At 69.4% G+C, this 113,420-nt stretch carries 108 protein-coding genes, 1 tRNA gene and 5 pseudogenes (1 of these 114 cut by a window edge); 68 read left to right on the forward strand and 46 right to left on the reverse strand.

From position 1 onward, the window contains the following. On the reverse strand, positions 1-695 hold the 5' portion of the coding sequence (locus tag IE177_RS17685; RefSeq protein WP_190016324.1) for a quinone oxidoreductase family protein. It extends 283 nt beyond the left edge of the window; the window shows 695 of its 978 coding nt (coding positions 1-695); the start codon lies at positions 693-695; its stop codon lies off the left edge, out of view. 91 nt (positions 696-786) lie between these two features. Between IE177_RS17685 and IE177_RS17690 the strand changes: the two genes are divergently transcribed. From IE177_RS17690 to IE177_RS34870, 3 genes are all read left to right on the forward strand, one after another. Beyond that, positions 787-1,131 (forward strand): ArsR/SmtB family transcription factor, encoded by a 345-nt coding sequence (locus tag IE177_RS17690; RefSeq protein WP_190016325.1) that lies wholly within the window; start codon positions 787-789, stop codon positions 1,129-1,131. A gap of 324 nt (positions 1,132-1,455) precedes the next feature. After that, on the forward strand, positions 1,456-2,004 hold the full coding sequence (locus IE177_RS17695; RefSeq protein WP_229816094.1) for a hypothetical protein: 549 nt from the start codon (positions 1,456-1,458) through the stop codon (positions 2,002-2,004). A 110-nt stretch (positions 2,005-2,114) separates the two neighbouring features. Then, a complete protein-coding gene (locus IE177_RS34870) occupies positions 2,115-3,092 on the forward strand; it encodes a hypothetical protein (protein ID WP_229816095.1) in 978 nt (325 codons plus the stop codon). On the opposite strand, the gene IE177_RS17705 is transcribed toward IE177_RS34870, so the two are convergent. Beyond that, positions 3,064-3,423 carry a gas vesicle structural protein GvpA gene (locus IE177_RS17705; RefSeq protein ID WP_190016326.1) on the reverse strand — a complete coding sequence of 120 codons (360 nt, stop codon included), beginning with the start codon at positions 3,421-3,423 and terminating at the stop codon, positions 3,064-3,066. The two genes, IE177_RS34870 and IE177_RS17705, sit on opposite strands and share 29 nt — an antisense overlap. Positions 3,424-3,677: 254 nt before the next feature. Here IE177_RS17705 and IE177_RS17710 point away from each other — a divergent pair, with 254 nt between their 5' ends. Next, the gene (locus IE177_RS17710; RefSeq protein WP_190016327.1) at positions 3,678-4,106 is read left to right on the forward strand and encodes a VOC family protein; all 429 of its coding nucleotides are present in this window, start codon (positions 3,678-3,680) and stop codon (positions 4,104-4,106) included. A 162-nt stretch (positions 4,107-4,268) separates the two neighbouring features. Here IE177_RS17710 and IE177_RS17715 read toward each other — a convergent pair whose 3' ends face one another. Next, positions 4,269-5,489, reverse strand: a complete 1,221-nt coding sequence (locus tag IE177_RS17715) for a Cmx/CmrA family chloramphenicol efflux MFS transporter (RefSeq protein ID WP_190016328.1) — start codon at positions 5,487-5,489, stop codon at positions 4,269-4,271. 241 nt (positions 5,490-5,730) lie between these two features. On the opposite strand from IE177_RS17715, the gene IE177_RS17720 reads away from it, so the two are divergent. Next, on the forward strand, positions 5,731-6,498 hold the full coding sequence (locus IE177_RS17720; protein WP_190016549.1) for a transposase: 768 nt from the start codon (positions 5,731-5,733) through the stop codon (positions 6,496-6,498). A 24-nt stretch (positions 6,499-6,522) separates the two neighbouring features. Here the strand turns inward: IE177_RS17720 and IE177_RS35415 are convergent, their stop codons facing one another. Together IE177_RS35415 and IE177_RS35420 are read right to left on the reverse strand one after the other, a co-directional pair. Then, the gene (locus tag IE177_RS35415) at positions 6,523-6,657 is read right to left on the reverse strand and encodes a hypothetical protein (RefSeq protein WP_268253164.1); all 135 of its coding nucleotides are present in this window, start codon (positions 6,655-6,657) and stop codon (positions 6,523-6,525) included. Between the two features lie 68 nt (positions 6,658-6,725). Next, a complete protein-coding gene (locus IE177_RS35420; RefSeq protein WP_268253165.1) occupies positions 6,726-6,860 on the reverse strand; it encodes a hypothetical protein in 135 nt (44 codons plus the stop codon). Positions 6,861-7,170: 310 nt separating this feature from the next. On the opposite strand from IE177_RS35420, the gene IE177_RS17725 reads away from it, so the two are divergent. Then, on the forward strand, positions 7,171-7,461 hold the full coding sequence (locus IE177_RS17725; protein ID WP_190016329.1) for a DUF397 domain-containing protein: 291 nt from the start codon (positions 7,171-7,173) through the stop codon (positions 7,459-7,461). Here IE177_RS17725 and IE177_RS17730 read toward each other — a convergent pair. The 5 genes from IE177_RS17730 to IE177_RS17750 form a co-directional block, all read right to left on the reverse strand. Then, the gene (locus tag IE177_RS17730) at positions 7,380-8,231 is read right to left on the reverse strand and encodes a helix-turn-helix domain-containing protein (RefSeq protein WP_190016330.1); all 852 of its coding nucleotides are present in this window, start codon (positions 8,229-8,231) and stop codon (positions 7,380-7,382) included. The genes IE177_RS17725 and IE177_RS17730 overlap by 82 nt on opposite strands. A 471-nt stretch (positions 8,232-8,702) precedes the next feature. Continuing rightward, entirely contained in the window at positions 8,703-8,876 is a 174-nt protein-coding gene (locus IE177_RS17735; protein ID WP_190016331.1) for a hypothetical protein, read from the reverse strand. 88 nt (positions 8,877-8,964) lie between these two features. Continuing rightward, entirely contained in the window at positions 8,965-9,186 is a 222-nt protein-coding gene (locus tag IE177_RS34875) for a hypothetical protein (protein WP_229816096.1), read from the reverse strand. Between the two features lie 469 nt (positions 9,187-9,655). Further along, positions 9,656-11,074 (reverse strand): DEAD/DEAH box helicase, encoded by a 1,419-nt coding sequence (locus tag IE177_RS17745; protein ID WP_190016333.1) that lies wholly within the window; start codon positions 11,072-11,074, stop codon positions 9,656-9,658. A gap of 178 nt (positions 11,075-11,252) precedes the next feature. After that, positions 11,253-11,876 carry a TetR/AcrR family transcriptional regulator gene (locus tag IE177_RS17750; RefSeq protein WP_190016334.1) on the reverse strand — a complete coding sequence of 208 codons (624 nt, stop codon included), beginning with the start codon at positions 11,874-11,876 and terminating at the stop codon, positions 11,253-11,255. Positions 11,877-12,065: 189 nt separating this feature from the next. On the opposite strand from IE177_RS17750, the gene IE177_RS17755 reads away from it, so the two are divergent. The 7 genes from IE177_RS17755 (at position 12,066) to IE177_RS17785 (ending at position 20,259) form a co-directional block, all read left to right on the forward strand. Next, positions 12,066-14,270 (forward strand): MMPL family transporter, encoded by a 2,205-nt coding sequence (locus tag IE177_RS17755; protein WP_229816097.1) that lies wholly within the window; start codon positions 12,066-12,068, stop codon positions 14,268-14,270. A 40-nt stretch (positions 14,271-14,310) separates the two neighbouring features. After that, positions 14,311-15,033, forward strand: a complete 723-nt coding sequence (locus tag IE177_RS17760; RefSeq protein ID WP_190016335.1) for a hypothetical protein — start codon at positions 14,311-14,313, stop codon at positions 15,031-15,033. A gap of 265 nt (positions 15,034-15,298) precedes the next feature. Continuing rightward, a complete protein-coding gene (locus IE177_RS17765; RefSeq protein ID WP_190016336.1) occupies positions 15,299-18,166 on the forward strand; it encodes an AfsR/SARP family transcriptional regulator in 2,868 nt (955 codons plus the stop codon). 125 nt (positions 18,167-18,291) lie between these two features. Continuing rightward, positions 18,292-18,606, forward strand: coding sequence for an ArsR/SmtB family transcription factor (locus tag IE177_RS17770; protein WP_190016337.1), 315 nt, complete (start codon positions 18,292-18,294; stop codon positions 18,604-18,606). Next, complete coding sequence (locus tag IE177_RS17775; RefSeq protein ID WP_190016338.1) at positions 18,603-19,022, forward strand: SRPBCC family protein; 420 nt, start codon at positions 18,603-18,605, stop codon at positions 19,020-19,022. Before IE177_RS17770 ends, IE177_RS17775 begins: the two co-directional genes overlap by 4 nt. 105 nt (positions 19,023-19,127) lie before the next feature. Next, positions 19,128-19,583, forward strand: a complete 456-nt coding sequence (locus tag IE177_RS17780; protein WP_190016339.1) for a DUF6083 domain-containing protein — start codon at positions 19,128-19,130, stop codon at positions 19,581-19,583. A 223-nt stretch (positions 19,584-19,806) separates the two neighbouring features. Beyond that, positions 19,807-20,259 carry a hypothetical protein gene (locus IE177_RS17785; protein ID WP_190016340.1) on the forward strand — a complete coding sequence of 151 codons (453 nt, stop codon included), beginning with the start codon at positions 19,807-19,809 and terminating at the stop codon, positions 20,257-20,259. 231 nt (positions 20,260-20,490) lie between these two features. Here IE177_RS17785 and IE177_RS17790 read toward each other — a convergent pair whose 3' ends face one another. Further along, on the reverse strand, positions 20,491-20,946 hold the full coding sequence (locus IE177_RS17790; protein WP_190016341.1) for a GNAT family N-acetyltransferase: 456 nt from the start codon (positions 20,944-20,946) through the stop codon (positions 20,491-20,493). 624 nt (positions 20,947-21,570) lie between these two features. Here IE177_RS17790 and IE177_RS17795 point away from each other — a divergent pair. From IE177_RS17795 to IE177_RS17810, 4 genes are all read left to right on the forward strand, one after another. Continuing rightward, positions 21,571-21,678: a keywimysin-related RiPP gene (locus IE177_RS17795; protein WP_110635242.1), complete on the forward strand. Its 108-nt coding sequence runs from the start codon at positions 21,571-21,573 to the stop codon at positions 21,676-21,678. A gap of 133 nt (positions 21,679-21,811) precedes the next feature. Then, positions 21,812-23,683 (forward strand): asparagine synthase-related protein, encoded by a 1,872-nt coding sequence (locus tag IE177_RS17800; RefSeq protein WP_190016342.1) that lies wholly within the window; start codon positions 21,812-21,814, stop codon positions 23,681-23,683. Further along, entirely contained in the window at positions 23,680-23,937 is a 258-nt protein-coding gene (locus tag IE177_RS17805) for a lasso peptide biosynthesis PqqD family chaperone (RefSeq protein ID WP_190016343.1), read from the forward strand. The genes IE177_RS17800 and IE177_RS17805 overlap by 4 nt, the downstream gene beginning before the upstream one ends. A 90-nt stretch (positions 23,938-24,027) precedes the next feature. After that, positions 24,028-24,444 carry a lasso peptide biosynthesis B2 protein gene (locus tag IE177_RS17810; protein ID WP_190016344.1) on the forward strand — a complete coding sequence of 139 codons (417 nt, stop codon included), beginning with the start codon at positions 24,028-24,030 and terminating at the stop codon, positions 24,442-24,444. 123 nt (positions 24,445-24,567) lie between these two features. Here IE177_RS17810 and IE177_RS17815 read toward each other — a convergent pair whose 3' ends face one another. From IE177_RS17815 to IE177_RS17825, 3 genes are all read right to left on the reverse strand, one after another. Beyond that, positions 24,568-25,338: a hypothetical protein gene (locus tag IE177_RS17815; protein WP_229816098.1), complete on the reverse strand. Its 771-nt coding sequence runs from the start codon at positions 25,336-25,338 to the stop codon at positions 24,568-24,570. Positions 25,339-25,484: 146 nt separating this feature from the next. Beyond that, entirely contained in the window at positions 25,485-26,996 is a 1,512-nt protein-coding gene (locus IE177_RS17820) for a caspase family protein (protein ID WP_308431568.1), read from the reverse strand. Next, positions 26,983-27,345 carry a hypothetical protein gene (locus tag IE177_RS17825; protein ID WP_190016347.1) on the reverse strand — a complete coding sequence of 121 codons (363 nt, stop codon included), beginning with the start codon at positions 27,343-27,345 and terminating at the stop codon, positions 26,983-26,985. Before IE177_RS17825 ends, IE177_RS17820 begins: the two co-directional genes overlap by 14 nt. A gap of 268 nt (positions 27,346-27,613) precedes the next feature. Between IE177_RS17825 and IE177_RS35585 the strand changes: the two genes are divergently transcribed. Then, positions 27,614-27,880: a DUF6199 family natural product biosynthesis protein gene (locus IE177_RS35585; RefSeq protein ID WP_308431569.1), complete on the forward strand. Its 267-nt coding sequence runs from the start codon at positions 27,614-27,616 to the stop codon at positions 27,878-27,880. On the opposite strand, the gene IE177_RS17830 is transcribed toward IE177_RS35585, so the two are convergent. Both IE177_RS17830 and IE177_RS17835 read right to left on the reverse strand, forming a co-directional pair. Further along, positions 27,771-29,420 (reverse strand): alpha/beta hydrolase, encoded by a 1,650-nt coding sequence (locus tag IE177_RS17830; protein WP_190016348.1) that lies wholly within the window; start codon positions 29,418-29,420, stop codon positions 27,771-27,773. The genes IE177_RS35585 and IE177_RS17830 overlap by 110 nt on opposite strands. A gap of 209 nt (positions 29,421-29,629) precedes the next feature. Further along, positions 29,630-30,526 (reverse strand): NAD-dependent epimerase/dehydratase family protein, encoded by an 897-nt coding sequence (locus tag IE177_RS17835; protein WP_190016349.1) that lies wholly within the window; start codon positions 30,524-30,526, stop codon positions 29,630-29,632. A 146-nt stretch (positions 30,527-30,672) separates the two neighbouring features. Between IE177_RS17835 and IE177_RS17840 the strand changes: the two genes are divergently transcribed. The 3 genes from IE177_RS17840 to IE177_RS17850 all read left to right on the forward strand — a co-directional run bounded on the left by IE177_RS17840 (position 30,673) and on the right by IE177_RS17850 (position 33,019). Then, complete coding sequence (locus IE177_RS17840; protein WP_190016350.1) at positions 30,673-31,635, forward strand: GlxA family transcriptional regulator; 963 nt, start codon at positions 30,673-30,675, stop codon at positions 31,633-31,635. Between the two features lie 135 nt (positions 31,636-31,770). Next, entirely contained in the window at positions 31,771-32,199 is a 429-nt protein-coding gene (locus tag IE177_RS17845; protein WP_190016351.1) for an Rrf2 family transcriptional regulator, read from the forward strand. 82 nt (positions 32,200-32,281) lie between these two features. After that, a complete protein-coding gene (locus IE177_RS17850; protein ID WP_190016352.1) occupies positions 32,282-33,019 on the forward strand; it encodes an NIPSNAP family protein in 738 nt (245 codons plus the stop codon). 13 nt (positions 33,020-33,032) lie between these two features. On the opposite strand, the gene IE177_RS17855 is transcribed toward IE177_RS17850, so the two are convergent. Then, complete coding sequence (locus tag IE177_RS17855; protein ID WP_190016353.1) at positions 33,033-34,004, reverse strand: SDR family NAD(P)-dependent oxidoreductase; 972 nt, start codon at positions 34,002-34,004, stop codon at positions 33,033-33,035. Between the two features lie 55 nt (positions 34,005-34,059). Here IE177_RS17855 and IE177_RS17860 point away from each other — a divergent pair, with 55 nt between their 5' ends. The 4 genes from IE177_RS17860 (at position 34,060) to IE177_RS17875 (ending at position 37,308) form a co-directional block, all read left to right on the forward strand. Then, complete coding sequence (locus tag IE177_RS17860) at positions 34,060-34,482, forward strand: MerR family transcriptional regulator (protein ID WP_190016354.1); 423 nt, start codon at positions 34,060-34,062, stop codon at positions 34,480-34,482. 72 nt (positions 34,483-34,554) lie between these two features. Then, the gene (locus tag IE177_RS17865; protein WP_190016355.1) at positions 34,555-35,238 is read left to right on the forward strand and encodes a GNAT family N-acetyltransferase; all 684 of its coding nucleotides are present in this window, start codon (positions 34,555-34,557) and stop codon (positions 35,236-35,238) included. Between the two features lie 490 nt (positions 35,239-35,728). Then, positions 35,729-37,063 (forward strand): S8 family serine peptidase, encoded by a 1,335-nt coding sequence (locus tag IE177_RS17870; RefSeq protein ID WP_190016356.1) that lies wholly within the window; start codon positions 35,729-35,731, stop codon positions 37,061-37,063. Then, positions 37,060-37,308, forward strand: a complete 249-nt coding sequence (locus IE177_RS17875; RefSeq protein WP_190016357.1) for a hypothetical protein — start codon at positions 37,060-37,062, stop codon at positions 37,306-37,308. The genes IE177_RS17870 and IE177_RS17875 overlap by 4 nt, the downstream gene beginning before the upstream one ends. A gap of 120 nt (positions 37,309-37,428) precedes the next feature. On the opposite strand, the gene IE177_RS17880 is transcribed toward IE177_RS17875, so the two are convergent. Further along, positions 37,429-38,358, reverse strand: coding sequence for an XRE family transcriptional regulator (locus IE177_RS17880; protein WP_190016358.1), 930 nt, complete (start codon positions 38,356-38,358; stop codon positions 37,429-37,431). Between the two features lie 420 nt (positions 38,359-38,778). On the opposite strand from IE177_RS17880, the gene IE177_RS17885 reads away from it, so the two are divergent. Both IE177_RS17885 and IE177_RS17890 read left to right on the forward strand, forming a co-directional pair. Then, complete coding sequence (locus tag IE177_RS17885; RefSeq protein ID WP_190016359.1) at positions 38,779-39,129, forward strand: hypothetical protein; 351 nt, start codon at positions 38,779-38,781, stop codon at positions 39,127-39,129. 178 nt (positions 39,130-39,307) lie between these two features. After that, positions 39,308-39,676, forward strand: a complete 369-nt coding sequence (locus tag IE177_RS17890; protein WP_190016360.1) for a peptidoglycan-binding domain-containing protein — start codon at positions 39,308-39,310, stop codon at positions 39,674-39,676. Positions 39,677-40,123: 447 nt separating this feature from the next. Here the strand turns inward: IE177_RS17890 and IE177_RS17895 are convergent, their stop codons facing one another. Further along, positions 40,124-40,495 (reverse strand): MerR family transcriptional regulator, encoded by a 372-nt coding sequence (locus IE177_RS17895; RefSeq protein ID WP_190016361.1) that lies wholly within the window; start codon positions 40,493-40,495, stop codon positions 40,124-40,126. Positions 40,496-40,626: 131 nt separating this feature from the next. On the opposite strand from IE177_RS17895, the gene IE177_RS17900 reads away from it, so the two are divergent. From IE177_RS17900 to IE177_RS17925, 6 genes and pseudogenes are all read left to right on the forward strand, one after another. Further along, positions 40,627-41,292, forward strand: a complete 666-nt coding sequence (locus IE177_RS17900) for a class II aldolase/adducin family protein (protein ID WP_190016362.1) — start codon at positions 40,627-40,629, stop codon at positions 41,290-41,292. Next, a complete protein-coding gene (locus tag IE177_RS17905) occupies positions 41,292-41,783 on the forward strand; it encodes a carboxymuconolactone decarboxylase family protein (protein WP_190016363.1) in 492 nt (163 codons plus the stop codon). The genes IE177_RS17900 and IE177_RS17905 overlap by 1 nt, the downstream gene beginning before the upstream one ends. Before the next feature lie 309 nt (positions 41,784-42,092). Further along, entirely contained in the window at positions 42,093-42,986 is an 894-nt protein-coding gene (locus IE177_RS17910) for a hypothetical protein (protein ID WP_190016364.1), read from the forward strand. A 95-nt stretch (positions 42,987-43,081) separates the two neighbouring features. After that, a pseudogene (locus IE177_RS17915) lies at positions 43,082-43,667 on the forward strand (sigma-70 family RNA polymerase sigma factor family protein); the annotation flags it as partial. A gap of 153 nt (positions 43,668-43,820) precedes the next feature. Then, entirely contained in the window at positions 43,821-44,963 is a 1,143-nt protein-coding gene (locus tag IE177_RS17920; RefSeq protein ID WP_229816099.1) for a hypothetical protein, read from the forward strand. After that, on the forward strand, positions 44,960-46,147 hold the full coding sequence (locus IE177_RS17925) for a hypothetical protein (protein ID WP_190016365.1): 1,188 nt from the start codon (positions 44,960-44,962) through the stop codon (positions 46,145-46,147). Before IE177_RS17920 ends, IE177_RS17925 begins: the two co-directional genes overlap by 4 nt. Positions 46,148-47,487: 1,340 nt before the next feature. Here IE177_RS17925 and IE177_RS17930 read toward each other — a convergent pair. Continuing rightward, positions 47,488-48,291: an SAM-dependent methyltransferase gene (locus IE177_RS17930; RefSeq protein WP_190016366.1), complete on the reverse strand. Its 804-nt coding sequence runs from the start codon at positions 48,289-48,291 to the stop codon at positions 47,488-47,490. A gap of 352 nt (positions 48,292-48,643) precedes the next feature. Between IE177_RS17930 and IE177_RS17935 the strand changes: the two genes are divergently transcribed. The 6 genes and pseudogenes from IE177_RS17935 to IE177_RS17960 form a co-directional block, all read left to right on the forward strand. Beyond that, positions 48,644-49,144 carry a hypothetical protein gene (locus IE177_RS17935; protein WP_190016367.1) on the forward strand — a complete coding sequence of 167 codons (501 nt, stop codon included), beginning with the start codon at positions 48,644-48,646 and terminating at the stop codon, positions 49,142-49,144. A gap of 45 nt (positions 49,145-49,189) precedes the next feature. Next, complete coding sequence (locus IE177_RS17940) at positions 49,190-50,266, forward strand: ferritin-like domain-containing protein (RefSeq protein ID WP_229816100.1); 1,077 nt, start codon at positions 49,190-49,192, stop codon at positions 50,264-50,266. A 130-nt stretch (positions 50,267-50,396) separates the two neighbouring features. Then, positions 50,397-50,549, forward strand: coding sequence for a hypothetical protein (locus IE177_RS17945; RefSeq protein ID WP_190016368.1), 153 nt, complete (start codon positions 50,397-50,399; stop codon positions 50,547-50,549). A 211-nt stretch (positions 50,550-50,760) separates the two neighbouring features. Beyond that, on the forward strand, positions 50,761-51,102 hold the full coding sequence (locus IE177_RS17950) for a hypothetical protein (RefSeq protein ID WP_190016369.1): 342 nt from the start codon (positions 50,761-50,763) through the stop codon (positions 51,100-51,102). 43 nt (positions 51,103-51,145) lie between these two features. Next, positions 51,146-51,469: pseudogene (locus IE177_RS17955) on the forward strand (transposase); the annotation flags it as partial. 347 nt (positions 51,470-51,816) lie between these two features. After that, a pseudogene (locus tag IE177_RS17960) lies at positions 51,817-51,921 on the forward strand (transposase family protein); the annotation flags it as partial. Positions 51,922-52,037: 116 nt separating this feature from the next. On the opposite strand, the gene IE177_RS17965 reads toward IE177_RS17960, so the two are convergent. Further along, a complete protein-coding gene (locus IE177_RS17965; RefSeq protein WP_190016370.1) occupies positions 52,038-52,472 on the reverse strand; it encodes a VOC family protein in 435 nt (144 codons plus the stop codon). A 431-nt stretch (positions 52,473-52,903) separates the two neighbouring features. Here IE177_RS17965 and IE177_RS17970 point away from each other — a divergent pair, with 431 nt between their 5' ends. The 3 genes from IE177_RS17970 to IE177_RS17980 all read left to right on the forward strand — a co-directional run bounded on the left by IE177_RS17970 (position 52,904) and on the right by IE177_RS17980 (position 56,929). After that, a complete protein-coding gene (locus tag IE177_RS17970) occupies positions 52,904-54,130 on the forward strand; it encodes an aminotransferase class V-fold PLP-dependent enzyme (protein ID WP_190016371.1) in 1,227 nt (408 codons plus the stop codon). A 207-nt stretch (positions 54,131-54,337) separates the two neighbouring features. Next, positions 54,338-56,323 carry a galactose-binding domain-containing protein gene (locus tag IE177_RS17975; protein ID WP_190016553.1) on the forward strand — a complete coding sequence of 662 codons (1,986 nt, stop codon included), beginning with the start codon at positions 54,338-54,340 and terminating at the stop codon, positions 56,321-56,323. A 15-nt stretch (positions 56,324-56,338) separates the two neighbouring features. Next, the gene (locus IE177_RS17980) at positions 56,339-56,929 is read left to right on the forward strand and encodes a TetR/AcrR family transcriptional regulator (protein WP_190016372.1); all 591 of its coding nucleotides are present in this window, start codon (positions 56,339-56,341) and stop codon (positions 56,927-56,929) included. A 270-nt stretch (positions 56,930-57,199) separates the two neighbouring features. Here the strand turns inward: IE177_RS17980 and IE177_RS17985 are convergent. Together IE177_RS17985 and IE177_RS17990 are read right to left on the reverse strand one after the other, a co-directional pair. After that, positions 57,200-57,271: transfer RNA gene (locus IE177_RS17985), tRNA-Ser, on the reverse strand. Positions 57,272-57,564: 293 nt separating this feature from the next. Further along, positions 57,565-57,852 (reverse strand): hypothetical protein, encoded by a 288-nt coding sequence (locus IE177_RS17990; RefSeq protein WP_190016373.1) that lies wholly within the window; start codon positions 57,850-57,852, stop codon positions 57,565-57,567. 380 nt (positions 57,853-58,232) lie between these two features. Between IE177_RS17990 and IE177_RS17995 the strand changes: the two genes are divergently transcribed. Continuing rightward, the gene (locus IE177_RS17995; protein ID WP_190016374.1) at positions 58,233-58,970 is read left to right on the forward strand and encodes a hypothetical protein; all 738 of its coding nucleotides are present in this window, start codon (positions 58,233-58,235) and stop codon (positions 58,968-58,970) included. 33 nt (positions 58,971-59,003) lie between these two features. Here the strand turns inward: IE177_RS17995 and IE177_RS18000 are convergent, their stop codons facing one another. Continuing rightward, a complete protein-coding gene (locus IE177_RS18000) occupies positions 59,004-59,771 on the reverse strand; it encodes a hypothetical protein (protein WP_190016375.1) in 768 nt (255 codons plus the stop codon). Between the two features lie 476 nt (positions 59,772-60,247). Next, positions 60,248-60,607: a MerR family transcriptional regulator gene (locus tag IE177_RS18005; protein ID WP_190016376.1), complete on the reverse strand. Its 360-nt coding sequence runs from the start codon at positions 60,605-60,607 to the stop codon at positions 60,248-60,250. A 62-nt stretch (positions 60,608-60,669) separates the two neighbouring features. On the opposite strand from IE177_RS18005, the gene IE177_RS18010 reads away from it, so the two are divergent. Beyond that, positions 60,670-61,809: an alkene reductase gene (locus tag IE177_RS18010; protein ID WP_190016377.1), complete on the forward strand. Its 1,140-nt coding sequence runs from the start codon at positions 60,670-60,672 to the stop codon at positions 61,807-61,809. Between the two features lie 9 nt (positions 61,810-61,818). Here IE177_RS18010 and IE177_RS18015 read toward each other — a convergent pair whose 3' ends face one another. The 3 genes from IE177_RS18015 to IE177_RS18025 all read right to left on the reverse strand — a co-directional run bounded on the left by IE177_RS18015 (position 61,819) and on the right by IE177_RS18025 (position 64,215). Further along, positions 61,819-62,166 carry a VOC family protein gene (locus IE177_RS18015; RefSeq protein ID WP_190016378.1) on the reverse strand — a complete coding sequence of 116 codons (348 nt, stop codon included), beginning with the start codon at positions 62,164-62,166 and terminating at the stop codon, positions 61,819-61,821. Between the two features lie 139 nt (positions 62,167-62,305). After that, positions 62,306-63,217, reverse strand: coding sequence for an ADP-ribosylglycohydrolase family protein (locus IE177_RS18020; RefSeq protein WP_190016379.1), 912 nt, complete (start codon positions 63,215-63,217; stop codon positions 62,306-62,308). Between the two features lie 146 nt (positions 63,218-63,363). Next, positions 63,364-64,215 carry a LysR family transcriptional regulator gene (locus tag IE177_RS18025; protein ID WP_190016380.1) on the reverse strand — a complete coding sequence of 284 codons (852 nt, stop codon included), beginning with the start codon at positions 64,213-64,215 and terminating at the stop codon, positions 63,364-63,366. An 80-nt stretch (positions 64,216-64,295) separates the two neighbouring features. On the opposite strand from IE177_RS18025, the gene IE177_RS18030 reads away from it, so the two are divergent. The 5 genes from IE177_RS18030 to IE177_RS18050 all read left to right on the forward strand — a co-directional run bounded on the left by IE177_RS18030 (position 64,296) and on the right by IE177_RS18050 (position 71,329). Beyond that, positions 64,296-64,790: a cupin domain-containing protein gene (locus IE177_RS18030; RefSeq protein ID WP_190016381.1), complete on the forward strand. Its 495-nt coding sequence runs from the start codon at positions 64,296-64,298 to the stop codon at positions 64,788-64,790. Between the two features lie 147 nt (positions 64,791-64,937). Beyond that, entirely contained in the window at positions 64,938-65,438 is a 501-nt protein-coding gene (locus IE177_RS18035) for an RICIN domain-containing protein (protein ID WP_190016382.1), read from the forward strand. Between the two features lie 297 nt (positions 65,439-65,735). Next, on the forward strand, positions 65,736-70,454 hold the full coding sequence (locus IE177_RS18040) for a DUF6531 domain-containing protein (protein WP_190016383.1): 4,719 nt from the start codon (positions 65,736-65,738) through the stop codon (positions 70,452-70,454). 31 nt (positions 70,455-70,485) lie between these two features. Next, a complete protein-coding gene (locus IE177_RS18045) occupies positions 70,486-70,947 on the forward strand; it encodes a hypothetical protein (RefSeq protein WP_190016384.1) in 462 nt (153 codons plus the stop codon). A gap of 211 nt (positions 70,948-71,158) precedes the next feature. Beyond that, positions 71,159-71,329 (forward strand): DUF5670 family protein, encoded by a 171-nt coding sequence (locus IE177_RS18050; protein ID WP_011113206.1) that lies wholly within the window; start codon positions 71,159-71,161, stop codon positions 71,327-71,329. Between the two features lie 388 nt (positions 71,330-71,717). On the opposite strand, the gene IE177_RS18055 is transcribed toward IE177_RS18050, so the two are convergent. Together IE177_RS18055 and IE177_RS18060 are read right to left on the reverse strand one after the other, a co-directional pair. Beyond that, positions 71,718-72,701: a DUF1648 domain-containing protein gene (locus tag IE177_RS18055; protein WP_229816101.1), complete on the reverse strand. Its 984-nt coding sequence runs from the start codon at positions 72,699-72,701 to the stop codon at positions 71,718-71,720. Then, entirely contained in the window at positions 72,698-73,045 is a 348-nt protein-coding gene (locus IE177_RS18060) for a GntR family transcriptional regulator (protein WP_190016385.1), read from the reverse strand. Before IE177_RS18060 ends, IE177_RS18055 begins: the two co-directional genes overlap by 4 nt. A gap of 201 nt (positions 73,046-73,246) precedes the next feature. Here IE177_RS18060 and IE177_RS18065 point away from each other — a divergent pair, with 201 nt between their 5' ends. From IE177_RS18065 to IE177_RS18075, 3 genes are all read left to right on the forward strand, one after another. Then, the gene (locus IE177_RS18065) at positions 73,247-74,092 is read left to right on the forward strand and encodes a patatin-like phospholipase family protein (RefSeq protein WP_190016386.1); all 846 of its coding nucleotides are present in this window, start codon (positions 73,247-73,249) and stop codon (positions 74,090-74,092) included. Positions 74,093-74,496: 404 nt separating this feature from the next. Then, complete coding sequence (locus IE177_RS18070; RefSeq protein WP_506005055.1) at positions 74,497-76,578, forward strand: HelD family protein; 2,082 nt, start codon at positions 74,497-74,499, stop codon at positions 76,576-76,578. Positions 76,579-76,728: 150 nt separating this feature from the next. Further along, a complete protein-coding gene (locus tag IE177_RS18075; RefSeq protein WP_190016387.1) occupies positions 76,729-77,058 on the forward strand; it encodes a peptidase inhibitor family I36 protein in 330 nt (109 codons plus the stop codon). A gap of 138 nt (positions 77,059-77,196) precedes the next feature. Here the strand turns inward: IE177_RS18075 and IE177_RS18080 are convergent, their stop codons facing one another. The 3 genes from IE177_RS18080 to IE177_RS18090 all read right to left on the reverse strand — a co-directional run bounded on the left by IE177_RS18080 (position 77,197) and on the right by IE177_RS18090 (position 84,748). Beyond that, on the reverse strand, positions 77,197-77,838 hold the full coding sequence (locus IE177_RS18080) for a 4'-phosphopantetheinyl transferase family protein (RefSeq protein ID WP_190016388.1): 642 nt from the start codon (positions 77,836-77,838) through the stop codon (positions 77,197-77,199). 15 nt (positions 77,839-77,853) lie between these two features. Next, entirely contained in the window at positions 77,854-82,380 is a 4,527-nt protein-coding gene (locus IE177_RS18085) for a type I polyketide synthase (RefSeq protein WP_190016389.1), read from the reverse strand. A gap of 70 nt (positions 82,381-82,450) precedes the next feature. Then, entirely contained in the window at positions 82,451-84,748 is a 2,298-nt protein-coding gene (locus IE177_RS18090; RefSeq protein WP_190016390.1) for an MMPL family transporter, read from the reverse strand. Between the two features lie 784 nt (positions 84,749-85,532). Between IE177_RS18090 and IE177_RS18095 the strand changes: the two genes are divergently transcribed. Both IE177_RS18095 and IE177_RS18100 read left to right on the forward strand, forming a co-directional pair. Next, positions 85,533-86,591 carry a M12 family metallopeptidase gene (locus tag IE177_RS18095; RefSeq protein ID WP_190016391.1) on the forward strand — a complete coding sequence of 353 codons (1,059 nt, stop codon included), beginning with the start codon at positions 85,533-85,535 and terminating at the stop codon, positions 86,589-86,591. 211 nt (positions 86,592-86,802) lie between these two features. Then, positions 86,803-87,336, forward strand: coding sequence for a P-loop NTPase family protein (locus IE177_RS18100; RefSeq protein ID WP_190016556.1), 534 nt, complete (start codon positions 86,803-86,805; stop codon positions 87,334-87,336). A gap of 191 nt (positions 87,337-87,527) precedes the next feature. Here IE177_RS18100 and IE177_RS18105 read toward each other — a convergent pair whose 3' ends face one another. Together IE177_RS18105 and IE177_RS18110 are read right to left on the reverse strand one after the other, a co-directional pair. Then, a complete protein-coding gene (locus IE177_RS18105; RefSeq protein WP_190016392.1) occupies positions 87,528-87,845 on the reverse strand; it encodes a protealysin inhibitor emfourin in 318 nt (105 codons plus the stop codon). Positions 87,846-87,919: 74 nt separating this feature from the next. Further along, on the reverse strand, positions 87,920-89,116 hold the full coding sequence (locus IE177_RS18110; RefSeq protein WP_190016393.1) for a M4 family metallopeptidase: 1,197 nt from the start codon (positions 89,114-89,116) through the stop codon (positions 87,920-87,922). A 471-nt stretch (positions 89,117-89,587) separates the two neighbouring features. On the opposite strand from IE177_RS18110, the gene IE177_RS35425 reads away from it, so the two are divergent. After that, the gene (locus IE177_RS35425; RefSeq protein WP_268253167.1) at positions 89,588-89,719 is read left to right on the forward strand and encodes a hypothetical protein; all 132 of its coding nucleotides are present in this window, start codon (positions 89,588-89,590) and stop codon (positions 89,717-89,719) included. A 30-nt stretch (positions 89,720-89,749) separates the two neighbouring features. Here the strand turns inward: IE177_RS35425 and IE177_RS18115 are convergent, their stop codons facing one another. Continuing rightward, entirely contained in the window at positions 89,750-90,319 is a 570-nt protein-coding gene (locus tag IE177_RS18115; protein WP_190016394.1) for a TetR/AcrR family transcriptional regulator, read from the reverse strand. Positions 90,320-90,689: 370 nt separating this feature from the next. Here IE177_RS18115 and IE177_RS18120 point away from each other — a divergent pair, with 370 nt between their 5' ends. From IE177_RS18120 to IE177_RS18130, 3 genes are all read left to right on the forward strand, one after another. After that, positions 90,690-91,256: a dihydrofolate reductase family protein gene (locus IE177_RS18120; protein WP_190016395.1), complete on the forward strand. Its 567-nt coding sequence runs from the start codon at positions 90,690-90,692 to the stop codon at positions 91,254-91,256. Between the two features lie 114 nt (positions 91,257-91,370). Beyond that, complete coding sequence (locus IE177_RS18125) at positions 91,371-91,670, forward strand: hypothetical protein (protein ID WP_190016396.1); 300 nt, start codon at positions 91,371-91,373, stop codon at positions 91,668-91,670. Then, complete coding sequence (locus IE177_RS18130) at positions 91,667-92,056, forward strand: Rossmann-fold NAD(P)-binding domain-containing protein (RefSeq protein ID WP_190016397.1); 390 nt, start codon at positions 91,667-91,669, stop codon at positions 92,054-92,056. Before IE177_RS18125 ends, IE177_RS18130 begins: the two co-directional genes overlap by 4 nt. Positions 92,057-92,184: 128 nt before the next feature. On the opposite strand, the gene gdhA is transcribed toward IE177_RS18130, so the two are convergent. Beyond that, the gene (gdhA, locus tag IE177_RS18135) at positions 92,185-93,540 is read right to left on the reverse strand and encodes an NADP-specific glutamate dehydrogenase (RefSeq protein ID WP_229816102.1); all 1,356 of its coding nucleotides are present in this window, start codon (positions 93,538-93,540) and stop codon (positions 92,185-92,187) included. 467 nt (positions 93,541-94,007) lie between these two features. Between gdhA and IE177_RS18140 the strand changes: the two genes are divergently transcribed. The 4 genes from IE177_RS18140 to IE177_RS18155 all read left to right on the forward strand — a co-directional run bounded on the left by IE177_RS18140 (position 94,008) and on the right by IE177_RS18155 (position 97,641). Further along, a complete protein-coding gene (locus IE177_RS18140; protein ID WP_190016399.1) occupies positions 94,008-94,853 on the forward strand; it encodes a DUF3626 domain-containing protein in 846 nt (281 codons plus the stop codon). Positions 94,854-95,246: 393 nt separating this feature from the next. After that, on the forward strand, positions 95,247-96,203 hold the full coding sequence (locus IE177_RS18145) for an ArsR/SmtB family transcription factor (RefSeq protein WP_190016400.1): 957 nt from the start codon (positions 95,247-95,249) through the stop codon (positions 96,201-96,203). Between the two features lie 195 nt (positions 96,204-96,398). Further along, on the forward strand, positions 96,399-96,809 hold the full coding sequence (locus tag IE177_RS18150) for a hypothetical protein (RefSeq protein WP_190016401.1): 411 nt from the start codon (positions 96,399-96,401) through the stop codon (positions 96,807-96,809). A 466-nt stretch (positions 96,810-97,275) separates the two neighbouring features. Beyond that, positions 97,276-97,641 carry a transposase family protein gene (locus tag IE177_RS18155; RefSeq protein WP_190016402.1) on the forward strand — a complete coding sequence of 122 codons (366 nt, stop codon included), beginning with the start codon at positions 97,276-97,278 and terminating at the stop codon, positions 97,639-97,641. Positions 97,642-97,999: 358 nt separating this feature from the next. Here IE177_RS18155 and IE177_RS34890 read toward each other — a convergent pair. Then, positions 98,000-98,136: pseudogene (locus IE177_RS34890) on the reverse strand (IS5/IS1182 family transposase); the annotation flags it as partial. Positions 98,137-98,446: 310 nt separating this feature from the next. Here IE177_RS34890 and IE177_RS18160 point away from each other — a divergent pair. Beyond that, the gene (locus IE177_RS18160) at positions 98,447-99,985 is read left to right on the forward strand and encodes a glycosyltransferase family 39 protein (protein WP_190016403.1); all 1,539 of its coding nucleotides are present in this window, start codon (positions 98,447-98,449) and stop codon (positions 99,983-99,985) included. Positions 99,986-100,022: 37 nt separating this feature from the next. Here the strand turns inward: IE177_RS18160 and IE177_RS18165 are convergent, their stop codons facing one another. Further along, complete coding sequence (locus IE177_RS18165; protein WP_190016404.1) at positions 100,023-100,586, reverse strand: HXXEE domain-containing protein; 564 nt, start codon at positions 100,584-100,586, stop codon at positions 100,023-100,025. A 409-nt stretch (positions 100,587-100,995) separates the two neighbouring features. On the opposite strand from IE177_RS18165, the gene IE177_RS18170 reads away from it, so the two are divergent. Then, positions 100,996-101,616 (forward strand): Lsr2 family DNA-binding protein, encoded by a 621-nt coding sequence (locus tag IE177_RS18170; protein ID WP_229816103.1) that lies wholly within the window; start codon positions 100,996-100,998, stop codon positions 101,614-101,616. Between the two features lie 573 nt (positions 101,617-102,189). Continuing rightward, complete coding sequence (locus tag IE177_RS35725; protein WP_373305109.1) at positions 102,190-102,897, forward strand: hypothetical protein; 708 nt, start codon at positions 102,190-102,192, stop codon at positions 102,895-102,897. On the opposite strand, the pseudogene IE177_RS18180 reads toward IE177_RS35725, so the two are convergent. The 6 genes and pseudogenes from IE177_RS18180 to IE177_RS18205 all read right to left on the reverse strand — a co-directional run. Beyond that, positions 102,885-103,937 (reverse strand): annotated as a pseudogene (locus tag IE177_RS18180) (SGNH/GDSL hydrolase family protein); the annotation flags it as partial. The gene IE177_RS35725 and the pseudogene IE177_RS18180 overlap by 13 nt on opposite strands. Positions 103,938-104,015: 78 nt before the next feature. Continuing rightward, positions 104,016-104,585, reverse strand: coding sequence for a TetR/AcrR family transcriptional regulator (locus IE177_RS18185; protein WP_190016407.1), 570 nt, complete (start codon positions 104,583-104,585; stop codon positions 104,016-104,018). A 192-nt stretch (positions 104,586-104,777) separates the two neighbouring features. Beyond that, positions 104,778-105,560, reverse strand: a complete 783-nt coding sequence (locus IE177_RS18190) for a TIGR03084 family metal-binding protein (protein WP_190016408.1) — start codon at positions 105,558-105,560, stop codon at positions 104,778-104,780. Between the two features lie 446 nt (positions 105,561-106,006). Next, a complete protein-coding gene (locus IE177_RS18195) occupies positions 106,007-106,549 on the reverse strand; it encodes a GNAT family N-acetyltransferase (RefSeq protein ID WP_190016409.1) in 543 nt (180 codons plus the stop codon). A 581-nt stretch (positions 106,550-107,130) separates the two neighbouring features. After that, positions 107,131-108,090 carry an N-acetylmuramoyl-L-alanine amidase gene (locus IE177_RS18200; protein WP_190016410.1) on the reverse strand — a complete coding sequence of 320 codons (960 nt, stop codon included), beginning with the start codon at positions 108,088-108,090 and terminating at the stop codon, positions 107,131-107,133. A 400-nt stretch (positions 108,091-108,490) separates the two neighbouring features. After that, positions 108,491-109,081 (reverse strand): TetR family transcriptional regulator, encoded by a 591-nt coding sequence (locus IE177_RS18205; RefSeq protein WP_190016411.1) that lies wholly within the window; start codon positions 109,079-109,081, stop codon positions 108,491-108,493. 119 nt (positions 109,082-109,200) lie between these two features. On the opposite strand from IE177_RS18205, the gene IE177_RS18210 reads away from it, so the two are divergent. From IE177_RS18210 to IE177_RS34905, 3 genes are all read left to right on the forward strand, one after another. Beyond that, positions 109,201-110,115, forward strand: a complete 915-nt coding sequence (locus IE177_RS18210) for an SDR family oxidoreductase (RefSeq protein ID WP_190016557.1) — start codon at positions 109,201-109,203, stop codon at positions 110,113-110,115. A gap of 93 nt (positions 110,116-110,208) precedes the next feature. Then, positions 110,209-110,442 (forward strand): methyltransferase domain-containing protein, encoded by a 234-nt coding sequence (locus IE177_RS18215; protein WP_229816104.1) that lies wholly within the window; start codon positions 110,209-110,211, stop codon positions 110,440-110,442. Positions 110,443-111,735: 1,293 nt separating this feature from the next. Continuing rightward, on the forward strand, positions 111,736-112,086 hold the full coding sequence (locus tag IE177_RS34905) for a peptidoglycan-binding domain-containing protein (protein WP_229816105.1): 351 nt from the start codon (positions 111,736-111,738) through the stop codon (positions 112,084-112,086). A 319-nt stretch (positions 112,087-112,405) separates the two neighbouring features. On the opposite strand, the gene IE177_RS18225 is transcribed toward IE177_RS34905, so the two are convergent. After that, positions 112,406-113,176, reverse strand: a complete 771-nt coding sequence (locus IE177_RS18225) for a transposase (protein WP_190016412.1) — start codon at positions 113,174-113,176, stop codon at positions 112,406-112,408. Positions 113,177-113,420 lie beyond the last annotated feature (244 nt).

Below are 113,420 nucleotides of genomic sequence, written 5' to 3' on the forward strand. Positions count from 1 at the left end.
AGGCGCCCGAAGACGGCCAGTACCTCCAGGCCGCGGCGCAGCGTCTCGCCGCCCACCGGGTCCAGAACCAGGTCGACGCCCCTGCCGCCGGTCGCCCGGCGGACGTCCGTGTCGAAGGTGCCGGGCCGGAACACCTCGTCGTAGCCGTGCCCGAGCGCGTAGTCGGCCTTGGCGTCGCTGGAGGCCACCCCGTACACCGCGCCGGCGCCCGCCGCCCGGGCCAGCTGCCCGACCGCCGTGCCGATGCCTCCCGCCGCGCCGTGCACCAGCACGCTCTCGCCGGCCCGCAGCCGACCCACCTCGTGAACCAGGGCGTGCGCGGTCGGCAGCACGGTCGGCAGCGTGGCCGCGGTCCGCAGGTCCAGCCCGCCGGGCAACGGGAAGACCGTCGCGGCCTCCGCGAGCACGACCTCGGCGTAGCCGCCGCCGTCGACGAGCGCGGCGACCTCCTGGCCCGCCCGCAGACCCTCGACGTCCTTCCCGACCGCCCTGATGCGCCCGGAGACCTCCAGACCCGGGCGGTAGGGCAGCGATGTCACCCGGTACCCCTCGGCGCGCGCCTTCACGTCCGCGTAGTTCACCCCCGCCCAGACGGCCTCGATGGTCACCTGGCCGGGGCCCGGCTCGGGTGCCGCGGTCCGCACGATCCGCAGCACCTCGGGACCGCCGTACTCCTCGAACTCGACAGCACGCATGCGCAGGACCACCCTTCGATAAGTGTTCGACCGGAAGCGAACACTAGCACTGTATGATGGCCATCGAACACTGGGCGAGAAGGAGATCTTGATGCCGGAGCAGGCCGCAGGCATGAGTCACCGTCCGGCGCCCGTGCACACGCACCCCGACGACGTCCCGCTTCTGACCGCCCTGTCCGCGCTCGCGGATCCCGTGCGCATCCAGCTGATCCGCGACCTGGCCAGGCACCCCGACTGGGCGCTCAGCTGCAGCGGCTTCGACGTACCGGTCGGCCGGGCCGCGAAGAGCCACCACTTCTCCGTGCTGCGCGACGCCGGCCTTGTCGAACAGCGGGATCAGGGTCCCAAAAGGCTCAACCGGCTGCGCCGCGAGGAGTTCGACGCCCGCTTCCCCGGCCTCCTCGACCTGGTCCTGCGCGCCGACGACGGCGAGTAGCAGCGGCCGGCTCCGCCCCGCGGCCGTACGGCCACCGGGGCCGGCACGCCTCCACCGAAGACCTGCGAACCTCTGCGCACACCCAAGGCAGAGGGCGGCATCGTGCTCCCGCCGGCGGACGACTGGACCGTGAGCCCACGGTCTCATTCCCTTCGCGCGCTTGCGCCTCATGGGGGAGGTCCGCCGGCCCCGTGGAGGGATGTGACCACCGAAGGCGAGTGACAGCCTTCAGTCGTCGTTGTCGGCCTCACACAGGAGCCACCGCCACCTCATGCCCACCAGCACGCAGCCCCCGCCCCCGCACAGCTCTCGACCGCCCTGCTCGTGCCCCTGTGGGCCCGGCGTGCGGCGGCGGCGACCCTGTGGACGTCCCTGCCCTCCGCGCTCTGGCGCCTCGCCGTGGCGCTCGGCGTCCCGGTCGGGCTGGCACGGTCCGAGTACGACGCGATGCTCATACCCGGCTGGGGTTACCTCATCCTGCCGTTGCTCTGCGCGGTGCAGGAGGCGCTGGCCTTCCTGACGCTCGGGCTGGTGCGGCCATGGGGTGAGACATGGCCGCGGTGGCTCCCCGGCCTGGGCGGCCGCCGCATACCCGTGCGGGCTGCCGTCATACCCGCAGCGCTCGGAGCGTTCGCCTGCACGATCTACGGAGCGCTCTTCGTCTGGACGACGCTCCATGCCGACATGAAGATCACACGGTGGGGGGAGTGGGTGATGAACATCTGCTACGTCCCGATGGTGGCCTGGGGGCCGCTGCTGGCCGTCGTCACCGTGCACTACTACCGACGCCGCACGCGCAATGCTCCGGGCCGGAAGCCGGTTCCCGACCGTTCCCTCGTCCGGCAGGGGGAGACGAATCATTCCGGCGGTTGACGCCGCCCTGCCGCGGCCGGGGCGATGCTCGCGGCATGAACGCTGACGGACGGACACCGAGGGCCCCATCGGGCACATGGTTGCGGCAGTGGCCCGGTTGGGCCGGCCCGGTGGCGGTGCTCTGGTCGGCGGCGTACACCGCGTTCGGCCTTGCCTGCGCGCTGAGCGGGACGGCGCTGTTCGGGGGCAGCGGCCGGGCTTCCATCGTGTTCGACTGGGCGGGCGTGACGCTGGGCGCGTTTGCGGCTGCCGTCTGCGGGGCGGTGCTGCGGTGTGGGCCCCGGCCGCTCCTGCGGGCGCTGCTCCGGGTGGCAGGTGGACTGGCTGCCGCCGCCGCGTTCGGCTTGCTCATGGACGTGATCACGCTGGTGTTCGGCGAGGGCGTGGACAGCTGGGCGGCTGCAGCGAACCACATGCTGGCAGCCGTCGGTGCACTGCTGCTCACGGCCACCGCCGTCTCCGACCGCCATCCGCCTGGCGGGACCACGGCGCCGGCACCGTCCTGTGCCCCCGTGGGGGTCCAGCTCACCGCATGCGCTGGGACCGTGGCCTTCCTCCCGTACGCCGCGATGAAGTTGATCTGGGCATGCGGGGGCACCTTCGCCGACGTGAGCAAGGAGGAGATGCTCGCGGTCTCCGAGCGCAACGGTGCCTCGGAAATATGGCTCACCCTGGAGTCATGGGGCCTGGACGCCACCGTTTTGCTGGCCGCGCTCGGCGTCTTCCTGCTCTGGGGCCTGGTCCGCCCCTGGGGCCAGGTGTTCCCCCGCTGGTCACCGCTTATCCGAGGCCGACGCGTTCCACGCTGGCTCCCCCTGGTCCCGGCCCTGATCGGTGCTGCCACCCTCGCTCCGTACGGTGTGCTAGGGCTCGGATACTGCGCGCTGGCCACAGCGGGCGTCGTGACGATGCGGCAGGGTGACTTCCACTCCCCGGGGGACGCTCTGCTGGTCAGCTGGCCCGGCATGATCGCGTTCGCCGTCTACGGGGTGGCGCTGGCTGTCGCCGCCCGCTCGTACTGGCTTCGGACGCGTCCGATGGGTCAGGACGGCGCGGACGCTACCTGCCCTCCTCGCGTGCTTGCCTGAAGGCGTCCGAGATGGTCTCCGCGGCGCCGGACAGGGCTCCCTTGGTCTTGCCGCGGGCACCGGACTCCGTGAGCTTCCCCGTGAGCTCGGTGAGGCCGGCCGGCTTGCGCGGCCCCGATTCGAGGTCGAGGCGGTTGCACGCCTCGGCGAAGCGAAGGTAGGTGTCGACGCTCGCGACCACGATCCTTATGTCGATCTTGAGTATCTCGATCCCGACAAGGGAGACACGCACGAACGCGTCGATCACCAGCCCGCGGTCGAGAATGAGCTCCAGAACGTCGTAGAGCCCACTGGAACCGCCACCGCCGCCCCGTTGAGTCGCCACGGTCATCGCGACCAACCCCTCGTCATCCGTTCCGGCCGGGTCACGTCCGCAGAACCCGCAGGCAGCGCGTGGGTCCTTCCCGCTGCCTGCCGCTGCTGCGACGCAGGCTTACCGCCTGCGGATGCCCCCACCACCTGTGACGAAACCCGGGTACCGGGTCGGCGTGGCAGGTCGCTCGGTCGCCGCCCCCGACGTGATGGCCGAGCCGGGGGCCCCGTGCTCCTCGAATGAGCGCGAAGTCCCCTTGGTATGGTGCGCCGATGTCAGCGATCAGACAGTTCCAGGTCACCTTCGACTGCGCGGAACCCGAGCGCCTCGCTCGCTTCTGGTGCGAGGTGCTGGGGTACGTCGTGCCGCCGCCACCGGACGGGTTCGCCACGTGGGGGGATTACAAGCGCTCTCAGCCACCCGAGCAGCGGGATTCGTGGTTCGCCTGCACTGATCCCTCAGATGTGGGCCCGCGACTGTACTTCCAGCGCGTCCCCGAGGGCAAGGCCGCCAAGAACCGGCTGCATCTTGACGTGCGGGTCGGCACCGGACTCGTGGGTGAGGAACGCCTCGCCGCCCTGGAGGCCGAATGCGCCCGGCTGGTCCCGCTCGGCGCGGTGCACGTGCGAACGCTGTACGACGGCAATGACGCGTGCATCCCGATGCTGGACATCGAGGGCAACGAGTTCTGTCTCGACTGATCCCAGCCGAGGAGGCCTCGACGCGGCAGAACCCGGCCTCCGCCTGCTCGTCGCCTGAACCAGTCGTGCGGCAGAGCGACAACACGGAACGGAGGTTCACGTCCGAGGGGCACGCCGGGGCGATCGAGCGACCAGGACCGCGGGAAGCGCCCGGCCGTGCGCTCAGGCGCGGACGGGCTCCGCTGCGGAGTCCGCGGCCGGTGCCACGGAGGCGACCACCCGGGTCGGACGCGGTGGCGTGCGGCGGTCCAGGCGCATCGCGACCGCGGCGAGGGCGATCGCGGTGACGGTCATGGCGGCGCCCGCCCAGGCGGTGGCGGAGAAGCCCAGGCCCGCGTCGATGACGGTGCCGCCCAGCCACGGGCCCCCGGTGTTGCCGAGGTTGAAGGCGGCCGTGGTGGTGGCTCCGGCCAGGGTGGGAGCGGCGCCGGCCACGTTGAACATGCGGGCGTTGAGGGCGGGGGCGGTGAAGAAGGCGGAGACGCCGAGCAGGAAGGACAGGGTGACCGCCACGGTCGCCGCGCCGGCCAGCAGGGCGAGGACCGTCAGGAAGACCGTCGAGGCGGTGATGCCCCAGATCATCACGCCGAACAGGTGCGCGTCGGCGACCCGGCCGCCGATGGTGGTACCGATGAGCGCGCCGACGCCGAAGAGGCCGAGGACCCACGGGACCCACTTCGAGTCCAGTCCGGCCACGTCCGTGAGCAGCGGCGACAGGTAGCTGAAGGCGCAGAAGACGCCGCCGGCACCCAGCGCCGTGATGGCGATGGCGAGCCACACCTGACGGTCGCCGTAGATGCGCAGCTCGCGGCCGAGCGTCGGCCGTTCGGCGGGCAGCGGGATCCGGGGGATCCGCGCCAGAATGCCGACGAGGGCGACTGCGGAGGCCGCGCCGACCGACCAGAACGCGGAACGCCAGCCCAGGTGCTCGCCGAGGAACGCACCGGCCGGCACGCCGAGGACATTGGCGATGGACAGCCCGCCGATCATGACAGCCATCGCGCGGGCCCGCTGGTTCTTGTCGACCATGGCGACGGCGACGGCCGCGCCGACCGCCCAGAAGCCGGCGCACGCGAGGGCCGAGACGATACGAGAGGCGAAGAGCAACTCGTAGGAGGGGGCGAGCGCGCCCGCGACCTGCCCGAGGCCGAAGAGGCTGATCAGCGCGATCAGGGTGGCGCGGCGCGGCAGCCGCAGGGTGCCCACGGCCAGCAGTGGTGCCCCGACGACCATGCCGATCGCGAAGGCCGAGATGAGCAGGCCCGCCCGCGGGATGCTGACGTCCATGTCCTCGGCGATGGACCCCAGCAGTCCGGAGAGCATGAACTCGCTGGTGCCGAGCGCGAAGACGGACAGGCCGAGGATGTAGACGGCTACGGGCATGCGGGGTCGTGTGGCATCTGCAGGCATGACATTCACCAACCCGCGTGGACACGATCACATTCCCCATCTCACCGCTTCTGAGCGGCAGGCCGTCCCGGCTCACCTGCCGGGACGGCTCGAATCCCGCGACGGGACCGAGACGCCGTGATCCCCCCCGGATCAGTGGCAACCACCCGGCCGAACGCCGAACCGCCTAGAGGTTGTCCCGTAACCGGTGGGGCGGTTGGTGCGTTGGCTGGTCATGGGTGGGGTGATCTCAGCAGATGATCCGAAGTGGATCGAGCCGTTTTCCGGGCTGACCGAGGTGCAGTTCGCCAGGCTGGTGGCGTTGGTTCGGCGTCGTGGAGGTGACGTTCAGCGCGGCCGTCCCTGGCGGCTGTCGTTGGAGGACCGGGTGTTGCTGGTGGCGACGTACTGGCGCACGAACCTCACGTTGCGGCAGGTGGCGCCATTGTTCGGGGTCTCGAAGTCGGCGGCCGACCGCATCCTCGACCACCTCGCACCTCTGCTGGCCCTCTCGCCGGCCCGTCGGCCGCGCAAGGACACCGTCTACATCGTGGACGGCACCCTTGTGCCCACCCGCGACCGCAGCATCGCCGCCTCGAGCAAGAACTACCGGTACTCGACCAACCTTCAGGTCGTCATTGACGCCAACAGCCGCCTGGTCGTGGCGATCGGCCTGCCGCTGCCCGGCAGCCGCAACGACTGCCGGGCGTTCACCGAATCCGGCGTCGACCGGGCCTGCCGCGGCACCCCGACCATCGCCGACGGCGGCTACCAGGGCACCGGCCTGCTCATCCCGCACCGCAAACGACGAGGTCAGACCCACCTCAGCCCACAACAGGAAGCGGAGAACGCCGTCCACCGCCGGGCGCGAGCACGCGTGGAACACGCCCTGTCGCGGCTGAAGAACTGGAAGATCCTGCGGGACTGCAGACTCAAGGGCAACGGCGTTCACCAAGCCATGCTCGGCATCGCCCGGCTCCACAACCTGGCCCTCACCGGATAACTCACACCCCATACGGGACAACCTCTAGCGGAACTCGTCATGGATTCTGAGGACGAACAGGGTGACCGCCACGAAGGTGCCGCCGGCCCATTTGACGATGTCCAGGGTCTCCGCGTTCAGCGTGGTGGCGATGAGAGCTGCCGCGAGCGCACCCACCATGCCCGCGAGAAGGGCGATGACAACCAGCCACGCGCGGTGAGGCGGTGCTACCGAAGGGGGAGGGGATGTCATGAGGCCCCGTCCCACTGAGCGGTGACGGCACCGCTGATGCGCTGCTCGACCACTGGCGTGGCAGGGGTGAGCAGAAAGATCACCCCGTCGGTCCTCTGGCCGTCGTCGTAGATCGGGCTAGTATCTGCCATGAGGCTTCCTTCCTCCGTTCACTTGGGGGAGATGCTTCGCACCGGAGGAGTTTTCGGCCTCAAGCTGTGCCGGCTGGTCCGAAAACTCCTCCTTCTCTTGCGTCACGACGAGGACTCGCCCATCTAGGACCAGGAAAGTCCTTGCCCGTCACTGCGCCGGGCATGGCGCTCAGTTCTCGCGCCGAGCAAGCCCCTCCTGCCGTCGTCGGACAGTGGCGATTGTGCGCCTTGGCAGCCGATCCGCCCGACGGCATACTGCCGGAGCAAGACTGAGCGCGCCAAGGCGCGGGGGCGGTCGGTTGGGGGAGCGGTGACCTTTTTCGATCCGGTACGAACCTGGCGCAGGAGTTCCGTCTGCGAGGCTACCGATTGCGTGGAAGTCAGCCTGTGCGCCGATCGCATCGTCGTCCGGGACTCGAAACTCCCCGAAGGCTCATCACTTACCATCGCTCTCCCTGGTTGGCGATCGTTCATCTCGGCGATCAAGCGCGAGCGGGTGGGTATGTCCGAGAAATCAATTCACGTTGCGACAGGAGTCACCTCCCACTCCGTGATCGGTTTCGCGCACGTGTTCTCGACCTCCCAGAACGCCTCCAAGTAGTCCTCGATGCTGCGCTGAACTCCGACGGTGGCCTTGTCACGGAGGATGACGCTGCCGTCGGGATTCTCCAGATACACCACAGGACCCTGCCCCGTGCTGGGAAACTCGAAGATCACGTAAGGTGAGCGCAGCAGCGGATACAGCCCGACGCCGAACGGCACGACACCGATGCGTACATGCGGAAGCCGGCTCAACTCCCCGAGGTGTTCCAGCTGCGCGCGCATGACGGCCGGGGAGCCGACTACGCGCCTCAGGGCCGCTTCGTCGATCAGGAAGCGGAGCTCCGTCCCCTTGGAAGGCTGCAGCATCCGCTCCTGACGCCGCATCCGCAGTTCGAGGAGGTCTTCCTTCTCCGGCACGACGGAACGGGCGAGGACGGCGCGGGCGTACTCCTCTGTCTGCAGCAGCCCTGGGATGAACAAGATCTCGAAGTTGCGCACGATCGACGCGGACGCCTCGTAACCGAGGTAGGACTTGAAGCCCTCCGAGAGGAGCTGTCGATATTCCTGCCACCAGGGCTGACGCCGGGCCTCCTGGGCGCTGGCGAGCAACTCGGCGCCCGCCTCCTCGGAAACCCCGTAGAAATCGATCAATGCCCGCAGATCAGTGACGGAGATCTTCGTACGGCCCGACTCCAGACGCATCACCTTGGACAGGGACCAGACCATCTCCTCAGCCACCTCAGGCTGCGAGTACCCCGCCTCTTTGCGTGCTGCCCGCAACTGGGCACTCAGACGCTTACGAAGGTACATCGGATCGGCGTCGAGCATGAACATCTCCTCAAGATGCCTGGAGTCGATGCGCAGCCAAGCTTTCTGACTCTGTGTAAGGCGGCAGGAGTCGTTAGGCTACGCGGACTTTTGCTACCTGTCACTATGCTCCCTCGACCGTTCATCGCGGGCCTGATCCGGACGGGACGAGAGAGTGACACCAGAGAAAAAACGAAACTTCCCAGGAGTTCTCTGGTGGCTCACGGGTAACGGATTCACTCATTCGAGGGAATGGCTCGACAGAAGGTCATCTCGACTGTGTGGGTCCAGGGAGTACCGAACCTGTGGTTCCTGCAAGACGATTGGCCCTCCAAGCGTTACGAGAGGGCCGCGCATGGGAAGAAGACGTGTCTCCTGGGCCGTGAGCAGGACTGTCGCGGCCGTTGTCGCTGCAGCGGCCGCGACAGGCGTGTCGGCATGCTCCGGCAGGTCGCAAGTCGAGTGCTCCGGTGGCGCGTACGAAGCAGAGTGTCATCCCGTGTACTGGCCGCCCTCGCGGAGCACGGATTCCGCGACGGCGTCGCAGCCGGCTGTGCCGACCCCGACCGGCCCCTGTCCGACGGACTGGAGTGAGGTCTGGAAGCGGGTGCGCGCCAAGACCTGGGACCCGGCCTGTCCGGTCCCCAGCCCGCTGACATCCGCCATACCGTCCATCCTGCCGACCTCCGAGGGCCGGGCCGGTCCCGGGCATCCCCGGATTCACGGCTCCTGAACAGGTCATCTCGCTGAACGGTCAGTGGCCGCCGCTCGGTGGCTGGCAGTCGGTGCCGTCGGGGTAACCGCCGAAAGCGTCCGCTTCGGTTGAGCCAGTGGTCATCGTGCCCTCCACACACCAGGGAGAGGCGCCGATGTCGATGAGGAAGCCGACCCCGGCGGATCCGTCCTGGTAGGCCTGCACCTTCCCGGCCGAGTAGCCGAGGCCGGTGAGTGCCCGGCGGACGTCGTCCGGGGCCAAGTCACCGCGCCGGCGCAGTGGTTCGAGTGCACTCTTGACACGTCCGACGGCGGTGAGTCCGTCACACCGGCTCTGGCCGTGCAGTGGGATGGGAACTCTGAAGCCGTGGTTCTCCGCGTAGTGGTCGGTCGGCGGCACGGTCGAGCCGGGGGTGGTGGTGGCCGTGGGTGCCTTCGGCTCAGGACTCTCACCGGGACAGGTGAAGTCCGCTCGTGTACTCGACGGCGATGTGCCGGTCGGCGTTGGACGCGAACGCCCGTACGCGCCGGCGGTATCGCCTGACCGCTGCGTTCCGCACCCCGCCGTCAGCAGGACCGTCACCGCCAACGGCAGCATCCCGAGCCAGGCCCTCGTCCTTCTTGGCATAGTCATCCCGCGATCTTGCTACGCGGCTGGAGGGGCGTCATGAGTACTTCTACTCATTACCCGGCACACCCGCGTCCCGCTCCGGGAGGCTCTTCCGGCGGCGTCAGAGTCCTTTGCGTACCCGGGCCGCCGAGCGGGCTTCCGCCGTCCTGCGAGCCTCGGCGGCTCTGCGGGACTCCTTCGCGGGGCGCCCCGGACGGGTGCCGAGGCCGCGGAAGGGGGCGTTGCCGCTGCTGGTCCTCGCCCCGGCCGGGGGGCGCCTCGCCCCGGTGAGGGCGGTCAGCCTCTCCTCGCCGGAGCGGACCGGGGTGACGGTCGGCCGGATCCTGGCGTCGGACATCAACCGGTTCACATCACGGCGCTGATTGGGGGTGACCAGGGTCACCACCTTCCCGGACTCCCCGGCGCGCGCCGTGCGGCCGCCACGGTGCAGGTAGTCCTTGGCGTCGGCCGGCGGGTCGACATTGACGACGAGGTCGAGCGCGTCGATGTGAATGCCCCGCGCCGCGACGTTGGTGGCGACCAGGACGGTGATCTCACCGTCCTTGAACCTGGCGAGCGTGTGCGTGCGCTGTGGCTGCGACTTCCCGCTGTGCAGGGCGGCAGCCCGAACACCGCTGGCCCGCAGGTGACGAGTGAACTGGTCCACGCCGGCCTTGGTGTCCAGGAACATCAGCACCCGGCCGTCCCGTGCGGCTATCTCCGTGGCGGTCGCGTACTTGTCGGCGGAGTGGACGACCAGTACGTGGTGTTCCATCGTGGTGACCGAGCCCGCCACCTGGTCGACCGAGACGAGCACCGGGTCGTGGAGGTGGCTCCGCACCAACTGGTCGACGTCGCGGTCGAGGGTGGCCGAGAACAGCAGTCGCTGCCCGTCGGGGCGGACCTGGTCCAGGATCTCCGAGACCTGTGGCAGGAATCCGAGGTCGCACATCTGGTCCGCCTCGTCGAGCACCGTGATCCGCACCTGGTTCAGGTGACAGTCCCGGCGTGACACCAGGTCGGCCAGGCGCCCCGGCGTCGCGACCACCACATCGGCACCGGCCCGCAGCAGCGCCGACTGCCGGTTGATCGACACCCCGCCGACCACCGTCGCCAGTCGCACGTTCAGGGCCTGCGCGTACGGCTCCAGCGCCTCGCTCACCTGCTGCGCGAGTTCCCGGGTCGGCACCAGCACCAGCGCGAGCGGCCGCTTCGACTCCGCTCGCAGGCCCGCCGACCGAACAAGCAGCGCAAGTCCAAAAGCCAGTGTCTTGCCCGAGCCCGTCCGCGCGCGACCGAGGACGTCGCGGCCCGCCAGCGCGCTGGGCAAGGTCGCCGCCTGGACCGGGAAGGGCTCCTCCACTCCCAGACCGGTCATCGTCCTCAGCAACTCCGGTGGCAGCCCGAGCGTTTCGAAGGACTCGGCCGGCGGCAGGCCCGGGGTCACGGCCTGGGGCATCGACAGCTCGCCCGGCAGCGCTGCTGCCCGCTGCGGCTTGCCGGCACGGGAGGGGCCGGGGAGCGGCGGCTTCGCGTTCATGGGGAACCTTCCTCGATCTGGCGCCCGGAACGCGCCGGGGCCCGTACCTGTCGGTACGGGCCCCGGCGGTGTCGAAGCGTGCGCCTACTCTACCGCGCGTTCGGACGCCCGCCGGCCCCGCCGGCGCGGTACCGGACAACGCCCGAAGGGCGTGTTTCAGGCGTGCGGCTCCCGATCTTCAGCTCTGTTCGGAGGAGCCGATGGCGCGCAGTATCCCGAAGGCCCGCAGCAGGGGCGCCGGGCCGGTGTCCGTGAGGCCGGACGCCCGGCGCGCCCTGCGGGTGCGCAGTACGGCGCGCACCGCGGACAGGGCGGCGCACGCGATCACCGCGGCCGTGAGGTCGGCGTCCGGCGTGCCCGGCGGCAGTCTGCGCTCGACCAGGACGGCGAGCCGCTCCTCGAAGTCGGAGAAGGCCTGGACGAGCCGGGCCGTGACCACGTTCTCGATGCCCTGGACCGGATGGCTGAGGGCGGTCAGGGTGGAGGCGGCGAACGGCTCGGCCGCCTCCAGCAGGGCGTTGCACACCGCGTCCAAAGGCTCCTCGTCCGCCGGACGCCGGGCAAGGGCGTTCTCGACGTAGGCGAAGATCTCGACGCCGTCCGGCAGCAGCAGCGCCTCCTTGCTCTCGAAGTAGCGGAAGAAGGTGCGCACGGAGACGTTCGCGTATGCGGCGATGTCCGCGACCGTGGTGGCCTCGAAGCCGCGTTCCTTGAACAGTCGCGCGGCTCCTTCCAGCAGTCGGTGCCGCGTCTCCTCCTTCTTGCGCTCGCGGAGTCCGGCGGCGGCGATCTCACTCGGCATGGTCCGAAGCCTCCCGCCCCGCTGTCACGACTGTCAATCGGCACACCTGCCGGCCGACGGCCGCCCGCCCCCGGGTGCGCACGCCTGCGCAGGAGCCACCGGAAAAAACGTCACGCCTGCCAATTGTCATAAGTGCCACTTGTCTCTAGGGTCAGTGTCACTCGTGACACTTTTTTCTTGGAGGAGACGGTGGCCCGATCTCTGCAGCACCCACCCGCCTCGAAGGGGGCGGACAAGGCTGCCCGTCCGGCGACGGAGCCCGCGGCGGACCGCCGCGGACTCGGCCGCCTCGGCGGCTTCTGCGCCCGGCACCCCGCAGTGGTGATCGCCGTCTGGCTGCTGGCCCTCCTCGCCGCCCTGGCCGGACGGCACCTGGCCGCGCCCACCTTCAGCGATCAGGTCAGCCTGCCCGGCAGCGACTCCCGTGCCGGCGCCGATCTCCTCGCCGTCTCGATGCCCGAGGCCGGCAGGCCGGGCGGCAAGGTCGTGTTCCACAGCGGCTCGGGCGCCGTGGCCGACCAGCGGCCCGCGCTCGAGCGGACCTTGGCCGACCTCCGCGACCTGCCGCACGTCACTGCCGTCTCCTCGCCCGTCACCAGCGGCGACGGACGTACCGCGTACACGGCCGTCTCCTTCGACGAGCAACTGAGAAACCTCGGCCACGGCTATACCGGGCGGCTGGACGAGGCGACCCGTCCCGCCCGGGCGGCGGGGCTCGATGTCGCCTACGGCGGCGACCTGGATCAGGTGGTCCGTGCCCCGGCCGACGACGAGCTGAGCGAGGGCGTGGGCGTCCTCACCGCCCTCGTCATCCTGCTGCTGGCCTTCGGCAGTGTCCTCGCCGCGCTGCTGCCGCTGATCACCGCGCTGATCGGCGTAGGGGCCGGCCTCGGCATCGTGGGCATCGTGGCCGCGACGCTCTCCTTCGCGACCTCGGCCACCACCCTTGCCGGCATGATCGGCCTCGGCGTCGGCATCGACTACGCCCTGTTCCTGACGACGCGATACCGCCAGGACCTCATCGACGGGCGGGACCCGGCCGAGGCCGCGGCCCGCACCGCGCACACCACCGGACGCGCCGTCCTCGTCGCCGCTTTGACCGTGGCCGTCGCCATGCTCAGCCTCTACGCCTGCGGGCTGACCTTCATCGGCCGGATCGGCCTCGCGGCCACCCTGGCCGTCGTCGTCACCGCCGCTGCCGCCCTCACCCTCGTACCGGCGGCCCTGGGACTGGTGGGCAGGCGCATCGACCGGTTCCGGCTGCGCCGCCCGGTCGCCGAGGGCACGGCGGCCGCCGGCGGCCGGAACCGCTACGCGGACCTCGTCGCCCGGCGCCCTTGGACGTTCCTCGCCGTCGGCGTCGCCGTTCTCGGCGTGTGCTCCCTGCCGCTCCTGTCGATACGCCTCGGCCACGTCGACGCCGGCGCCGACCGACCCGGCAGCAGCACCCGCACCGCCTACGACTGGATCAAGCACGCCGACGGGAAGGGCTTCGGAGCGGGGGCGAACGGCCCGATCGTCGCCGTCGTCGACGTGAGCGGGGTGAAGACGGACGTCGGCCGGATCACGGGCGACGTGACCACGGCCCTGGGAAACACCCACGGCGTGGCCGCCTTCACCCCCGTGAAGGCGAGCGCCGACGGGAGAATCCTCGTCACGACGCTCACCCCGACCACCGGCCCGCAGGACGCCGCCACCGGCGACCTGCTCACCACCCTCTCCGGGCGCACACTGCCGAAGGCCCTGCACGGCACAGGTGCCAAGGCCCATCTCACCGGCACCGTGGCCGGGCAGGCCGACTTCCGGGACACGGTCGGCGGACGGCTGCCCATCGTCATCGGCATCGTCCTGGTCCTCGCCTTCCTGCTGCTCATGACGGTCTTCCGCAGCCTGGTGATCCCGCTCAAGGCCGTCGTGCTCAACCTGTGCACCACGGCCGCGTCCTACGGCGTGCTCGTCGCGGTCTTCCAGTGGGGGTGGGGCGATTCGCTGCTGGGGCTGTCGGAGCCGGTACCCATCGAGTCGTACGTGCCGATGATGATGTTCGCGATCGTCTTCGGGCTGTCCATGGACTACGAGATCTTCCTGCTGTCCCGGATCACCGAGGCCTGGCACCGCACCGGCGACAACCGGCTCGCCGTGGGGGAGGGGCTGTCCGCGACGGCACGCGTGATCTCCGCTGCCGCGTTCATCATGACCGCGGTGTTCCTGTCCTTCACCGGCTCGCCGACCGTGGTCGTGAAGATGCTCGCCCTGGGGCTGGCGATCAGCGTGATCGTCGACGCCACGGTGGTCCGCCTGGTCCTGGTGCCGTCCGCCATGTTCCTCATGGGCCGGGCGAACTGGTGGATGCCCCGTCGGCTCGACCGGCTTCTCCCGCGCCTGCAGGCCTGACCGCCCGACCGTCCGTCGACCGATCCGGAGCAGTGACGACGTGAGACCGAACTTCCGTGGAAAGCCCCGCCTCGTCCTGGCCGCCATCGCCGCGACCCTGACCCTGCTCACCAGCGCGGCCGACCTCCTGGTCGAGCACCGTACCGAGGAGCGGGTCGTCGCACAGGCTGAGCGCGGACTGAGGCCGGACGGCCCGGTGCGCGCCGATCTCACCACGCCCCTCGCGGGCCTGCGCACTCTGGGAGGGCAGGTCGGAGACGTCACGGTGAGCGCGGAGGGCGCACACATCCGGCACGCCGTGCTGGATGTGACCGTCCGCCTGAAGGACGTCACGACGAACGGCGCCAGCGCCGGCGGCACCGCGACCGCCATCGCGGGATACGACCAGGTGACCCGGCGCCTGGGCGCGACGGACGGCGGCCTGACCGTCGCCGGCCGGGACGGCGACATGATCCTCTCCGGGAGCGTCGGCCGACTGGGCCTGCCGGTCACCGTGCGGGCGACCCTGTCCACGACAGCACAGACCCTCACCATCACGCCCAGCACGGTGACCGTCCTCGGCCGGAGCACGGCCGTCGACGACCTCGCCGGGCTGCCGGCCGCCTCTGGACTGCGCGACGAGCTGAAACCCAGGACCGTGGCCCTCACCGCACTGCCCCACGGCGTCGCGCTCACGTCGGCGCACGCGGCCGACGACGGCCTCCTCCTCGGCTTCTCCATCGCGGCCGGGCCGACACCGAGAGCCGGACGGAAAGCCGCCTGACCGTACGAGCGGCGGCCGCCCTAGGACGCCCCACGGGCGTTCGCCGCTGACACGGCCGGCGGAGAACCCGGGCCGCACCGCAGGGCCCTTGAGCGACAGCGGGTGGCTGTGAAATGGGGGAAGGCACAGAAGGTCATCTCGCTGGGCGCCGCGCCCACCCATGCCGAGGCACCGGTCGCCCGAGCAGAATTCGACACGCCGCAATGGCACCGGGAACCAGGTGGGGGCCTGCCTAGGATGGCGCGGAGTTCAAGGGGGGGATGCCATGCCGACGTTCGGGCTGCTCGGTCCGCTGGTCGTACAGGACGGGGCGCGGGAAATACCGGTGGGAGGCGCCAAGGTCCGGGTGCTGCTCGCCGCACTGCTGCTCCAGGCCAACCGGACGGTGTCGAAGGACGGTCTCAAAGAGGCGCTGTGGGGGACGAACCCCCCGGCGACCGCCTCTGCCTCCTTGGCCAACCATGTGACGCGGTTGCGCCGGCGGTTGGCCTTCGTGGGGGAAGAGCCGTGCCGGCTCACGGCGGCCGCGCCCGGCTACCGGTTGTACGTCGGTCAGGGTGAGATCGACGTCGAGGTCTTCGAGGACCACGTGGAGGCCGCCCGACGGGCACATCTACGCGGGGACTGGAAAGCGACGGCGCGCAGCAGCGCCGACGCGGCGGCCCTGTGGCGCGGCCGGCCGATGGCGGACCTCCTGAACTTCGCGGACGCCGAGCCACAGGCGGCAGTGGTCCGGCAACTCGTGGAACACCGGTTGCAGGCGATGGAGCTGGGGTTCGACGCGTCCCTCGCTCTGGGCCGGCACGACGAGCTGCTTCCGCAACTGACCGTACTCACCTGTGAACACCCCTTGAGGGAAGCCTTCCACCGGCAGTTGATGCTCGCCCTGCACCGATCGCACCGGCAGGCGGAGGCCCTGCAGGTGTACACACGTCTTCGCCGCCACCTCGTGGACGAACTCGGCGTCGAACCGTCGCCCGCCGTCCAGGCGGCACACCAGGAGGTGCTTGCCGGCGACGTCGCCGACCTCGCTCCAGCGTCGACGTCCGTCACCGTCTCCCCGCCGCGAACCCGACCGCTGCGCCAGCTTCCGTCGGACACCGAGTGTTTCACCGGACGTGACACGGAGATCGCAACGCTCACCGCTCTGCTGCGCCCGGGCAGCGACGACCGGCGCCGGCAGTCCGGCCGTCCTTCGAGACCTGTCGTCATCTCCGGAATGGGCGGCATCGGAAAGACGGCCCTGGCCGTCCACGTGGCGCACCGGACGCACGCCGACTTCCCGGACGGCCAGCTCTACGCCGACCTGCGCGGCTTCAGCACGGGCACACGGCGCGATCCCCGCGACCTGCTCACCCGGTTCCTGTCGGATCTGGGCGTGGGCGCGGAGTCACTGCCGGACGACACGGACGACCGCGCGGCACTGTTCCGTGCCGTCATGGCGGAGCGCCGGATGCTCCTCGTGCTCGACAACGCGCGGGATGCCGCGCAGGTCACGCCGCTGCTGCCGGGCGACGGCGGCTGCGCCGTGATCATCACCAGCCGCCACACCCTCGCGGACCTGCCGGATGCCGTCCTGGTGCCCCTCGCTTCCCTTGATCTTCATGACCAGGAGGTACTCCTGGCAGCTCTGTGCGGAGTCCGGCGTGTGTGCGAGGACCCCCCGGCAGCGGCCGAAATCCTCGAAATGTGCGGCGGACTGCCGTTGGCGCTGCGCGTGGTCGGTGGCAGGCTGGCCTCCCGGCCGACGTGGCCGCTCGCCGTGCTCGCTCGGCGGCTGGGGGCCGGTACCGGCCGGCTGCGTGAACTTCGCGTGGGCGGACTCGACGTTCACGCGACCTTCGCGGTGAGCTACGTGGCCATGCGTGACAGCGAAAGGCCGGGGGAGCAGGCCGCCGCCCGCGCCTTCCGCCTCCTGGGACTGTGGACCCAACACCAGCTGACCCCGCGGTCGGTAGCCGCGCTGATCGGCCAGTCGGAGCCGGAGACCGCCCGGCTGCTGGACCTCCTGACCGACGCCGCCCTCGTACAGAGCCCGACGCCCGAGCAGTACGGATTTCACGACCTGCTCGGCGGATACGCCGCGGAAGTGGTCGCCGCGGAAGGGAACGGCCAGGAGCGCACGGACGCCACGCTACGGCTGCTGACGTGGTACGTGGCAACCGTGCAGAAAGCGTCACGGATGACCGTGGGCGAGACGCAGCCGCCACCGCCCCTCGGCGAACAGCCGACCGAGCTGGTACCGGCATTCACGGACGCCCACGAAGCGCTCCAATGGTTCGTGCGTGAACTGCCCGCCATCAAACACGCGATCGACAGGGCAGGTGCCCTCGGCCGCTCCGACATGGCATGGCGTCTCGCCGTCGGGCTGTTCGGGTACGCCGACACCTACTGGTGGACGGGCGAGTGGGACACATGTCTCCAAGCCGCCCTGGCCATCGCCAGGCAACACGACGACACCGTGGCGCAGGCCTGGCTGTACCGCCGCATCGCCGTCGCGCACGGCATGGCCTACCGCAACGACGAGTGCCTGGAGAACCTGCGGCTCGCTCTTGACCTCTTCGAGCGCGCCGGCGACATCGCGGCGCAGGCGTCCATCACCGGCAACATGGCGGCTCTCCACTTGCAGGCCGGGAGGGCGGAGGAAGGGCTCGCGTACGCCCTGCGCTCCCAGGAGCTCTACCAAGGGACGAACAGCCCGGGCAGCGAGGCGCTGGTGCTCGGCAGACTCGGTGACGCGCTCCGGCTGGCCGGGGATTTCGAGGGCGCGGCGGAGCAGTACCGCCGACGCCTTCCCCTGCTGCGCAGTCAGGCACGACCCACAGCGCTCGCGACGGCGCTGACGAACTACGGTTCCACACTCGGAGCACTGGGCTCGCGCGAGGAGGCCTTCGCCGCTCTCGACGAGGCGCTGGCCATCCGGCGAAGGGTCGGCGACTACGGTGGCGAGGCCGACTGCCTGGCGGAAAGGGCCAGGACCCACCAGCACTTCCAGGAGTACGAGGCCGCACGCCGTTGCTGGAACGCGTGCCTCGACCTCGCGCGAACCCACAACCTGTCCCAACGCGCCCGTGAGAGCAAGGAAGGCCTCGCGGCCCTGGACAGCGCCTGTCCGGCCGGCGGCCGGGCGTAGGAGCGCGTCCTCCGCGCCACAACCCTGCCCGGCCGTCCGGCCCGGGTGCGGGGGTACGAGGAAGCGGTCCTTCGACGCGTCGGAGATTCTTGACGCGTTGGATTGTTCCGACGCATAGTGGGGTCATGCCTACGGACGTGTTCGGCGTGCTGGCCAGTCCGGTGCGCCGCAGACTGCTCGAAAGCCTTCGTGAAGGACCGCGCTCCACCGGTGAGCTGGCCGGCATGTTCGAGCTGGGGAGGCCGGCCGTCTCCGAGCACCTGGCGGTGCTTCGGACGGCCGGACTGGTGCGCGAGGAGCCACGTGGCCGGCACCGCTTCTACCACCTTCAGCCGGCCCGGCTGGCCGAGGTGGGCGAGTGGCTGCATCCGTTCGAGCACTACTGGAAGCAGCGCCTGGACGCGCTGTCCGATCTCCTGGACGAGGAAAACGGCACATGACGACCGAGAACGACACCATCACCTGCGAGAAGTATCTGCCGCACCGCCCGGCGGCGGTCTGGAGAGCCCTGACCGATCCCGGCCTGCACGCCCGATGGTGGGCCGCCGGTGACGTCAAGCCCGTCGTCGGGCACCGGTTCACCCTGGACATGGGCGACTTCGGGCACCAGCCCTGCGAGGTGACCGAGGTGGAGGACGAGCGCCTGCTGGTCTACCGGTTCGCCGAGGGCACCCTCGACACCACCATCACCTGGACACTGCGCCCCGAGGGCGAGGGCACCCGACTCGTCCTCACCCACGCCGGCTTCGACCTCGACTCCCCCATGGGCCGACAGGCGTACGAAGGCATGGGTCACGGCTGGCCGAGCGTCCTGGAGCGTCTCGACGCCGTCTTGGGCGACACCGCCCGATCCTGACCGCCCCGACGAGCCGGCTCCAGTGGGCGCGCGAGTTCGTGACCGCTGAACGAGGCCAAATCGCGACCTTCTGGAATCCGGTCGGAATCACCCACACTGGAGTACATGGGGGGTCTGTCCGATGTGGGCCGGTTCGTATGTGATCGCTGCGGTGACGCAGGCGCCACCGTGCGCGAGCGAGGACGGATCGACCTCATGGCCGAGCTGTGCGACGCGTGCTGGGACCGCTTCGCCAATGAGATGGCCGAGGCCGACGGGGCAACAGCTGCCCCGAGGCCCGATCCCGGCCCCGACGACGTGTCGTGGATCGAACCGCCCACCTGCCCCAGATGCGGAGCGATGGTCCGCGTGTATCCCACCAACTATGACCGGTGGGTGAGCCTCGCCACGACAGAACTGCCCGCCAAGGACGTGCCGGAGCCCTTCCGGTGGCGTCTGGCGAAGTTTCCGGGTCGATCCCGAGTCACCACCGAGATCGTGGCTGTCCGGGTCAGAGGAGTCGATCCGCTGCCGAGCGAGCCCGTCGTGCCGGCCCACCTCATGATGTGCGTCATGGACTGAGGCGAGTCCCGGTCGAGGTCGACGTTCCGGTCGAACCGGGTGATGCGGGTTGGGGTGCGCTGTTAGTGGCCCGTTGACGGGTTGTTGTGCGGACCGGCGAGGGTGGTTCCCGACCAGCAGGACCGCCTCGTACGGGGGGCGGACACAACCCGGTCGGGCGTGCACGCGAGCAGGGCCGGCCGTACCGAGTCCATGAGGAGTGAGTCACTTGAGCCTGGGGACCATGAGCAGGAATCTGCGCACGCGGGTACTGCCCGGCGCGGCCATGGTGTTCGCCGCCCTGATGATCAGCACCGACCCGGCCGCGGCTGCCGGCCTGCCGTGCAGCGGGTACGCGTGTGACGGCTACGACCCGGGCGGCGTCAGCTGGGACTCCGGCCCGGACACCGACGCCACCGCGACCGTGACCGACTTCGCCACGGTGGAGCTGCGGTCGGGCAAGAAGGACGGCAGGTGGTACGGCTGGGCTCGTACGGCCACTCGCTACTACAAGTACGGCGTGTGGATCGACCGTTCCACGGACGGCGGCCGCACCTGGGACGGCCTTCGCGGTTACCAGCACCGCGATGGCGGCGAGGCCTACACGCCCATGTCGTACTGGCCGGACGGCACGTGGCTGCGCGCCTGCGTGAACGTCGAGGGCAACGGGCTGCAGTGCACCAAGTGGGTCAGCTGACGACAGGAGTCACCCGGCTGACACCGCACCACCCGGCCCGCGCCTCGTAGCCGTCCTACCTGCGGGGGAGACCCTCGTCTCGTGGATCACCCGTGCGGCGACGGGCAGGGTCGGGGCAGGGTCCCGGATGACCCGTGTTCACGCAGACCGGCGCTGCCGTCACCGGTGGCACAGGCGGCATCGCGGCTGACATGCCACCGGTGACGGCAGCGCGCCAGGCCCGCCCCTGGCTCAGAGTGCCTTGGTCATGAAGGCGCTGTTGGGATCGGGCTGGTAGCCGGCGAAAGGCGCGCAGTAGCCGAACCCGAACTTCTCGTAGAGCTTCCTGGCGGGCAGGAAGAAGTCGGCCGTGCCGGTCTCCAGACTCAGCCGGGTGAAGCCGAGGCGCTCGGCCTCGGTGAGAATGTGCCGCAGCAACCGGGAGGCGATTCCGCTGCGGGTGCGCGTCGGCGCGGTACGCATCGACTTCAGCTCGGCATGGCGAGCGTCCAGTCGTATGATCGCGCCGCAGCCTACGACGGCGTCGCCCTCCCGCGCCGACCAGAAGGTGACCTCCGGGCGGCGAAGTCCCTCGAGGTCGAGAGCGTGCTTGCTCTCCAGCGGTGTGAGGGACCGCATCTGCTGGACGTGCTCGGCGAGGAACCGGGCGATCTGGGGGCCGGACAGGTCGTCCTGAGCGATTCTCATCGTGCCCATCCATACCTCCGACGCCGAGACCACAAGTGTCGCGACACTGTAAGCGGCCTCCGGCTGCAGCCCGCCACCGGGTCGCTCGACGAGCTCACTCCGGCGGCTGATCCCGCCCGCTGCCCACCGCGACGCCGTCGCGGCAATGACCAGTCCGGTGCGCGCCTTGATCGCAGTGTCCGATGTCGCCACGGCCGGGAGTCGCAAGGACCGGGCCTCGGCCAGCCGGACCGCGATTGGCCGACCGGTGCCGGCAACCGGAATCCTGGTTGCCGCATCCTCCGATGTCAGGACGGTGTCACCGCAAAGGGCGCCGCCCGTACGGCCGGCACGCCTTGGCCGGAAAGGCCTTCCCCTGCCCGAGCAGCGCGTCGCGCATACCCCGTCTCGTGCAGAACATGACAGGCCGCTCACAGCTCGTGAACCGTGAGGCGGATGTGACGGGAGGGACGATACCCAGGTGAGCTCTGATGACTCGTGGACACCGTTGCGGCGGGAAGAACCGCACGTCTAGCTTTGTGCACTGCGTCGGCGCCCTCCCGATGGTGTGGCTGCGCCGGCTCAGGTACCAGGCGGGACAACCCCGCGTTCCTCGACGGCACTCAGCGACGAAGGGATATGACGATGGCCTACGAGCGTCCCACTCTCACCAAGGTCGGCGACTTCCAGAAGGTCACGGGCCTGGCCGGGACGGGCAGCCCCGACCTGCTGGGCGGCCACAGCCTGCTCTGACCTCCCCTGACCTTCCCTGCGCTTGGCATGAGCACGTAATTCGCGGGTTGGTCGAGCACTTGGGCGGCACCGCCGGTGCCGCCCACACGCTTGACCGCACACGCCGACCATCCCCGACCGGAAGGACCCGCCCATGGTGACCGGCCCGTCGTCCACCTCCGGGGCCTGCTGGTTCCTGGTCCTCCCGGACACCGATGCCGTCGCGGCCGTCGCCGCGCGAGCCCGGTCGTGCGGGACCCAGGAGATCCCGCACGCGTCCGGAAGGCCCTGGCTGGTCGGCCGCTGGCCGGGCCACGCCCTGACGGCAGCGGCGTGCGGACCTGCCCGGCTGGCTGTGCTCGGACAGCACTCGGTGACCGAGGAGGAAGCGGCACGCGCGGCCTGCGCCGGCTCGCCCGAGGCCGCCGACGCGTATGCGAGGAGGTGGCCCGGCAGCCACCACGTGATCGCCGGTCTCAACGGCAGGACGCTGGTCCGTGGCACCGTCACCGGCGTCCGCAGCGTCTTCGTCGCCCAGGTGCCCGGCGCCGGCGGCGCTCACCTCGTCTCCGACCGTGCCGATGTCCTGGCCGGCCTGACGGGCGCGGATCTGGACGAGGGCCGTCTGGCCGTGCACCTGCTGAGCCCCGGCATACTGCACCCGCTGACCACCTGGACGGTCTGGCGCGGCGTCGACGTCGTGCCCGGCGACCGGCGCGTCCTGCTCGACCGCGAGGGTCGGCTCCGTACGAGCCGCTGCTGGAGCCCACCGACGGCCGAACTGCCGCTCGCCGAAGGCGCCCGGCTGGTCCGGGAGCGGCTCGCCGACGCGGTCGCCGTACGGATCACAGGCCGCGATCTGGTCAGTGCCGATCTGGGCGGCGTCGACTCGACCGCTGTGGTCGCCACCGCCGCCCGAACCGGCGCGAAGACCGTCGCCTACACCGCCGCCGTCCACGACGTCCTCGGCGACGACGTCGCCCATGCGCGCCGCACGGTGGAGGCGCTGGACACGGTGGAGCACCATGTGGTGCCCGCGACAGCCGTGCCCCTGACCTTCGACCGCGTCGACGCGCTCGACGACGACCTCGACACCCCATCGCTGTACGCGGTCAACCGCCATCGGCGGATGCACATCATCGAGCGGGCCGCGGAGCGCGGCTCGCCCCTGCACCTGAGCGGAATGGGCGGCGACGAACTGTTCAGCGGTGCCTCGGCACACGTCCACGGCCTGCTGCCCCGCCATCCCCGAACGGCTTGGCGGCTCGCCCGGGGCTTCACCTCCCGGCACCGTTGGTCCCGCCGCACGGCCGCGGCCCAGCTCCTGGACCGCCGCCCGTACGGCTCCTGGCTGGCCCGGGTCGCGCACGACCTCACCCTCCCGCAACCCCCCATGTCCGTCCCGCTCTTCACCTGGGGAACCCCGCCGCGACTTCCTCCATGGGCCACCGAACCGGCCGTCGAGGCCGTGCGCACGCTGATCCACGAGCAGGTCCAGGACGCGGAGCCGCTCTGCCCCGGCCACGGAGGGCACCGGGAGCTGGCCACGCTGCGCACCCTGGCCCGATTCGCACGCCACGTGCAGCAGATGTCCGAACCACTCGGGGTGGACTTCGCCGCGCCCTACTACGACGACCTGCTCGTCGAGGCCGCCCTCGCCGTCCGCCCCGGCGAGCGGGTGACGCCGTGGCGGTACAAGCCGCTGATCGGGGAGGCCATGCGGGACGTCGTGCCCGAGGCCGTCCGGCACCGGACCACCAAGGCGCACGCCGCCTTGGAGGAGGAGACCGGGCTGCGCCGCCACCGCTCCGCACTGCTCGCACTCTGGGAGGGCTCCCGGTTGCGCGAGCTGGGACTCGTCGACGTGGCGGCACTGCGTGACTGGTGCGTTCGGCCGCTCGCCGCCGACCTGGAAAGCGCGCTGCTGCATCCGACGGTCGGCTGCGAGGTGTGGCTGCGCACACGTGAACGAAGCCGCGGGCCGCTGCGGCCGACGGAAACCGACACAGGAGGTACCCCGGCATGACGGTGAATCTGCGCTCCGGAGTGGTGACGGCCGACACCGAGTACGGCATGGCACTGCTCGACCAGAACAGCGGCGAGTACTTCACCCTCAACCCCACCGCCGCGCTGATCGTGCGGACCCTGCTGGACGGCACGAGCGAGGAGCAGGCGGTGACGGCGCTCACCGATCGGTACGACGTGAGCGCCCAGCAGGTCGAGGAGGACATCGCCCGCATCCTTCGGGAACTGCGCGCCGCGAAGCTTCTGGCCGCCTGACCTCTGGTCCGGAGCACCGCCGCCGAACCCCGTTACCTCACCGCCCCGGGCCCCGCCCCGGCCCGCCCTCGTCACGGAGGCATCGCCACAGTGTCCACCTCGCAAGTCGTCCCGCACGACCCCCGGTCGGTGCCCCTCGGTCCGCGGCTGGTGACCCGGCTGGCCGTCGGCTGCGCCCATCTGCTCGCCCGGCAGCCCCCCGCCCGTATCCGCAGGGTCCTGCTGAGGCTGCGCCCGGGAGCCCGGCTCGCGACCCTCGACGAAGCCGCCCGGGCGCGGGAGACCGTCCTCGCCGTCAGTCTGGCCGCCGGCGGTCAGCAGGGTTGCCTACCGCGTTCCCTGGCCACCGTGCTGCTGTGCCGACTGCGAGGTCAGTGGCCCACCTGGTGTGTCGGCGTCCGCACGCAGCCGCCGTTCGCCGCGCACGCCTGGGTGGAGGCGGACGGTGTCCTGGTCGGCGAAGGCGCGCCCGCCGACTACTTCCAGCGGTTCATCAAGGTGGACTGAGCGGCAGCGCGTCGCTGCGGCTCCTCACTGCCCCTTCCGGGGCATCGGCAGCGTCCGGGTGAGCGCCGGCCGCCGGCCGGCCTCGCCCCTCCCGGGCGCCCCGGAGGGGCGAGGCCAGCGGTGTCAGCCCTTGAGCTTCTCCGGATCCATGACCTCACCGGCCGGTGGGGGTGTGACCGTAACGGGCTTGTTGAACGCGGAGAAGTCGAAGGAGCCGGGTTCCTTGCCGCCCTTGACCGTCATCCTGAGCGCATAGGGCTCGCCCTTGGCGGCAACGAGGAGGGTCTGGGTCGCGGCGCCGTCCTTGCCCGTGAGGGTCACGGCGGGCGTTCCGTTGACCTCGGTGTCCGCCTTCCTGGTCAGGTGGCTCTCCTTCTTGTCCTTCTCGAACATCGTGTCGATGTCACAGAAGGGGAACTTGTCCTCCTTCTTCGCATCCTGCGCCGGCATCTTGAACCAGCGTCCCTTGAGCATCTGGATGAGGGCATCCGTGTCCTCGGACGAGGAACCGTCCTTGCTGCCCATCTGCTGCCAGAACTTCTCGTCACCCTTCATGTAGGCGGCGTCGCCGATCTGACGGATCTCGGCGGACGCACCCCCGGTGGTGAAGGTTCCCTGGCAGTCGCCCGCTTTGGCGACGGAGAAATCGAAGGTCATGTGCTGGCCGTCGGTGGTCATGGTGCCGGCGACCTTGAACGAATCCAGCTTCGTCATGGCCACGCGGGCCTTCTCGGAGATCTGATTGGCAGTCAGCCCCTTGAACGCCTCCGCCGTGGTGGAGCCGGAGCCGTCCGTCTCCTTGGTGTCCGTCTTCTTGTCGGTGCCGCATGCGGTAAGGGCCATCACCGTCGTCACGCACAGAGTCGCCGTGGCCATGAGAGTTCGTTTTGTCATTTTAAGTTTCCCCTTCAACAGACCGTCTGCTGATCCGACTCGGGAAAGGCGCAAAGGGATGCGATGAGCGGAACGTGATCCTCCTCACTTCACACATCCCACACCCCTGTCATAGGGACCCGGTGCGCCTGCCACGCGCGAGCTCTTCAGGCGAACCAGTCGGGGTGGCGCTTGCGGAGGTCGACCATGGCTGCGACGAAGTCATTGAGGGCGTCGCGCATCAGCTCTCCGTAGAACCCCTCGAACACCGCCTTCTGAGGGCCGAAGCGGACCGTGGTGGTGACCACTTCCGTCTCCCCGCCCCACCCCGCTTGGTCGTTGCTGCCCGACCAGGTCTCCCACCGGCTCGTGGAGGAGACCGAGAGCGATGACAACTCCCGGTACGGAATCCGCAGCAGGTGTGTCGCGTCGAGCACGCACAGATGTGTGCTCGTATAGGCCACCGCCCACCGCGAGTCCACGGTGCGGCCCGTCCTGACGTGTCCGACCAGCCGCTCCCAGCCGACGACTTGGCACCGTTCCCGCAGCCTGGTGACTCCGCGCCCCCCGAGCGTGCCCTCGTCGATGAGGGCGACACGCTGCTCCCGCAGCAGTCGACTCAACGCGATCTCGAAGTCGGCGGGTTCGACGAGGTGGCGCAGGATGTGGGCGTCCACCTGCTGCTTGTCGTAGCCGATATCCCTTTTGCCCGACACCTCGGGGAAGAAGGGCGGCTGGACCGGCATGGTTCGCCGAGGGTCCGAGATGAGGTCGATGACCTGCCTGAGGTGGTTCATGACCTCGCCGATGTCGTATCCGGAACCCTTCACCGGGTCGAACGGGTAGTCCGTCGAGGGCGTGACCGCGACCGGTTCGTGGGCAGTCGCGGTGACCGGCTCGACCGCGGCGGGACGGTTCGGTCTGGGCCCCGCCGGATTGAAGGCGACGACGAGGTCGCCGATCGCGCTGTTGACGCTGAGGGTCGGCGTCTGATCGGGCAGGATCCGCCTGACGCGGTCGCAGACGTCCCGGTAGAACTCCTCGGCACCGACGTGACCGTCGCCGTCCCGGTCGCCCGTGCCGTGGCGCAGCGACTGCACCACAGCCGTGGTGAAGACCGACGGCTTGGCCCCGTCTCGGCTGCGCTCACCGTCCTCGTAGCTGTACTGCAGCGAGGTCGAGGAGGTGATGATGAAGCGGCCGCGGCCTCCCAGGTTGCCCGCCACGTCGACGGCATGCTCGCCCGCGCGCGTGCGCATGCCCTTGACGAACGCGCCGCTGTAGCAGCAGTCGAGGAGCAGGATGATCTGCTGCGACGCGCTCTGCTCCATGCGGTCGTTGAGGAAGTCGGCGTCGACCGAGCTTGCTTCCAGCGTGTCGACCTCCGTGTCCCGGGCGGCGAAGTGCAGCCGGCCCCGGGAGTCCTTGCGGCCGTGGCAGGAGAGATGGAGCAGCAGAAGGTCCTCGGGGGCCGCCGCGGTGAAGAAGCGCTGCACGCCCCGGGCCACTTCGTCGCGCGTCCGGTCCTTGAGGACGTCGACCGCGAAGCCCCCGATCGCCCCGTCCTTCAGAACCTCGGAGAGGGCCATCGCGTCCGCGTCCGCCCCGGGCAGATGCTCCAGTCGCGGATCGTCGTAGCGCGAGGTCGTCACGACGAGAGCCCGCCTAGCCACGGTCACCGGATTCCCGCGGCCGGGCCGCGTCCCCGTCCTGCTCGACGGACGTGAAGAAGCGCTCGATCGCTTCGCGCTGTTCGGCGCGTCCGGTGGAGGTGAGCCGGAGTTCGTGCTCGCCCAGCTTCACCTCGATGGAGCCGGAGTCGCGGCGCCGCACCCAGTCCTGCAGGAGCTCGATCAACGAACGCACCAGTGCCGGCCCGGTCCGCAGGGTGATCACGAGCGCGGCGGCCTCCCAGGCGCCGGCAGACCTGGTGCCCACCGGAGCCGGACCCGTGGGCAGCGGCGCGACGCGATGCAGCGCGAGCTCCGCCAACTCCTGCACCAATGCGACCGTTTCGGCCTCGGACATGCCCCTCCCGGCCGAATCGTCGTGCCACAGCCGAACGGTCGCCTCGATGAGATTCCCGTGACGGTCCACGCCCCGTCCCCCCTCTGGAAGTACTCAAGTGCTGGAAGGGGGACAGAGTGGCACGAAGGGGTACTTCTTCGGGGCGGTTTCGCGAATACTCAGCCGACGCCTTGCGCGCCGATGCCGTACACGGGGACGCTCTGCGGTCCATGTCCGGCGGCCCTGTCGGACGTCGTCTGCCGGGGAGGCGTCAGGGCATCCGGTTCCCATGGATCACAGTGCGACAGTGCGGGCCTCGTCCGAAGGCGGCGATTCCAGTCCTGCCCTTGTCCTGACTCTGTGCCTGTTCCTGATCCTGGGCCTCGTTCAGGTTTTCCGTCCTCAGTCGCTGTGGCGCTTGAACAGCCGCATGCAGCGGGGCTGGGTCAAGAATCCCGAGGGGACCGAACCAACTCGAAAAGGCTATGCGGTGGGGCGGGTGACGGGCGCTCTCTTTCTGGCTTTCGCCACCTGGATGCTGATCCGGCAACTCTGACGGCAGGCCAGGCTGCCGGCCTGTGCCCGACGTCCGGATCCTGATCGGCAAGCCGTCGGGAAGGCACGGAGGGGCAGCTGGTACCCCGTGGTGGGATTGCCAGGTCGGTGAGGTAGCCGTCCACGGTGTCCTCCATGCACGAGCCGCTGGTGACGCTGCCGTGCCCCTGGCCCTCGTAGGTGAGGAGCACGCCGCTGCGGCCGAGCTGCCGGGCCACCGAGACCGCCCATGGGTAGCCGGTGGCGGGGTCGTGCAGCGCGTTGGACAGCAGGATCGGCGGGGCGCCGTGTACGTCCAGGCGGTGCTGCGGGTTGGCGGTCGGCGCGCCCAGACACGCCGCTGTCATCTGGATCGGCAGCAGGTAAGGCAGGTCGGGCGCGGTCGTGTTCATGTTGGCGACGAGTGAGGCGTACTCCCGGTAGTCGCGCACTGGCAGGTGCCAGTCCGAGCAGAAGACCGGCGTGGCCGGAGGCAGCGGTGCTGTCGAGACGGGTGACGCGGGCAGCGGCCTGCGTGCGTCCATCTGGGTGATCACCGTGGCCAGGCCCGCGTAGTCGGCCTCGTAGAACTTCCGAAACGCGATCTTGTTGACCAGGTCCGGAGGTGACAGCGAGGTGCCCGGCTTCGCCGGGTCCTCCAACTCCCCTCGACCGGCCCGCGTCAACAGGGCCCGCCAGACGGCGTGGACGTCGCGGCCGTGGAGCGCGCAGCCTGCGGCACCTTCGCACCACTTGACGAACTCCTGGAAGGAATCCTGTGCCGAGGCCGCCTCGGACTGCAGGAAGTCACGGGTGGTGGGGACGCTGTGGTCCATGACGCTCTCGAGCACGATCGCGCGCACGCGACGCGGGTATGTCTCGGCATACTGTGCCCCGAGCAGTGTGCCGTACGAGCTGCCGTGGAAGGTCAGTTTCGGCTGGCCGAGGGCGGCCCGGAGGGCGTCCAGGTCCCTTACGGTCTGAGTCGTGTCCAGGTGGTCGAACACCGGGCCGGTGCGGGCCCTGCAGTCGGCCCGGAGCCGCCGGTTGTACGCCACGGTTGCATCGAAGTCCGCCTGGCTCTTGAGCACCGGCGACGGCCGCTCGGCAAGCAGGCCGCCCGAGCAGGTCACCGGGTTGCTGCCGCCCACACCGCGCGGGTCGAAGCTGACGACGTCGAACCGGCGGCGGACCTCGGGACTGAACCGGCTGATGCGGCGCACCACCATGTCCACCCCCGAGTCGCCCGGCCCGCCGGGGCCGAACACCATCGAGCCGACGCGTGCACCGGGGTCGGTGGCTTTGCGGCGGGCCACGGCCAGGTCGAGTCTCGGCCCGTGCGGGTGGTCCCAGTCGACCGGCACCGAAAGAGTGGCGCACTCGGCTCCCGGCCTCTCCGGGTCGTCACACGGTGCCCAGTGCAGGGCGCCTGTGGCAGACGGTGATGCGTGGACCGCCGGAGCGCCGGCGAGGCCGGTGGTGACCGCCGTGGCGGTTCCGACCGCCATGGCCGTGCACCGCGCGGCGATTCGCCGTAATGCGGACCTGCCCTCCAACAGCATGAACTCTCCTCGTGCAGCGAGCGGTTGTGTCAGGCGTGCGGAGCCGGCCGGGGCACGTCCGTCACGTTAGGCGCACCGTCGTCCATGTGGTGCCCCTGTCAGGGGCATATCCGGGTCGGGTCGGGGACCGCTCAGGGTGATCGTCGAGCCTCGCGCGCTCACCTCCCGTCGTGGGCGGGCCGGGGCGCCCCGGCCCGCCCACCGCGGCATCAGGCCGCCAGCGCTTCGCGGAGCGTCGAGGGCTTCAGTCCGAAGGTGTCGCGGATATCGCTGTCGTCCACGAGGAACGGCCGCTCGGACATGTAGCTCATCTCGGCGAACTCCCGCCACAGTGGATCGGTGAAGGACAGCAGCGTCAAGTCCCGTTCCGTGAGCGGCTCCAACCGCGGTCGGGGCGCTCCGTGCAGTTCGGCGAGGTCGGACGCGGCCCGGCGCACGGTCGTCGTGATGACCGGGGCGTGCCAGGCCCGTCCCCAGGACCGCTCGTCACCACTGACCGTCACCAGCGCCGTTGCGACGTCCTCGGTGTACGAGAACGCATGCGCCGCGTCGGGGTCGCCGTGGACGAGAGCCAGCTCACCCCCACGGACCCGGGGCGCGACCAGCAGTGTGAACGCCGAGACCGCGCCCGGGCCCAGGTACTGGCCGGCTCGCACCTCAGTGGCCCGCAGCCGCCCTTCGTCATGGGCCTTCTTGGCCAGGCGCCACAGGTCGGCCCTCACCCGGCCCTTTCGGGTGTGCGGGGCCATCGGGGTGCGCTCGGTGACCGGCCCGGCGGTCTGCTGGTAGCCGTAGTGATTGCCGAGCATCACGTAGTCCGCGCCGGCTCGCTCGGTCGCGGCGAGGATCGAGGCGAACAACGGGGGCATGGTCTCCGGCCAGGTGTGGTAGGCCGTCATGGCGGCGTTGAAGACCGTGGCCGCTCCGTCGAGTGCCTCGGCCAGCTCGTCAGTGCGGCCCGCGTCCAACGCGATCCGTTCGATGCCGGGATGGTCGGGACCACTGCCGCTGCGGGTGATGAGGCGGACCCGCTCGCCACTGCCGGCCAGTTGTCTGGCGGTCGCGACTCCGGTCGCACCTGCCCCGATGACCGCTGATTCACTCATGATCAGTCTCCGTTCACTACAGGAATGGATCGTTTCCCCGAAGGGGAGACGTGATTCGCGGAGGGCCCGACCGCTCGCCCAACTCTGCCGCCCGGCCGCAGGGTAGGGTCAGTGGCCTGAAAGCCATGAGATCCAAGGATCCAGCCATGCATCGTGTCGCCGTCCTGGCCGTCCCTGCGGTCAAGCCCTTCGACCTGTCCATGCCGGCGACGCTGCTCGGCGCCGCCGAGCCCGACGGACGCCCCGGCTACGAGGTGACGGTGTGCACCGCTGTGCCCGGGACGGTCACCGCCTCCGGTGGTATCGACGTGGTGATCCGGCACGGGCTCGACGCGGTCGCGGCGGCGGACACCGTGATCGTCCCCTCGACCGCCAGTCGGCACGACGCCGAGCCGGCCGCGTTGGACGCCTTGCGGGAGGCGGCCACCGCGGGCAAGCGCGTCGCCTCGATCTGCAGCGGCGCCTTCGTCCTCGCCCAGGCGGGGCTCCTCGACGGCCGTGTCGCCACCACCCATTGGGCTCTGGCCGAGGAACTGCAGCGCGCCTTCCCCGCAGTACGCGTGGATGCCGACCGGCTGTTCGTCGAGGACGGACGGATCGTCACCGGTGCGGGCTCGGCCGCAGGGATCGACCTGTGCCTGCACCTGATCGACCGCGACTACGGAGCGGCCACGGCCAACACCGCGGCTCGCGCCGCCGTCGTCACCCCGGTCCGCCACGGTGGGCAGGCACAGTTCGTGCAGACCCCCCTGCCGGCCGAGACCGACTCCTCATTGGACGCGGCGCGCATCTGGGCACTGCAGCACCTTGACCAGCCGATCTCTCTGCAAGACCTGGCCGGTCAGGCGAAGGTCAGTGTGCGGACCCTGACCCGGCGCTTCGCCGCCGAGACCGGTGTGACCCCGTTCCGATGGCTGCTTCAGCAGCGGCTGCTGCGGGCCCGCGAGCTGTTGGAGACCACCGACCTCACCGTCGACCATGTAGCCCGCCGCAGCGGCCTCGGTTCCGGCGAGTCACTCCGCCAGCACCTGAGCCGCCAGATCGGCATGACCCCGGCCGCCTACCGGGGCGCCTTCACTCACCGCCCGAGCGTGAAGGCTGGTCGGTGACGACGCGCGTCGGGCCGGCGCGGGGCGCACCCGGCGGGTCTTACCGCGTCGAGCTCTGCGAGCTCTGGTCGATTCATGTGGCTTGACCGCAGGATTGGATGTAACAGAGACTGTTACAGGGATTGAGGGGGAGTGATGGCGGCGAACAGCCGGTTGACCATCGCGACGCACGTGCTGGCCTGGCTGGCGCTGGCGCAGCGCCAGGGCCAGGAGGTTCTCACTTCGGAGCAGGTCGCGGCCAGTGTCAACACCAACGCCGTTGTCATCCGGCGCAGCCTCGGCGACCTGCGACGGGCCGGTCTGGTAGAGGTCCGCCACGGCGCCGGCGCAGGCTGGAGCCTGGCCCGGGACCCCGAGGGAATCACCCTGCTCGAGGTGTACGACGCAGTCGACGCGCAGCCACCGTTCGGCCTGCACCGCAGCGAGCCCAATGCGGAGTGTCCGGTCGGCCGAGGCATCCGGCCGGCCCTGGGCGGCGTCTACGGCCGCGTCGAGCGTGCCATGCGGCAGGAGTTGGCGCACACGTCGATCGCCGACGTACTTCGCGAGACGCTGGTGAACTAGCCGGCGTGCCGGTAGCCAGGCGGCAGTGCACCGCTTGTTGTAACAAAGTCTGTTCCAACAATTGAACGAGGAGTTAGGACTGGTGAAAGCCCTACGGTGTCCGGTCGTCGAACTGCGGCAGTACACGCTGCATCCAGGACGGCGAGACGTACTGGTCGATCTCTTCGACCGGGAGTTCGTCGAGTCCCAGGAGTCAGTGGGTGCGACCGTCCTGGGGCAGTTCCGCGACCTGGACGATCCCGACCGGTTCGTCTGGCTCCGCGGCTTCGAAGACATGCCACGCCGTGCCAGGGCCCTGGAGAGCTTCTACGGCGGGCCGGTCTGGCAGGCGCACCGCGACGAGGCGAACGCGACGATGATCGACTCCGATGACGTGCTGCTACTGCGGCCGGCCTCGGCGCGCGGCGGGTTCCCCGTGACGGACGGCGCCCGGCCGGCCCCTGGCGAGCCGGCGCCGTCGCCGCCGTCGCTCTTCCTCGCCACGATCTGGTACGGGCACCGCTCGTTCGACACACCGTTCGTCGAGTTCTTCGAGCAGCGCGTGCGACCTGTACTGGCCGAGACCGGCGGTGAACCACTGGCGTACCTGCAGTCGGAACACTCCCCGAACACCTTCCCGGCACTGCCGGTACGGCTGGACGAGGAGGTCTTCGTATGGTTCGCACGTTTCACCGACGAAGCCCACATCGACGACCACCTGGAGCGCCTGCGGCTTTCCGGACGCTGGCGCGAGGAGGTGCTGCCGACCCTTTCGAAACGCTGGGCCAGGCTCCCTCACAGGTTGCGGCTGGCACCCACCGAACGGTCAGCACTACGGTGAGGTCGTAGGAAGCTCATCGCGTGATCGGGGTGGCGCCGGTCGCCGCGACGGACAGTTCCCACAGTCGTGCGGCTGCGCCGGGGTCGACGGCGTAGGCGCGGACGCCGCCGTCGTCCATGTGCGCGGCGGGGGCGGTGACGCCCGCGACGTCGCAGTCCTCGAGGTAAAGCCCGCCGCGGCCGTCGAGAAGCGGGGAGGTGGCGGCCCACAGGCCGGTGGCGGCGCCTTGCGAGGGCGTCTTGAAGCCGGCGCCGATCACGGTGCCGTGCCCGTCCACCCAGCCACGGTCGATCTGTTCCTGAAGAGTCATCTCTCGCTGGAGGCGGGTGATGATCTTGCCCGGGTGGACAGCGAACGTCCGCACACCGTCGTTGCGCCCAATGGCGTCGAGCTGTACGGCGAACAGGGCGTTGGCGGTCTTGGCCTGGCCGTAGGCCAGCCACTTGTCGTAGCCCGTGCGGAAGTGCGGGTCGTGCCACCGGATGTCGGTCAAGGTGTGCCCGGCGGAGCTGTTGACGACGACGCGCGCACCGCCGGCGGCGGCCAGGAGCGGGTAGAGCTCACAGGCGAGAGTGAAGTGTCCGAAGTGGTTCACGGCGAGCTGGCCTTCCCACCCGGGCCCGACGCGCCACTCCGGGGTGGCCATGACGCCGGCGACGGCCATGAGGAGATCGAGCTTGTCGAGGGAGTCACTGATCTGTGCGGTGGCGGCGCGCACGCTGTGGAGGTCCGCCAGGTCCATGGGGATGACGTCGCATCCCTCCACGTCCGCGAGAACGGCGCGGGCCGGGCCGGGCCGGCGCGCCGGAACCATGACCCGGGCCCCGGCGGCCGCCAGGCTTCGGGTGGTTTCCAGACCGAGTCCGGAGTAGCCCCCGGTCACGATGGCGGTGGCACCGGAGAGGTCGAGGCCTGCGACGACGTCCTCGGCGGTGCTCGTGCCGGAGAAGAGCGAGCCGAGCGGCTGCTGATCGATGATTGTCATGTCGGAGACGTTAGAAACTAGAGCGAGGTCTAGATCAAGTCCTAGGCTGGGCGGCATGGCGACTGTCGACACCGACGCGGAGCCGCTGAGCATCGGCGAGGTGGCCGAGCGGACCGGACTCAGCGTGCACGCACTGCGTTTCTACGAGCGCGAAGGTCTGCTGGTCGGACCGGTCCAGCGCACGGCAGGCGGGCGGCGACGGTACACCACCGCCGATGTCGACTGGCTGCTGATCTGCGTCAAACTCCGCGGAACCGGCATGCCGTTGGCCGATCTCAAACGGTTCGCCGAGCTGGTACGGCATGGCCCGGGCAACGAGGCGGAACGGCTGCGACTCCTCGACACGCATCAGCAGCGCATCGAGGCACAGATCCGGACGCTGGAGGAGTGCCGCTCAGTCATCGCCTGGAAGGTCGGCGTCTACGCCGAACACCTCGCCCGCGACGACGCCGGCGGACTCTGGGACCCGACGGTCTGAGGCAGGGCGGGAGGACGACAGTGGCCGGTCGGTTCGCCCGTCCGATGGTTGCCGTCATGCTTGAATCGCCGGATGGCGAAGATCGAACCAGAGCTGATACGACGTTGGCTGGACGGCTGGACCGTGGCGCGCTCCCTGCCCGAGGCCGAGCCGGTCGAGCCCGCTGGGGACGGATTGCGGTCCAAGTGCGACCAACCGGGCCGTGAGGTCGAGGTGTTCGCGCTGTGTGCGGACGAGAGGCCCGAGTCCTTGGCCCGGCTGGCGGCAGGCGTCGCCGTCGCGCGGCAGACCACCTGGCTCACGGTACCCACGCTGCGCCCGGGCACCGTCGAAGCCGTCCTCGCGGCGGCCGGGCTGGAGTTGCTCCGCCGGTCCGAGTGGTTCATGACCACTGATCTGACCGAGCACCCGCGGCACGCACCCGGCGCACCGTACGAGCGCGAGGTGCGCACGGAGGGACCGGTGACGTCCGTCTCTCTCCGTGGCCCCACCGGAGAGGTGGCTGCGCGCGGCGCTGTCGCCGTGGTCGGCGCCGACGCGATCGCCGACCGCATCGAGACGGACGCGGCGCACCGCCGACGCGGACTGGGCCGCGCCGTGATGAGCACTCTGGCGGAGACCGCCGTGTCCCAGGGCGCCCGTACCGGTCTTCTCATCGCCAGTGAGGAAGGCCGGCGCCTTTACTCCTCCCTCGGCTGGCACCACGAAGCCGACGTCCTGATCGCCCGGGGGCCGGTGGCTTCCTCCACCCGGTAGGACGAGCCTCCTGATCCGGGGATGGCCGCCGTCGGGGTGGTCGAGCCCGCGGCCGTTGCGGGGGACGCCGCTGCCGCTGGCACGGCCGGATGCCGGCATCAGGCGCAGTGCGGGCGGTTCCGGCCGACCCGGTCGCCGCCTCGGCAGGGGATGCTCCCCGACCGGCGATGACGCGATCGCACGCCTGGCCGCGGCCGTCCTGGTACGGGGACAGGGGTCGCCGACGACGGCGTCGACGGCACCTGCGGATGCGCGCCGGGTCAGAGGCCCGCTGGGGGACGGCGCTGAGTTGCGCGCCTCCGTACCCGATGCCACGGTCTAAGCGGGGGATGCCGACGACCTTGCACGGGACAGCGCTACAGGCGACGGCACCAGGCGTCGGAAGAGGACTGAACCGTGCCTCCCCCCTCCTGGCGCCGGTCACGTCCGTCCCTCCGTGGCTCGGCGCGTGTCCACGAAGCAGGGGGGCGCAGAGAAAGCGGGAAATGCGATGGCGAACGGTTTCACGGACAGGCGCGTCTTCGGCGGGCCGCCCGATCGGCCCAGTGGCTCCGTCACGGGCCCTGGTACGGAGTACACCGGCCGGTACGTGGTCCTGCTCGACCCGAGCGACCAGGAGAGCGGCCTGAACGCCCTGCGTTCCTCCGCCGGGATCGCGTCCGTCGAACGCGTCCGGGGCGCCGAGGCCGCGAACGCCGCCGAACTCCTCGAACGCCCCGACGTGTCGGTGCACTTCGAGGAACTCGGAGCCGCCGTCGTCGAGGTGCGGCCCGACCAGCGCCACACGCTGGTGACAACCGCTGAGGCGGAGCCGTCGATCATCGCGGCGGAGCCGGAGCGCATGGTGTACGCGATGCCGATCACCGCTCCGCAGCAGGCGCCGACTGAGTTCTTCCCGGCCTACCGCAGCGACGAGGACGTGGTCGCCTGCCACACGAGGACCGAAATCGCCGCCGCCCAGGGCCCGGCCTCGGACGAGCAGAGCTTCACCTGGGGCCTGCAGGCGATCCGGGCCAACCTGACCGACCTGACCGGACGCGGCGTGAAGGTCGCCGTCCTCGACACCGGCGTGGACACCACCCACCCGGACCTGGTCCGGTGTGTCGAGGGCACGATGTCTTTCGTGGTCGGCGAGGCGGTGGAGGACGGTCATGGCCACGGCACCCACTGCGTCGGCACCGTCGCCGGACCGAAGAACCCTCAGCAAGCACCGCGCTACGGCGTGGCCTGCGACGCCCGCATCCTCGTCGGGAAAGTCCTCAGCAACCAGGGCAGCGGCGCTGACGGTCAGATCCTGGCCGGCATGGCCTGGGCCATCGCCCAGGGCGCGCGCGTGATCTCGCTGTCGCTCGGCGCTCCGGTCGGACCGGGTGAGCTGTTCCCGCAGACGTATGAAATCCTGGCCCGCCGCGCGCTCGAGCGCGGGACGGTGATCGTCGCGGCCGCGGGCAACGACAGCAACCGCCCTCCGAGCATTCTGCCCGTCAGCCGACCCGCGAACTGTCCGTCCATCATCGCGGTGGCGGCGCTCGACAAGTCGATCACGCCGTCGTTCTTCTCCAACGGTGGCATCAATGGCCAGGGCGGGGAGATCAACATCGCCGCGCCCGGCAGGGACGTGCGATCGGCCGCTCCCGGCGGCGGGTACCAGACCATGAGCGGTACGAGCATGGCCACGCCGCACGTTGCCGGTGTCCTCGCCCTGCTGGCCGAGGCCAACTCCAACGCCTCCGCGGCCGATCTCGTGGCGAGCCTGAAGTCAGGCGCGTTCCCGTTGACACAACCCGTCCGGGACGTCGGCGCGGGCCTGCTCCAGGCCCCGTGAGCGAGTCACCCCGGTCCGCGCCGGTCGGGGTCATCTTCGCGGTCGACCCCGACCGGTTCGCGGAGGTGGTGCGGGCCCTGCGGCAGGCGGGGTTGACGGTCACGAGCGAGCAGCCGGAGCTCGGCACGCTCTCCGGTACTGTCACGGAGGATCGCCTACCGGCCGTGGAGGCGGTCGACGGCGTCGAATCCGTCGACCGGGAGGGCACCGTCCGACTCCCCCCGCCCGACTCACCTTTCCAGTGACTCGTGTTGACCTGCGGGGCTGCAGCCCTGTCCGATTCGGACCACGAGGTCGCGGTCGCCGGGGTCAGGGCCGGCCGCTTCGCGGGAAGCCCCGCGCTGCTTCGCCGTCGGTGAGCGTCGTCACGCTGGCGGGGTCAACGTAATGAGGAACTCCTGGTCGCGGGCCCCTGAGCAGCGGCCCTGAACCATTTCGGCGCCTTCGACGGTGTCCTGGTCGCGGACGGAGAGGCATTGGCCGGTGGCGGCGGGGCGCAGACGGAAGTGTCCTGAGGCCGGCGGGCCGATGGGTTCGACGCGGAACTGCTGCGTGGGATCGTCCTCGGCACAGTCGTCCCGAGGTTCGATCAGACCGCGGCCGGGGCCGTCGCGCAGGAGGGTCAGGCAGCCGATGCCGTACTTCGGATGGTGCCACTGGATCTCGACCAGGTTCTCGCCGACGGGTTCGATGTAGGTGTGCGGCAGGACGGCTCGTGTGCAGGGGTACTGGGCCGCGATGGCCGTGGCGTAGTGATGCGTCCGGTCTCGTCCTTCGGTGACACACAGCCGTGGGGTACGAGCCGGGTGGATCTGTGCCCAGCTGCCGACGGCGAGTATGGCCAAGCCCTGCACCGGGCGGGCGTCGATCGTCGTGCGGTGTGGTGCGGATGCGGACGAAACCAGTGTCTGTACGCCCAGGGCCGCACCGGCGCCGATCGCGGCGGCCGCGATCAAGCGGACGAGGCTGTGCCGGTGTGTGGACCGTGACTCACGGTCGGCTTGTGCCGTCTCGGGTGCCGCCTGCTCGTCGGCTCCGGGCGGCTCGACGTCGGTACGGGGACCGGAGGACTGTTCGGCCATGGCCAGGCGTCGACGAGCGTCGAGCCACCGCTCGGTATCGGCCTCACCGAGTCCGCAGGCGCGGGTGAACGCGGCGACGAACGGCTCACGGGGCAGTGTCGCGCGCCCCAGGGCGGTCGCCATCGTGCTGGAGGCCAGCGTGTCCCCGCGCGCGGCGGCCTTCCCTTCCAGCTGCCGATAGGACAGGCCGGACCAGATCCGCAGGGCACGCAACGCCGCTGTGAACTCCTCGGCAGTGCGTGGCCGTTCCGGCTGCGGCGTTCCAGGCGGCGGCTCGGCGCCGTCGCTCTCTGCCCCTCGTACCACGATCCCACCGTAACGGGGCCTCAGCGCTGGGCGCTTCCGGCAAATCCGTCAACTCCCCGCGCTTTCAGCCATGTTCCGCTTGCTGTGCGCCAGCGTTCGACGGGTGCTCGGGACTGTTCCGAACGTACGCGAACGCCTGGGTGGGTTGTGGGCGCTCGCCGTCGCCGGGAGGCTCTGAGCGGTTGTCATCGGCGGCCCCCCATCACGCGGCATGCGGAGTCGGCCGGCCGGCCCGTGGAGCACGCCGGCACACCCCGTGGCGCCGGCTGGGCGCCGCATCCGATGACGGGCCGGACAGAGACCAGGAGCTGGAAGGAGTCGCGACTGATGAAGGCTGTCATGAAGTCGGCGGGAATACTGGGCGGCCTGGTGACCGCGGGAGTGCTCGCCCTTGCGCAACCGTCCGCGGCGGTGTCCGTCGCGAGCGACGACACCTACTTCACGACCCAGGCGACCAAGCAGTACACCTGCGCCAAGACGACCTGCCGAGTGAAGAGGAACCTCTTCAAGGGGCAGCCGCTCTGGCTCAATTGCTACTACGTCGGTCAGCGGGTGTCGGGCAACTCCATCTGGTACAACACCACGACGTTCGAGGGCGAGTACTGGGTCGACGGGTACACCCCGGGCCAGTACATCAACACCGGCTCCGACCCTCGTCCCGGGATCGCCCGCTGCTGAGCGGTCCCGCGCCGGCGAAGAGAGACAGCCGACGGGTGCGTCCCCCACCGCACGCTGCGGTGTAGGGCCTCGCTCACCGTCGGACACGCCCAGCCCGTCCCATCCGATACCGGCTTCGGCGACGTCCAGGCGCCGAAGGCCGATTCCCATCACCCCGCTGTGAAGAAGGAGAAGATCCATGTCCATGATCCTGCGTAGGCGAGCCGGGCTCGTCGTCTCGGCGTTCGCGCTCGGCGCCGCAGCCGTTGCCGCCGGACCGGCGATCGCCTCTCCCGCCTCCGTACCGGCTGCGCCGACCTCGGAAAGCGCCTGTCCCTACGACCGGGCTCACCCCAACCTCTACCCCGGTGACACCGGGAAGGCCGTCACCCACGCACAATGCCTGCTGAACATCTACGGTCGGCACCTTCAGGAGGACGGCCAATTCGGTGCCGCCACCAAAGCCGCCGTCATCTGGGCACAGGGCCGGTGCCACATCACCACGGACGGCATCGTCGGCCCCAAGACGTGGGACTGCCTGCACCCGGACAAGAGCCCCAACCCCTGACCCGCATGCCGCCGGTGAGGATCTCGACCCGTGCCGGCGCCAGAGGCCTCCGGAACCCGTCCCTCCCGGGGGACAGGCCGCGCGGGAACCGGTAACGCATCGCAGCAGCACACAGCCCGGCGTTCCCCGTGGGGATGCCGGGCTCGTTGCAGTAAGCGAGGGCAACCGCTCCGCCCTGCGAATGGGTGGACCTGAGCGGTGGGACTCGTGCGCCGACCGAAGACGAGCACGGGCCATGGGTCGGGATCGTCGGCCGTGGTCAGCCAGCAGTAGATGTCTGCGCCGCTCGTGACACCCCAGGCGACGATGGACTCGGGGTCCACGTGCGGACGGATGGCCTCGGCCGGCCGCAGCAGCAAGGGCGCCGGCTCGTCGCTGTGCCAGTTCCCGCTCAGGGCGACCCGGAGCCTCGAGCGAGCCGGCCTCTGCGCTTCTATGTGTCGGCGTTCACCACCGCGCTGTCAGCTCCCGGAACTTGGGGCAGGTGACGATGTCCTTGGCGCTGCACTTGAGAGCGTGTTCCAGGAGCTGGGTGGCGTGGTGGAGATCGACCATGCGCTGCTCGATCTCGGTGATCTTGGCGCGGATCATCGCCTGCCGGTGCGGCTGGTCGCGCTGGAACTCCTTGACCTCGCTCAGGGTCAGCCCGGCCTGCTGGTACTTGCGCAATACCACGATCCGCTCGGCCGCATCCGAGTCGTAGCGCCGCTGCCCGCTCTGGCGTGCGGGCGGGGGCAGCAGGCCGTGACGTTCCCAGAACCGGATGGCCGACGCCGGTACTCCGGTGGCCTCGGACAGCTGCCCGATCGTCATGACCATGTGTCTGTCCTCCCCTTCTCCACCCTGCTGCGGCAGGGCATTTGACTTGAACCATAGTTCAAGTTGGAGGGTGTCGGCACGGGGACAGCGGCGCTCGAGCCGCCGCCACCGACTGACTTCAGGAGGACGCCATGGCCGATGTGCAGGTAAGGAATGAGCGGGCCGACCAGCTGGTCGAGGCCGCCGAGGGACTCTTCGCGGCGGAGGTGATGTCCCACTCCGGGCATGCCAACCTCAGCGCCCGGCTCGATGACGACAGCTTCCTGCTGACCCCGGGATTCGTCCGCGGGCTGCGGCCCGAGAACCTGGCGACCGTCAGCCTGGACGGACAGGTTCGCGCCGGACAACTGCAGTCGGTGAGCGCCGAGATCACCGCCATGCACAGCACCGTCTACCGCATCCGCCCACAGGTGGGGGCGATCATTCACACGCACTCGCCCGCTGCGACGGCCTTCGCCGTGGCCCACCGGCCGCTGCCGTGCCGCACCGAGCCGATGCTGCGCTTCGGGCAGGCGGAGGACGTCCCGGTGGTCCCATGGGGGCCGCGTGGGTCGGACGTGTCGGTCCGCGGCATCGCCGAGGTCCTGGAGCGCCGCACGACGACGGCCGCGGTGCTGCTCGCCAACCACGGTCTGTTGGTGTTCGGCCCGGACCCGGCGGCCACCGCTCACCTCTTGGTGGCCATCGAGGAGAGCGCCGAGGCCGAACTCGCCGCTGCGGCGATCGGCGGGGCCGTGGACTTCCCCGAGGGCGCCGTGGAAGCCGTGCGGGCCGCGATCGCGCGGGTGGCCTCCTGATGAACGTGACGACGGGGACGGAGCCGGTGTCCGTGCCGGACACGCCGGCGACGGCGAGCGGCACGGCGGCCGGGCGTGCAGAGGCGGTACGGGATCGCTACCGGGCGACCCTGGGGGCCGTCCCGGATGGTGTGGAGGCCCGGCTGCGGCTGGCCCAGGACTTCGGGCGACTTCCCACCGAAGAGGCGATCGCGGTCTTGCGGCACATCGTTCTGACCGACAACCCGCTGGGAGCGCGAGTGCAGCAGCTGGTCCACTTCGGTCAGCTCCTGGCGCTGGGCAGGGCCCATCCCGCCCGTATCCACGCCCAGGGCGCGCTCCACGCGGGGGCGGGTATCGCCGACCTGATCGGAGTCGCCGAGACCGCGCTCATCACAGCAGGTGTCCCGGCCTTTGCGCTCGGTACCGAGATCGTCGCCGAGATCTCCTCGGCCGAGGACGGCGGGGACGCCGGACAGCACCCAGCGGCGGAGCGGCCGCGCGTCCGGTAAGCCGCGCCCCGCGTGCGCGAGGGAGGCGAAACCGCACACTCGGGGCTCGTCGCCCACCCACGGGCAGAGGCGGGTCGCTGACGGGGATACCGTCCGGCTCGCGGCCCCACTTGGGCTCACCCGCCCGGCTCGGTCGTAGGCCAGGCCGGGAGGCCGGGTAGGCAGGGGAGGCAGGCATCGGCTTGGGCGGTGGCCAGGTCGTGCCCGAGGGCTTTCACGGCTGGCCGCCGCTCGGGTCCGCACTCGTCCATATCGGATCCGGGAATGACAAAATCGGAGCACGGGGGAGGTGATGGGTGGGAGGCACTGATGGATCTGGACGCTGTCGTCGATGAGCTGTACTCCGTGGCCCCGGGTGACTTCACGGCCGCCAGGGACGAGCGTGCCAGAGCCGCGAGCGCGGAAGGCGACCGGGAGCTGTCCGAGCAGATCCGCCGGCTACGGCGCCCGACCCTCGCGGCATGGGCGAGCAATCTGCTGGTGCGCGAGCAGCCGGACGAGGTGAAGCGGCTCGTGCAACTCGGTGAGGCGCTCAGGCGGGCTCACCAGGACCTCGACGGCGAGCAGCTGAGGGAGCTGTCGGCGCGGCAGCACCAGGTCACCTCTGCACTGGCCCGGCAGGCCGGCCGGCTCACGGCCCAAGCGGGGCAGCGCATCAGTGACGACATGCGGCAGGAGGTCCAGGACACCCTTCACGCGGTGCTGGCCGACCCTGAGGCGGCCGAGCAGTGGGCGAAGGGCCGTCTGACGAAGCCGCTGAGCGCCCCAGCAGGCTTCCCCGCCCTTTTCCGGCAGCCCACACCGCCCTCGGCTGACCGTCGCACCGAGCCCGCCGGCGAGGTGGCCGACCTGGAGGCCGCGCGCACTCGTCGCCGCGAGCAGGAAGAGCGTCTCGAGCGGGCCCGGCAGCAGGCCGCGGACGCCGAGCAGGACCTTCACGACCGGGAAGCCGAGCTGACCACCGCGGAAGAGCAGCTGGGCCGGGCGGAGGACGAGCAACGACAGGCAGAGCAGCGCGTCACCGAACTCTCCCGGCAGCTTCAGGACGCGGAACACGAGCAGCAGCGGGTCCGGGAGGCCGCGCGGAAGGCCCGCGCCCACACACGGGACGCAGATCGGGCCGCGCGCGAAGCTCGCCGCAGGGCCGAAGAAGCTGCCGCACACGCCCGCGAACTGGCCGAGCAGACTCGGCACCGGGCATGAACCTACCGCTCGCCCGCGGTCTGTGACCGGACCGAACTCCGACAGGGAGTGAGGAACGCGGAACTTCCGCGGCTGGGCCATGCGATGTCGTCAACGCGGGCCGCTCGCAGGTGGCCGACCCCAAGGCGTATCTGACGCGGATCGTGTCGAACCCGGCGCTGGAACGGCTGCGCTCCACACGGCACAAGCGGGAGACCTATGCAGGGCCGTGGCTGCCGGTGCCCATCCTCACCGGCAAGGACGCCTCCGAGGCCGCCACGGATGCCGAGGCGGTGTCGATGGCCATGCTGGTGGTGCTGGAGACGCTCAGCCCGCTGGAGCGCGCGGTGTTCGTGCTGAAGGAGGTCTTCGACTTCAGTCACGCCGCCCTTGTGGACCGACGGCGGCGGCAAGGTCCGCCAAGCCCTGCGCCCGGTGGTCGGCGCGGCCACGGTGGCCGCCTGGTTCGCCGCCATCGGCACCGTCACCTACCAAGGAGTCGAGCCTGCCGACATGAAGGCCGAACTCGTCGAGATCAACGGCGGGCCGGGCATCGTGTTCAGCGGACCGGAACACGTGATCGCCACCGTCACCTTGGACTTCGGCACCGACGGCCGTATCACCGCCATCCACAACGTGGCCAACCCGGACAAGCTTCAGGCCGTGGCCAAGGGCACCACCTACGACGTCGGCACGCGTTGAGTGCCGTCACCCGCAGTCCCCACTCGTCAAGGCCGGCATAGATCAACGCGATGCGACCTGCAGGGAAGTCGAGTGAAGCGGCCTCCCTCGTACCGAGCGCCGCACAGCCGACGGTGACGGGGGATACACTCCTGCGCCGGAGGGGATCACGGGGTGAGTGAGACAGACGGGGCGCCCGCGGCGCCCGGCCGGCTGCGCCGAGCGCTGCCGCACAGCAGGCGCGGCCGGTTGCTGCTGATGTCCGCGCTGGTACTCGTGCTTGCGGGCACCGGGTTCGCTACGTGGACGGCGGACACGTGGCCGTGGCCGAAGAACCACTACTGCTGGGGCGCGTGGGAGGAGGACAGCGGTCCGGGCTTCCTCGGCGACGAGGCCTTCGGCGACGATGACGACGGGTCACGCACCGACCGGGAGACGGCGCCCACCCGCGAGCGTCCGACCGGCAGGTGCGAGATCGTCATCGCCGGCGAGTACGAGAGTCACGACGGCGACAAGGTCTCCATCGACCAGCAGGTGTCCGTCGAGTACGGCCCCGTCCCCAAGGCCGCGGAGGCCCGGCTCGCGATGGTCCATGACGGTTTCCTGGGCGGCGACATGGCCCCGTTCCCGGACGGCCTGCCGGGGACGGTGAACGGGCGCGGTGGCATGCTGGTGCTCCCGAAGTCCTGCGATACGCAGGACGGCCGGCCGACCGTCGTCACCATGCACGCGTCCGGCACATACAGCAACGGCCCCTCCTACACCCGGAACGATCCTGCCGATCTGGGCGGTGCCCGTCAGGCTGCGGTGCTGCTCGTCGCGGCGGCCAACCGTGGAATGGCGGCGGCCGGTTGCGCGCCCGACGAGCCGCTGAGGGTCAGCTCGCCGCTCTACGACCTGCCGGGCAAGCCGGAGAGCGTCTTCAGCGCGTCCGACGACGTCTGCGGCATCCGCGGCTTGCGCCTCGCCACGGAGGACATCGAGGACCAGACCGGCGCGGTCACCCGCGACCTGCAAACGTGCAGCGTCCTAGGCGATCGGGACGGCATGCCGTACCTGGAGCTGGCGATGGTCGCGCAGCCCCGGCTGGCCGCGGTGTTCGACGGCATCGCGGGCGAGCACCCCGCGGCCCGCGGCTGGCGTGGCACGGGCACCTTCGGCGAGAAGCACACGATCGTACGGGCCGACTGCGCCGGCCGGCCCGCCACCTTCCTGATGGGCGCCTCCACCGACCCCGACCACCTAGCCGCCTTCGCCAACGCGGTCGCGGCCCGCCTGGGCTGCGCCCCCATCGCCCCCAAGGGAGCCGCCCAGTGAGCAGCACCGCGGACGACCCGAACGCAGACGAGCAGCCCCTGCCCGCCGAGCAACGACTGCCCACCGAGGGGGAGCCGCACAGCGAGCGGCACCTGCGCCGGTGGCATTGGCGCAGACTACTGCGCGGCCGGATCCGGCCGCTGCTGGCCGCAGCTGTCGCCGGGGTGCTGCTCGGTGTCGGCGGCACGGCCTGGCAGACGCAGGCCGGGCCGTTCGCGCCGGACGAGGTGTGCTGGGGCGCGCTGTCCCGCGATGACCTCGCCGCGACGTTCCGCGAGCCCGAAGACGTCAAGGTGGTCGAGGCGCCCGTGCTGTACGGCGCGCGCTCCATGGAAGGCCCCACCGGCAGTTGCCAGTTGTCGAACAGTGACGGCGACGAGTGGGCGCTCACCGCCCGGGTGCACCGGCTGGACGACCGGGCCGGCGACGACGGCATGTGGGCTGATGAGTTCCTCTCCGCCCGCCTCACCCCGCTCGGCGGCGGCCTGCTGGGCATGGCCTCGGACAACCGCGCCTGGCTCGCCATCCCGGACGGCTGCCTGGGCCGCCCCGGCGACCTCGACGGGCCGACCGTCGTGGACATCGCCCAGGGCGGCTGGATCAGCGGCATGGAGCCGCGCACCGAGGAACGGGACGCGTTGGCCCGCATGGTCGTGAAGCTCGTCAACAAGGTCAGCGCGGACCTGGGCTGCACCGGCACGATCGCCGATCCGGTCGAACGCCTGCCGAAGGCAGCCCACTACACCCGCACGGAGAAGCCGGACGCGCTCTGCGGCATCAAGGGTCTGACCCTGGGCAGGAAACGCAAGGCGGACCAAGACCCCATGATCACCGTCGGGCACGGCCCGGTGCGGACGTGCGACCGGGACATCACCGGCTCGCAGCCGGTGCAGCGCCTGATGACCGTCGAGGACCCGCGGCTGGCCGCGGTCTTCACAAGGATGACGCTGCATGAGGGTGACCGGGTGCGCTCCGCGGCCGGCTACGGCGGCCTCGGCCCCAACCTGGGTATTTTCAGAACCCGTTGCCAGGCGGGGGAGACGGTGTTCCTCGTCCAGGTCAACGACGCTGGACTGAGCGCGGACCTGCGCACCCTCTTCCCCCTGTACGTCGAGGCCGAAGCCGCCCGCCTCGGCTGCGGCCCGCTGAAGCTGAAACTGCCACCACCGGCCGGGAGCCGCTGACTCCCATCCCACCGCCGTCAAACGCCTGAGGCTGGCTTGGCCGCTCGAAAACGGGTGATCTGCCTGAATGACTGCTCGGTACGGTGACTCCGTGTGCGTGTACGCCATGACCTACTACAAGCTGCACTACGCGTGTGTCCCGTGCCGCGTCAGCTTCAAGCAGCATGCCTGGCCGCAGCGGGAGCACGTGTGCCCGAACTGTTCTCAGCCCCTCATTTGCGCCGGTCGTGACTTCGCTCCGCCGCCCAGGCGTGATGTCCACGGGTGGTCTGTCGTCGCTGCGGTGTTGGGTGAAGGGCTCCGCTACGAAGGGCGATCGGCCTGCGGGTGCGGCAAGGAGCCCAGGTACCGCCCGCGGACAAGAGCCGAACTGCGGGTCCGTCGGAACGTCGCCGCAAGGTACAGGATGCCGCTGTCCGAGACGTTGTCCCGACCGGACGCTCTGACCCCGGCGACGGATTGACGGCGCGCCGCAGCATTTCAGGCGGCGATGTCAGTCCAGAGCTGCTGCGACGCTGACGCAGGCCAGGACTTGCCCCGGCTTGCGCGTCTCCCTGCACGACCCGCACGAGCCTGATACTTGTTGAGCGTATCGATCCTCCGGCATGGAAAGAATGGCTTCATGGATGCATGAGGAGCGCGCTCAGTGGGTCGGTGATCAACGAAGTTCCGCTTACCAGGAATGCCTCAGAGCATGGGACGAATACACCTTGGCCCGCGGGGTGTTTCACATTGACGTGTATCCCTTCGGCAGCGATTCCTCGATGCTGCATCCGAGGCTTTGGGGGAACTCTGATACTTCGCGAACCCACCTCGCCTCCACTCAAGAACACACTCACAACCAGACTCCTCGGCGGGATGTGAAGGCGCATGTTTCAAGCCTGACGGGAGGGGAGAAAGGCAGTATGAGGGTGCGAGCCGAGGTGTGTGACCTGAAGCGGGTGAGGGAGCATTGAAGAGGGCTCTGTATCACTTAGCGGCTGTCGTCATGGCCGCGGCTGTCGCGTTGGGTGTTGTGTGGACGGCAGGGAAGATCCACTTTCCGGCCCCCGAACCGGGCGGTTCAACGGCGACGTACGACCCTTGGGACGATCCTTTCTGGCCTCCCACGCCCCCCGCGCCGGCACCCCCTGCCCCGCCACCTCCTCAGGTCTACCGTTAGATGGCGGCGCCCTGCGCGAGGCACGCCCGCGGCACGCCGCGCGGCTGCTGCGGAGCAGCGAGGTGCCGGGACGCCCGGGTGGCCGAGGCGTCCGGCTGCCCCGGCTCCACCCACTCCAGTCGTGTCTTGTGCCGGCGCTGCGAAGTACCTCCGCAGGACTACCGAGCGGCGGGCCGGGTCACTTCTTGACCGCGATACCGCAGACGGAGACATCGGCCGTGTCCTCTTCGGTCCGGTCGGCGTCCGGGCGCCAGGCGGCCGTGGACACGACCCCCGGCTCCACCAGTTCCAGCCCGCCGAAGAAGGAAGCGATCTCCTGCGGTGCCCGCAGGTGGTAGGTGTTGGCCGACTGCCCGTTGTAGATCCCGACCGCGGTGTTGAGTGCCTCATTGGTGTTCGTGCCGTCACTGAGGGCCAGGTAGCTGCCCGAGGGCAGGGCCGACATCAGTGTGCTCACCAGGTCGGCGGGGCGCTCGGCGTCAGAGATCTGCCCCATGATGCCCAGCATGGTCAAGGCGACCGGGCGGCTGAAGTCCAGGGTCTTCGCTGCTTCGGCGAGGATGCGTTCCGGGTCCCTGACGTCGGCGTCGACGTAGGCGCAGGCGCCCTCGGCGCTGCTGGTGAGCAGAGCCTGCGCGTGCACTAGGACCAGAGGGTCGTTGTCGACGTACACGATGCGGCTCTCCGGCGCGATGCGCTGGGCCAGTTCGTGTGTGTTCTCAGCGGTGGGCAGTCCTGTGCCGATGTCGAGGAACTGGCGGACCCCGGCCTCGCCCGCCAGGAAGCGCACGGCGCGCCCGAGGAACCTCCGCTGCAGGCGCGCGACGGCGGCGAACTCCGGGAAGGTCTTCAGGATGACCTCACCGGCCTCGCTGTCGACGGGGTAGTTGTCCTTACCTCCCAGTAGGTAGTTCCAGACACGGGCAGAATGCGGGCGATCGGTCTGCAGCCTGGCCCTGAGTTCTTCACGAGGGTGAGTCATGGGGAAAGCTTCACATAGAGGCATGCCGCTGTGGGCCAATTGCCGCGAGGGCAACTCCACTTCGTCAGGGCTGGGGAACGCCGCACACACCGGTGGCCAGAGTCGCGGGCAAGGTCGTCGAGCACGCGCAGCCGCTCCTGCGGATCCAGTCCCACGGCGCCCCTCCATCGCGGTCTCCTCACCGGCGTCAGCCAAGGACCTCGGACGCGGCCAGGCGGCGCAGCTCGCCAGCCAGCCAGCCTGGCGGCGCGCCCACGTACGGGCTGATGCTTCGCGCACGTCAACCGCCTCCTCTACCTTCGGCCGAGAACGGAGGAAGTCGTGAAGAACATCTGATGGAGGTACGGCCAGCGTGCGCACACCCGTCTTCGAGCTCCACATCCAGCCCATGTTCCGCGCTACCGACCGCGTCCACATGAGTTCCTTCTTCGACCTCTGGGACTACGACGCCGTCGTCGCCCAGGCCGACGACATCCTCATCCGTCTGGAGGACGGCATGCCACCGGTCACCCACGGTGGACCGTGGCCGGAGGAATGGATCGAGCTCTTCAGACGCTGGAAGGATGGTGCCCGAAAGCGGCTCGAACTCGGCACCGCCACGTACACGCTCGACCAGACGTCCGTCGCAGTGACCATCACGGCGACCGGCACCTTTCCTGCTGCGGGCTGCGCAGGCTGGCTGCAGCTCGACAACGAGACGGACACGGCGAAGACCTACGTTCTGTACGTGGAGCAGCCGGATGCCCCGGTGGCCGGCACACCGGCTGCTTTCACTCTCAAGGAGCGCTATCGAGCCGCGGATACCCGCTCCGTCTTCGTCCGTGACGCGACGGGTGTCCAGCAACTGCACTGAAACGGCCACCCGCGGTGATGCGACCGCGATGGGAAGGAGCCTCCCTTGACTCAAGCTCTTGCCTACGAGAGCAAGGCGATCGTCGCCTTGATGGGCCAACCCGGGCCGCAGCGAGACGGAAAGTGGCTGCAGGACGCCTTGCAGCAGGCGATCATGCTGGAGCTCGCGACCCTCCCTCCGTATCTGTGCGGTCTGTGGTCGATCAAGGACCCGGCGAGGGACAAGGCCGTCCACGACGCCATCTTGGCGATCATCATGGACGAGATGTCGCACATGGGGCTCGTGTGCAACATGCTCACCACCATCGGCGGATCCCCACGCATCGACCACGCCGACCTGGTTCCCAAGTACCCGGGGCACCTGCCCGGGGGGGTGCGACCTCAGATCTGCGTGTCCCTCAGCGGTCTGACTGCCGCTTCCCTCGACATGTACTGCCAGATCGAACGGCCCGAGGACCCCGTCGCCGAATTCGAGGAACCCGGCACGTCGATCGGGGCTTTCTACGGCGCCATCCGGCAAGCGTTCAGGCAGAACCCCGACCTGATCAAAGGCCACCGACAGGTCGAGAAGGAGATGGAGACCGCCTACGGTCTGGGGAACAACCTCGTCCCGCTCTCCACGCCTGAGGCCGTGGACGATGCCATCCAGGTCATCATGGAGCAAGGGGAGGGAAGCCACAGTTCGCCGAAGAACCGCTACTTCGGCAGGGAGGGCGAGCTCGCCCACTACTACGAGTTCCGTCAGATCCTGCAGGGCAAGAAGCTGGTAGAGGTGCCGACGGCTCCCGAGGGGTGGGCCTACGAGGGCGAACCCATCGTGATGCCCGAGACCTACCGGATGGGGACAGTGCCCAGGGGAGGCTGGGCGCAGGAGCCGGCGTACCGCCCTGACCCAGCGGTGCAGGAGCTCCTTACAACGTTCAACCAGCGCTACAGCGAACTGCTGGGATGGCTGGAGAAGACATGGCAGGCGGCCGATCCACAGGAAGCGAGCGACGCTCTCGACGAAGCCGAGACGAAGATGCGGAAACTGAGGCTTCCTGCGCGGTCACTGATGCAGCACGAGCTGCCGGACGGGAGCGGGCAGACGTACGGGCCCGAGTTCTTGTACGTCCCGGCCTGATCGAACACTTGGCGCACCCACGCCAAGTCCGTCGGGGGCCCGGTCCGGAGCCCACCCAAGGGTGAACTGCCGCCGGCCCATCGCACCGTCAACCCCGCACTGTCCATGGCTCCGATCCGGGGCGTCCGGCATGACGGTGATCATTCTCGGGCCGATCGTGTGGCAGGCGCGCCAGGTTGCGCGGGGTCGTCACAAGAGCATGCTGGAAGTGAGGAAGACCGCGCGAATAGAGCTCGCGGAGAAGTCGACCGATTTCCATCGGCTTCTGCTGTCGCATCTGTAGAAGTGGCAGATCGGTGCATTGCTCTCGTAATGGAGAAGAAGCTCTTTGTACTGGGGTGGTTTCTTGCATGGCGGAGACATGCAGTCACCCGCCTGTTGATCTATGGAGATGCGAGCGGAAGCCGCGACTCGCGCTCCAAATACTGGGGGTTCCGAACCATGGGTATTGCAGCTGGAGGCTCGGGACCCGCTTGCAAGCATGGGAGGTTGAAATGACGGACGCAGCTTACGCCAAGCTCTTGTGGCTGGAGGCGAAGAGAGTTCAGGACCCCGATGGTGCGGACGAGATCACCGTCAGTAGAGGAGACGGCGGTGTCTTCGAAAGGATACGGATGAGACAAGGGGATGTGTATGAGTTCGACGAGCGATTCGTGCCGTTCGTCAATCAAGAGCCGATTGACATCGTTCTGCACGAGGTGAATGAGGCAACTGGACAGGCCAGCTTCATTGGGGGAGCGGGGATCGTGCCCTCCGAGCTGGGCCTTGGGGAACGAACGCAAGGCATCGGCGCGCTGTCGCCGTCTCTGTACGAGCTGACGTACAAGGTCCTTTGACGGCTGCCATGGCTTCGAGCGGATTACCGCCCTACTCCGCGGGGACACCCTGCTGATCGTCGACGGCACCTTGGTCCCCTCCCGCGACCACACCGTCGCGGCGGAGCAGTCGAAGAACTACGGGTACTGGTACGCCACGGACCACCAGGTCGCCATTGATGCCGACACCCGGCTCGACGTCGCCGTCGGCCGGTCGCTGCTGGGCAACCGTGACGACTGCAAGGCGTGGGAGCTTTCCGGCGCCAAAGAAGCCGTCGGTGAGGCCACGGTTATCGCCGATGGCGCCTACCACGGCACCGGCCTGGTATTCCCGCACCGCCGCGAACGCCGCCAGACCGAACTCCCGGCCTGGGAAGAGGAGCACAACGCCTTGGGCTTCTGCGGCCAGTCCCGTCACCACCGACTCGGGCGCCAAGGGCGTGGTCGAGGGAGCCCGACGGTGTGACGGGCATCACCGGCTATGAGGGCGCCGTCATGCTGGTCACCCACGACCGGCGGATGCGGAGCCGATTCACTGGCTCCCGCCTCGAGTTGCACGAGGGCGTCGTCACCGGCGGACACGGAGGAACAGGCGCTGAGGGCTGTGCCATAGATGATCTCTGACGTCTGGACAGCCTGCTCGTTTGCCCGTCATCCGGCGAGAACGACGCTGTGCAGACGGGCGATGCCGAGCAAAAAGGATCACCTCACCCGTGACCGGCATCTACGGGACAGCCCTTAGCGGAGCGGGTACTGCTGGCAGCCGTGCACTACCGCACGAACCTCACCATGCGGCAACTCGCCCTGCTCTACGGCTGCTCACCTGCCACCGTCTGCCAAAGCGATGCCGAGCATGGCCCGGTTGTACTACCTCGCCCTCACGGGTAACGCACGTCCCACCCACGACCAGAGAGGCCCGGGTAGGCGGCTGCCCGCCTCCCCGGCTCTGGAAATGCTCAGTCGATACAGAATTCGTTGCCCTCGACGTCCAGCATCGAGATGCACGACTCGTTTTCCTCATCGGCGTACAGCGTTCGCACGTGGGTGGCGCCGAGCGCGACCAGTCGTGCGCACTCGGCTTCGAGCTTGGCGAGGCGCTCGTCCCCCACGAGCCCGGTGCCGACCCGTACGTCGAGATGCACCCGGTTCTTGACGATCTTGCCTTCGGGGACGCGCTGGAAGTAGAGGCGCGGGCCCGCGCCCGAGGGATCACTGCAGGCGAACCATGAACCCTGCTTCTCAGGAGGCAGGGTGCGGTTGAAGTCGTCCCAGGTGGTGAACCCCTCCGGTGGCGGCGGTGTGACGTACCCCAGCACCTCGCACCAGAAGCGAGCGAGGCGCTCGGGTTCTGCGCAGTCAAAGGTGACTTGGAACTTCTTGATCACTGACATCGGCGCACCGTACCGCGGACCAGGGGGCCCTGCCGCTCATTTCCTCAGGCAACCCGACACCATCGCCGAGCACTACGTGCTCCAGCGCTGGCCCTCACACGCCAACCCCGGCCACGTATCCGGCGCCTACGCCACGGTAGTCACGAAGGGGAATGGCACACTCCACGGGTGGCCGTGCCTTCTTGGGCTCGCACGCAGCCGGGGTCTCGTACCCAGGCAGGCCTGTGCCCTGGGTCGGCTCGCGTCACGCTTGCGTTGCCCCTGATCGCCGGACTCAGCGGCGTCATGGGAGCGACCTCGCGGGCGCGGGGGAGCAGCTCGTCAGCGCAACCGGGGGGAGTCGTACCGCGAGGCCGCCCCGGCCCTCAAGCCGCGGTCACCGTCGTGTCAGGATGCCGGGTGATCACCTGTGTTTCCGGAGGCCTGCTGACGTGAGTGAGACCGAGGTGGCCGTCGCGCCGCACCCCCTGCTGCTCCCCGACGGCAGGCTCGCCATCGAGGCGTGGTCGTTGGACCCGGCCCTGAGGCACCTGAACCACGGATCGTTCGGCGCCGTCCCGCTGGTGGCACAGGAGCGGCAGGCGGCGCTGCGTGCCGAGATGGAGCGCGCGCCGGTGGTGTGGTTCCCGGAACTGCCGGAGCGGCTCGCCGCCGCCCGGGACGCACTCGCCGGCTTCCTGCGCGTCGACGCCGGCGACCTCGCCCTGGTGCCGAACGCGAGCGCGGGCGCCAGCGTGGTCTACGACGCGCTCGAACGCCGTCGCGGCGGGGAGATCGTCGTCACCGACCACGGCTACGGGGCCGTCACCATGGGAGCCGAGCGGCTGGCACGGCGCTGGGGCGGCCGGGTGCGCACGGCGCGGGTGCCGCTCGGCGCCGACGAGGACGAGGCCTACGAGGCAGTCGTCGCCGAGATCGGCGAGGCCACCGACCTCGTCGTGATCGACCAGATCACCTCGGCGACCGCGCGCCGGCTGCCGGTCGAGCGGATCGGCGCGGAGGCGCGCCGCCGGGGCGTGCCGATGCTCGTCGACGGCGCGCACGCCCCGGGCCTGCTCGCCGCGCCCCTCGCCGACGCGACGTACGAGTTCTGGACCGGCAACCTCCACAAGTGGGGCTGCGCCCCGCGCGGAACCGCTGCCCTGATCGCCCGCGGACCTCTGCGGGACCTGATCCACCCGCTGATCGACTCCTGGGGCGCGGGGCAGCCGTACCCCGACCGCTTCGACCACCAGGGCACGCTCGACGCCACGTCCTATCTGGCCGCGCCGACGTCCCTCGCCTTCGTGGAGCGTACCTGGGGTTGGTCCGCTGCCCGCCGTTACATGGACCGGCTAGCGGACTATGCCGGGCGTGTGATCGGCGCAGCTTTCGAGGTACTGACCGGTGAGGACAGCCGGGCCGACGTCGGGATGCCGGTCCCCGGTATGCGCCTGGTGCGGTTGCCCGACGGCCTCGGGCGCAGCCGGACCGAGGCCGACGCGCTGCGCGACCGGGTGGCCCGGGAACTCGCCGTCGAGGCCGCCTTCACCAGCTTCGGCGGCACCGGTTACCTGCGAGTGTCCGCCCACGTCTACAACACCCCGGCCGACTACGAGTACTTCGCCGAGCGGTGCGTGCCCGTACTCGACGAATGGGCAAAGGAGTTGGGCCGCTGAGTCATCAGGTCAAGCGTCCCGGACACTTGACTCGGTAGGCGCGCGGCCCGATCCTCGTCCCAGGTATTGCGCGGTGCATGACAATCTCGATTCCGCCAACCGCGCCCTCCCGCCGACCTAGGGACGTGGGCCGTGACGCCGATTCGACGCTCGTACGGCATACGCAGGAACATCGCCGTGCTGTCGCTGCTGCTCCTGGTACTGGCCATGACCTGCGGATCCACGCCGAGTTCGGCGGCCGGCAACGACTGGTGGACCCCCACCGCGCGACCCGCCCCGGACGTCCGGATCGACGTCACCGGCGAGCCGTTCACCGGCACCGACTCGTCGGGAAAGGTCCAGGGGTTCGTCGACGCGCACAACCACCTCTTCGGCAACGAAGCCTTCGGCGGTCGGCTGATCTGCGGAAAGGTCTTCTCCGAGGCCGGTGTCGCCGACGCCCTGAAGGACTGCCCGGAACACTACCCCGACGGGACCCTCGCGATCTTCGACTACATCACCCATGGCGGCGACGGCAAGCACGACCCGGTCGGGTGGCCGACCTTCAAGGACTGGCCCGCGTACAACTCGATGACCCACCAGGCCGACTACTACGCCTGGGTGGAGCGTGCCTGGCGCGGCGGACAGCGCGTGCTCGTCAACGACCTCGTCACCAACGGCATGATCTGCTCCGTCTACCCCTTCAAGGACCGCAGTTGCGACGAGATGACGTCGATCCGGTTGCAGGCGAAGATGACGTACGACCTCCAGGCGTACATCGACAAGATGTACGGCGGCACGGGCAAGGGCTGGTTCCGCGTCGTCACCGACAGCGCGCAGGCGCGTGAGGTCATCGAGGAGGGGAAACTCGCCGTCGTCCTCGGGGTCGAGACCTCCGAACCCTTCGGGTGCAAACAGATCCTCGACATCCCGCAGTGCGGCAAGGAGGACATCGACAAGGGGCTCGACGAGCTCTACGCGCTCGGCGTCCGTTCGATGTTCCTGTGCCACAAGTTCGACAACGCTCTGTGCGGCGTCCGCTTCGACTCCGGCGGTCTCGGAACGGCCATCAACGTCGGCCAGTTCCTGTCGACCGGCACCTTCTGGCAGACCGAGAAGTGCACCGGCCCGCAACACGACAACCCCATCGGGAACGCCTCGTCGGGCGCGGAGTCGGACCTACCGGCGGGCGTGGACGTCCCCTCGTACGACTCGGACGCCCAGTGCAACAAGCGCGGTCTCACCGCACTCGGCGAGTACGCCGTGCGCGGCATGATGAAGCGCAAGATGATGCTGGAGATCGACCACATGGGCGTGAAGGCCGTAGGTCAGGCCCTGGACATCCTGGAGTCCGCCTCCTATCCCGGCGTGATCTCCTCACACAGCTGGATGGACCTGAACTGGACCGAACGGGTCTACTCCCTCGGCGGTTTCGTCGCCCAGTACATGCACGGCTCCGAGGGCTTCGTCGCGGAAGCCGCACGGACCAAGGCGCTGCGCGACAAGTACGGCGTGGGCTACGGCTACGGCACCGACTTCAACGGCGTCGGCGACCACCCGGCCCCGCGCGGCGCGAACGCCGCGAACAAGGTGACGTACCCCTTCAGGAGCGTCGACGGCGGCTCCGTCATCGACCGGCAGACCTCCGGCGAGCGCACCTTCGACATCAACACCGACGGCGCGGCCCACGCCGGGATGATCCCTGACTGGATCGAGGACATCCGGCGGGTCGGTGGCCAGGACGTGGTGAACGACCTGTTCCGGGGCGCCGAGTCCTACCTGGACACCTGGGGGGCCACCGAACAGCACCAGGCCTCGGTGAACCTCGCCAAGGGGCGGTCGACGGCGGCCAGTTCGTCCGAGTGGAATCCGTTCACCAGCTACCGGCCGGGCCGTGCCGTCGACGGCGACGACTCCACCCGCTGGGCCAGCGACTGGAGCGACGATCAGTGGTGGCAGGTCGATCTGGGCTCCACTCACCTGGTCTCCCGGGTGACGCTCGACTGGGAGCGGGCGTACGGCAAGTCGTACCGCATAGAATTGTCCACCGACGGCACGAACTGGCAGACCGCCTGTTCCACCACGAGCGGCAACGGCGGCCTGGACACGGCCCGGTTCACCGCGGCCCCGGCCCGCTACGTCCGGGTCCACGGTCTGGACCGCGGCACCGACTGGGGATACTCGCTTCACGAGGTCGGGGTCCACAGCGCCTGAGGCGGGAGTTCACGGATGGCACGCATGCCGTCGGCCGAGCGGCGCCGGCAGCTGACGGAAGCGGCGATCAGGACGATGGCCCGGGACGGCGTCGCCAAGGCGACTACCCGGGCCATCGCCGCCGAGGCGGGCGTGTCGCTGAGCGTCTTCCACTACTGCTTCGACTCCAAGCAGGCCCTGATCGGGTCCGTCATCACCACCCTCACCGAGCACTCGGTGACCGTGGTGCGGGAGGCACTGCGGCCCAGGGCCACGCTGGAGCAGACAGTCCGGGCCGGCTTCGAGGCGTACTGGGGCCACGTCCGCGACCGCCCCGACGAGCACATGCTCACCTACGAACTGACCCAGTACGCCCTGCGCGAGCCGGGGTTCGAGCACCTCGCCCGACGGCAGTACGAGCTGTACGGCATCGCCTACGCCGAGCTGATCGAGGAGCTCCGCCACAGCCGCGACCTCCAACTCCGCGTCCCCGTTTCCGTACTGGCCCGCTATCTCGCCGCCGTGACCGACGGCCTGACCCTCAACTACCTCGTCCTGGGCGACGAGTCGGTCTGGGCCGACATCCTCGACACGGTCACCGCCCACATCGCGGGGCTGGTGGCCTGACCCGCACGTCCTGCTCGGCACCAATGCCGTCGGGGAACGCGGGAGCCCGCGCGATTGCCGACGCACCGGCCGACGGCCACGGCCTGCGCCCACTCTGTCTCGGCTGCAACCGCGTCGGCCCGCAGGGCGTCACCGCGCTCGCCGACACCTTCATGACGCGACGAAGCCGCTCGCCTGAATCCCCCGTGGCGAGCGGCTTGTGCTGGGTGTGCAGAGATCGAGGTCGGCGGCGGCGACGTACGTGTCCTGGGCCGCTAGACGACACCGGCGTGGCGCCGGCGGCGGGATTCGAACCCGCGTCACGCTCTTGACAGGAGAAGTAGCCGCTGCCTGCGCACCTGCACGTCCAGGACGATAGCGCAGGCCGGGCTGTGTGTGCACGTGGCTTTCTCTCGACGGGGAGGACGTCCCGGTCCAGGCGCATGCCAGCGGCGTCGTGATGAGCGCGCGACGTGGTGGAGTCGATACTGACCAGGGACAGGTCCACCTTGCCCCGCTGCACGGCTTCTGCGACTTGAACCGCCACACCACTTTGATCAGTTGCACTCGAGTCAGGCAAAAGGACCTACCGGTGCTGCCTCCGTTCGCAAGGGCGCACCCCGCAGATCGGTCACGCCCCCATCTGCCCCCTGAGATCAGCCGAGACCGCGATGGGCGGCCCACAACTCCCCGGCACGACTGGCAGCGTCGGAGACCAGCGCCGCCAGTTCGGGTTCATCGGGCACAGGGAACGAGACGTATGCCCCCCGACCGCCACCGACTGGTCTGCCATAGGCCTTCACGGCGAGGTGACCGTCCGGGAGAAGCCGGACGTTGAGTGTGGTCAGCGTGAACGCTTCACCGCGTCGAGTGTCCGTCCAGCGGAGCGCCTGCGGGATCGTGACATTGATCGCCAGAGCACTTATTTCCAGGTCGCTGCTCATGGACGGATGATCTCACGCGAGTTGCCGCAGGCGGCCGCCACCGGCTCACGCTCGAAGATCACGGACTGTCGTGATCTTGGTAGCGGCCGCGGCCGCCGACGCACCCGGAGTGCGACAGTGGTTCCACCCGATCGGGTGGTAGGCGCAATGGTCGGCGCGCGGCGGCGCCGACGGCCAGCCGGCCCCCCTGACCGGCGGCACCCGCAGCTGTACGCCTGCACGGTACCGGCGCGCACGAATGGACGGTGGGCTGAGCCCGTACCGACGGTGTTCAACCCGGGGAAAGCATGTCGCTGAAGGGTCGGAGCGCGCCGCCGGGCTATAGGTAGAGATCGCCGGAATCTCGCATATTTCCGGCGGTCACCGAGAAGGAGCGAACAATGGCCGAGCCCGAGCTGGACGTAAACGGAATCGCAGTACTGCGCAACAAGGTGAGCATCGGCAGATACGACCCCGACTGGGTGGAGAACGCCGCACAAGTGGAGGTGTACAACAGCAGGGAAGGCGGCGGGAACAACAGTCACGCCGTGAACGCGTACTCCAAGACGGGCGTCGGGGTGGACGCGACCAGCGCGACCACCTATGGCGTGGTCGCGAGCGGCGGTTACAAGGCCGCATGGTTCCGTGGCGACGTCATGGTGGACGGAAAACTCACCAAAACCACTCTTGAATTCACCATCGACCATCCGCTGGAGCCGGAAAGCAAGTACCTCAATCATGCTTCCGTCGAGAGCGACGAGAGGAAGAACGTCTACGACGGAGAAGTCGTCCTGGACGGGACCGGAGAGGCCGAAATCGTTCTGCCGCACTGGTTCCAGGCACTCAACGAGCGATTCCGCTACCAGCTCACGGCCGTCGGCCGTGCGGCCCCGAACCTGCACGTGGGACAGGAGCTGGACGGCAATCGGTTCACCATCACCGGAGGAGACCCCGGGACGCGCGTCTGCTGGCAGGTGACCGGGGTCCGCCACGATGCCTACGCGCGCGCCAACCCGCTCGTCGTCGAGACCTCCAAGAGCGAGGACGAGCACGGCAAGTACCGGCACCCGGAGGCGTACGGGCTGTCGCTCGAGCAGCGGATCGTACCGCCCGCGTACGTCTCACCCGTTAAGGCATGAGAAGAAGGCATGAGACGGCGGCTCGCGCAGTGATCAACCGGACTGCCGGGCCGCCTCGGCCAAGGCGGTGAGGACGCGCCGGGTCTTGCTCTCGGAATGCTCGGAGACCGTCAGCCCACGCTCCCGCACCGCTTCGTTCAGACGTCGCTGCTTGCGCTCGGCCCGCGCCGTGAGTTCGTCGGCGTTCTCCCCGCTCTTGGGCTTCACCCGGATCGAGGCCTCCAGGAAGTCCAGTCCGGCGGCCGACCACGTCTCCAGGTTCACCACCAGGTCCCCGAGCGGAACGTCCCGGGCCTTGGCGGAGAGGATCGGACCCAGTGCCACCAGCCCGTCAAGCCGGACGGCGGGAGCGCAGGCGTGCACGAACTGGTCCTGCACCTCGTCGATCGGAGCGGCGGGATCGGCTTCGGGCCGTACCGCGGCCGGCAGCGCGCCCGGCGGGTGATCGTGCACCAGGGAGGCGGCCAGCACACGGCCGCTCACCGACCAGTCCTCCTCGACGCCGTAGGCGAGCGGCCCCGACTCGAAGGGCGCGGAGAACCTTCCGACCAGCTGCTCCCGCTCACACGGGCGCAACTTGACGGTCAGATCGTCCGGACCACCGCCACCGTCGATCCTGAACCGCACGATCACCCCGCCCTCCAGCAGGGGCAGTCGCCCCTGGGCGACCCCGTCACGGCCCTCGGCGAACCAGATCCGACGCGTCGTCATGGCGGCACCGTCCGACTCGCCGAGCGCTTCGAGCGCCGCCGTCACGTCACCCTCGACGTTGACCTTGATCTCGACCGGCAACAGGTCCATCGCTTGGTTCCCTCACCCTTCCGAGAGCACGGAGGTCGGTCGTCGACGTCGGCGCGGATCACGCGGCGCCGCGGTCAGCCTTCGCGACCTGTCCGCCGCGCCGCCCGGTCCGGCCGCAGGACACGCACCTTTTCACCCGTGTCGCCGAACGTCGCGGGCGCCAGAGCTGCGGAAAGCTTCCCAACGGGGGGAGGAACTGCGCTGATCCGGCCGGGTGATACCGGCGTCTCCGCGTTGCACCGCGACCGGTGTATGAGCGGGGCCGTCCGTCGCCGCACTCGCCGGGCAACCGCGGAGCGCGCAGGGCGGAGCCCTGCCGACGCTGGCCGCCCTCGGCCGCTGGGCTCGCCGACGGCGCGGTCGACGGCATCGGCAGAGCGCTGATCCCCGAGAGGCGTCGCCACGCCGGTCCCTCCGACCGGTCTGGGACTGAGCCTGTCGGCGGGCCCGCGTGGGGCCGTCGGGGGTACGGCTGGTCAGGCGTCCCGGGCCGTGCGGATGACCTCGTCCAGGGTCTCCCGGGAGCGGCGCAGATCGGCGATCATGCGATCGATACGGTCCCGTTCGGCGGTCAGGTCCTTCACCAGGCGCCCGGTGGCGATCGCGGAGGGTCCGCCGTCCCGGTCGCGCATGCAGGGCAGCAGCTGTCGGATCTTCTCGCTGTGCAGCCCGGCCGCGTACAGTTCCTGGATCCGGATGACCCGGTCGACGGCCCACTCCGGGTAGTCGCGGTGGCCGCCGGGGGTGCGCTCGGCGGTGAGGAGCCCCTGTGTCTCGTAGTAGCGCAGCGACCGCTCGCTCACGCCGGTACGCCGGGCCAGTTCACCGATCCGCATGTCCGCCTCCGCCGGGAAGAGGGCTTGAATCTCACATCGGTGTCAAGTTCTACCGTGCCGGCATGACGCGGACAACGGACTTTCTCGCCCCCGCCCGGCTCGGCCGGCTCGCCCTCCCCAACCACCTAGTGATGGCCCCGCTGACCCGGAACCGCGCGGAGGCCGACGGCACCCCGACGGACCTGATGGTCACCCACTACGCACAGCGCGCCTCGGCCGGACTGATCATCGCCGAGGGTTCGACGCCCAACCCGGCCGGACAGACGTACCCGGACATCACCGCGATACACACCGGCCGGCACGCTGCCGGCTGGCGGCGGGTCACCGACGGGGTGCGGGCAGTCGGCGGACGGATGTTCCTGCAGCTCCAACACGGGGGGCGGGTCAGCCACCCGGCGACCACCGGCCTCACGCCCCTCGCACCCTCCCCCGTCCCGCTGCCGGAAAAGATCTTCACTCCGCAGGGCCATCTGCAGGCCGCCGTTCCGCGCGCGATGACGACGGGCGACATCCGGGACACGATCGCCGACTTCGCCGCCGCCGCACGCCGGGCCGTCGAAGCAGGCTTCGAGGGCGTGGAGGTGCATTCGGCGAACGGGATGCTGCTGCACCAGTTCCTCGCGGACAACACCAACCGGCGAACCGACAGCTACGGCGGTTCCGTCGCGCGGCGGGTGCGGTTCGCGGCGGAGGTGACCGAGGCGGTGGCCGACGCGATCGGTGCGGACCGGGTGGGCATCCGCATCTCGCCCGCGAGCACGGTCAACGGCGTATTGGAGGAAGACACCGACGGCCTCTACGCCACGCTCCTGGACCGTCTGCAGGGGCTGGACCTCGCCTATCTGCACCTGGTGCGCTCCGACCCGGCGGCCGGCTGGTACCGGCGGATCCGGACGGACTGGCCGGGCGTCCTGATCGGCAACCCGGACCTGACAGACCTGTCCACGCGGGCCGTCACCCGTGCTGCGCACCAGATGCTGGCGGCCGGCGCCGATCTGGTGGCCCTCGGCCGGCCCTTCCTCGCCAACCCGGACCTCGTCACCCGGCTGCGCCTCGGCGCGCCCCTCAACCCGGTCCGGGACCGGTACTTCATGTATGTGGGCGGGGCCGACGGCTACAACGACTACCCCGCCTTGGCGGATCAGGTGGGGCCGCCGTCCAGCGGCCCGATCGTGGCGTTGGACGGGGCAGGGGTCGCCTGAGGAACGGTGTCAGCGGTGGCTCAGCACGTTGACCACCCGGCCACTGGGGTCACGGACGAAGAACCGTCGCACGCCCCACTCCTCGTCCCGCAAGGGGTAGACGATCTCCGCGTCGCTGTCCCGCATGGCCGCATAGGCCGCGTCCACGTCGTCCACTTCGACACTCATGTCGGGGGTGACCGGAGCGGTCTTGTCGGTGGTCATGATGCTGACTTGCGCCGCCGGAACGGACCGGGAAGCGAGCGTCATGATCCAGCCGTGGTTCATGACCTCCTCGAAGCCCAGGAGGCCGTAGAACTCCCGGCTCTCCTGCACAGCCTCTGACGCGATGTTGGGCACGACGCGACGCACTGCCATCGACGACTCCAAACGGGAACGGACATGACTTAAAGACTCCCCGATGCGCTGGGAGATCCGCGACGACATGCACGGCCTTCCGCACCCTCGGATGCGCATTCACCTGCTGGCGCTGTCTGACTCATTCCGGTACGAGTTCTCACCCCGTCACGATCTGGGGCAGCGGTTCGCACGCTGCGTGCCAGGCAGGGGGGAGCGTGGCGACGCCCGTGCGTGCGGCGATCACCCCGCCCGCGATGGCGCAGGTGGTGTCGATATCGCCGCGCCCGGCGACCGTGAGCCACAAGCCCTCGTGCAGGTCGTCGAGGTGCCCCGCCGCGCACCACAGGGCGTACGGGACGGTATCGGGGCCCGACATCCGGTAGCCGGATCCCAGGACCTCCGCGGCGTGCCGAACCGAGGTGTGTTCCGGCAGCCGGGCGGCGACCCGTATCCCCGACCGGACGTCGCTGTCGGGGAGTCGTTCGGCGACTGCCTGCAGGAAATTCGACCTGGCCGGGGCGTGCCCGCCTCGGCTGCGGGTGGCCAGCGCCGCAGCCAGGGCGACCGCAACCGCCCCTGCAACCGCCTCAGGGTGATGGTGCGACACCGCGCCTTGGCGGGCGGCCTGCTCAGCGACCGCATCGAGGTCGGCGGAGTGCCAGGCGCCGAGCGGAGCGGCGCGCATGGCCGCGCCGTTGCCCCAGGAGCCTTGGCCGCCGAACTGTCCGGCGACCACCTCCTGCCAGGGCTCGCCCGCGCCGATCCGGCGGAGCACGTCATGCATCGAGGCTCCGTACCCACGGTGCGTGTCATCGGCGTAGGCCGCCGCGAAGCGTAGGGCGAGGCGATCCTGGTCGACGGTACCGCCACCCTCGGCGAGTTCCTGTACGAGAACGAGTGCTTGGGCGGTGTCGTCGCTCCACCGCCACAGTGGTTCGGGGGGCAGCGTCCGCGCCGCAAGGCATGCCGGACCGTCCCGGCGCAGGATGCCGAACCAGCGGTCACCGAAGGCGTCGCCGAACGCGAGCCCGTACAACGAATCCAGCACAGCAGTAGGGACGACAGTCACCGGGACAGTCTCGCAGCGCGACGGGGCTTCCGCCCTCCAGTTTTGAACCGAGCAGGCTTCTGACGTGCCCCGCTCGGGGCAGTACCGGGACCGCCCCGAACGGATGCTTCCCGTTGGCCGTGCCGAGGGGCCGCGGGGTGAGGCGCTCAGCTGCGGTAGACGGTGATCGCGATCCGGAGAAACGAGCGGATCAGGGGACTGGTGTCGCCCTGGTTCCATGCCACCACCAACGGGCTCGGCGGCATGTCGATCAGTGGCACCACGGCGAGGCCCTCGGGCGGCTCGTGGGTCAGGAGAGTAATGCCGACCGTGCCGTTCCAGAGAACGGCCTGTCGGCATTCCCGGACGGCGCGCACCACCGGACCCTCGCGAGGCTCCCCGCCGTTCCAGTACGACTGCCAGAGGGGGTCGGTGCCTTCAGGGAAGAGGAACCAGCGGCGGTCGGCCAGGTCGGCCGGCTTCAGGCTGTCGCGTCGGGCCAGCGGGTCGTCGGCGCGCAGCAGCGCGCCCACCGGGTCGGCACGCAGCTCGTGAACGGTCAGCCCAGTCTCATCGAACGGGCCACGGGTCAGGGCGACGTCGACCCGTCCGGCGCGCAGCCCGCAAGTGGGATCGGTCAGGTCGGTCTCGCGGACGCGGACCTCGACGCGTGGGTGCCGTCGGTTGTAGGCACGGGCCAGCCGGGTCGTGCCCGGGTCAGCGCTGTCGTCCAGGATGCCGACGGTGATCGTCGCGGTGCCTGCCGCCGCGGCCACGCGTGTGTGTACCCGGTCGGCCTGGTCGAGCAGTGCGCGCGCCTCATCGAGCAGCACCGCCCCCACCGCGGTGAGCTGGACACCGGAGGAGAGCCGGTCGAACAGCGCGGCGCCGACCTCGGTCTCCAGCTGCTTGATCGCCCGGCTCAGCGGGGGCTGACTCATGTGCAGCCGGGCGGCGGCCCGGCCGAAGTGGAGCTCCTCGGCGACCGCCATGAAATAGCGCAGCGTGCGTAGCTCCATGGTGCGACGATACCTGTCCGGCATCGAGGTCACAGAACGGGTCTTGGACAGTCGCAGCGCCCTTGCCGTGGAATCGACGCATGACTGACGAACCAACGACTTGTGAGCCGATGGCCGACCCCGCCGTATCGGTGGTCGGCCCGGGCGACGGGGAAACGATCCTCCTGGGCACCACGCGCATGCGCGTCCTCGAAGACGGCCGCAACACGGGGCACCGCCTGGGGATCACCGAGTCCGTCCTCGTGCCGCACACGCCCGGACCGCCGCAGCATCGTCATGCCCTGCACGACGAGGGTTTCTACATCGTCTCCGGCATGGTGCGGTTCACCGTCGCAGAGAACGACTACGACGCGACCGCGGGCACGCTCGTGATGGTCCCGTCCGGAGTCCCGCACACGTTCGCCAACCCGACCGACCAGCCGGCCGTCATGCTCAGCACTTTCACGCCGGACCTGTACGTGCAGTACTTCCGGGACCTACAGGACATGATGGCCGGCGGCGAGGCACTGACCCCGCAGGCGAGCATCCAGGTGATGAGCCGTTACGCCACCGAGCCCGCCACCGACTCGGCCTGATGGCGGGGCGTCCGACTGTGCGGCCTGTGCAGCTCGGGCAATGCGGGTTGAATTGAAGCTTCCGCCATCGATGACGTGTACGGTGCGAAGTCTGCGATTCCGCACGGCAGTACCAGCAAGCACCTCACCCGATGAGGGAGTTGACCGATGGCTGCACGACGGACTCTGATTTCGCTCGTCACCGCCGCTCTGACGATGTCAGCCGTCGCGCTGACCGGGGCGCCCGCTCGGGCCGCGGGAGCGACCAACATCCGTGTCTTCAACTCGAGTCACTGCCTCGACAGCGACGTCGACAACGCCGCGAAACTCCAGATGTGGAGTTGTGACAGCGGTTCCGACGAGAAGTGGCTCACGGAGTACTGGGGAGGCGGAAAGTACCGCTTCATCAACCAGAGGACCGGACGGTGCATCACCGCACCATCCGGCGCGGGGTCGATCATCCTGTCGGTCTGCGACCCTGCCGACAGCACCGGGGCCGCCCAGCTCTGGCGCCTCTACGCGACGAGGCCCGGAGCGCCGGATGTGGCGGTGTGGCAGAGCACGCAGAGCTACCTGTGCCTGACCACCCCGAGCGTCGCCAATCGCACGATCCCGCAGGCCGCTACCTGCGACACCTCCGACAGGTACGACTGGTGGCAGCAGCAGTAAGACCCTGGGCGTCCAGCTGCCGTCGCGCTGGGTATGGCTCAGCGTCAGCGCGGTGGCCGGCGCGGCCGCAGTCGGCGCCGCCCTTGCAGCAGCCCCCGCCCGACAGGCGTGGGGACTCGGTCCTCGGGTCCCACCGTCCTCAGGCGGCGGTGTTCGCCTGCGCGGCGCGGCTGGAGACCCCGGGCTGAGGGAACCTCAGGCTTGCACGGGTGTACCCGTTACCGAATAGTGTTCGACCACGCATGCGGTGAGATCGCATGTGTGAACGGGTTCGAGGTAGCGGGGAGGCGTCGGGGGATGGGCTACGTTCTGCCCGGATGGGCCGACGAGATTCTGGACTTCATCGGGATCAACTGGCCGAACGTCGACGAGGACGACTACCGCGACATGGCCGATGCCATGCGGGACTTCGCCGACAAGTTCGAGGGCCACGGCGGCGACGCGCATCAGGCGGTGTCCCGCATCCTGTCCTCCTCGGAGGGGTGGGCCGTCGATGCGATGGAGAAGCACTGGTCGCACGTCAAGGCGGGGCACCTGGAGAAGGTGCCGGAGATCGCGAGGCTGTTCGCGGACGCGTGCGACGTGGTCGCGGAGATCATCTTCGGGATGAAGACGAAGGCCGAGATCGAACTCGGCGCCATGGCCGCCTCGTTGGGCATCTCGGTGGGACTGGCCTTCGTCACCGGCGGCTTGTCGGCCGTGATCGGGGCCGCCGAGACCGCGGCGATGCGGCAGGCGGTCAAGCGGATCATCGACGAGGCCGTCGACCGGATCGTGGACGAGCTGATGGCCCGGGTGACCGAGCCGGTGAACGCCAAGCTGGAGGCCATGGTCGAGGACATGGTCTTCGACCTGGTGGACGGCGCCTTCTCGCTGCCTCCCCAGCCGGGTGACGGCCGGCCGGGCGGCTCCGCAGGATCCGGCGGCGGGGGCAAGCACGGCGGCGGTACGCAGCTGGCCTCCGCGGGTGATGGCGCGGGCGGCGCCGCCGCCGGAGGGGGCAAGCGGACCGTCATCGACCACGTCGAGTTCGAGGACGGCGCCGGCAAGGTCTCCTTCCACGGTGGCGAACTGCACCGGTCCACTTCGAGCTCGCTGACGAAGGCGAAGGGCGCCTTCGGCCGCACCCGCGGCAGGGACCCCTTCACCAAGGCCTTCGAATCCGTTCTGGAAGGCGCCCTGAAGGGCTCCGAGAAGGCCCTCGTCAAGATCAGCAAGCATGTCACCGAGACCCTCCCGGACCGGGTCAAGGCCACCTCCCGCCTGCACAAGGGAATCGACCTCGACGTCCGCGACCGGGTCAACGCCATCACCGGCGGCAAGAAGGGCGGTGCCGACGACGGCGGGCACGGACGGTCCGACGGGCCCGGACGAAAGCGCCCCGCGTCGCTGCGCACGGCGCTGGACAACGCCCGTGAGAAGGCCGTCGCCCTGACGCAGCGCCGCTGCAAGACCGACCCGGTCGACATCGCCAGCGGCGAGATGGTGCTCGCCCAGACGGACCTGGCGCTGCCCGGCGTGCTCCCGCTGGTGGTGCGGCGCACCCACATATCCGGCTACCGCTACGGCCACTGCTTCGGGCCGGGCTGGGCCTCCACCCTGGACGAGCGGCTAGAGCTGACCGGCACCGGCGCGGTCTGGGCCCGCCCCGACGGTTCCCTGCTCGCCTACCCGAACCTGCCCCGCGAGGCGGACGAGGAGGTGCTGCCACTGGAGGGCGACCGCATCCCCCTCGCCTTCGTCGAGCGATCGGCCCTGGGCGAGGTCACGTACGCCACGACCGACGTCCGCTCCGGCCTGACCCGCCGCTTCACCGGCAATCCGTACTCCTCGGGCGGCCTGTACTGGCTGAGCGACATCGAGGACCGCAACGGCAACGGCCTGCAGTTCGTCCGCGACGACGAGGGCCTGCCCATGACGCTCCTGCACGAGGGCGGCTACCGCGTCCGCGTCACCCGGGACGCCGATCTCGCCCAGGTCACGGCCCTGGACCTGGAGACCCCGGAAGGCCCCGTCCGGGTCGCCTCGTTCACGTACGACGAGGCCCGCGACCTGGTGGGAGCATCAGGCGCGCGCGGCGTACCCCTGCGGTTCACCTACGACGACGAGCACCGAGTCACCTCGTGGACCGACCGCAACGGCCACACCTACGGTTACGCGTACGACACGGCCGGCCGGGTCGTGGAGACGACCGGCCCGGACGGCGCGCTGTCCTCACGGTTCGCCTACGACACCGCCGCCCGCGAGACCCGCTTCACCGACTCCACCGGCGCGGTCACCGTCACCCGCTTCAACCGGCTCGGCCAGACGCTCAGCGAGACCGACCCGTGCGGCAACACCGTGTGCTTCGAGTGGGACCGCTACGACAACCTGCTGTCCCGCACGGACGAGCTGGGACACACCTCCCGCTTCACGTACGACGACGCGGGCAATCTCCTGACCGTCCACTACCCGGACGGACGCCACGCCTCGACCACGTACAACGCGCTGCACCTCCCGGAGACGATCACCGGCCCGGACGGCACCGTGTGGCGGAACGTCTTCGACGAGCGGGGCAACCGCACCGCGGTCATCGCGCCGGACGGGACCTCGACGACGATCACCCATGACGCGGCGGGCGCACCGGCCACGGTCACGTTCCCGACCGGCGAGACGGAGACGCGCGTCAACGACCAGGCGGGCCTCGTCCTCTCGGTCTCCTACGGGCACGGCGCCACGTACACGGTACGCCGTGACGCCTTCGGGCGGCCCCGCGAGTCCGTCGACCCCGCCGGCTCCGTGACCCGCCTGGAGTGGACGGCGGACGGCTGGCTCACCCGGCGCACCGCACCCGACGGAGCGAGCGAGCAGTGGACGTACGACGAGGAGGGCAACTGCCTCACCCACACCGACCCGCTGGGCGGCGTGACCCGCTTCGAGTACACGTGGTTCGACCTGCTCGCCGCTCGCACGGGTAAGGACGGGGCCCGGTACGAGTTCACGTACGACACCGAGCTGCGGATCAGCGCGGTGCTCAATCCCCAAGGCAGGACGTGGAGTTATCGGTACGGCCCGTCGGGCCTGACCGAGTCCGAGACCGACTTCGACGGGCGCACCACGCGCTATGAGTACGACGCCGCGGGCCGCCTCGTGGCCCGCACGACCCCGCTGGGGCAGCGCATCGGCTTCACGTTCGACGCGGTGGGCAACGTGCTGGAGAAGGACGCCGACGGTGTGCTCACCCGTTACAGCTACGACAGCGGTGACCGGCTCACCGCCGCCGTCTCACCGGCCTCCTCGCTCACCCTGGAACGCGACGCCGTGGGACGGCTGCTCGCGGAGACGGTCGACGGCCGCAGCATGCGGTTCGGCTACGACCCGCACGGCGAGCTGGTCTCGCGCACCACACCGACCGGCGCCACCACCTCGTACGCCTACGACACCGCGGGCAACCGGGTGCGGGTCGACTGTGCCGGCCACGCGCTCGGCTTCGCCCGCGACGAGCTGGGCCGCGAGACACGGCGTACCCTGGGCCCCGCGCACGCGCCGGTGACGCTCGCCTCGCAGTGGGACACGATCGGCCGTCTTTCGTCCCGGTCGCTGGCCACGCCCCGCGGTACGCTCCGGGACCGCTCCTACAGCTACCGTGCCGACGGCTTCCTGACACGGATCACGGACCGGCAGACCGGCTCGGAGTGGCGGTTCGAGCTCGACCCGGCGGGCCGCCCGCTCGGCGTCACCGCCGGCGACTGGTCGGAGCGATACGCCTACGACACCACCGGGAACCAGACGGACGCCCACTGGCCCGACCGGGCCCGGCACACCGAGAGCCGCGGCGAGCGGACCTATGAGGGGACCCGGCTGCTCGGCACGGACGGCGTGCGCTACGAGTACGACGACGCCGGACGGGTCGTGCTGCGACAGAAGCGACGCCTGTCCCGCAAGCCCGACACCTGGCGTTACGCCTGGGACGCCGAGGACCGCCTGGTCTCCTGCACCACCCCGGACGGCACCGTGTGGCGCTACACCTACGACGCGCTGGGCCGCCGCACCGCCAAGCATCGCATGAGTGCGGACGGGCACGGCGTGGCGGCCACGGTCCACTTCGCCTGGGACGGCACCCAGCTGGCCGAGGAGACGGACACGACGACGGGCGTGACGTTGACCTGGGAGTACGAGGGTCCGCAGCCGCTGTCCCAGCTGGAGCGCAGACTGCCGGACGACGCCGGACAGCAGGAGGTCGACAGCCGGTTCTTCGCCATCGTCACGGACGTCATCGGCACCCCGACCGAACTCGTCGACGAACAGGGCGACATCGCCTGGCACAAGCGCTCCACGGTCTGGGGCATCACCGCCCGCAACCGCGACGCCCGGGCTCACACGCCGCTGCGCTTCCCCGGCCAGTACGCCGACCCGGAGACGGGCCTGCACTACAACCTGAACCGGCACTACGACCCCGAGACGGCCCGCTATGTGTCGGCGGACCCACTGGGTCTCGTGCCGGCACCCAACCCCGCCGCGTACGTCGTCAACCCCTGCACGTGGATGGACCCCGAGGGCCTGGTCGCCAAGGGGTGCACGCAGGAGGCGGGGTGGTACGGGGGACTGCTGCCGGCGAACCGGATGGCGAACGGGCAGCAGTATCCGCAGAACATGGAGGTGAACCACATCCCGGCCAAGTCGGCGTACAAGGACGTCATCGAGCCCGGGTTCTACTTCGCGAACAAGCCCCACAAGAAGCAGAAGGTCAACAACGGCCCGGCCATCCGCATGGAGCGGGACGACCACGAGAAGCTCTACAGCACGGGATACTCGCTGGAGTCCCAGGCGTGGCAGCAATACCAGCGTGAGCTGATCAACCAGGGGCGCATCACCGACGCCATGCGTATGGACATCGACGACATCAAGCGACGGTTCCCCGGTAAGTATGATCAGCACATCGAGGAGATGGTGAACAGCCTGAAGCACAACAAGCCCCTCCAGGCCATGCTCACGAAGCGAGGATGGACCATCGACGAGAACGCCCTGCTGGCGTGAGGGTCCGGGGCGCGTGATCGAGGGAGTGAGCATGGAACTTGAGCTTGTGCCGCACGTGGGTGTCGGGCGCTTCCGGCTCGGCATGTCGGTCGACGAAGCGCGTGCCGCAGTGGAAAGGTGGGGTCTCTTCCGTACCGTCTCGAGCGACGAGGAGCCGGGGCAGATCGGCCTCACGCACGACGAGTCCCGGCTGAACATCGTGCTCGGGTTCACCAAGGGCGCGCTGAGCGGCGTGGAGCTGTTCCGGTTCCAGGACGAGGACGCCGACGTGCGGGTGCTGCTGGACGGGCTCGACGTCTTCCGCACGCCGAGCGAGGACCTCTTCGAACAACTGGCGGAGCGGGGTCACGCCATCGAGGAGAACGACCTCGGCTTCGATGCCCTGCCGGAGCTCAAGGTGATCCTCGCGAACCAGAGCAGCTACGAGTACCCGGTGGACGAGGAGGGCGACCCCCTCTACTACGACTACGTTCTGGTCGCGGACCGCATCTGAGCGGCGCGGCCGGAATCGGTGCTGCGGTGCTGCGGTACGGCGGTGCTGCGGTACGGCGGTGCTGCGGTACGGCGGTGCGTGAGGGCCGGAGCTGGGAAAGCCATGCATGGCGCGCCGCGCCCATATGCCCTGTACTCCTTAAAAGTAACTCACCTTTTGTGGGCTTGTCAGTGCAAGGTAAGGGCACTTGATGGCCAGGAGGTTGATAACAATGGTTCCCCTGCTTCTGGTTCTTCTGCTGGCTCTGATCCTCTTCGGTGCGGGTTTCGCGCTGAAGGCGCTGTGGTGGATCGCGGTGATCGTGCTCGTCGTGTGGCTGCTGGGCTTCGTCGTCCGCACCGCGGACAGCGGCGGCCGCAAGGGCCGCTGGTACCGCTGGTAGACGACGGACGCCACCTGCGCGCCACGCGCGAGAAAATTGGAGGGGCTCGGCCGCATGCGGCCGAGCCCCCCTCGCATAGGGCGCCTTGTGGGTGGTTGGGAGGGATCGGGCGTATCGGACGCACCGCAGGGTACGTGAGTGATGCACCGGCCCCGCAGGCCCAGCAGTGGAACCCTGCTCCTCCTGTCTGCGGGGCCGCTGCGCATGGCGGTGTCGACGACGCCGGCAGGCGCCCGCCGACGACCGGATGTTCTTCCGCGCTCGAGTACTGCCGGCCCGGCGCCAGGATCGGTATCCCTGACCCCGTCCACACCGCCATCGGGCGTGACACCCGCACCGACGTCTTCCGGACCGGTGCGCGTAGGTGTGGGGCTAGCCGGTCGGCCCGTCACCCGTCCGATCGCTCGGAGGTGGAGTTCAAGAGGGCTGCTCCGCGTTCGGCATCGTCCACGCTCACCGCGAATTCCTTTCCTGTGCGGGATCGGACGACGAGACACTCACCGCCGCGCAGCATCACGGTGGTACCCAGCCCGCTCAGCCGGTAGCCCCAGCCACCCACTTGGGCAGGCGTGCGGTTCTCGGCACGGGCGGACTCGATACCCGCAGGGCACCAGCGCCGTCTCGGCCAGCCCAAGGGCCCGAAGGTCACCTCCAGTCCTCGCTCGCTGACCCGGGCCTGCACGGAGGAGCAGCACAGAGTCAGAACGGAAGAGACAGCGAGCGCCGCGGCGCCCACCACCCCCGCGGTCAGGTCCGTGAGACCCGCCAGCGCCGCCATGCCTGCGGCGACCGCCAGCAGCCCCGTCACGGCGAATGTCGTCTGAAGCCACGGGTTCGACGTGCGGGAGAGCCACACGAACCGGTGTCCGGCGGGGACGTCGATGGTCGGACCGTCGGTGACGGACCGCGGAGCGGCCGGCTTCCGGCACAAGGTGAACAACGCGACGGCACCGCTCACGGCCGTCACGACGAGCGTGCCCACGACCCAACCCGTCACCGAGCCCGCCCCGTGCCAGTCCTCGCGGTCCATGTTCGCCCGTACCACGGACACCTGCCCACCGACCAGAGGCACACCACCGCATCCGAAGGTCGCGACCGCCCATCCTGGAATCGTGCGGGTTCCTGACCGCCACACGGCCAGCACCACAACGGCGGTCAGCACCGCCCAGATCAGCGCCGGGAAAGCAGCGGCGGCCCACAGCGGCATGGAACCGTCGGGCCTGCCGGAAGCAGCGCTCCAGTGAATCGCCAACCGGTCCGGCAGCCGGCCACTCGCAGCCGGCGGCAGTCCGGCCAGCAGCACCAGGACCACGGCAGCCCAGCCTGCCAGGCCCCAGGCTGCCCCGCTCTTGCGTCGCGCACCGTCGGTCACGGCATCCCCCTGATCATGTCGATGAGGTCGCTCTTGCCGTAGCCCAAGTGCGCGGCGTCGGCCACCAGGTCGCGTACGCGATCCACCAGTGCGGAGCGCTGGTCCGCTCCGTCGGCGACCGCCACGCCCCGGCCCCTCCGGAACTCGAGCAGCCCCTCTTCGCGTAGCGTCCGAAGCCCCCGCAAAACGGTGTTGACGTTCATTCCGAGCGCCCGGGAGAGATCTCGCGCGGGGGGAAGCCGCTCGCCCGGCCGGCACTCGCCCTCGGCGATGGCCCGCCGGATCGCACCGGCCACCTGCTCGTGCAGGGGGCGGTTGTCGGCGACGTTCAACCTCAGAAGCATGGTGCTAAGGAAAATAGCACCAACGGGCCTTAGATGTCAGTGTGTTCGGTGTATCAGCAGACTTCGCCAGCTGCGCTTGAAGGCCCAACACGCCCCAGTCGGTGACGGCTCGTCCCCGATCCGGGTAGTACGTGGGGCGGCTCTCGTCCGACAGCGCTGTGCAACTATGTGAACCGGGTGTGCGGTAACGGACGGAGAGCCATGGATACCGAAGGCATGCACGAGCTAGACAGGGCGCTGGTACTGGGTCCCGGCGGGCGTCTTGGCACCGCTTGGACGGCCGGACTGATGACGGGGCTACGCAGGCTCGGCGTTGACCTGGGTGAGGCCGATGTCATCGTGGGCACCTCAGCAGGGGCGATCGTCGGCGCAGTCATGGCCACCGGGCAGGACCCCGCCCGCCTTGCCACCGTCCGGCGCTCCGCCAACGCCTCGTCCGTGCTGCACCGTCCCAACCCGGCGGTGACGGGCTCGGTGTTCGCGGTACTCGGCGATCCAAGCCTGGACCCCGCCGAAGCCCGTCGCCGGGTGGGTCGTATCGCCCTGGAAACGGTCGACGAGCAGGCGGAGAACCGGCTGATCGCCCAGCGCGCCGCACTGATCGCCGCTGACAGCTGGCCGCAACGCCCTCTGCTGATACCGGCGGTTGACGCCGAGAGCGGCGAGCCGATCGTGTGGGACGCCGCCGCGGGTGTCCCACTGGCTCGCGCGGTCGCCGCGTCCAGCGCCTTCCCCGGGATTGAGCCCCCCGTCACCGTTGACGGCCGCCACTACTTCGACGGCGCCCTGCGAGCCGGCACCAACATCGACCTGGCGGGCGATGCCCGCACGGTAGTGGTGGTCGACCCGCTCGCCCACCGCCATCCATCCCCCACCGCCGAAGGCGCCCACATCATGGCCCCCGATCCGACCGCGGTGCGCCTCCTGGACGCCGAGCAGAGCGACCCCGAAGTGTGGCAGGCGGCCTACCAGGCGGGCGAAGCCCAGGCCGGCACGGCAGCTGAGGAACTACGCGCGCACTGGCGACCTGCCACAGCCCGACGCTGAAATTCCACTGGCTCGAAGAGATGGGGCGCGTCGGCGTGCGCGCGTGGCTCTCGAAGCTGCACGTGCGGCCCGGCGGCATTCACGCCTTCGACCGGGACTCCCGAGGCGCAGATCAGCGAGGCCGCCGTCGCGGCGCACCGCAACTGGCCGGAGCGCCTCCTCGCTACCGACCGAAAGAGGCCGTACACGCTCCAGGCTGGAGGACACCGTCGCCTGGATTCCATTGTGGGAATGACTCTTTTTCGGTAGCCGCATTAGCCATCCACGGGACCGCGGAATCCTTGATACGGAATACGGTCACCCCATGAAATCAGTCTCAGGGACATGGCTTCGACGGGTAAGTCAAGACTTACCTTCAGAGAACTTCGGCCCTATGGTGTGGCTCAAATCGAAGGAGCCTCCTGTTGTCGAAATCGATTGATCCCGTCGTGCGTGCGGTTGCATCGGAGCAGGACTATGTGTCCTCGTTGTACGGGTTGCTCACTGAGCGGCTTTCCGAGGCGCGAGAACAGCGAGCGAGGGTGCTGAAGGCCCCTGCGGACAGCGTCGGCGAGGCACACGAGAGAGAAAACACCGCTGAGCGTCTGGCCAAGGAAATCGCCCGGCTGGAGGGAGCCGAAAAGGGGCTGGTCTTCGGGCGCATCGACTGGACGGATGGCACGGTCCTGCGTATCGGGCGGATCGGACTGTGTACGGAGGAGGACGACCTGCCTCTGCTCGTGGACTGGCGCGCGAACGCGGCGCGACCCTTCTACGAGGCGACACCGGTCCACCCGATGAACCTGCGGCGGCGCCGGCACCTGCGCCTCGAAGAGCGCACGGTCATCTCGGTGAGCGACGAACTGCTGGACGGGACCGCCCCGACCGACCAGGACATCGTGGGGGACGGCCCGTTGACCGAAGCTCTGTCAGCACGGCGTACGGGCAGGATGCACGCGGCCGTCGCGACACTGCAGGCCGAGCAGGACGAGGTCGTCCGTTCCGCCCACCGCGGGGTGACCGTGGTGCAGGGCGGTCCCGGCACCGGCAAGACGGTGGTCGCCCTGCACCGGGCGGCCTATGTCCTGTACGCGTTCCCGCGCGCCGCGGAGGAGGGTGTCCTGGTGGTCGGCCCGAACGCCCGGTTCCTCGACTACATCTCGCAGGTCCTCCCCTCCCTCGGAGAGAACGACGTCACTCTGGCGACCTGCCGGGAACTGGCAGGAGTGCCCACGGACACGGTGGACCCGTGCGCTACGGCGCGTCTCAAGGGCAGCTCCGACCTCGCCGACGCCTTGGCCGGCCTGCTGCGCGTCCACCAAGCCCCCGCCGGTGACTTCGCCGTGCGGGTCGGGCAGGAACTGGTTCGCCTGTCCGGCGACGAAGTGGCCACGGCACGCGACGCCGCTGTGGCGGCCGCACCGGGGCACAACCCGGCGCGCCAGGTGTTCAAGGAGCTCTTGGCCGACGCCGTCACCGACGCGATGCAACGAGACATGGGCGACCTCCTGGAGCAGATCGACGCCGATGCCGAAACGATGACGGGCCTGGACCTCGACCGGTTCACGGGAGCCGCTCAGCGCCGTGCCGAAGGTGCGGCCGACTCGGGGCCGGTACATGAGCTGGATGTGGACGCCATCCGAGCCGATCTCCTGGACGACGCCGTCGTCGACCGGGCGGTGGAGGCGTTGTGGCCGCGGCTGGTACCCGGTGACCTCGTGAAGGCGCTTTTGACGAACGCGGACGCTCTCGCCGAGCGTCTGCCCCTTCTGACCGCGCAGGAGCGGTCGCTTTTACTGCGCGGCCCGGACGACCCGTGGACCGATGCCGATGTGCCGTTGCTGGACGAGGCGGCGAGCCTGGTCGACGGTCCCCCCGAGCGGACGTACGGGCACGTCGTCGTCGACGAGGCGCAGGAATTGACCGCCATGCAGTGGCGGATGATCGTCCGCCGCTGCCCGGCAAGTGCGATGACGTTGGTGGGTGACTTCGCCCAGGCGGGCCCGGTCGCGACAGCACGCGACTGGAAGGAAGCACTGAGCCCCCACGTCGGACCGCGGTTCAAGCTGCACAACCTGACCGTCAGTTACCGCACCACGCAGGAGATCCTGGAAAGCGTCCGGGACCTGCTCAAGCGGATCGCTCCGGATCGCGAGCCCACACGGTCACTGCGCAACGGTGAGAGCCCTCGCACCGTGACCACACCTCCGGACGGGTTGGTCACCGCCGTCGTTACGGAACTCCGCGCCCAGAGCACCGCACACCCCGGCGAGCTTCTGGGAGTGATCTGCGCGGACACCAGAGTGAGTGAGCTGACGGCCCAAGACATCGCTCACCACGCGCGCATCGTGCCGGCGTCCGAAGCCCGCGGACTGGAATTCGACGGGGTCGTCGTCGTGAACCCCGAGGAGATCACCATGGCCCGCCCCGGTGGTGAAAGGGACTTGTACGTGGCCCTGACCCGGGCCACCAAACGCCTCTGCACGATCACCGTCCAGCCCGCCTGACGGCTCGGCGCCGGCGTCGTCACCGCGGGCGCACCCGCGAGGTACGGACACCGGACCGCACCGGGCTGTCCGACCTGCGCTCAACGAGCCGTAGACCGCCTTGCTACGTATAGTCCGATTGGTGACACTCAGAGAAGGGATGGACCCCCCATGTCTGTGACTGTTTACGCCGACGTCGACTACAAGGGCAAGAGCGCCACGCTCGACCAGGGACGCCACAAGCTCGACCCGTCCATGAACGACTGCATCTCCTCCGTCCGCGTGCCGTCAGGGTGGAAGGCGACGCTTTACGAGCACGCGGACTTCACCGGGGCACAGATCACCCTGGAGGCGGACACCCGGAAGGTGGACGGCGCCCTCCACGACAAGGCGTCCTCGATCGTCGTCGCCGAGACGGAGGAGGACGACGGTCAATACATCTTCTCCGCGGAGAACGGTGACAACTGGTTCTACTTCGAGGACCACTCGTCGTCCGACTGACGCCGCATCCGCCGCCCGGACCGGCGCGGACCGCAGCGTCCGGATGGCGTGAGACCGATCAGTGACCCTGAACAGCTGTGGTGCGCCGGCAGGGAGCTTCGGCGCGAGGACCGAGAACCTCGCCGTCGGGACCGCCGCTCACGGGAGGACGACGGCGAGGGTCGCCGTACCGGCGCTGCCGACCAGGGCCCGGCGGCCGCCGGACAGCACGGGCGGGATCAGGGTGAGGATGCGGACACGGCGTGGAGCCTCGCAGAACAGGCCCTGGCGGCCGGCCTTCACCGCTGCCTCCTTCAGGGCCCAGGCCGCTGTGAGCAGTTCAGGGGACTCGCGGGTGAGCTGTCGCTCCGCGGGGGCCAGGACATGGGCCGCGGCGCGGCCTACGGAGGGAGCGGCGCTCAGTTCGCACAGGTCCACGCCGACCGCGCCGGGTGCGACAGCCGCGGCGACGTGGTGGGCCGTGTGGCTGATGGAGACCTGGAGGCCGGGGACCGAGAGGCGAGGGCTGCCGTCGGCGCGGGGGAGGATCTCCACCTCGGTGACCGGCCGGCCGGTCACCGAGGACACCACGGTCTTGGCGAGAAGGCGGCCCGCTTCCCACTCGGCCTGCCGCCACCGCGGCAGGCCGTGGAAGACCTGCCGCTCGGCAGGGGTGAACAGCGGCAGCGGCGACCAGGAGGGTGTCGCGCCGAGAAGATCGCGCCGGGCCACGAGGAAAGCAGACTCTTCCCAGTGGTGGACTCGGCCCGGCGCGATCGCGGGGAACACGGCGTACGGCATGGCGGCCTCCGCTCGTCACGCGGCGGGGGCGATGTCCGCGCCGCCGGCCCGCCGCAACTGCCCCGCCAGGGCCGCGACCGTGTACCGGATCTGTTCCGGCGTGTGCTCGCAGGTGAGGAAGAACCGCAGCCGGGCCAGCTCTTCGGGAACCGCCGGGTGGAGGATGGGGTTGACGCTGATCCCCTGTTCGAAGAGCGCCCGGGCCAGCCGCAGCGTCTCCGCCGAGTCTCCCACGACGCACGGCACGATCGGCGTGCCCTCGCTGCCTCCCGTATCAAGGCCCGCCCCGCGGGCCAGGCGCAGGAACAGCGCCGCGTTCTCCCCGAGCCGGGCAAGGCGCTCCGGTTCGGCCCGCATCAGGCGCAGCGCGGCCAGTGAGGCGGCCGCGTTGGCGGGAGTCATGCCCGCGCTGTAGACGAAGCCCGGCGCGGTGTAGCGCAGATAGTCGACCACTGCACGGTTCGCCGCGACGTAACCGCCGCATCCGGCCAGCGACTTGGAAAGAGTGCCCATCCACAGGTCGACGTCGGGGCGCTCGACGTCGAAGTGTTCGCCGACACCTCGCCCGGTGGCGCCGAGCACACCGATGCTGTGCGCCTCGTCGACCATCAGCAGCGCCCCGTGCCGGTGCTTGACCGGGACCAGGGCCGGCAGGTCGGCGATGTCACCGTCCATGCTGTACACGCCCTCCACCACGACCAGTACCCGTCGGTACTGGTGGCGGATCCCGGTGAGAAGTGCGTCCAGGGCCGCCGCGTCGTTGTGCGGGAAGGGCCGCCGCGTCGCGCCGGACAGCTTGCAGCCCTGCAGGATGCTGTCGTGGGCGAGCGCGTCGTGGACGATCAGGTCCCCCGGCCCGACGAGATGTCCGATCACGGTGACGTTGGTGGCGTGCCCGCTGGTCAGGGTGATCGCGTCGTCGGTGCCCAGGGTGCGGGCGAGTTCGCTCTCCAGACCGAGGTGTGGGGGACGGGTGCCGGACAGCAGCCGACTGGCGGAAGCCGATGTGCCGTACTGGTCCACGGCCTCTTTGACGGCCTCGCCCACCTTCGGATGCGTGGCCAGGCCCAGGTAGTTGTAGCCGGAGAAGGAGACGAGTTCCCGGCCGTCGACGACCGTCCGATCCGTCATCCCACCGTCGTGGACCAGGAAGTACGGGTTGGGCAGGCGGAGTTCACCGAGCCCGTCGATCCGCTCGTGGTGCGCGGTGACCTCGGGGAAGCACTCGATGCGCCGTTGCTCCTCCGGCGGCGGGGCGCCGTCCTCCGCGGCATCCTCCCTGATCATCGCCGTGATGCTGCCGACGGTCGGCCGAGCGCACCGCTCGTCGATCGTGAGCGAGGGCCAGCGGGCCTTGAGCGATGTGAACAGGTCGGTCAGCATCAGCGAGTCGAAGCCGAGGTCCTCGACCAGGAGTTGACCGGCCCGCAGTTGTTCCACCGGGAAGGCGCTGACGCGGCCTATGTGCTCGAGTACGGCCTCCTCGGCCTCGGGAGCCGGGCAGGGGCCCGGCGGGGCGGACGCCTCGGCAGAGGCGGCCGTGGGCCGGGGCAGGGCGTCGGCCGTGGCCGTGTCCTTGGCGGACAGGGTGTCGTTCAGGTGCCTGAGGAGAGTGACCTGCTGCTGGATGAGGTCGAGCAGTTCGTGCATCGGGGTCTCCGTGGCCGGGTTGTCGGTCGCGCGGCCGGACGCGTGGACGACCGAGTTGCCGGTCGTGGGCTGAGGCTGGGAGTGAGCCGGGGACTGGGACTGGGACTGGGGCTGGGACTTGCCGGGCTCCCGCCCGGGACCCGGACGGCGCACCCAGTAGGACCGCTCCTCCAGCCGGGCCACCGGAAGGTCCAGCGGCCGACGATCCTCCTCCCGCACCAGGGTCCGAGGGTCGACCGGAACGCCCAGGACCGCCAGCCGAGCCAGGGCCCGCGGAAAGGCCCACGTGTCGTCCGGCGCCGTACAGGCAGCGACGACGTGGACGTCGTCGTGGCCGGTGAGGTTGCGGCGGACCGAGGCGAGGAGTGAACCGCCCCCAGTCACCTGGAGGAAGACACGGGCGCCGGCGTCGTAGGCGCTGCGCACGGCGTCGTCGAAGTGGACCGGCCCGGACGAGTGGCGCGCCCATAGTTCACGCAGCCGCCCCGGCTCGCCGCACATTGTGCCGCTCACGGCCGAGACGAACGGCAGGCGAGGCGTGCCTAGGGGGCGGCGGGCGAGATCCGCGCGCATGGCGTCGTCGGCCCGGGTCAGCCGCGGCGAGTGGAAGGCGCTGGACGCCTCGAGGACGGAGGCCGCGATTCCCGCCTCGGCACAGACCCGCCGCAGCGCTGCGAGCCCTTCCTCGGTGCCGCTCACCACGATCTGGCGCGCGTGGTTGAAGCACGCGAGCCATACGTCGTCGATGCCCCGCACGAGCCGCCGGCAGGTGTGCCTGTCGGCCTGCACGGCGAGCATCCCGCCTCGGGACTCCGTTTCGGCATCCTGCATCACCGCACCCCGGTGGGCGAGCAGCCGTACGGTCTCCTCGGCGGTGAGGAACCCGGCCGCCGCGGCGGCGGCGAACTCGCCGAGGCTGTGGCCGAGCGCGAGGGCGGGGGTCACGCCGCACGTGGCCAGCAACTGGGTGGCGGCGATCTGCACGGTGCCGAGCACGGGCTGGCACACCTCGGTGGCGGCGAGCCGCCGCCTCGCCTCCTCGTGCGTACAGCCGCCGTAGAGCAGACCGGACACGTCGGTCCCCGCGACGGCGCCCAGCGCGCCGACGACGCGGCGGAACCCGGCGAACCTCTGGTTGAGGGCCCGCAGCATGCCCGGCTGCTGACTGCCCTGGCCGGGGAAGACGAAGGCCACACGGCGCTCGGCGGGAGACAGGGGGGTGTCGGCGGCGAAGGCACTGTCGCCGAGGTCCCCCCGGGCGCCCTGAGCCAACTGCTTCCGGGCCCGGCGCAACCGCTCGGTGAACGCGGCGGCGTCGTTGGCCACGATCGCGAGCCTGCTGGGCAGTAGCTCGCGGCCGCCCAAGGTGTGCGCCAGTGCCGCCATCGACGCGCCGGGCGTGTGCTCCAGGGCGCCGAGCAACTCGCCGATGTGCTCCTGAAGCAGCTCCGGGCCGCCCGCTGAGATCAGGACGAGCTGGGGTTCGGGCACGGCCTGGGTGCCCGCCGGCCGCCGTACGGGGGCCGGGGCGGGCGCCTGCTGCAGGACCACGTGGACGTTCGTACCGCCGAAGCCGAATGAGCTGACGGCGGCGCACCGCGGGGTGCCGCCGTCCGGCCACGGCTGGACCGCACCGGCGACGCGCAGGCCGGCGGCGTCGAGCCCGAGACCCGGATGAGGGGTGAAGTCCGGCTGTGGCACGACCGTACGGTGGTGCACCACCAGAGCGGTCTTGATCAGCCCCGCGATGCCCGCCGCGGACAGCGAGTGCCCGATGAGCGCCTTGACCGAGGACAGGTAGCTCAGGCCGGGGTCCTCGTCCGGGTACTCCTCGCGCAGCCGGCGCAGCGCCTCCACCTCGACGCGGTCGCCGACCGTGGTTCCGGTGCCGTGCGCTTCGATGAACCCCACGGCGGAGGGCGGCAGGCCCGCGTCGGCGTACGCGCGGCGCATGGCCCGCAGCTGTCCTTCCGACGTGGGGCTCAGGGGGCCGGGGGTGAGGCCGTCGTTCGCCGAGCCGATGCCCTTGATGACGGCGTAGACACGGTCACCCGCGGCGAGCGCGTCCATCAGGGGCCGTACGATGACCGCGCCGGCCCCCTCGCCCAGGACGAAGCCGTCGGCCCGTTCGTCGAACGGGCGGCACACCCCGTTGGCCGACAGCGCGCCGAGACGGGAGAAGCCCACGAGGCTGTCCGGCGTGAGACTGAGGTAGACACCGCCGACGACGGCCATGGTGCAGGTGCCCTGGCGCAGGTGGAGTACCGCCTGTTCGAGGGCGATCAGCGAGCTGGAGCACGCTGCGTCGACAGCGAAGCTGGGGCCGCCCAAGCCGAAGTGCCGGCTCACGGCGGCGGGCGCCATGTTGACCAGGCTTCCCGGAAGGGCGAAGGAGTCGGCGACCGCGAGCTGTGCCACGGCCCGGTCCTTGATCGCCTGCGCGAGGGCGGGGTCGGACGATCCCTCGGCGATGCCGCGTGCTCTCAGGCTTGCCGTCAGCAGCTCCCTGTAGTCGGACGCCGACAGGCCGAAGAAGACGCCCGTGCTCTCCCGGTCGAAGCCGCCCCGGCCGAGCCCCGCGTCGTCGAGGGCCTCACGGGTGACGTCGAGCATCAGCCGGTGCTGCGGGTCCATGGCCCCCGCACGGCGGGGTGGCAGACCGTAGTGCGAGGCGGCGAAGCGGTCCACTTCGTCGAGGAAGGCGACCTGGTCGGTGTAGGCGGTGTCGGGGGCGGACCGGTCGACGGGGTCGTGGAACGCGGCATGGTTCCAGCGCTCCTCCGGGACGGGGGCGAACCGCTGCTCCGCGCCGAGGAGGAGCCGCCAGTACGCGCGAGTGTCGTGGGCGCCGGGGAAACGGCAGCCGAGGCCGACGACGGCGATGTCATTCATGGGAAACCTGCTTCGGTTCTGGCGTCCGGTACGGACAGCCGGCGGGGGAGGGATGGTGAGGGGACGGGGGTCAGGGAGGTGAGGGGGGTGGCGGCCGCGTACGGGCGGCGGGTGTGCCGGTGTCGTGCCTGCGTGCGCGGGCCGGCGGGGGAGGCGGCTGAGCCGGCCCGGACAAGGCGCGTCCGCCGGAAGGCCGCCCGGTGCGCGTGCGTCCGGCGAACGGCCACGGGGCCCACCAGTTCAGTCCGCCGGCGAGGCGCATGAACGCCGGCACGAGGACACCGCGCACGAGGCTCGCATCGAGCAGGACGCCCAGGCCCGCCCCGATCCCGAAGAACTGCAGGAGGGCCACCTGGGAGGTACCGAAGGCGAGGAGCGTGAAAGCGAGCAGGGCGCCCGCTGTCGTGACGATGCCGCCGGTGCGGGCGACACCGTTCACGATCGCGTCGGCGGTGTCCTGTCCGGCGTCGTGCGCCTCCTTGATGCGGGCCAGGACGAAGACCTCGTAGTCCACCGAGAGCCCGAAGACGACGCAGAACAGCAGCACCGGCATGGTCGTGCTGAGCGGCCCGGGAGTGAACCCCAGCAGCGTCCGCAGGTGCCCGGACTGGAAGACCCACACCATGGCGCCGAGAACGGCGGCGAGGCTCAGGCAGTTCAGCGCGATCGCCTTCAGCGGCAGCAGGAGGCTGCGGGAGAAGAGGAACAGCAGCAGGAACGTACTGCCGGCGATCACGGCCGCGGCGACGGGCAGCCGCCCGGCGATGGTGTCCTTCGCGTCGACGAGCGCGGCGCTCGGACCGCCGACGTGGATCTCGGTGTCCGGGGGCGTCGGTGTCCCGCGGACAGTGCGGACCAGGCGCTGGGCGGCGTGCGAGTGCGGGTCGGCCGACGGCACCACCGAGAACAGCGCGGGAGCGTCGGGACCGGACGGCAGGAGGTGGGTCGCCGCGGAGCCCGCGGGAGCCACCCGAATGCCGTGCCGCCACACTCCGGACGGGCCGACGACCTCGGCCACGCCGGGCAGTGCGGACAGCTCGGGCGCGTAGTCGCGCGCTGTCTGGGGCGTGGGACTGGTGAAGACCACCGTGAGGGCGTCGGCGCTCCCTCGGTCGAAGTGGCCGCGCAGCAGGTCACCGGCCTGCCGGCTGGACGTGGTCCGGGGCAGCGCCCGGTCGTCGGGAGTCGCGAATCCCGCGTGGGTGAAGGGTGCCGCGAGCGTCGCCAGCAGGGCGAGCACCGGCAGTGCGGCGAGCACCGGGTGGCGTACGACGCACCGTGCCAGCCGCTCCCAGAACCGCGACGCGGAGCCGGCCCGGGTCCTGCGGCGCCAGGGCACCGCCCACGCGTTCACGCGGCGGCCGAGCAACGCCAGCAGCGCCGGCAGTACCGTCACGGCGGCGACCGCGGCAACGGCCACCACGGCGATGCCGGCGTAGGCGAAGGAACGCAGGAAGTACGGCGGAAAGAGGAGCAGCGCCGCCAGCGCCGCACAGACCGTGGCGGCGCTGAAGAAGATGGTGTGGCCCGCGGCGCGTGCCGTCCGCCGGGCGGCCTCTCGGGACTCGTGCCCGGCGGTCAGTTCCTCCCGGAACCGGGAGACGATCAGCAGCCCGTAGTCGATGCCCAGGCCGAGTCCGAGCGCGGTGGTCAGGTTCAGCGCGAACACCGACACGTCGGTGACGCCGCCGAGAAGGCTCAGGGCCAGCAGGGTCCCGCCGATCGCCAGGACACCGATCAGCAGCGGCAGGACCGCCGCCATCACGCTGCCGAACACCAGGACCAGGAGCAGGAGGGTGCCGGGCAGGACGACGGCCTCGGCCCGTCTCAGGTCCGAGGCGGCGAGATCATGCATCTCCTGGTCGGCCAGGGCCGTGCCGCCCACGTGCACGGTGACGCCCGAGCGGTCCGAGCGGCCCGACCGGCCGGACAGCGCCGCGCGCACCCGCTCGGCACGCGGGCCGATCTGCTCACCGTCGCCGTCGACATGCGCGATCAGCAGCGCCGAGCGGCCGTCGCGGCCGCGCAGCTCCGCCGGCCCGCCGCTCCAGTAGGAGGACACGTCGCCCACGTACGGCTGGGCGGCCAGGCGCCGGGTCAGTACGCGTCCCTCGGTGCGCGCGGCGGGGTCGTCGACACCGCCGTGGCCGACCCGCACGACGACGACCAGGTTCGCGGACGTGCCCTGGTACGGCGCGGTCACGCGGGCCACGAAGCTGGAGTCGGAGGCGGGGTCGTCGTACCCCTGCGTCTTCAGCCGGCCCGTCGCCGACGAGCCCACGACCAGCGACAGGACGAGGAAGCCGAGGGCGGCCAGCAGCACGCATCGGGGGCGACGGGTGGCGAAGCAGCCAAGCCAGCGGTACATGCCGCCTCCTTTCGGGTTCGTGCCCACCGCGATGGGTCGCACGGAAGGTCGGCTGCCACCGTCCCCCGGGAACGAGGAGGCGCCCCAGCCCCGAACGTTCGTTACTTGACGGAGAGCGGATCGCGCGGTACGGGGCGTCACGCGGCACGGGGCGTCGCGCGCCGGACCGACGGCGGAGCCCGCCCGCATCGCTTCGCGAACCTGTGCGAGACAACGTGTCCCGTCGTCGCCGGCGACAGGGGCGAGCAGGGGGGTTGCTTCGGCACATCTCGCAGCGCACGTCCTCGACCAGCGCGTGCCGCGGTTCTCCTTGGCGGACAGACCGAACAGCCGAGGCTCTCCGGACAGGGAGCGCACCAAGTGTGTGATCTTGCCGAGGTGTTCGTCGCGGACCGCGGCGGGCACGTAGGCGCCCGGGACAGGACGCTTTCGTGTAGCGGCGCCTCCGGCGGTGCCGTCAACTGCCCGTGCCACGGGCGCGAAAGACGGCAGGCAGGACCGCGATCGGGTCACCGACTGCCAGGCACGGCCCGGAGGGCATGAGAAAACGCTGCCGCATACTTCAACCGCCCCGTCAACTGCCGCACTTCACCAGTCACAACTTGCGGCGGAACTTGCCCCGAAAGAGGATGTAATCACCAGGTCGGGCATTTTCACCAAGAGCCGTGACACCGTGGTGGCGATCGACATCACGCCGCCGACCCCCTCCTTCGCCCGACCGCCGGCCGACGGCTGGGTACGCGCTCGCCCTCGCGGTGAGAGACACGCGTCTGAAGGAGACACCATGAACGCGCCGGCCGAGAGCGGGACAGCCGTGCCCCGCTACTGCGCCCAACCTCCGCAGACCCAGCCAGTCCTGCGCCCGGACCTCAGCCCGAACCGATCGAGGGCCATACTCCTGGTCCGCACCAAGTGGATCAACGGCACGGTCCTGCACTACGCCTTCCTCGACCAAGGCGGTGACATCGGAGGCCCGGAGCAGCTGGACGAGGTCCGGCACGCCTTCCAGGCATGGAAGGCCCTCGGGATCGGGCTGGAGTTCCAGGAGGTCGCCGATCCCGGCGACTCCGAGATCCGCGTCCTCTTCCGGGAGAGTGAGGGGTCCGCGTCGTACGTCGGCCGGGACAATCTGGGCATCGCCACGACCGAGCCGACCATGACGTTCGGCTGGGACCTGACCAGCCCGTACGGCAAGGCCACCGCGCTGCACGAGATCGGGCACGCGTTCGGCTTCGCCCATGAGCACCAGAACCCGTTCGCGGGCATCGTCTGGGACGAGGAGAAGGTCTACGCGGACCTCGCCGGACCACCCAACAACTGGCCCCACGAGGTCACGTTCAACAACATCCTGCGCAAGCTGTCGCAGAACGAGGTGACGGGTTCCACCTGGGACCCCGACTCCATCATGGAGTACAGCTTCGGGCCGGGACTCATCGTTCGTCCGGAAGCCTACCGCGGCGGCATCCCGGAGACGCTGGGCCTGTCCGCCGCGGACAAGGAGCGTGTGCTCCAGTGGTACCCGCCGATCGTCGCCCAGCCGGCCAGACTCCAACCGTTCCAGTCGGCGCCGGTGCAGCTCGCCACCGGGGGTCAGGCCGACTTCGAGATCATTCCACCGGAGACCCGGAGGTACCAGGTGGGCACGTTCGGCAACAGCGACGTCGTCCTGGCCCTGTTCGAGGACACCGCCGACGGCCTGCGGTACGTCACCGCCGACGACGACAGCGGACAGGACCGAAACGGCCGCCTTGATGTCAAGCTCGTGAAGGACCACCGTTATGTGGCTCGGGCCCGCCTGTACTCCAACTGGGGCAACGGCTCGATCGCGCTCATGTACTGGTGAGCGGTGGTGGCCGCGCGAGGTTCTCGGACGTGGACCGGTACCTCAAGGGGCACAGGTCCAAGGACGAGACCTGACTGCGCATCGAATGCAACCGTGCTGGCGGCCCGTGCGCACAGATCCACCGGTGAGACTCGACTACCGCGCGCGAGGCTCCTGCAGCGAGACTTCGACCAAGGCCCTGTCACCGGTCATCGGTAGGGTGACCGCCGTGATGGTGGGCACCGAAGAGACACGGCTGATCGTGCTGCGGGGAAACAGCGCCTCGGGGAAGTCGTCCGTCGCGGCTGGCCTCCGCGAGAGGTTCGGCCGCGGCCTGGCCCTGGTCGGCCAGGACAACCTCCGCCGCATCGTGCTCCGTGAGCACGACCGGCCGGGAGCGGCGAACATCGGCCTGATCGACATGACGGCCCGCTACGCCCTCGACGCCGGGTTTCACGTCGTGGTCGAAGGCATCCTCTATGCCGCTCACTATGGTGACATGCTCGCGGCGCTGCGCGCCGACCACCGCGGCCCGACCCACGGCTACTACCTGGACGTGCCGTTCGACGAAACCCTCGTCCGGCATGCCACCAAGCCGATCGCCGATGACGTCGACGAGACCCAACTGCTCGACTGGTACCGGCCGCGCGATCTACTGCCCGACGGACGCGAGACGGTCATCGGCGCCGCCAGTGCCCTGCACGAGACTGTCGATCGCATCATGCTCGACACCGGGTTGGCCCACCTGCCCCCGCTGGAGCGCTGACCGATGCACCGGTGGGACGACTGCCGCACCACCGGCGGGCTCAGCGGGGTGCGATCGCTTCGCGTACCTCATCTGTCTCCAGCCCGGCTTCAGGTGGTCGCCGGCATCGACGTTCCTCCTTACCGGCGGCGAACGCCGATGCCGCTGCAACAACGGTCCGCGACGGAGGGCGGCGTACCTCGATTCCTCGCTCACTCGCGCGCGACATGCTCCTTGAGCCACCGCAGCAACGCCGCGAACTCCGGGGACATGTCCGTGTCCGACTGGACGAGAACGGACGAGTGGCCGCCCTGCTCGACCGTGATCGAGTAGCTCATGGCATCCGGTGCACGCCTTGGGGGCTCCGGGGCTCCCGCCGTCGCCGCAGTCGCCGGAACGGCCGCGGCCACCAGCCGGGACAACTCGGCCGCAGCGCTCTCGGGCAGGGCATGGGTGTCCACCACGTCCGGCGGGAGGCCGGCGAGGAAAGGCGCCGCCAGCCCGCCGTGCGTCGACAAAGTGACCCTCATGGCACCTCTCAGCCGTCCGCCGCTTCCGCTGTTCCCGTAGAGGTACCCGGCGTCGGCCGCTGGGCACCTCGACGTCAACCGCCGGCCGTCACACGTCCCTTGAGCGCGGCCACGTCCCGGCTCAGCTCCTGCACCTGGGCCGTCAGCGCCCTGACCGCCGCGGTCGCGTCCCCGTTGCGGCCTGCTGTGCGATTGCGCGCCCTTGCGAGCCCGGCCGAGACCCCGGTGATCGAGATGCCGACCTCCTGCCACGCCCCCAGCACGGCCATCTGTTCGGCGCTGCCGGCCTCGTACAGCTCTCCGGCCTTCCGGTACGTGGTGTCCGCGAACTCCTGGAACCGCGTCTCACTGTTGGACGCCTTGAGAGCCTCGAACCAGATGAGCCCGGCCGCCTCCCACGAGTATCCGCCGATGGTTGCGGCCGTCAGGTAGAACGCCTTGTTCGGAATGCCGGAGTTGTAGTGCACCGCACCCCAGTCACCCTCGTAGGTGTCCGGCATGTTGACGTACTTGGACATGTGGTCCGGCTGCGGGTCCTTGCCGTACTTCTCGGTGTTCCACGCATGCCCGGGCGCCTTCATCGACCGCAGCGCATCGGCCTCGATCTGAGGCGTGAAGACCTCACGGCCGATCAACCAATCAGCCTGCTCGGCCGTCTGACCCAGCGTCCACTGCTCGACCATCGCTCCGAACACGTCCGACATCGACTCGTTCAGGGCGCCGGACTGGTTGTGATACTCGAGCCCCGTGGTGTGCTCGGTCACCCCGTGCCCCAGTTCATGGGCGATCACGGAGATCGAGCCAGTGAGGTCGGAGAAGAGGCGGCCGTCCCCGTCACCGAACACCATTTCGCGCCCGTCCCAGAAGGCATTGGCGAACTCGTGGCCATAGTGGACGTACCCGTTCAGGCGCATCCCGTGACCGTCGATCGAGTTCCGGGCGAACACCTGTTGGAAGAAATCCCGCGTCTTGCCGAGCATGTCGAATGCCCGGTTGACGGACGCGTCGGTCGACTCCGGCCCGTCCTCGGACCGCGCCAGAACCGCGAAGGGCAGAGACGTGGTGTTTCGGCAGTCGTAGATCGTCCTACGAGCGTTGCCGGGAGTGGCGACACCGGGGAAGGCTGCCCGGACCGCTCGCTCGCCCCGCAGGTGGGCAGTGGTGAGCATGGTGTTCAGCGCGGCCTGGCGGACCTCACGGTCGTCACTTCTCAGTGCTCTTTCGAGCAGATACGGAGGGGTTATGCATTGGTGTCGAAAATCGCTGGTCATCGCGGTACTCCGTGATCCAGGGGGAGTTCGTTGCTCGCTGCGAGGGCGCCCAACCCCGCACGCGGTCCCTCCGTGCCGGACAGGCGCATGCGCCTCAAGGACCGGCCGCGTACGGTCCGCCGGGCTGGTGACCATTTCATCCATCGCAGCGTCATGATGTGAGCTGCCTCACATGCCCATCATTGCACGTTCCGGACTCGACGCCACCTCGCCTTCCCTGGTGCGGAGCGGCCTTGAATTTGACCCTTCACATAACGCGCCCCATGGTCAATTCGCATCCCGGCTCGCTTCCAGACCGACCGTCAGCTCCGCATCGTGGGCCGACCCGCCGTACGAACCGGAGCGGAGTGGTCCCTGTTGGCGGCGTTCAGAGGCCAGGCAGAAGGATGGGTTCCAGCCAGGCGCGCTGCCGAACTCCCGCGGGGAGGGCTGGCGGCCGGGGCGGTCCTGGCGGGCGCTGTCCCGTCCGACGTGGCGGCTGACATCCGCACAGCCGTCATCTTCCGCACACGGGTCAGCCTGCACCGCAAGATCGTCAAGCATGCCGCTGCTTCGAGGAAGTCCTTCTCGACCGACATCGAGCACCTGGAGTTCGAGCTGTAGTACCTGATCGCCGACAGGATCGGACCGCCTTCAGTGAAGCAGGCGGTCCACCATCGTCTCGATCAGCCGTTCCGGGTCGTGGGGTGTCAGCAGTGCGGGTACGGTCAGGTCGTCGATGATCAGACCGAGTGTGGCGAGGTAGAGCACGACCACTCCCTCGCGGCCACCGGGCAGCCCGGCGTCGAGGTGGTAGGCGATGTTGCCCTCCAGCTGGATCTCGAAGAAGCGCGTCAGCTCGGTGTTCAGCTCCGGCCGCCGCGTCGCCTCCAGCCGCATTTCCAGCAGTGCGAGATGGCTGCCGCGCTCGCGTCGGGTGCGCTCCAGCAACTGCCGCAACAGCGTGACCGTGACATCCCGCGGTGTACCGGCCTTCATCGCCTCCTCCAGCTCCGCCGGATCGGGCGTCAGCCGCTCGAGGATGCGCTGCATGACCTGGGCCAGCATCTCGCCCCGGTTCGCGAAGTAGTTGGTGGCGGTCCCGACGGGGACGCCGGCCTCCTTGTCCACGGCCCGCAGCGTGAGGCCGCGAGACCCCTCACGGGCGAGTACCTCGATGGCGCCGTCGAGCAGCGCGGTACGACGAGCGGGGTTGTGACGCACACGGTCTCCCTGTCTGATCCGGACGAGTCCACAGAACCCGTTGACACCACTACAAGTGCAGTACTACGTTCTAACCACTGCAATCAGAGTACAACTTCTGAGGCAGATCACGTGAGAGTCACCCCTTCCATTCAGGAGTCGTATGCGACGCCCCTTCACCGGCCGGGCCCCCCTCCTGCAGACCACCTCGCACGATGCCCGTCGCGACGGCGCGGACCGCCGCCCGCTCAGGCCGCACCAGGTCCCGCGCCCCCGGCCGCTCCCGAAGCCCGGCTCACGCCGCTGAAGCGCACCCGTAGCCGCCACCCGGCGCCGCAGCGCACCCTGGACCGCCCTGCCAGATCCAGACCGAGAGGCAAGGACTCACCACATGCGAAAGCTCGTCTACTACGTCGCCGCCACCCTCGACAGCTACATCGCCGGCCCGGACGGGGAGTACGACTTCCTTCTCTTCGAGGGCGAGGGACGCGACGCGATCCTCGCCGAGTACCCGGAGACGATGCCCACCCCCGCCCGCGCGGCCTTCGGTCTCACCGGCACCCCGAACCGGCACTTCGACACGGTCATCATGGGCCGCGGCACCTACGAACCCGGCCTGCAGGCAGGCCTGACCAGCCCGTACGCCCATCTTGAGCAGTACGTCGTCTCCACCAGCCTGCAGACCGTGGACCCGGACATCCATGTCGTACGGGAAGACCCCGCCGACACCGTTCGCAAGCTCAAGTCGCAGTCCGGCAAGGACATCTGGCTGGCCGGCGGCGGCAAGCTGGCTTCCGCCCTGCTCCCGGAGATCGACCAGCTCGTCATCAAGCGCAACCCGCTCGTCATCGGCTCCGGCATCCCGCTCTTCGCGGGCCCGTTCAGTCCGGCGACGTATCTGCCCGTCTCGACCCGCAGCTTCGACTCGGGCCTGCGCATCGAGACGTACAGCCGGTGACGGAGTCAGCGCGTCGATGCCGGGTTGGCGGCCGCTGCCGCTCCCGATCGCAACACTCACTGCGGACACTCGTGGGCCGCGAGAGAAGCCCGCAGGTCAGGGGGAGAATCACGCATGGAAGCACTGATCAGCACGCCGGACCATAGGGCCGGGGTGCGGAGCACGATGAGTCTGGCTGATCTCGGGGTGACGGCGGATCAGGAGCGTCTCGACCGCTACCTGCTGCGCAATCCGCACGCCGGCGTCGACCGGACCCGTGCCGAGCTCGCCATGCCGGACACGGCGCGGGTGATCGGCGAGCTGCGGGCGCTGGGGCTGGTGGACAGGGCGTCCGTCGCCCTCGCTCCGGCCGCCGCCGTGGATCTGCCAACGCCCTGCGCTGGCTGCCCCAGTTGCAGTCTGGCGACGTCGTGAGGGACGCGTTCGGCGACCTGCCGGTCGCCGTCATCGACCCGGCCGACATCGCGGCCGTGGCCACGAGAGCGCTGCTGGAGCCGGGGCATGAAGGGCCCGCCTACTCACTGAGTGGGCCCGAGGCACTCCTGCCCGCCGACCGGGTACGCATCCTCGGCCAAGCACTCGGCCGTGACCTGCGCTTCCAGCCGGAGACGGATGAGGACGCCCAGGACCGGATGAACGCGGCCATGCCGAAGGAATACGTCAACGCATTCTTCAGCTTCTACCGCGACCACACCATCGACGAGACCACCGTCCACGCCACCGTGCAACAGCTCACCGGCCGCCCTCCTCGCACCTTCGACCAGTGGACCACCACCCACGCCCCCGAGTTCAGGACGTAAGGCTCGCCGCAGCCGGGTGCGAGCCACGGCTCGCGTCAACGGTATCGGTGATGACACCTGCAGTGGTCGTCCGGGTTGAACGGAACTCACTGGTCGTGGTTCCAGCCAGTGAGTTCGCCGGAGGCGTGTCAGATCAGTCCCTGCGCCAGCATCGCCTGGGCAACTCGTTCGAAGCCCGCGATGTTGGCCCCCGTGACGTAGTCACCCGGGGCGCCGTACTGGTCGGCGGTCTGCCAGCACAGGTCGTGAATGTCCCGCATCACCGTGGCCAGCTCGGCCTGGACGCGGTCCCGGGACCAGGAATCGCGTCCGCTGTTCTGCCGCATCTCCAGGGCGCTGACCGCGACGCCGCCCGCGTTGGCCGCCTTGCCGGGGCCGAACGCCACCCCGGCCTCCCGGAAGACCTGTGCGGCGGTCGGGGTGACCGGCATGTTGGCACCCTCCGACACGGCTTTCACTCCGCCCCGCACAAGGGCCCTTGCATCGTCGGCGTTCAGTTCGTTCTGAGTCGCCGAGGGGAGGGCCACGTCGGCGGGGACCTCCCACACCGAGCCGTCCGGCACGAACACCGCCGATCCACCCCGGCGTTCGGCGTAGTGCCGCACCCGGCCGCGCTCGATCACCTTGATCTGCTTGAGGAGGTCGATGTCGATGCCCTTGTCGTCGACGACATAGCCCTCGGAGTCCGAGACGGTCAGGGCCCGCGCCCCCAGCTCGTGCAGCTTCTCCACGGTGTAGAGGGCCACGTTGCCCGAGCCGGACACCAGGACCTGCTGGCCCGGCAGGTCCTCGCCACGACGGTGCAGCATCTCGGCGACGAACAGGACGTTGCCGTACCCGGTGGCCTCTGCTCGCCCGGCCGAGCCGCCCCAGCCCGGGCCCTTTCCGGTCAAGACGCCCGCCTCCCAGCGGTTGGTGATGCGCCGGTACTGGCCGAACAGGTAGCCGATCTCCCGGCTGCCCACACCGATGTCCCCGGCCGGTACATCCGTACGGTCCCCGATGTGTCGGTACAGCTCCGTCATGAACGACTGACAGAAGCGCATCACCTCGTCGTCCGAGCGGCCCCGCGGGTCGAAGTCGCTGCCGCCCTTGCCGCCACCGATACCGAGGCCGGTCAGGGCGTTCTTGAACATCTGCTCGAAACCGAGGAACTTCACGATGCCCAGGTTCACCGACGGGTGGAAGCGCAGACCGCCCTTGTAGGGGCCGAGCGCGCTGTTGAACTCGATCCTGAAACCCCGGTTGACGCGGACTCGGCCTTCGTCGTCCTGCCACGGCACCCGGAAGAGCAGCTGTCGTTCTGGCTCGCACAGCCGCTCGATGAGCGCAGCCTGTCCGAGTTCCGGCCGGGCCGCCAGGACGGGAGCGAGAGTCTCCAGGACCTCTCTAGCCGCCTGGTGGAACTCCGGTTCCGCCGGATTCCGCCGGACGACCTCGCTGTAAAGCGCGGTGAGCGTCTCGCGCGTCGATGATGTGGTCACAGCAACCCCCTCCGGGACGACGGCACGGTGAGTGGCGTCGATGCCGCCGCGCCGACCGGCACGGACGGTTCTCCTGTGTGTCTCCTGCATCTTCTTCGCCTAGGACTACGTGGGCGCCGTTCGACGCGTTCACCACGCTCCCGTCATCCCGAGCCGCGTTCGAGGCCGAGCGGGACCATCCTGCGCGGTGACGCAGCGGGTCCGGCGAGCGGCACTCTTGTCCTCGGGAATGCCGGGACGTCACCAACTCCGTGACGCTCGTTGAAGCCCGCGGTCAGGGGTGGGAGGGCCGTTGCGTGAGTGGCGTGTCCGGCGATCGCCTCGCTCGTCTCCCGCACCCATCGGTGAAGACGCGGTGTTCCATGCCTGTCTGTTCATGAGTGATTGCTGGAGCGATGGGCCGTTTGCAGGGCAGCGGTGGAGATATTGAGGTGCGTTGGTACCCGCGACTTGTGCAGACTCCACGCATGGCCGCTGACACCGCCGTCTCGCTTCAGGGGAGGGCCCTGAGACATGTCGCGGTTTCGTCGAAGGGGAAGCCCCTCCCGCCGGACCTGAGGGTGACAATGCACTTTCACCCCGACCGAGTCGCGGGAAACCGTCCCATCCTGATCCAAATGGCTGAGGACGGTGTCTACAGGTCACAGTTCGTCACTGGAACGAGTAACGGCGGGCTGACCGCTCATCCTGGCGGGGACCGGTGGCGCTGGGAGAGTCGTATCTTCGCCGGCGCCTACGACGATGCCGCACCTGACCAGCGCCCCGTCTACGGCGCGTTGAACTACCGCCGCGATCCCATCGGCGGTGCCCCGCGATTCGGCTCCTCGTACTTCAGGCTCAAGCCTGAGGTTCTCACGCGCGCCACGTTCTGTTACCCGGACAGCTCCGCTGAGCCGTCTGCCTTCGGCGTCGCCGATCGATGCTCACTTCTCGAGCTTGCCGAGGCAGCGAACAGGGATCCCCTTGACGGCCACATTGAGGCGCAGATCCACGGGCCGGTCAGGTTCGACTGTGATGTGGAAGCGCTGGTGCTGGACCCCAGCTATCGCGGTACAGCGGTCGACCATGCGGCAGAACATCTACCGTGCCCCGTCGAATGGCATCCCGGTTTCCGGCTCAGCGTGGCTGAACTGCGTCACCATGCGCACTATCGCGGTCAGGCGTATGTAGATCTGGGAGCCGAGATCGTTCACGGCGGCTGGCTCACTCCCAGGGATATAGGAGACGCTGCCCGCACAGGTCGATACGCTCTTCAGGACCTCAAGAAGGTCTGGCACTGCCTGGCCCGGTTCGGGGATGGTGCGGGCGCGTAGGTCGAAGTATGCGCACGAACAAATTGGGTTAGGAGAATGAACGAAAGAAGACGAACCCGAAATACGTGCGACACGTTGGACGACAAAACCGACCAACAAATCGATGGAAATGCGCAAGCAGGAAGTGCTGGGCATGTGATCGTCGTTTCCGGCGATCAGTGAGCCTTTTCAGCGTGGCCCCTGATCGGGTGATGCGGCGATCCCATCAGCCGGTACGGCCGCTGACGTTCACCGGCTCGAACGCGTGGCCGACGAACGGGTCCTGCGCCTCGACGCCCGATTGGGCGGTACGAGGTGGGGCAGGCTGAGGGGCGTTCTCGCACTCCCCTTCGGCGGCAGGAGACCGGCAGGTTACGTGTTCACTTCACGGCGGAAGACCTCGCCAGGACCCGGGTGGCCGCGACCATCGGCGTCGCGGCCGAGGTCTACTACAGCCTGGAGCTACTGAGAGGCAACCGGGTGCCTACGCACCTCCACACCTGGCGCTCGGCGGTCGCGGGCAGGACGGGGGCCGACACACTCCCCTTGACATCCCTGGTCCCGACGCGCGGTCCCGGGCTTGATCTGCTGGCCCTGACGGGCGATGTGCCCTCTCTGGACCACGCCGTGGACAATCTGCTGCACGCCCCGGTGTCCCAGCTGCGCCGCGAGATCGAGTGTCTCGACTTCCGTCCCGGACAACTGCCGTGGGCCAGACGGGTGGCGGAGGGCGACCGTGACGCGCTGCGGGAGCTGGCGAAGGCCCTGCGCGCCTGCCACCGACTGACCGTCGAGCCCTACTGGGACAGAGGACGGTCCGAACTGGTCGCGCTGTCCACCCGTAGCGCGAACCTGATGCTGGAGGGAGGCGTCGATCTCCTGCTGCGCTCGATCTGTGCACCACTGGTCCGCTGGCGTCCGCCGGTGCTCGACGCCCCCTACCCGCGCCGAGTCGATGTGCACCTCCAGGGGCGGGGACTCATCATCACGCCCACGGTCTTCTCGAAGCACCCGGTGAGTTTCCTGTGGGACCCGCTCGACACCGCTCAGCCACCCCGCCTGACCGTACCGGCCCTCCGCCGGCCACTGACCGGCACCGAAGCGGCGGAGTCGGACGGCGCGACCGTCCGGAACCTGGAGTCCCTGCTCGGCCGCACCCGAGCCGCCGCCCTGCGAGTGACGGCGGAAGGCTGCACGACGAGCGAACTGGCCCGCCGCCTCGACGTCACGGCCGCCGCGGCCAGCCAGCACGCGACCGTGCTGCGCGACACGGGCCTCATCACCACCAGCCGCCGCGGCGGCTCCGTACTCCACCTCATCACCCCGCTCGGGCTGGCCCTGCTGCGGACGGGCGCCCTGACGCAACCGTGACGGCGCGAGGACGCCGCGAACGAACGTCACCACCCCTGTCACCCACCACCGAACAAGCGCACCGAGGTGTGTGAAGTACTGCCGCACCCACCGCCCTGGCAGCCCCTTTAAGCGGTGGCTTAAAGGATGGGCAACGGATGGTCGACCTGCCCAGGATGTGAGGCGACAACCGACTCGTCCCGCCTGGAGGACCACTTGAAGCCCCAACTCGCCGCCGCTGTCGGCTCCGCCGTTCTGACCGCGGCCACCGTACTGGGAGCGCCGGCCGCAGGCGCGCAGACTGCGGCGTACCCGACCACGCCCATCACAGGCGTCTCGTATGGTGCCAGCTACATCAGCGGCACTCTGACCTGGTACAACCGTTCGGTCGGGGTCGACGGAGAACTCCGGGCCGTCGGCTGCCGCAGGGCGTGGGTCGGTGCGTACGACGCCTCGGGTATCCGCCTCGGCGCCAAGAGCACCAGTACCAAGTGCGACGTGACGTATTCGCTCAACGACTTCCCGGCAGTCCCCGCAGACGTGCCCGGCGGGGCCGCGTACGTCGTCGTCTGCCTTGACGACGCCACCGCGTCCCCACTCGATTGCGAGACGTTCTACCGGCCCTGACCACTCCGACCGCTCGATAAGTGACCTTGCGGCGAAACACATACCCGGCCCCGGGGCGGCATGACACGCGCCGCCCCGGAAGCTGATCCCGTCGCCCGACGAGGCAGAGCTACGAGCCATCAACCGTCGAGCCTCCGGAGATGACCGGGACGACGGCAGGCGCGGGATGTTCGGCTGTGTGACCGTGGGAGCAATGGGGCTTCGGTCCTACTCGAAGTCGGCTGCCCCTCCGGCGGGCGAGGCCGCCGAGTGCGTTGACGAGGCCGCCAGGCAGGGCATCCGCCGCCCAGGGCGCATCGGGCCGCCGTCGCGGATCCACCCGATCGGTGGCTGTTCCGAAAAGGAATCAATGAGCCTTTTCAGCGTGGTCACCGATCGGGTGATGACCTTGGTGCCCGCAACGGACAGGGCCCCGTGCCGTTGGGCGAGGTGTTCGAAGTCTCAACCTGCCGGTCCAGGAGCCCTGTTGGTTCCCTATCCTGCCGCACGCGACCTGCCTCATGCGCTGGTCGAGTGGGTCACGATGCTTATCGTCACCCGTGAGGGTGACCGTCGCTGCAAGCTCCCGCCGCACCACCGCCCACGCCTCGTCGCCGACCGCGCCTACATCGGCGCCGGCTCCTGGGCCATCACCGCCATCCGCCGCCCGCCCAAAGGCGAACTGTCACCGACCGAACGGACGCTGAACCGGGCACTCGCCCAGGCCCGAGCTCCCGTCGAACGAGGCGTCGCCCGCCTGAAGTCCTGGCGGATCTTCCGCCGGAGCCGCTGGAGCCCGAACCGCATGACAGACATCGCCGCCGCGGTCCTCACCCTGGAGAGGCAACGCTGAAAAGGCTCAGTAACTAGTGGCGTGGCGGGCAGATCGGTGGAATTTTCGGGTTGCGGTTCGGTCTGACCCCCTACGTGGCCAAGCCGACGGACCCGACGTGCTCTTCGTAGACGCGGCTACGACTCCGTCACCTGCTGTGGGCCTGCGGCATCTGCTCGGTGATCGCCGAACGAGTTGAGAGACACGGCTCCGGCCTGGGCGTCTTTCGCTACGTGGACGAGCGCACGATCGCCTGGCTGCATGGTTGCCACCGCCTGTGAATCCGTGGGCGGAATGATCGACGCGTCCGCTGATGGCAGGAGTGACTTCAATGCCTCGGTAGCCCGCATCGTGCCGGCTACTGGCTGAGGGCTGGTGGTGGGTCCAGCTGTCGCATGGTCAAGTTCGTGCGGCCGTACGCCGCGACAGCAACACCCTTTCATCAAGTGGTAACGACCACGTTCGACCCCGCAGCGTGCCGTTGCCGCCCCGCTTCCGCACCACCTTCAACAACCTGAAAACTTCGCTGTCTGCAGCTCCGCGCCTTCGTGTCTTCCATGGGTTCGTCCGGAGCGATCCAACTCCCCGCTCTCCGCCCCGGACCGGATCAGCGACCGCCTCACCGCATAGGACAGCGGTCTCAAGGCGTACATCTCACGGCTTGGGGTGGCGCCGCAGTAGTACCTGAGGCTTACATCCGACATCGTTCCAGCTGGCGACCTCCAAGATCATGCCGAGGCCTAGCGTTGAGCTCGATCGCAAACGCCGCGTAGCCACCCACGCCCCGGATCGTGGCTGCACCTCCCATGTCGCTCGGAGTCTTGTCATGTCCAAAACACGGCAGCATTGCTTCGACTTTGGCGTTCCGCCTGCCCTCACCCTGCTTCTCGGTCTTTGGGGTATCACCCGCAACAACAGCATGTGGCGTGATGAGGCGGCTACCTGGGAGGCGGCCCACAGGACGATTCCCGAAATCTGGAGTCTCCTGGGGCGGATCGACATGGTCCACGGCCTGTACTACCTCTTCATGCACGGCGTCTTCACGGTGTTCGGAGACCGCCTCTACTGCCTGCGACTGCCGTCGCTCCTGGCCATGGCATGCGCCACCGCTTTGCTCACCCTTCTGGGCTCCCGACTGGTCGACGCCTCCACCGGGCTGGCAACAGGACTGGCATTCGCCCTCCTGCCCGCCGTCCAGCAATACGCGCAGGAAGGGCGCCCCTACGCCTTGGTGACCGCTTGCGAAGTGCTCGCCTGCTGGCTGCTGGTGACGGCAGTCGACGCCTCAAACTGGTGCCACTGGGCGGCGTACGGCACCACAGTGCTGGTGGCCGCGCTCCTCAACTGGTTCTCGCTCCTGATTCTCTTCGCACACGCCGCGACCATCGCCCTGGCCCGTACGCCTCGGGCGGTCATCGCGCGATGGGCGCTCTCCGCGTCCTGCGCCGTGCTGGGCAGCCTCCCCCTTGTCATGGCGAGCCAGGCCCAGTCGGGGCAGGTCTCCTGGATCCCACCGGTCGGACTGGGTACGACGCTCAATCTGCTCATGACTGTGGTCATGGGCGCGCTGGGCGCTTATCTCGCACGAACGAGATTGGCGAGCGGTAGCGTTCGGGTTTCGCTCAGTGCGCTCGCTCTGCCGCTGCTGGCCCTTCCTCCGCTTCTGCTTCTCGCCGTTTCCTTGACACGGCCGCTCTACCAGACCCGGTACGTACTGTTCAGCCAGATCGGACTCGCGCTACTCATTGGTGCTGCGTGCCACGCACTGGCAAGCCGCTTCCGGAGACAGCCTCGTCGCTCGATCGTTCTGGCCGCGGCTGTCGCCCTGGTTGCTCTGCTACCCATCGAGGTACCACTGCGCAGCGCAGGCAGCCGGGTCGACGACGTTCTCTCCACGGCCGACAACGTCGCCGCGGTCCGCAAGCCCGGCGATGCCGTGCTGTACATCCCCGCTGCACGCCGCGACACCGCTCTCGTCTCGCCCGGCGCATTCACCGGCACCAGGGACCTGGCGCTGATCGAGAACCCGCGACAGTCCAACACTCTTCAGGGCGTGGAGGGCACCCCTGAGTACATACGAAAGGCCATGCTGACCGCGCGTCGCATCATCGTCGTCACAGACGACAACACCTCGCCCCCCGCGTCTGCTCGCGACCGGACCAAGGAGCAAGTCCTTCGGTCCCACTTCATACGTCGCTACGAGACCCGTGAACGCGGACGCAAGATCGTGGTGTACGTACGCCGCGCCGACGACCGTGCGGCCACCCCGACCTCGCGCTGTCCATGCTTCGTCAGGAAGGGTTCCACCCCGACGCCACCTGGGGTTGTACCCACCGAGCAGTCAAAGTCGAACCGCACCCAGTAGAGGAGTTCGCCGGTGCGTTGAATGCCCGTCCAGGGGCTCAAGTCCGAGGCGGCGTTTGCCTCCGGCCCACAGTCCATCCCGCCATCACGTGCGTCGCGACCGTGGCAACTGCGGCCAACCCAAGGCCCTGCACGACGTGGCGGGGACGGGCCGGGCACAGCACGCCGGCCCGCCGCAGCTGGCCGCGGGCCCAGAGCGTAAAGGGAATGACCACCAATGGAGAGGTGGCCGAGCCCGGAGTGTATCCGCGGACCACGGCGGCCTGCGCCAGATGTACCAGGCCATGCAGTCCGAATCCGTTGAGGGCCCACTGATAGAAGGCAGAACGCCCGCCGGTGCGATAACCGTCGGCCGACGCTGCGGCCACCACGACGGCCATGCCGGCGACGGCGGTCGCGAACTCGCGCTCGTCGATGGACTGCAGATGCCGCCATATCCGATCCGGTACCCGCGGAAATTGTTCCCGCAGCTCGGGCACCTGAGAACGTGTCCACCGCGGCACCGAGACCACTTCCTCCGCATCGTGCGCTGCCCACGCAGCCAACAACCCGAAGGTCACACCTGCGCCGACGCCACGCTGCCCGCTCCTGTTTCCGCTCATGGACAGGCAGTCTCTCAGCACACCTGGTTCCACGCACAAGACGCGATCGCCCGCTACATGTGGGCGAAACGGCCGCACGCCCCGCAAATGCTAACGAGGTTGAGATACAGGCCGAAAAAGCTCATGTGTTCGACGGGTGTGGGTCGGCGGCCGGTTAGGCGGGTGACCTTCAGCCAGCAGGGGAGATTGTCCAGTACAGCGTCTACCTTGAGTACGCTGACAACGAAGCGACGTCTGTGCTCAGCCACGTCTACACGGAAGCGGACGGCAGTCGCGGCTTCCGCCTCGTCCGTGAGTTCTCCAATACCGACCTGGCCGCACAGCTGATCCGACGCAGGGACGGAACTGAATCACCCCTCTCGAACGCCTTACCGAGCTTTGCCCACCTCCCACCCCTGTGCAGCCGCCGGTGAACTGGGCAAGCGTCGAATCCGACCTCCAACTGCGTTTGCCCGAGGACTACAAGCAGCTCACAGCCGCCTACGATCCCGGATGCTTCGCCAACTTCCTCTGGGTCTACGACCCCCGTCACACCTCCGTTCACGTCAACCTGCTCGGCCCGGCCCGAGACCGCACACGTGCTCAGATACAAGACGACTACGCCCGGGAGAGCTGTCCCGCCCCGGTCGATCCGCAGTTCCTGCTTCCTTGCGGTGGCACGGACAACGGCGAGGACTTCTTCTTGATCACCGACCCGGAGGACGATCCCGACGCCTGGACCATCATCGTCAACCAGGCACGCGGACCAGGTCGGTACACCTTTGACGGAAACCTGACCCGGTTCCTGGTCGCGGTGTTCAGTGGCTCCACGACCGTCCCGCAGTTCCCCGAGGGGCTCTTGCAAGGTGACATCAGCTTCAAGCCCTCGGACCTTGACCAATGGTCTCCGCCCTTGCCACCTGTGACCCCTCCCGTCAGCACCGACGAGATCCGCATCTGGGCGCGCGCGAACGGGTACGAAGTTCCGGTGCGAGGACGCATTCCCGCAGATGTTCGGCAAGCATGGGAGCAGGCGGACGAGAGTCACTGAACACAGCGCAACGCCGCTCGCTGATCACCCGGTCCGGGCGTCGGCGTACCTCCGGTTCTCCTCGGGCAGTCGGCGGACGAAGCGGTACCGCATGCTGCTGCTACGGTCGACGTGGGGCGAAAGGCCGTCCAGGGCTGGGAGCTGAGCGCCGCGCCTTGCCGAGCCAGACGCCGGGCACGGCGTGGAACGCCCATCCGAATGCCTCGCGCGGACCGCATCCGTACCGCACCGCGATCTCCAGCAGCGTCCGCCCACCTGCCAGTACCTCCGCGCCCGCGACGGTCAGCCGCCGATGCCTGGTGTACTCCGAACAGTGGCACTCCTGCCAGCGCTGAGTACATCCGCCGCCTGGTGCTCCGAGGTGGCACCGCGATCCGCGCCGGCCGCCCACGTCGACGGAGCTGTCGAGGTGCCGCTCGATGTGCTTTATGGCCTGACCGAGCCGCTCCAGCACGCTCATCTCCAAGATCCCGACTGACGATTCAGCCAGGCGCGGCCCTGCACGCAGCACCCGAGAAGAGCGGCGCGGCAAGAGTCGGGTGGCCGGGGTGGGCGGTAACGCATGCTGGAGGCATGGATGACAAGACCTTGGTGTCCCGTTTCCTCCGCGACGGCTTCGTCAAGCTGGAGGGCGCCGTCGCGCCCCGCGTGGCGGCGAGCTGCGCGCGGCTGCTGTGGCAGGAGACGGGCTGCGATCCGGACGACCCGGAGACGTGGACGCAGCCCGTGCACTGGGTCGGCGGGATGGCACAGGGCCCGTTCGCCGCCGCACCCAACTCACCAGCCCTGCACCGGGCGTACGACCTGCTGGTCGGCGCCGGGCGCTGGGAGCCACGCTACTCACCCGGCACCTTCCCGCTGCGCTTCCCGCACGAGGAGGAGCCGGCCGCGCCCTACGAACTGGAGCGGGTCGACGGCGCGTACTCACCCCTGGAGATCGCGATCCGCCGGGGCTTGGAACAGGCCACCTCCGTTCCCGCCGAGAAGGACGCCGGATCCGCAAACCAGAATGCTCAGCTCCGCCAAGTGGAGCGGTCATCCGCCGACCAGCGTCCGTCGTCGAAGATCCCGGGTGGCGGTTCGTGTGGGGAAGTACGCGGTCATGAACCCATCGACCAGGAGCAGAAGTTACTCGCCGTTCATGCCGGGCTGGTGGTGGTGAACGGGCCGTTGTCCGCGAACACGCGCTTGGCGAAGTTCTCGCCGATGCGTCGGTGCCCTTCAGGGCTGGGATGGAGCCCGTCAGGCAGCGGGAACTCGGCGTGGTCGCTTTCGCCGTAGAGGTCGAATCCGTTGAGGTAGTGAAGGTTCGGGTCGTCGGCGGCTCGCTCCTTCACGATGTCGGCGAGTACGTCGCGGATGATCGTGAGTGTCAGCCGTCCGGCGGCGGTTTCGGCCGGATCACCGGTGGCCTTGAACCGGAGGGTTCCGCTTTCGAAGTCCGGCATGAGAGGGCCGGGGGTGTTCTCGTGGGTCGGGCACAGAACCGGCGACACGACGAGCAGTGGTGTCGTGGGGTGGCCCTCGCGGATGGTGTCGAGGAAGCCGTGGACGGCGGGGGCGAAGGCGCGCAGGCGCATGGCATCGGTGTTGACGACGTTGATGCCGATTTTGACGCTGATCAAGTCGGCGAAGGTGTCGCGCATCGCACGCGCGGTGAACGGGTCCACCAGTGCGCTGCCGCCGAATCCCAGGTTGATCAGATCCACGCCGCCCGCGGACGCGGCCAGGGCAGGCCAGATGGTGCTCGGGAAGACGGCGTTCGAGCCGTGGCTGATGGAACTGCCGTGGTGCATCCACACCCGGCGTCCGTTGTCCGGGGCCGGCTCGACGGAGGCGTCGGTGCGCAGGGCGATCACCTCGGTGATCTCCGCGTGCGGAAGCCAGATCTCGATGGCCTTCTCGCCCGCGGGGAGGCCGGTGAAGTGGGCGGTGCCCGCCGGTCCCTCGGTGAACTCCGCGGTCTGCGTCTGCATGTCGGTGATGGTGCGCAGGTTCCCGCCCTTGACGGTGGCCTGTGCGGTGAGTCGGCCGTCGACCAACAGGTCGTACACGCCGTCCGGCGGGGGCGGGAAGCCCAGGTAGACACGCTTGGTGGGCAGCGTGTCCAGCTGGATGCTGGTGGCGCGGGTTCGGAAGGCCAGCCGGACACCGGAAGGCTGGGCCTCGGCCACGGCCAGCCGATCGTCGGGGATCTGGCGGCGCGCCCAGGCGGGCAGCCGGTGCGGCAGCAGACCGTGCGCGGTCTCCTCCACCTCAAGGTGTCCGCGCAGGAAGTCGGCGGTGAGGGGGGTGGTGATCAACTTCTGTTCGGTACTCATTGCCGCAAGCCTTTGGTTCTTAGGGGGGGCGAATCGCGTCGGTACGCGTGAGCCGTTGGAAGAGTGGCGTGCCGCTGGTCAGGAGGCGGACCGGCCTCGCAGCGCGGCGTCGAGGGAGTCCAGGGTCCAGGCCCACGATTCCTCTGAGGCGACATCCGTGTGGCTGAAGCCACCGGCCGCTTCCAGGCTGGCGTAACCGTGGAAGACGCTGCCCAGCATGCGGACCGCGTGCGTCTGGTCCGGTTCCGCCAGGTCGTAGCCGCGCAGAATCGCCCGTGTCATCTGCGCGTGCCGGACGCCGGCGCTGGCCGCGGCCGTTTGCGGGTCGAGCCGGTACCGGGCTGCTTCGTATCGGCCGGGGTGCGCTCGGGCGTAGTCCCGGTAGGCGTTCGCGAAGGCCGTCAGGGCGTCCTTGCCCGCACGTCCGGCCACGGCATCGGCGACCCGGTCGGCCAGTTCTTCCAGCGCGAACAGCGCGATCCGGGTCTTGAGCTCGTGGGAGTTCTTCAGGTGCGAGTACAGGCTCGCGACCCTCACGTCGAAACGTCGGGCGAGCGCCGACAGAGTCACCTGGTCGAAACCGGCCTCGTCGGCTAGTTCCGCACCGGCGAGCGTCAGCCGCTCGGCGCTCAGTCCTGCCCTCACCACAACCATCACCTACTCTGGTTCACCTATAGAGAGTATGCATTTACCTAAGCCCTATAGGCAAGGGCTCGCCCATCGCCAGCACCGCCCGCGCTGCCCCCACACCTGCCGCAAGCACCGATGTGCTCGTCGGCGGGATCGCCGAGTGCGGGCTGACGGCGATGCCTTCTCAGCGCAGGCGACTCCGACACGCTCTCAGAGGAAGACGCGCGCCACCTCCAGCCACCTCTGAGCGTCCTCGCCGATCGCCGTCATGTCCGTCTCGTGCCAGGGGCGACGCCGGGTGACACACAGGCAGAAGTCGATGGCGTGACCCTGTACCCGTTGCGCGGCAGCCTCGGGGCCCCATACCCAGGTCTGTCCGTCAGGTGCTGTCAGCTCGACGTGGAAAGGGTCCGTCGGCTCAGGCAGTCCGACGGCGGCGAAGGACAGCGCTCGTCCCAACACCCCCAGCGACGCCACGTGCTGCAGCCGGTCCGTCGGGCGGTGCGCCACGCCCACAGCGTCGAAGACGTCCTGCCCGTGTGTCCAGGTTTCCATCAGACGAAGTGGCACCATCAGGGCCGGGGTCACCCTCGACATGTACCAGGGGAATGCGTGGTCCCATGGCGTGTCGCGCAGTGCCGCCGCCAGTTGCGCTCGACCGGCCCGCCACTCGTCCAGGAGTGCCGACCGAGGTTTGGCCGCTCCCGCGGCGGCGGCCTTGTCTGCGTACCCGCTGCCTTCGGTTTCCGCCCGCCTGAGCTCGGCGCCGAACGCCTCCGGAGTGCGTAAGGCGCTGAGTGCGTTCGCGTCCGCCCACGCGAGGTGGGCTATCTGGTGGGCGACCGTCCAGCCCGGTGCCGGTGTCGGTACGGACCAGTCGTCCACTGACCTGACCAGGACGTCGAGCTCGTCACCCTCGGCCACCAGCGCGGACAGGACACCAGCGTCACCTGCATCGGGGACTGCGAGGTTGTAGTTCAACATGTGTGCCATGGTGCCACTGCCTCCTTACCGACGACGGAGACGAAGTGGGCAGCATCCAGGGGACGGTAGTGTGGTCGCCGGAGTGCCTGGAAGGCGGCTGACGACGCTCCCCGTGCGGCAGTTGCTACGCCGGTGATGCCGCCCTAGGGGAAGCCGCCGCCGAAGCCGCCCGCCGCCAAGCCGCCATACCCCCAGAGCCGGACGACCAGGAGCGGGGCAGGACCTCGGCGCGATGGACGAGACCGGGCTGGCGCTCTTCTGGCGCCGCCGGATCGGCATGATCTTCCAGTTCTTCGACCTCAGCGACGACCTGACCACGACCGACAACGTCGCCCTGGCCGCACAGCTCACGGCCACCACCCCCGGTGCCGGCCGGGCCGCGACGGCCATGGACGCCGACTCCTACCCGGCCCTGATCCACGCCCTCCACGATGCCGAAAGGGCGTTCCCGACCGCTATCGGTCCTCAGTCATCCGCCAGACGACATCGACCCCCACTTCGCCAGGAGCGCAGGGCCCTTCAGGCACTCGTACGCGTTCGATCTCAGTGAAACCCAAGCGGCGGGCGACGGCTCCGCTAGCTGAGTTGGCGGCATCGTGATGGATCTCCAAACGGTCGATGCCCGCCAGTTGGAAGCCCTGGCTGACAAGACCCGACACAGCCATCGTCACGAGACCTCGTCCCGTCCAACCAGGGTGAATCCAGTAGCCGATTTCGAGGCCGCCCGCACCGATGCGACGATGCAGGCCACAACTACCGATCACCGTGGCACTGCACGTGATCGCATATCCGAAGGCTTGCCTGGTCTCCCACTCGTCGTGACTGCGGGTCAGGAACTCGATGGTTTGCTGCCTGTCGTGGGTGGCCGCCCAGGGCATCCACGGCACCAGATGGTCCTGGGACTCGTAGATCGCCTGTTCCAGGGCGTCGAGATCGGTCATGCGCCACCGGCGCAGTTCAACCCGGTCAGAACTCAGTCTTTCGGCAGGCTCTTCCATGCCCGGATGCTCTCGCAGCCCGGCCGCCACCTACAACGGAATAACACGTTGCCCGCTTCCCAACCAGGCGCGGTCACGGAGCAGCGCCACGAGTGCCGTCATGTCTCGTGAACCTCCGCGGGGACGCGTTCCCCTGACCGCCTACGAAACCGATGGACGAACGCTGCTACTCGAAGTGAACGAAGCCATGGACGCGCCAGCGGTGCCACGGATCCAAGGGCGTGTGGTTGCGCGGCGTTGTGACGGCGGGGGAGGTGGTGCCCACGTTCTTCTCTCGCCAGGCGGGGCCCAGGACGGTGGGTGCTCCGGCGGTGCCTGTACCCGGCGATCAGCTGCTCGCCACCCTGATGTCTCAGACACTTCGGCTCGGCCGCCCACCCGGCGGGCAGCGCAGGACTGACCTATCCCGCGTTCAGGGTCTGCGCCGCCCAGTCGCATTGGAGGCCGGCCGGCTGTTGGAGCCGCGCCACGCCGACCTGCTCCACCGGATGTGGCTAATCGAGCGGGCGAAGGAGTCGAAGGAGTCGGACCTCGCGAATGAGATCAACCTGCGCACCCCCTGACAGCCGTCGCGCGAGTGGCTATCGGTTCAAGAAGTCCGCGATGCCCTCGAAGAGCCCCTGCGCCGCCTTCTGCCGCCAGGCACCGTAGGTCAGCAGTGCCGAGTCCTTGCTGTCACGCATGTTGCCGCACTCGATGAACACCTTCGGGACCGTGGACAAGTTGAGGCCGCCGAGGTCCGTGCGCGTTACCAGTCCGGTTCCCTCGCCGACGTAGTTGGACGCCGGTTCACCGGTCTCGCGCATGAAGAAGTCGGCGACGCGAGTGCCGAGGTCGTGGGACGGGCCGACGATCGGGCGGGTGTCGGCGGCCCCGGCGTGGACTGTTCCCGGGAGGATCACGTGGAAGCCGCGGTCGCCCTCGGCCGAGTCGTCAGCGTGGATGGAGATGGCGGCATCGGCGTGTGCCTCGTTGCCGATCTGCGCCCGCTCGGTCACACACGGCCCCCAAAGGGGTGCGTTCCCGTCGCGGGTCAGTTTCACGGTGGCGCCTTGCTGCTCCAGCAGGGCGCCCAGCCGGTGCGCCACGTCGAGGGTGAAGTCGGCCTCGGTGTAGCCGGCTTTCGTGGACGTCCCGGTGGTGTCGCACTCCTTCCAGTTCGTTCCGATGTCCACCTGACGGTTGATCTCGGTCGGGTACAGGAAGTTGCCCGGGTTGTGTCCGGGGTCGATGACGATCACCTTCCCCGCGAGCGGGCCGGACCCCTCCATCGCGGTCCCCTTGGCGTCGTCACCGGGCGAGGCGAAGGACGGCGCCGACGCGGACCGCACCGGCAATGAGGCCGCTGCGGACGTCCGGGAGAACGCCGAGTCGGGGTCGCCCGCGCGCGGCGAACCCCCGGGGCCACTACCGCCCACCGCTTCGTACACCATCCAGCCAAGCAGCGCGCCGGGCGCCAGCGCGGCGAGTGCCAAGAGCAGCGGGCCGCGCCGGGCAGAACGCCGCTCGGGGGATGGGAACTCCTGGTTCGGATACGACACGCCGCCACCGTAGAGTCCGGGCTCCGTCGCGGACGGCGGCCTCGCCACACAGCCGCAGCCGATCAGCCAAATGGCGTCGCCAGGTACCGCCACGTGGTCCGAGAACGTGCACCTACACGACCCGCTGGCCGGCGTGCGCGGTCACGAGGCGATTGTCGCGGTCCTCCAGGCCACGCGCGAGCAGCTTCTCAGCTTCGAGTTCAAGCTGGCCGGCGAGGTGGACGGCCACCATCCGTGCTGGCCGACGTGGGTGCAGACAGCCTACTCACGCTGGCGCCCGACGTCCTGGATCGTTCCTGGACCAGTACGTCCACTACGGCGAGATGGAGATGCGCCGCCACGACCACACCCCTGGCACCACCCGCACCGAACGCGGGGCTGACAGTGGTGCTGACTGCTTTCAGACTTCGGCGTGCGCCTGTCCTGGTATGGGATTCGAGGTCAGATCGCGCAGGTCGTTGAAGGCCTGGGAGAGGTGGGCGGCCAGGTTCTGTGATGGGTCGTCGATCCAGGCTTGCGCTGCGTGGTGGAAGGCGGCCCAGCCGGTTTGAGCGGCCAGGTCGGCCAGCCGGTCGTGGACGCCGCGCCGACGCAGGGCTTCGGCCACGGCTTCGGTGAGCGAGGCGGCCTTGGCAAGGTCGCGCTCGCGGAGTGCCGGTGTCACCGCGATGATCGCCAGTCGTGGTTCGGAGAACGGGCGGTTCTCCTCGAGGATCCGTCCGGCGATGCGGAAGGCGTGAAGCAGTACGTCGAGCGGCGCGAGGCCCTCGGGTGCTTCGGCGACCTCGTGCATCAAGGCGGCACGCAGGTCGGCCTCGCCATCGAAGAGGACTTCGCGCTTGTCGGGGAAGTGCCGGAAGAAGGTTCGCTCGTTGACGCCGGCGCGGGCGGCGATCTCGGCTGTGGTGGTCTGGTCGAATCCGCGTTCTTGGTACAGCTCCAAGGCCGCCTGCTGGAGGCGGCGGCGCGCTTCCGCTCCGCTTCGTGGCACGCCTTGAGTGTAGCTCATATGTCAGTTACTGGCGCTACTTGACGTCAGTCAATGGCTCTACTTAGTGTCAGCGACTGGCGTTACGTAGCGCCAGTAACTGCTGTTACGGGGAGTGAAAGATCACGCATGTCTTTGTTACCGGCGGCTCCGGTCAGACCGGCCCCGCCGTCGTCGCCGAGCTCGTCGCGTCCGGCCACACCGTCACCGGACTCGCGCGTTCGGCCACCGCCGCCGCCCGGCTTGAGGCGCTCGGCGCCACGCCCCTCCGTGGATGTCTGGACGACCTCGACAGCCTGCGCAGTGGCGCTGAGGCGGCCGACGGCGTACTGCACATGGCCTACGGCGGCGACTTCTCCGACCTCGACGACATGATGAGGCGGGACCGGACCGCGATCCAGACGCTCGGCCAACCGCTGGCACACTCGGGCAAACCCTTGGTCGTCACCTCGGGCACGCTCGTCATGCCAGCCGGTCGGGTGACCACCGAGAACGACGCGCCGGACACCGCCGGGATCGCCGCCTTCCGCATCGCGGGGGAGCGAGCGTGCCTGGACTTCGCCGCCCGAGGGGTCCGTGCGAGCGTGGTCCGACTCGCTCCCACGGTCCACGGCCCTCAAGATCACGGCTTCATTCCCATGCTCATCGCGACCGCCCGAACGACCGGCGTCTCCGCCTATGTCGGCGACGGCAGCAACCGGTGGCCCGCGGTCCATCGGCTGGACGCGGCGATTCTGTTCCGCGTGGCCCTGGAGAAGGCTCCCGCGGGCAGCGTGCTGCACGGAGTGGCCGAGAGCGGCGTCACCATGAAGAGCATCGCGGAGACGATCGCCCGACGCCTCGACCTGCCCACGGTCTCGCTGACGCCGGACGAGGCCGCCGGACACTACGTCAACCCGTTCATGGCCATGGTCTACGGCTTCGACGCACCTGTCACCAGTGCCTACACCCAACAGCTCCTCGGCTGGGCACCCACTCACCCAACACTGCTCGAAGACCTCGAACACGGCGACTACTTGACCGCGCCGGCCTCCTGACCACCAGCCGAAGCAGATGCCCTGCCTTGCTGAAGCCCTGCCGATCCGGTGATCACCGCGCAGGCCCGGCAGCTGACTCCTGCCGCACTTCCCATGACCTTCACCGTCACGGATGTGATATGCCAGTTCCCCACCGGCTCCTACGACGTCATCACATGCGTTGCCACGATCCATCACCTGCCGTTCACCCAGGCACTCACCTGTTTCCGCCGTGATCTGGCGCCGGGGGCCTTGGTGATCGTCGGTCTGGCGCGCGCCCATACCTCTGTGGACCACCTGCTCGGTGCCGTCGCCATTCCGGCCAACGCCGCCATGGGCTGGCTCTGAGGAACAAATGCCGTCCCTCCCTCCGGCCCGTCTCGATGACGGCTCCCAACCTCAGCTAGGAGGTCAGCGATCACGTCAGCCGACAGGCCGGTGATCCTCCGGTCGCTGACGATCGCTGTACGAATCGCGTTCCCCGCCACACCACCCTGATCGACGATCGAGAACTCAACGCTTCACCGCCTACCGTGCACTAGCTCGTTGGGCAGGTCAGCCGAAGAAACGCGCCCGTGACAACGGTGAGAAAGGCGTCCAACAGGACCAGAGCGCCCTCTCAGTACCAGCCGAGCTACATTCCTGGACGTCAGACGGTCGCCGACGCCGTCGCGGTCGCATTGCAGAAGCCGAAGACGAGATTCAGGCGGTTGGGGGCGGCGGCCTCCCGCGCCTCGTCGAAGTATCGGTCCTCCCGCACCTTGTCTGCGCTGATGAGGATCCCGCTTCACCGGGGTCCCTCCGTTCCCCATTTACCCAATCCTGACGGCAGGTTGTTGAGACAGGTTCGGACGGACTGCGTATCGCTGTACAACGAAATGGCGCCCTACGGATGTGGGCCGAGGAGGAATGCCGATGGAACGCGACGGCACTGAACCGCAGCTGGACTTCGCTCCGGAGCGTGACGCCGCGCTGGAGATCCAGGAATCCTTCCAGTCGATCCTGGATGCCCTCGACGCCGCGCGCGCCGAGCTCCGAGCGGAGGGCAGGAGCCGGCGAACGGCGAGCCCGCCGTGGTCCTTCGACCGTCACAGCGAGCCGGCCGCGAACGGCAGCCGAGCAGTTCCTGCCAAGGTCCTTTCGTCTCCGCCGGCTACCCAGCCCCCGGCCGCACATCCGCGGACACAACGGATGGGGTCTCGGGCCACAGGCCTGGTTCCCGCTCCTCCGCAAGGCGTTCAGCGGTCCGTCGTGAATCCGCCGCGGACCGGTCATGTGCGTCGGAATCCCCAGGATCCCTCGGTGCAACCGCTTTGGTCGCACGGCGTGCGGCAGGAGGCGGGGAAGCAGCCCACCGCGAGCGACGCGAGCCCGACGGGGAACGAGTCGTCGGAGCCCCGCCCCGGCCTGGGGCCCGTGCGGGCGGGCGTGCGCCGCGGGGCCGCCCCGTCTCCGGACGCCTCTTGGACGGCCGACCCCGCTCGCTCCGCTCCGCGCACGACGCCTCTCGACGCCCCGCCTCACCAGGCGCCAGCGCGCCCGGACGCCGTACAGCCGCCGGTACCGAAGGGAAGCCCAGGGCATCGGCGGTTCACCGACCGGCGGCACGCCCGGGTCGCCGGATTCTTCGGACTGGGCGCCGTGAGCGGACTCCTGCTTGCCTCTTCGCTCCTCACGGACCAGCACACCGAGTCGCCGCCGCCTGCCGCCCAGGAGCAACCCGAACACCCGCTGCCCGACGACACCTCGCTCCCCGAAATCCCGGGCACCGGGGTACTGCGCGAGGGCGACAGCGGGCACGGAGTGTACGAGTTGCAGGTGCGTCTGCTCCAGATCCCAGGGCTCTACGACGGCGGTGCGATCGATGGCAGCTTCGGCACGGAAGTGCGGCAGGCTGTGGCCCGGTTCCAGAAACGATTCAGCATCCGCGGGGACGAGACCGGCGTGTACGGGGACAACACCCGCTACGCCCTCATGTTGTGCACGAAGTAGGCTCCGCCGGCTGTGAATGAAGGCAACTTCCCCGTCGGTGCCACCCCACAAGTATGGCTGCGCTCACGGCTGCCGCCACAGAGTTCCTCACGCTGGGGCAGATGATGGAAGCGGGCATGCTGGATCCGCGCCCATCCGCGCCCAACTGCTTCCATACCGGCGCCAGTTGACGGACAGACGCAGGCCGTCTCCTGCGGATCACCGATCGTTGGTTGATGTGTGTCGTTGACTGATGAGCAACGGGCGCGGCCTAAGGGGTGTCCCGTTATAGATCTTGGAATCGCGGAGGGGTGTAGCGGCCCACCGTGCCACGTGCGAGCTATCCGACGAGGGAGAGGTTGTGCATCCGGGCGATGCTGAGCATGGCGTGGTGGACGCCGTCGCCTTTGAGTCGGCAGTCGCGGAGGATCTTCCATGTCTTCATGTGGGCGAAGACGTGCTCGACGTGGGCGCGGACCTGCTTGTGGGCCTTGTTGTGTTCCTCCTTCCAGTCCGGAAGTTTCGCCTGGCCGCGTCTGCGACGGTGCGGGACAACGAGTCCGGTCCCTGGGTAGCCGCCGTCGGCGATCGTGAGTGTCTTGCCGACGGCAGCCTTGGCGCCGGATTCCTCCCATGCCTTGCAGTCGTTGCGGTTCCCGGCGAGCGGACGACCGACCACGACGACCAGGCGGGTGTCGGCGTCGATGACGACCTGGTGGTTGGTGGAGTATCGGTAGTTCTTCGACCGCTCGGCGATGGTGTGGTCGCGGGTGGGGACCAGGGTGCCGTCCACGATGAGCGCGGTGTCCTTGGCGAACCGCTTGCGGGGCCGAAGCGCAAGCATGGGCCCGAGGTGGTTGATGACCCGGCTGGCCGTGGACTTCGAGATGCCGAACAGCGGGGCGAGCTGCCGCAACGTCAGATTGGTACGCCAATATGCCGTGACCAGCAGAACCCTGTCCTCCAGCGGAAGACTCCATGGTCGGCCCCGGTGAACCACATCTGCTCCATCGCGCCGCAGCGCGGTCAGCAGCCCGCCGAAGCGGCGCGGGCTCAGCCCCGCGAACGGGGATATCCCGGACGGCTCCGACGCCGTGATCACACTCGCCACTTCTTCATGATCTCAACTTCAAGGGGTTCGGCCACGGCCTGCCGATGGCGCGTCAAGGTCGTCCCTGTCCAGTGGTACATGGCGGCGATCGTGGACCTGCTCGCGGGCCACATCCGCCGGCAACGGGCCAGCAGTAGCGCTCTCCCGGATGGCGCCCGTGCCGGAGCTCTTCGTGGGGCGGCCACGAGGGCCGTTGTCAGAGGCGATTGGCAAGATTGAGGCCATGAATGTCACTCCTGTCACT

The organism is Streptomyces lucensis JCM 4490, from assembly GCF_014650035.1.
Taxonomy (GTDB): domain Bacteria; phylum Actinomycetota; class Actinomycetes; order Streptomycetales; family Streptomycetaceae; genus Streptomyces; species Streptomyces lucensis.

Bases quoted from the DNA above. Each gene is read 5' to 3' on its own strand.
- IE177_RS17690 (WP_190016325.1), top strand. From the start codon at position 787: ATGCCGGAGCAGGCCGCAGGCATGAGTCACCGTCCGGCGCCCGTGCAC.
- IE177_RS17705 (WP_190016326.1), bottom strand. From the start codon at position 3,423: ATGACCGTGGCGACTCAACGGGGCGGCGGTGGCGGTTCCAGTGGGCTC.
- IE177_RS17710 (WP_190016327.1), top strand. From the start codon at position 3,678: ATGTCAGCGATCAGACAGTTCCAGGTCACCTTCGACTGCGCGGAACCC.
- IE177_RS17715 (WP_190016328.1), bottom strand. From the start codon at position 5,489: ATGCCCGTAGCCGTCTACATCCTCGGCCTGTCCGTCTTCGCGCTCGGC.
- IE177_RS17720 (WP_190016549.1), top strand. From the start codon at position 5,731: ATGGGTGGGGTGATCTCAGCAGATGATCCGAAGTGGATCGAGCCGTTT.
- IE177_RS35415 (WP_268253164.1), bottom strand. From the start codon at position 6,657: ATGGTGGGTGCGCTCGCGGCAGCTCTCATCGCCACCACGCTGAACGCG.
- IE177_RS35420 (WP_268253165.1), bottom strand. From the start codon at position 6,860: ATGGCAGATACTAGCCCGATCTACGACGACGGCCAGAGGACCGACGGG.
- IE177_RS17730 (WP_190016330.1), bottom strand. From the start codon at position 8,231: ATGCTCGACGCCGATCCGATGTACCTTCGTAAGCGTCTGAGTGCCCAG.
- IE177_RS17735 (WP_190016331.1), bottom strand. From the start codon at position 8,876: ATGGCGGATGTCAGCGGGCTGGGGACCGGACAGGCCGGGTCCCAGGTC.
- IE177_RS17745 (WP_190016333.1), bottom strand. From the start codon at position 11,074: ATGAACGCGAAGCCGCCGCTCCCCGGCCCCTCCCGTGCCGGCAAGCCG.
- IE177_RS17750 (WP_190016334.1), bottom strand. From the start codon at position 11,876: ATGCCGAGTGAGATCGCCGCCGCCGGACTCCGCGAGCGCAAGAAGGAG.
- IE177_RS17765 (WP_190016336.1), top strand. From the start codon at position 15,299: ATGCCGACGTTCGGGCTGCTCGGTCCGCTGGTCGTACAGGACGGGGCG.
- IE177_RS17770 (WP_190016337.1), top strand. From the start codon at position 18,292: ATGCCTACGGACGTGTTCGGCGTGCTGGCCAGTCCGGTGCGCCGCAGA.
- IE177_RS17775 (WP_190016338.1), top strand. From the start codon at position 18,603: ATGACGACCGAGAACGACACCATCACCTGCGAGAAGTATCTGCCGCAC.
- IE177_RS17780 (WP_190016339.1), top strand. From the start codon at position 19,128: ATGGGGGGTCTGTCCGATGTGGGCCGGTTCGTATGTGATCGCTGCGGT.
- IE177_RS17785 (WP_190016340.1), top strand. From the start codon at position 19,807: ATGAGCAGGAATCTGCGCACGCGGGTACTGCCCGGCGCGGCCATGGTG.
- IE177_RS17790 (WP_190016341.1), bottom strand. From the start codon at position 20,946: ATGAGAATCGCTCAGGACGACCTGTCCGGCCCCCAGATCGCCCGGTTC.
- IE177_RS17795 (WP_110635242.1), top strand. From the start codon at position 21,571: ATGGCCTACGAGCGTCCCACTCTCACCAAGGTCGGCGACTTCCAGAAG.
- IE177_RS17800 (WP_190016342.1), top strand. From the start codon at position 21,812: ATGGTGACCGGCCCGTCGTCCACCTCCGGGGCCTGCTGGTTCCTGGTC.
- IE177_RS17805 (WP_190016343.1), top strand. From the start codon at position 23,680: ATGACGGTGAATCTGCGCTCCGGAGTGGTGACGGCCGACACCGAGTAC.
- IE177_RS17815 (WP_229816098.1), bottom strand. From the start codon at position 25,338: ATGACAAAACGAACTCTCATGGCCACGGCGACTCTGTGCGTGACGACG.
- IE177_RS17825 (WP_190016347.1), bottom strand. From the start codon at position 27,345: ATGTCCGAGGCCGAAACGGTCGCATTGGTGCAGGAGTTGGCGGAGCTC.
- IE177_RS35585 (WP_308431569.1), top strand. From the start codon at position 27,614: ATGGATCACAGTGCGACAGTGCGGGCCTCGTCCGAAGGCGGCGATTCC.
- IE177_RS17830 (WP_190016348.1), bottom strand. From the start codon at position 29,420: ATGCTGTTGGAGGGCAGGTCCGCATTACGGCGAATCGCCGCGCGGTGC.
- IE177_RS17835 (WP_190016349.1), bottom strand. From the start codon at position 30,526: ATGAGTGAATCAGCGGTCATCGGGGCAGGTGCGACCGGAGTCGCGACC.
- IE177_RS17840 (WP_190016350.1), top strand. From the start codon at position 30,673: ATGCATCGTGTCGCCGTCCTGGCCGTCCCTGCGGTCAAGCCCTTCGAC.
- IE177_RS17845 (WP_190016351.1), top strand. From the start codon at position 31,771: ATGGCGGCGAACAGCCGGTTGACCATCGCGACGCACGTGCTGGCCTGG.
- IE177_RS17855 (WP_190016353.1), bottom strand. From the start codon at position 34,004: ATGACAATCATCGATCAGCAGCCGCTCGGCTCGCTCTTCTCCGGCACG.
- IE177_RS17860 (WP_190016354.1), top strand. From the start codon at position 34,060: ATGGCGACTGTCGACACCGACGCGGAGCCGCTGAGCATCGGCGAGGTG.
- IE177_RS17865 (WP_190016355.1), top strand. From the start codon at position 34,555: ATGGCGAAGATCGAACCAGAGCTGATACGACGTTGGCTGGACGGCTGG.
- IE177_RS17870 (WP_190016356.1), top strand. From the start codon at position 35,729: ATGGCGAACGGTTTCACGGACAGGCGCGTCTTCGGCGGGCCGCCCGAT.
- IE177_RS17885 (WP_190016359.1), top strand. From the start codon at position 38,779: ATGAAGGCTGTCATGAAGTCGGCGGGAATACTGGGCGGCCTGGTGACC.
- IE177_RS17890 (WP_190016360.1), top strand. From the start codon at position 39,308: ATGTCCATGATCCTGCGTAGGCGAGCCGGGCTCGTCGTCTCGGCGTTC.
- IE177_RS17895 (WP_190016361.1), bottom strand. From the start codon at position 40,495: ATGGTCATGACGATCGGGCAGCTGTCCGAGGCCACCGGAGTACCGGCG.
- IE177_RS17900 (WP_190016362.1), top strand. From the start codon at position 40,627: ATGGCCGATGTGCAGGTAAGGAATGAGCGGGCCGACCAGCTGGTCGAG.
- IE177_RS17905 (WP_190016363.1), top strand. From the start codon at position 41,292: ATGAACGTGACGACGGGGACGGAGCCGGTGTCCGTGCCGGACACGCCG.
- IE177_RS17910 (WP_190016364.1), top strand. From the start codon at position 42,093: ATGGATCTGGACGCTGTCGTCGATGAGCTGTACTCCGTGGCCCCGGGT.
- IE177_RS17930 (WP_190016366.1), bottom strand. From the start codon at position 48,291: ATGACTCACCCTCGTGAAGAACTCAGGGCCAGGCTGCAGACCGATCGC.
- IE177_RS17945 (WP_190016368.1), top strand. From the start codon at position 50,397: ATGACGGTGATCATTCTCGGGCCGATCGTGTGGCAGGCGCGCCAGGTT.
- IE177_RS17950 (WP_190016369.1), top strand. From the start codon at position 50,761: ATGACGGACGCAGCTTACGCCAAGCTCTTGTGGCTGGAGGCGAAGAGA.
- IE177_RS17965 (WP_190016370.1), bottom strand. From the start codon at position 52,472: ATGTCAGTGATCAAGAAGTTCCAAGTCACCTTTGACTGCGCAGAACCC.
- IE177_RS17975 (WP_190016553.1), top strand. From the start codon at position 54,338: ATGACCTGCGGATCCACGCCGAGTTCGGCGGCCGGCAACGACTGGTGG.
- IE177_RS17980 (WP_190016372.1), top strand. From the start codon at position 56,339: ATGGCACGCATGCCGTCGGCCGAGCGGCGCCGGCAGCTGACGGAAGCG.
- IE177_RS17990 (WP_190016373.1), bottom strand. From the start codon at position 57,852: ATGAGCAGCGACCTGGAAATAAGTGCTCTGGCGATCAATGTCACGATC.
- IE177_RS17995 (WP_190016374.1), top strand. From the start codon at position 58,233: ATGGCCGAGCCCGAGCTGGACGTAAACGGAATCGCAGTACTGCGCAAC.
- IE177_RS18000 (WP_190016375.1), bottom strand. From the start codon at position 59,771: ATGGACCTGTTGCCGGTCGAGATCAAGGTCAACGTCGAGGGTGACGTG.
- IE177_RS18005 (WP_190016376.1), bottom strand. From the start codon at position 60,607: ATGCGGATCGGTGAACTGGCCCGGCGTACCGGCGTGAGCGAGCGGTCG.
- IE177_RS18010 (WP_190016377.1), top strand. From the start codon at position 60,670: ATGACGCGGACAACGGACTTTCTCGCCCCCGCCCGGCTCGGCCGGCTC.
- IE177_RS18015 (WP_190016378.1), bottom strand. From the start codon at position 62,166: ATGGCAGTGCGTCGCGTCGTGCCCAACATCGCGTCAGAGGCTGTGCAG.
- IE177_RS18025 (WP_190016380.1), bottom strand. From the start codon at position 64,215: ATGGAGCTACGCACGCTGCGCTATTTCATGGCGGTCGCCGAGGAGCTC.
- IE177_RS18030 (WP_190016381.1), top strand. From the start codon at position 64,296: ATGACTGACGAACCAACGACTTGTGAGCCGATGGCCGACCCCGCCGTA.
- IE177_RS18035 (WP_190016382.1), top strand. From the start codon at position 64,938: ATGGCTGCACGACGGACTCTGATTTCGCTCGTCACCGCCGCTCTGACG.
- IE177_RS18040 (WP_190016383.1), top strand. From the start codon at position 65,736: ATGGGCTACGTTCTGCCCGGATGGGCCGACGAGATTCTGGACTTCATC.
- IE177_RS18045 (WP_190016384.1), top strand. From the start codon at position 70,486: ATGGAACTTGAGCTTGTGCCGCACGTGGGTGTCGGGCGCTTCCGGCTC.
- IE177_RS18050 (WP_011113206.1), top strand. From the start codon at position 71,159: ATGGTTCCCCTGCTTCTGGTTCTTCTGCTGGCTCTGATCCTCTTCGGT.
- IE177_RS18060 (WP_190016385.1), bottom strand. From the start codon at position 73,045: ATGCTTCTGAGGTTGAACGTCGCCGACAACCGCCCCCTGCACGAGCAG.
- IE177_RS18065 (WP_190016386.1), top strand. From the start codon at position 73,247: ATGGATACCGAAGGCATGCACGAGCTAGACAGGGCGCTGGTACTGGGT.
- IE177_RS18075 (WP_190016387.1), top strand. From the start codon at position 76,729: ATGTCTGTGACTGTTTACGCCGACGTCGACTACAAGGGCAAGAGCGCC.
- IE177_RS18080 (WP_190016388.1), bottom strand. From the start codon at position 77,838: ATGCCGTACGCCGTGTTCCCCGCGATCGCGCCGGGCCGAGTCCACCAC.
- IE177_RS18085 (WP_190016389.1), bottom strand. From the start codon at position 82,380: ATGAATGACATCGCCGTCGTCGGCCTCGGCTGCCGTTTCCCCGGCGCC.
- IE177_RS18090 (WP_190016390.1), bottom strand. From the start codon at position 84,748: ATGTACCGCTGGCTTGGCTGCTTCGCCACCCGTCGCCCCCGATGCGTG.
- IE177_RS18095 (WP_190016391.1), top strand. From the start codon at position 85,533: ATGAACGCGCCGGCCGAGAGCGGGACAGCCGTGCCCCGCTACTGCGCC.
- IE177_RS18100 (WP_190016556.1), top strand. From the start codon at position 86,803: ATGGTGGGCACCGAAGAGACACGGCTGATCGTGCTGCGGGGAAACAGC.
- IE177_RS18105 (WP_190016392.1), bottom strand. From the start codon at position 87,845: ATGAGGGTCACTTTGTCGACGCACGGCGGGCTGGCGGCGCCTTTCCTC.
- IE177_RS18110 (WP_190016393.1), bottom strand. From the start codon at position 89,116: ATGACCAGCGATTTTCGACACCAATGCATAACCCCTCCGTATCTGCTC.
- IE177_RS18120 (WP_190016395.1), top strand. From the start codon at position 90,690: ATGCGAAAGCTCGTCTACTACGTCGCCGCCACCCTCGACAGCTACATC.
- IE177_RS18125 (WP_190016396.1), top strand. From the start codon at position 91,371: ATGGAAGCACTGATCAGCACGCCGGACCATAGGGCCGGGGTGCGGAGC.
- IE177_RS18140 (WP_190016399.1), top strand. From the start codon at position 94,008: ATGGCCGCTGACACCGCCGTCTCGCTTCAGGGGAGGGCCCTGAGACAT.
- IE177_RS18160 (WP_190016403.1), top strand. From the start codon at position 98,447: ATGTCCAAAACACGGCAGCATTGCTTCGACTTTGGCGTTCCGCCTGCC.
- IE177_RS18165 (WP_190016404.1), bottom strand. From the start codon at position 100,586: ATGAGCGGAAACAGGAGCGGGCAGCGTGGCGTCGGCGCAGGTGTGACC.
- IE177_RS35725 (WP_373305109.1), top strand. From the start codon at position 102,190: ATGGATGACAAGACCTTGGTGTCCCGTTTCCTCCGCGACGGCTTCGTC.
- IE177_RS18190 (WP_190016408.1), bottom strand. From the start codon at position 105,560: ATGGCACACATGTTGAACTACAACCTCGCAGTCCCCGATGCAGGTGAC.
- IE177_RS18195 (WP_190016409.1), bottom strand. From the start codon at position 106,549: ATGGAAGAGCCTGCCGAAAGACTGAGTTCTGACCGGGTTGAACTGCGC.
- IE177_RS18215 (WP_229816104.1), top strand. From the start codon at position 110,209: ATGACCTTCACCGTCACGGATGTGATATGCCAGTTCCCCACCGGCTCC.